97 protein-coding genes and 4 pseudogenes are annotated in these 114,960 nt (G+C 68.7%); 42 read left to right on the top strand and 59 right to left on the bottom strand.

Translation table 11 applies throughout. The annotated features are described in order from the left end of the window. Window positions 1–102 precede the first annotated feature (102 nt). Window positions 103–930, bottom strand: coding sequence for a hypothetical protein (locus tag AB0M59_RS29595; protein ID WP_364621415.1), 828 nt, complete (start codon window positions 928–930; stop codon window positions 103–105). A 287-nt stretch (window positions 931–1,217) separates the two neighbouring features. Between AB0M59_RS29595 and AB0M59_RS29600 the strand changes: the two genes are divergently transcribed. The 4 genes from AB0M59_RS29600 to AB0M59_RS29615 are packed head-to-tail and all read left to right on the top strand — an operon-like array spanning window position 1,218 to window position 6,923. Continuing rightward, window positions 1,218–2,870 carry an AMP-binding protein gene (locus AB0M59_RS29600; RefSeq protein WP_364621417.1) on the top strand — a complete coding sequence of 551 codons (1,653 nt, stop codon included), beginning with the start codon at window positions 1,218–1,220 and terminating at the stop codon, window positions 2,868–2,870. A gap of 2 nt (window positions 2,871–2,872) precedes the next feature. Continuing rightward, on the top strand, window positions 2,873–3,841 hold the full coding sequence (locus AB0M59_RS29605; RefSeq protein WP_364621420.1) for a phosphotriesterase-related protein: 969 nt from the start codon (window positions 2,873–2,875) through the stop codon (window positions 3,839–3,841). 41 nt (window positions 3,842–3,882) lie between these two features. Then, complete coding sequence (locus AB0M59_RS29610; RefSeq protein ID WP_284740207.1) at window positions 3,883–4,506, top strand: TetR/AcrR family transcriptional regulator; 624 nt, start codon at window positions 3,883–3,885, stop codon at window positions 4,504–4,506. Window positions 4,507–4,514: 8 nt separating this feature from the next. Next, on the top strand, window positions 4,515–6,923 hold the full coding sequence (locus AB0M59_RS29615) for a hypothetical protein (RefSeq protein ID WP_364621423.1): 2,409 nt from the start codon (window positions 4,515–4,517) through the stop codon (window positions 6,921–6,923). Here the strand turns inward: AB0M59_RS29615 and AB0M59_RS29620 are convergent. The 17 genes from AB0M59_RS29620 to AB0M59_RS29700 all read right to left on the bottom strand — a co-directional run bounded on the left by AB0M59_RS29620 (window position 6,920) and on the right by AB0M59_RS29700 (window position 26,272). Further along, the gene (locus tag AB0M59_RS29620) at window positions 6,920–7,807 is read right to left on the bottom strand and encodes an alpha/beta hydrolase (protein ID WP_364621426.1); all 888 of its coding nucleotides are present in this window, start codon (window positions 7,805–7,807) and stop codon (window positions 6,920–6,922) included. The genes AB0M59_RS29615 and AB0M59_RS29620 overlap by 4 nt on opposite strands. Window positions 7,808–7,996: 189 nt before the next feature. Beyond that, window positions 7,997–10,732, bottom strand: a complete 2,736-nt coding sequence (locus AB0M59_RS29625; RefSeq protein ID WP_364621429.1) for a hypothetical protein — start codon at window positions 10,730–10,732, stop codon at window positions 7,997–7,999. Window positions 10,733–10,902: 170 nt separating this feature from the next. Continuing rightward, on the bottom strand, window positions 10,903–12,009 hold the full coding sequence (locus tag AB0M59_RS29630; protein WP_364621431.1) for an acyl-CoA dehydrogenase family protein: 1,107 nt from the start codon (window positions 12,007–12,009) through the stop codon (window positions 10,903–10,905). Then, the gene (locus AB0M59_RS29635; protein ID WP_364621433.1) at window positions 12,006–13,190 is read right to left on the bottom strand and encodes an acyl-CoA dehydrogenase family protein; all 1,185 of its coding nucleotides are present in this window, start codon (window positions 13,188–13,190) and stop codon (window positions 12,006–12,008) included. The genes AB0M59_RS29630 and AB0M59_RS29635 overlap by 4 nt, the downstream gene beginning before the upstream one ends. Further along, window positions 13,187–14,410, bottom strand: coding sequence for an acyl-CoA dehydrogenase family protein (locus AB0M59_RS29640; protein WP_364621436.1), 1,224 nt, complete (start codon window positions 14,408–14,410; stop codon window positions 13,187–13,189). The genes AB0M59_RS29635 and AB0M59_RS29640 overlap by 4 nt, the downstream gene beginning before the upstream one ends. Next, a complete protein-coding gene (locus AB0M59_RS29645) occupies window positions 14,411–15,436 on the bottom strand; it encodes a phosphotransferase family protein (protein WP_364621438.1) in 1,026 nt (341 codons plus the stop codon). 168 nt (window positions 15,437–15,604) lie between these two features. Beyond that, window positions 15,605–16,057, bottom strand: coding sequence for a MaoC family dehydratase (locus AB0M59_RS29650; protein ID WP_364621441.1), 453 nt, complete (start codon window positions 16,055–16,057; stop codon window positions 15,605–15,607). A 5-nt stretch (window positions 16,058–16,062) separates the two neighbouring features. Continuing rightward, entirely contained in the window at window positions 16,063–16,824 is a 762-nt protein-coding gene (gene fabG / locus AB0M59_RS29655; RefSeq protein WP_155542942.1) for a 3-oxoacyl-ACP reductase FabG, read from the bottom strand. Window positions 16,825–17,865: 1,041 nt separating this feature from the next. Further along, window positions 17,866–18,930, bottom strand: a complete 1,065-nt coding sequence (locus tag AB0M59_RS29660; protein WP_364621444.1) for a tyrosine-type recombinase/integrase — start codon at window positions 18,928–18,930, stop codon at window positions 17,866–17,868. Next, the gene (locus AB0M59_RS29665) at window positions 18,927–19,475 is read right to left on the bottom strand and encodes an AbrB/MazE/SpoVT family DNA-binding domain-containing protein (protein ID WP_364621447.1); all 549 of its coding nucleotides are present in this window, start codon (window positions 19,473–19,475) and stop codon (window positions 18,927–18,929) included. The genes AB0M59_RS29660 and AB0M59_RS29665 overlap by 4 nt, the downstream gene beginning before the upstream one ends. After that, window positions 19,475–20,596 (bottom strand): 3-oxoacyl-[acyl-carrier-protein] synthase III C-terminal domain-containing protein, encoded by a 1,122-nt coding sequence (locus AB0M59_RS29670; RefSeq protein ID WP_364621450.1) that lies wholly within the window; start codon window positions 20,594–20,596, stop codon window positions 19,475–19,477. Before AB0M59_RS29670 ends, AB0M59_RS29665 begins: the two co-directional genes overlap by 1 nt. Before the next feature lie 2 nt (window positions 20,597–20,598). Continuing rightward, a complete protein-coding gene (locus AB0M59_RS29675; RefSeq protein WP_364621453.1) occupies window positions 20,599–20,796 on the bottom strand; it encodes a hypothetical protein in 198 nt (65 codons plus the stop codon). A 108-nt stretch (window positions 20,797–20,904) separates the two neighbouring features. After that, entirely contained in the window at window positions 20,905–21,378 is a 474-nt protein-coding gene (locus AB0M59_RS29680; RefSeq protein WP_364621455.1) for a hypothetical protein, read from the bottom strand. A gap of 24 nt (window positions 21,379–21,402) precedes the next feature. Beyond that, entirely contained in the window at window positions 21,403–22,509 is a 1,107-nt protein-coding gene (locus tag AB0M59_RS29685) for a hypothetical protein (RefSeq protein ID WP_364621458.1), read from the bottom strand. A 133-nt stretch (window positions 22,510–22,642) separates the two neighbouring features. Further along, the gene (locus AB0M59_RS29690) at window positions 22,643–23,377 is read right to left on the bottom strand and encodes a hypothetical protein (protein WP_364621461.1); all 735 of its coding nucleotides are present in this window, start codon (window positions 23,375–23,377) and stop codon (window positions 22,643–22,645) included. Window positions 23,378–23,410: 33 nt separating this feature from the next. Next, window positions 23,411–24,280, bottom strand: coding sequence for a L,D-transpeptidase (locus AB0M59_RS29695; RefSeq protein ID WP_364621464.1), 870 nt, complete (start codon window positions 24,278–24,280; stop codon window positions 23,411–23,413). Between the two features lie 81 nt (window positions 24,281–24,361). After that, a complete protein-coding gene (locus AB0M59_RS29700; RefSeq protein WP_364621466.1) occupies window positions 24,362–26,272 on the bottom strand; it encodes a S53 family serine peptidase in 1,911 nt (636 codons plus the stop codon). A 799-nt stretch (window positions 26,273–27,071) separates the two neighbouring features. Here AB0M59_RS29700 and AB0M59_RS29705 point away from each other — a divergent pair. After that, window positions 27,072–29,420: a LuxR C-terminal-related transcriptional regulator gene (locus tag AB0M59_RS29705; protein WP_364621737.1), complete on the top strand. Its 2,349-nt coding sequence runs from the start codon at window positions 27,072–27,074 to the stop codon at window positions 29,418–29,420. On the opposite strand, the gene AB0M59_RS29710 is transcribed toward AB0M59_RS29705, so the two are convergent. Continuing rightward, window positions 29,374–30,558 (bottom strand): cytochrome P450, encoded by a 1,185-nt coding sequence (locus tag AB0M59_RS29710; protein ID WP_364621469.1) that lies wholly within the window; start codon window positions 30,556–30,558, stop codon window positions 29,374–29,376. The genes AB0M59_RS29705 and AB0M59_RS29710 overlap by 47 nt on opposite strands. Window positions 30,559–30,980: 422 nt before the next feature. Here AB0M59_RS29710 and AB0M59_RS29715 point away from each other — a divergent pair, with 422 nt between their 5' ends. Together AB0M59_RS29715 and AB0M59_RS29720 are read left to right on the top strand one after the other, a co-directional pair. After that, window positions 30,981–31,334: a hypothetical protein gene (locus tag AB0M59_RS29715; protein ID WP_364621472.1), complete on the top strand. Its 354-nt coding sequence runs from the start codon at window positions 30,981–30,983 to the stop codon at window positions 31,332–31,334. Then, entirely contained in the window at window positions 31,327–32,526 is a 1,200-nt protein-coding gene (locus AB0M59_RS29720; protein WP_364621474.1) for a hypothetical protein, read from the top strand. Before AB0M59_RS29715 ends, AB0M59_RS29720 begins: the two co-directional genes overlap by 8 nt. Window positions 32,527–32,563: 37 nt before the next feature. Here AB0M59_RS29720 and AB0M59_RS29725 read toward each other — a convergent pair whose 3' ends face one another. After that, window positions 32,564–33,202: a hypothetical protein gene (locus AB0M59_RS29725; RefSeq protein ID WP_364621476.1), complete on the bottom strand. Its 639-nt coding sequence runs from the start codon at window positions 33,200–33,202 to the stop codon at window positions 32,564–32,566. A 234-nt stretch (window positions 33,203–33,436) separates the two neighbouring features. On the opposite strand from AB0M59_RS29725, the gene AB0M59_RS29730 reads away from it, so the two are divergent. The 12 genes from AB0M59_RS29730 (at window position 33,437) to AB0M59_RS29785 (ending at window position 45,483) form a co-directional block, all read left to right on the top strand. Next, a complete protein-coding gene (locus AB0M59_RS29730; protein ID WP_364621479.1) occupies window positions 33,437–34,360 on the top strand; it encodes a hypothetical protein in 924 nt (307 codons plus the stop codon). Between the two features lie 89 nt (window positions 34,361–34,449). Beyond that, window positions 34,450–34,740, top strand: a complete 291-nt coding sequence (locus tag AB0M59_RS29735) for a hypothetical protein (protein ID WP_364621482.1) — start codon at window positions 34,450–34,452, stop codon at window positions 34,738–34,740. Between the two features lie 219 nt (window positions 34,741–34,959). Further along, window positions 34,960–35,559, top strand: coding sequence for a hypothetical protein (locus AB0M59_RS29740; RefSeq protein ID WP_364621484.1), 600 nt, complete (start codon window positions 34,960–34,962; stop codon window positions 35,557–35,559). After that, window positions 35,556–36,959 (top strand): hypothetical protein, encoded by a 1,404-nt coding sequence (locus AB0M59_RS29745; RefSeq protein ID WP_364621485.1) that lies wholly within the window; start codon window positions 35,556–35,558, stop codon window positions 36,957–36,959. Before AB0M59_RS29740 ends, AB0M59_RS29745 begins: the two co-directional genes overlap by 4 nt. Then, the gene (locus AB0M59_RS29750; protein ID WP_364621488.1) at window positions 36,956–38,464 is read left to right on the top strand and encodes an SCO6880 family protein; all 1,509 of its coding nucleotides are present in this window, start codon (window positions 36,956–36,958) and stop codon (window positions 38,462–38,464) included. Before AB0M59_RS29745 ends, AB0M59_RS29750 begins: the two co-directional genes overlap by 4 nt. A 167-nt stretch (window positions 38,465–38,631) precedes the next feature. After that, complete coding sequence (locus AB0M59_RS29755; RefSeq protein ID WP_364621490.1) at window positions 38,632–39,996, top strand: ATP-binding protein; 1,365 nt, start codon at window positions 38,632–38,634, stop codon at window positions 39,994–39,996. Between the two features lie 23 nt (window positions 39,997–40,019). Next, window positions 40,020–41,120: a C40 family peptidase gene (locus AB0M59_RS29760; RefSeq protein ID WP_364621493.1), complete on the top strand. Its 1,101-nt coding sequence runs from the start codon at window positions 40,020–40,022 to the stop codon at window positions 41,118–41,120. Window positions 41,121–41,165: 45 nt separating this feature from the next. After that, window positions 41,166–43,022, top strand: a complete 1,857-nt coding sequence (locus tag AB0M59_RS29765; protein WP_364621495.1) for a TraM recognition domain-containing protein — start codon at window positions 41,166–41,168, stop codon at window positions 43,020–43,022. Beyond that, the gene (locus AB0M59_RS29770) at window positions 43,019–43,660 is read left to right on the top strand and encodes a hypothetical protein (protein ID WP_364621498.1); all 642 of its coding nucleotides are present in this window, start codon (window positions 43,019–43,021) and stop codon (window positions 43,658–43,660) included. The genes AB0M59_RS29765 and AB0M59_RS29770 overlap by 4 nt, the downstream gene beginning before the upstream one ends. Then, window positions 43,657–44,196: a VUT family protein gene (locus AB0M59_RS29775; RefSeq protein WP_364621501.1), complete on the top strand. Its 540-nt coding sequence runs from the start codon at window positions 43,657–43,659 to the stop codon at window positions 44,194–44,196. Before AB0M59_RS29770 ends, AB0M59_RS29775 begins: the two co-directional genes overlap by 4 nt. Next, window positions 44,193–44,960: a hypothetical protein gene (locus AB0M59_RS29780; protein WP_364621504.1), complete on the top strand. Its 768-nt coding sequence runs from the start codon at window positions 44,193–44,195 to the stop codon at window positions 44,958–44,960. Before AB0M59_RS29775 ends, AB0M59_RS29780 begins: the two co-directional genes overlap by 4 nt. Window positions 44,961–45,048: 88 nt before the next feature. Then, window positions 45,049–45,483, top strand: coding sequence for an Lsr2 family protein (locus AB0M59_RS29785; RefSeq protein WP_364621507.1), 435 nt, complete (start codon window positions 45,049–45,051; stop codon window positions 45,481–45,483). Window positions 45,484–45,607: 124 nt separating this feature from the next. Here AB0M59_RS29785 and mobF read toward each other — a convergent pair whose 3' ends face one another. After that, on the bottom strand, window positions 45,608–50,728 hold the full coding sequence (gene mobF, locus AB0M59_RS29790) for a MobF family relaxase (protein ID WP_364621510.1): 5,121 nt from the start codon (window positions 50,726–50,728) through the stop codon (window positions 45,608–45,610). Window positions 50,729–50,881: 153 nt separating this feature from the next. Further along, on the bottom strand, window positions 50,882–51,022 hold the full coding sequence (locus tag AB0M59_RS29795) for a hypothetical protein (RefSeq protein ID WP_364621513.1): 141 nt from the start codon (window positions 51,020–51,022) through the stop codon (window positions 50,882–50,884). Between the two features lie 406 nt (window positions 51,023–51,428). Here AB0M59_RS29795 and AB0M59_RS29800 point away from each other — a divergent pair, with 406 nt between their 5' ends. Together AB0M59_RS29800 and AB0M59_RS29805 are read left to right on the top strand one after the other, a co-directional pair. Then, window positions 51,429–52,076, top strand: coding sequence for a hypothetical protein (locus AB0M59_RS29800; protein WP_364621515.1), 648 nt, complete (start codon window positions 51,429–51,431; stop codon window positions 52,074–52,076). 39 nt (window positions 52,077–52,115) lie between these two features. Next, complete coding sequence (locus AB0M59_RS29805) at window positions 52,116–52,346, top strand: hypothetical protein (protein ID WP_364621517.1); 231 nt, start codon at window positions 52,116–52,118, stop codon at window positions 52,344–52,346. 663 nt (window positions 52,347–53,009) lie between these two features. Here AB0M59_RS29805 and AB0M59_RS29810 read toward each other — a convergent pair. Next, window positions 53,010–53,336, bottom strand: coding sequence for a hypothetical protein (locus tag AB0M59_RS29810; RefSeq protein ID WP_364621520.1), 327 nt, complete (start codon window positions 53,334–53,336; stop codon window positions 53,010–53,012). A gap of 67 nt (window positions 53,337–53,403) precedes the next feature. Continuing rightward, a complete protein-coding gene (locus tag AB0M59_RS29815; RefSeq protein ID WP_364621523.1) occupies window positions 53,404–54,678 on the bottom strand; it encodes a hypothetical protein in 1,275 nt (424 codons plus the stop codon). Window positions 54,679–55,527: 849 nt separating this feature from the next. Here AB0M59_RS29815 and AB0M59_RS29820 point away from each other — a divergent pair. Then, complete coding sequence (locus tag AB0M59_RS29820; RefSeq protein WP_364621526.1) at window positions 55,528–56,148, top strand: hypothetical protein; 621 nt, start codon at window positions 55,528–55,530, stop codon at window positions 56,146–56,148. A gap of 79 nt (window positions 56,149–56,227) precedes the next feature. On the opposite strand, the gene AB0M59_RS29825 is transcribed toward AB0M59_RS29820, so the two are convergent. From AB0M59_RS29825 to AB0M59_RS29855, 7 genes are all read right to left on the bottom strand, one after another. Continuing rightward, window positions 56,228–56,692, bottom strand: coding sequence for a hypothetical protein (locus AB0M59_RS29825; RefSeq protein WP_364621529.1), 465 nt, complete (start codon window positions 56,690–56,692; stop codon window positions 56,228–56,230). 255 nt (window positions 56,693–56,947) lie between these two features. Next, window positions 56,948–57,451 carry a single-stranded DNA-binding protein gene (locus AB0M59_RS29830; RefSeq protein WP_364621532.1) on the bottom strand — a complete coding sequence of 168 codons (504 nt, stop codon included), beginning with the start codon at window positions 57,449–57,451 and terminating at the stop codon, window positions 56,948–56,950. Between the two features lie 222 nt (window positions 57,452–57,673). Continuing rightward, window positions 57,674–58,366, bottom strand: coding sequence for a DUF4192 family protein (locus AB0M59_RS29835; RefSeq protein WP_364621535.1), 693 nt, complete (start codon window positions 58,364–58,366; stop codon window positions 57,674–57,676). After that, window positions 58,327–58,893, bottom strand: a complete 567-nt coding sequence (locus AB0M59_RS29840; RefSeq protein WP_364621538.1) for a DUF4192 family protein — start codon at window positions 58,891–58,893, stop codon at window positions 58,327–58,329. The genes AB0M59_RS29835 and AB0M59_RS29840 overlap by 40 nt, the downstream gene beginning before the upstream one ends. 67 nt (window positions 58,894–58,960) lie before the next feature. Then, window positions 58,961–59,398 carry a hypothetical protein gene (locus AB0M59_RS29845; RefSeq protein ID WP_364621541.1) on the bottom strand — a complete coding sequence of 146 codons (438 nt, stop codon included), beginning with the start codon at window positions 59,396–59,398 and terminating at the stop codon, window positions 58,961–58,963. Window positions 59,399–59,400: 2 nt separating this feature from the next. Then, window positions 59,401–59,808, bottom strand: a complete 408-nt coding sequence (locus AB0M59_RS29850) for a hypothetical protein (RefSeq protein WP_364621543.1) — start codon at window positions 59,806–59,808, stop codon at window positions 59,401–59,403. A 582-nt stretch (window positions 59,809–60,390) separates the two neighbouring features. After that, window positions 60,391–60,822, bottom strand: a complete 432-nt coding sequence (locus tag AB0M59_RS29855; RefSeq protein WP_364621545.1) for a hypothetical protein — start codon at window positions 60,820–60,822, stop codon at window positions 60,391–60,393. A gap of 385 nt (window positions 60,823–61,207) precedes the next feature. Here AB0M59_RS29855 and AB0M59_RS29860 point away from each other — a divergent pair, with 385 nt between their 5' ends. Further along, on the top strand, window positions 61,208–65,527 hold the full coding sequence (locus AB0M59_RS29860; protein WP_364621548.1) for a LamG domain-containing protein: 4,320 nt from the start codon (window positions 61,208–61,210) through the stop codon (window positions 65,525–65,527). Between the two features lie 54 nt (window positions 65,528–65,581). Continuing rightward, window positions 65,582–72,439 carry a polymorphic toxin-type HINT domain-containing protein gene (locus tag AB0M59_RS29865; protein WP_364621550.1) on the top strand — a complete coding sequence of 2,286 codons (6,858 nt, stop codon included), beginning with the start codon at window positions 65,582–65,584 and terminating at the stop codon, window positions 72,437–72,439. Window positions 72,440–72,708: 269 nt separating this feature from the next. Here the strand turns inward: AB0M59_RS29865 and AB0M59_RS29870 are convergent, their stop codons facing one another. The 6 genes and pseudogenes from AB0M59_RS29870 to AB0M59_RS29895 all read right to left on the bottom strand — a co-directional run. Beyond that, window positions 72,709–73,065 carry a hypothetical protein gene (locus AB0M59_RS29870; protein WP_364621552.1) on the bottom strand — a complete coding sequence of 119 codons (357 nt, stop codon included), beginning with the start codon at window positions 73,063–73,065 and terminating at the stop codon, window positions 72,709–72,711. Between the two features lie 186 nt (window positions 73,066–73,251). After that, complete coding sequence (locus AB0M59_RS29875; protein WP_364621554.1) at window positions 73,252–73,968, bottom strand: hypothetical protein; 717 nt, start codon at window positions 73,966–73,968, stop codon at window positions 73,252–73,254. A gap of 16 nt (window positions 73,969–73,984) precedes the next feature. Then, window positions 73,985–74,962 carry a bifunctional DNA primase/polymerase gene (locus tag AB0M59_RS29880; RefSeq protein WP_364621557.1) on the bottom strand — a complete coding sequence of 326 codons (978 nt, stop codon included), beginning with the start codon at window positions 74,960–74,962 and terminating at the stop codon, window positions 73,985–73,987. After that, window positions 74,959–75,915 carry a hypothetical protein gene (locus AB0M59_RS29885; protein WP_364621558.1) on the bottom strand — a complete coding sequence of 319 codons (957 nt, stop codon included), beginning with the start codon at window positions 75,913–75,915 and terminating at the stop codon, window positions 74,959–74,961. Before AB0M59_RS29885 ends, AB0M59_RS29880 begins: the two co-directional genes overlap by 4 nt. Before the next feature lie 138 nt (window positions 75,916–76,053). Next, the gene (locus tag AB0M59_RS29890; protein ID WP_364621560.1) at window positions 76,054–78,114 is read right to left on the bottom strand and encodes a hypothetical protein; all 2,061 of its coding nucleotides are present in this window, start codon (window positions 78,112–78,114) and stop codon (window positions 76,054–76,056) included. Between the two features lie 300 nt (window positions 78,115–78,414). After that, window positions 78,415–78,777 (bottom strand): annotated as a pseudogene (locus AB0M59_RS29895) (hypothetical protein); the annotation flags it as partial. A gap of 37 nt (window positions 78,778–78,814) precedes the next feature. Between AB0M59_RS29895 and AB0M59_RS29900 the strand changes: the two are divergent. Then, window positions 78,815–78,973: a hypothetical protein gene (locus AB0M59_RS29900; RefSeq protein WP_364621561.1), complete on the top strand. Its 159-nt coding sequence runs from the start codon at window positions 78,815–78,817 to the stop codon at window positions 78,971–78,973. A gap of 70 nt (window positions 78,974–79,043) precedes the next feature. Here AB0M59_RS29900 and AB0M59_RS29905 read toward each other — a convergent pair whose 3' ends face one another. After that, window positions 79,044–79,241, bottom strand: coding sequence for a hypothetical protein (locus AB0M59_RS29905; RefSeq protein ID WP_364621564.1), 198 nt, complete (start codon window positions 79,239–79,241; stop codon window positions 79,044–79,046). Between the two features lie 762 nt (window positions 79,242–80,003). Here AB0M59_RS29905 and AB0M59_RS29910 point away from each other — a divergent pair. Then, the gene (locus AB0M59_RS29910; protein WP_364621567.1) at window positions 80,004–80,288 is read left to right on the top strand and encodes a hypothetical protein; all 285 of its coding nucleotides are present in this window, start codon (window positions 80,004–80,006) and stop codon (window positions 80,286–80,288) included. Window positions 80,289–80,614: 326 nt separating this feature from the next. Here AB0M59_RS29910 and AB0M59_RS29915 read toward each other — a convergent pair whose 3' ends face one another. Continuing rightward, window positions 80,615–81,697, bottom strand: coding sequence for a DUF932 domain-containing protein (locus AB0M59_RS29915; protein ID WP_364621570.1), 1,083 nt, complete (start codon window positions 81,695–81,697; stop codon window positions 80,615–80,617). Window positions 81,698–82,359: 662 nt separating this feature from the next. Here AB0M59_RS29915 and AB0M59_RS29920 point away from each other — a divergent pair. After that, a pseudogene (locus AB0M59_RS29920) lies at window positions 82,360–82,512 on the top strand (alpha/beta hydrolase); the annotation flags it as partial. Between the two features lie 251 nt (window positions 82,513–82,763). Here the strand turns inward: AB0M59_RS29920 and AB0M59_RS29925 are convergent. After that, window positions 82,764–83,927, bottom strand: coding sequence for an epoxide hydrolase family protein (locus AB0M59_RS29925; protein ID WP_364621740.1), 1,164 nt, complete (start codon window positions 83,925–83,927; stop codon window positions 82,764–82,766). Between the two features lie 92 nt (window positions 83,928–84,019). On the opposite strand from AB0M59_RS29925, the gene AB0M59_RS29930 reads away from it, so the two are divergent. The 3 genes and pseudogenes from AB0M59_RS29930 to AB0M59_RS29940 form a co-directional block, all read left to right on the top strand. After that, window positions 84,020–84,619 carry a TetR/AcrR family transcriptional regulator gene (locus AB0M59_RS29930; protein ID WP_364621573.1) on the top strand — a complete coding sequence of 200 codons (600 nt, stop codon included), beginning with the start codon at window positions 84,020–84,022 and terminating at the stop codon, window positions 84,617–84,619. A gap of 162 nt (window positions 84,620–84,781) precedes the next feature. Next, the gene (locus AB0M59_RS29935) at window positions 84,782–85,066 is read left to right on the top strand and encodes a hypothetical protein (protein WP_364621575.1); all 285 of its coding nucleotides are present in this window, start codon (window positions 84,782–84,784) and stop codon (window positions 85,064–85,066) included. A gap of 29 nt (window positions 85,067–85,095) precedes the next feature. Beyond that, window positions 85,096–85,215 (top strand): annotated as a pseudogene (locus tag AB0M59_RS29940) (DNA-binding transcriptional regulator); the annotation flags it as partial. A 54-nt stretch (window positions 85,216–85,269) separates the two neighbouring features. Here the strand turns inward: AB0M59_RS29940 and AB0M59_RS29945 are convergent. After that, entirely contained in the window at window positions 85,270–86,310 is a 1,041-nt protein-coding gene (locus AB0M59_RS29945; RefSeq protein WP_364621578.1) for a YafY family protein, read from the bottom strand. 27 nt (window positions 86,311–86,337) lie between these two features. On the opposite strand from AB0M59_RS29945, the gene AB0M59_RS29950 reads away from it, so the two are divergent. Further along, a complete protein-coding gene (locus AB0M59_RS29950; RefSeq protein WP_364621581.1) occupies window positions 86,338–86,736 on the top strand; it encodes a VOC family protein in 399 nt (132 codons plus the stop codon). Window positions 86,737–86,970: 234 nt separating this feature from the next. Further along, window positions 86,971–88,476, top strand: coding sequence for a hypothetical protein (locus AB0M59_RS29955; protein WP_364621583.1), 1,506 nt, complete (start codon window positions 86,971–86,973; stop codon window positions 88,474–88,476). A 328-nt stretch (window positions 88,477–88,804) separates the two neighbouring features. On the opposite strand, the gene AB0M59_RS29960 is transcribed toward AB0M59_RS29955, so the two are convergent. After that, window positions 88,805–89,407 (bottom strand): helix-turn-helix domain-containing protein, encoded by a 603-nt coding sequence (locus tag AB0M59_RS29960; RefSeq protein WP_364621586.1) that lies wholly within the window; start codon window positions 89,405–89,407, stop codon window positions 88,805–88,807. A gap of 99 nt (window positions 89,408–89,506) precedes the next feature. On the opposite strand from AB0M59_RS29960, the gene AB0M59_RS29965 reads away from it, so the two are divergent. Both AB0M59_RS29965 and AB0M59_RS29970 read left to right on the top strand, forming a co-directional pair. Further along, the gene (locus tag AB0M59_RS29965) at window positions 89,507–90,496 is read left to right on the top strand and encodes an NADP-dependent oxidoreductase (RefSeq protein WP_364621589.1); all 990 of its coding nucleotides are present in this window, start codon (window positions 89,507–89,509) and stop codon (window positions 90,494–90,496) included. Window positions 90,497–90,712: 216 nt separating this feature from the next. Continuing rightward, window positions 90,713–91,249, top strand: a complete 537-nt coding sequence (locus tag AB0M59_RS29970; protein WP_364621591.1) for an aminoglycoside phosphotransferase family protein — start codon at window positions 90,713–90,715, stop codon at window positions 91,247–91,249. Between the two features lie 17 nt (window positions 91,250–91,266). On the opposite strand, the gene AB0M59_RS29975 is transcribed toward AB0M59_RS29970, so the two are convergent. Together AB0M59_RS29975 and AB0M59_RS29980 are read right to left on the bottom strand one after the other, a co-directional pair. Then, on the bottom strand, window positions 91,267–91,620 hold the full coding sequence (locus AB0M59_RS29975) for a hypothetical protein (RefSeq protein ID WP_364621593.1): 354 nt from the start codon (window positions 91,618–91,620) through the stop codon (window positions 91,267–91,269). A 13-nt stretch (window positions 91,621–91,633) separates the two neighbouring features. Further along, window positions 91,634–92,062 (bottom strand): Imm7 family immunity protein, encoded by a 429-nt coding sequence (locus tag AB0M59_RS29980; protein ID WP_364621596.1) that lies wholly within the window; start codon window positions 92,060–92,062, stop codon window positions 91,634–91,636. Window positions 92,063–92,377: 315 nt separating this feature from the next. On the opposite strand from AB0M59_RS29980, the gene lepB reads away from it, so the two are divergent. The 3 genes from lepB to AB0M59_RS29995 all read left to right on the top strand — a co-directional run bounded on the left by lepB (window position 92,378) and on the right by AB0M59_RS29995 (window position 94,314). Further along, window positions 92,378–93,316, top strand: coding sequence for a signal peptidase I (gene lepB, locus AB0M59_RS29985; protein WP_364621598.1), 939 nt, complete (start codon window positions 92,378–92,380; stop codon window positions 93,314–93,316). 182 nt (window positions 93,317–93,498) lie between these two features. Beyond that, window positions 93,499–94,110 carry a class I SAM-dependent methyltransferase gene (locus tag AB0M59_RS29990; RefSeq protein WP_364621600.1) on the top strand — a complete coding sequence of 204 codons (612 nt, stop codon included), beginning with the start codon at window positions 93,499–93,501 and terminating at the stop codon, window positions 94,108–94,110. A 39-nt stretch (window positions 94,111–94,149) separates the two neighbouring features. Next, the gene (locus AB0M59_RS29995; RefSeq protein ID WP_364621602.1) at window positions 94,150–94,314 is read left to right on the top strand and encodes a hypothetical protein; all 165 of its coding nucleotides are present in this window, start codon (window positions 94,150–94,152) and stop codon (window positions 94,312–94,314) included. A 201-nt stretch (window positions 94,315–94,515) separates the two neighbouring features. On the opposite strand, the gene AB0M59_RS30000 is transcribed toward AB0M59_RS29995, so the two are convergent. The 4 genes and pseudogenes from AB0M59_RS30000 to AB0M59_RS30015 form a co-directional block, all read right to left on the bottom strand. Further along, the gene (locus AB0M59_RS30000; protein ID WP_364621603.1) at window positions 94,516–94,887 is read right to left on the bottom strand and encodes an SDR family oxidoreductase; all 372 of its coding nucleotides are present in this window, start codon (window positions 94,885–94,887) and stop codon (window positions 94,516–94,518) included. Next, window positions 94,865–95,152, bottom strand: a pseudogene (locus AB0M59_RS30005) (SDR family oxidoreductase); the annotation flags it as partial. The gene AB0M59_RS30000 and the pseudogene AB0M59_RS30005, both read right to left, overlap by 23 nt. A gap of 27 nt (window positions 95,153–95,179) precedes the next feature. Beyond that, entirely contained in the window at window positions 95,180–95,284 is a 105-nt protein-coding gene (locus tag AB0M59_RS30010) for an SDR family NAD(P)-dependent oxidoreductase (RefSeq protein ID WP_364621606.1), read from the bottom strand. Between the two features lie 94 nt (window positions 95,285–95,378). Continuing rightward, window positions 95,379–96,449, bottom strand: a complete 1,071-nt coding sequence (locus tag AB0M59_RS30015) for a class I SAM-dependent methyltransferase (protein ID WP_364621608.1) — start codon at window positions 96,447–96,449, stop codon at window positions 95,379–95,381. A gap of 499 nt (window positions 96,450–96,948) precedes the next feature. Between AB0M59_RS30015 and AB0M59_RS30020 the strand changes: the two genes are divergently transcribed. Both AB0M59_RS30020 and AB0M59_RS30025 read left to right on the top strand, forming a co-directional pair. Further along, window positions 96,949–97,539, top strand: coding sequence for a DUF6461 domain-containing protein (locus AB0M59_RS30020; RefSeq protein WP_364621611.1), 591 nt, complete (start codon window positions 96,949–96,951; stop codon window positions 97,537–97,539). A gap of 9 nt (window positions 97,540–97,548) precedes the next feature. Further along, entirely contained in the window at window positions 97,549–98,454 is a 906-nt protein-coding gene (locus AB0M59_RS30025; RefSeq protein WP_364621613.1) for a hypothetical protein, read from the top strand. Window positions 98,455–98,573: 119 nt separating this feature from the next. Here the strand turns inward: AB0M59_RS30025 and AB0M59_RS30030 are convergent, their stop codons facing one another. From AB0M59_RS30030 to AB0M59_RS30050, 5 genes are all read right to left on the bottom strand, one after another. Further along, complete coding sequence (locus tag AB0M59_RS30030) at window positions 98,574–98,981, bottom strand: hypothetical protein (protein WP_364621615.1); 408 nt, start codon at window positions 98,979–98,981, stop codon at window positions 98,574–98,576. A 470-nt stretch (window positions 98,982–99,451) separates the two neighbouring features. Further along, a complete protein-coding gene (locus AB0M59_RS30035) occupies window positions 99,452–99,694 on the bottom strand; it encodes a hypothetical protein (protein ID WP_364621618.1) in 243 nt (80 codons plus the stop codon). Window positions 99,695–100,242: 548 nt separating this feature from the next. Then, window positions 100,243–101,190, bottom strand: a complete 948-nt coding sequence (locus AB0M59_RS30040; protein WP_364621621.1) for a DUF4192 family protein — start codon at window positions 101,188–101,190, stop codon at window positions 100,243–100,245. Window positions 101,191–101,724: 534 nt separating this feature from the next. Next, window positions 101,725–102,693, bottom strand: a complete 969-nt coding sequence (gene dprA, locus AB0M59_RS30045) for a DNA-processing protein DprA (RefSeq protein WP_364621624.1) — start codon at window positions 102,691–102,693, stop codon at window positions 101,725–101,727. Window positions 102,694–102,739: 46 nt separating this feature from the next. Then, window positions 102,740–103,138 (bottom strand): hypothetical protein, encoded by a 399-nt coding sequence (locus AB0M59_RS30050; protein WP_364621627.1) that lies wholly within the window; start codon window positions 103,136–103,138, stop codon window positions 102,740–102,742. Between the two features lie 794 nt (window positions 103,139–103,932). Here AB0M59_RS30050 and AB0M59_RS30055 point away from each other — a divergent pair. Further along, entirely contained in the window at window positions 103,933–104,310 is a 378-nt protein-coding gene (locus tag AB0M59_RS30055; RefSeq protein ID WP_364621629.1) for a hypothetical protein, read from the top strand. 55 nt (window positions 104,311–104,365) lie between these two features. On the opposite strand, the gene AB0M59_RS30060 is transcribed toward AB0M59_RS30055, so the two are convergent. Genes AB0M59_RS30060 through AB0M59_RS30080 form a run of 5 tightly spaced genes read right to left on the bottom strand, consistent with a single transcriptional unit; the run spans window position 104,366 to window position 106,800 of the window. Beyond that, window positions 104,366–104,974, bottom strand: coding sequence for a DUF3558 domain-containing protein (locus AB0M59_RS30060; RefSeq protein ID WP_364621632.1), 609 nt, complete (start codon window positions 104,972–104,974; stop codon window positions 104,366–104,368). After that, window positions 104,971–105,699: a hypothetical protein gene (locus tag AB0M59_RS30065; RefSeq protein ID WP_364621635.1), complete on the bottom strand. Its 729-nt coding sequence runs from the start codon at window positions 105,697–105,699 to the stop codon at window positions 104,971–104,973. Before AB0M59_RS30065 ends, AB0M59_RS30060 begins: the two co-directional genes overlap by 4 nt. A 2-nt stretch (window positions 105,700–105,701) precedes the next feature. Then, a complete protein-coding gene (locus tag AB0M59_RS30070) occupies window positions 105,702–106,067 on the bottom strand; it encodes a type VII secretion target (protein ID WP_364621638.1) in 366 nt (121 codons plus the stop codon). Then, window positions 106,064–106,369: a hypothetical protein gene (locus AB0M59_RS30075; protein WP_364621641.1), complete on the bottom strand. Its 306-nt coding sequence runs from the start codon at window positions 106,367–106,369 to the stop codon at window positions 106,064–106,066. The genes AB0M59_RS30070 and AB0M59_RS30075 overlap by 4 nt, the downstream gene beginning before the upstream one ends. After that, window positions 106,366–106,800, bottom strand: a complete 435-nt coding sequence (locus tag AB0M59_RS30080) for a YbaB/EbfC family nucleoid-associated protein (protein ID WP_364621643.1) — start codon at window positions 106,798–106,800, stop codon at window positions 106,366–106,368. Before AB0M59_RS30080 ends, AB0M59_RS30075 begins: the two co-directional genes overlap by 4 nt. A 437-nt stretch (window positions 106,801–107,237) precedes the next feature. Between AB0M59_RS30080 and AB0M59_RS30085 the strand changes: the two genes are divergently transcribed. Then, window positions 107,238–109,499: an NB-ARC domain-containing protein gene (locus AB0M59_RS30085; protein WP_364621645.1), complete on the top strand. Its 2,262-nt coding sequence runs from the start codon at window positions 107,238–107,240 to the stop codon at window positions 109,497–109,499. A 263-nt stretch (window positions 109,500–109,762) separates the two neighbouring features. On the opposite strand, the gene AB0M59_RS30090 is transcribed toward AB0M59_RS30085, so the two are convergent. After that, complete coding sequence (locus tag AB0M59_RS30090) at window positions 109,763–110,986, bottom strand: hypothetical protein (protein WP_364621647.1); 1,224 nt, start codon at window positions 110,984–110,986, stop codon at window positions 109,763–109,765. 432 nt (window positions 110,987–111,418) lie between these two features. Between AB0M59_RS30090 and AB0M59_RS30095 the strand changes: the two genes are divergently transcribed. After that, complete coding sequence (locus tag AB0M59_RS30095) at window positions 111,419–114,529, top strand: tetratricopeptide repeat protein (protein WP_364621650.1); 3,111 nt, start codon at window positions 111,419–111,421, stop codon at window positions 114,527–114,529. The last annotated feature ends 431 nt before the right edge of the window (window positions 114,530–114,960 follow it).

Raw genomic sequence — 114,960 nt, forward strand, 5'->3', positions numbered from 1 at the left:
GGCGTGCGGCTCGAACACGGCGCCGCTGCCCCGCGGGAACCCGATGAGGGGGTAGGCGGACGGGTGCACGATCCGGAGGGGTTCTCACTCACGACCTCCCGGTCAACGGCTGCAGGGGGCGAGGGCGTCGAGGCCCTGCGGTTTGTCGGCGTTGCGGCCGATCGCCGTGGCGATGCGATTGATCGTCGCGACGCGCTTGTCTTCGAGCGGGCCGAGGATGGCGTTCTGCACGAAGTTCGGGCCGCCCTGCCCGGCGGTGGTCACGAGGCGGTTGTTCGCCTCGGCGATCTGCGTGTCCAGCAGCTCGAGGTTGCGCTGGACCTCGGCCTGGGCCTGAGCGGGGATGGCGGGGAGCTGCGAAGCGACGTCCGGGCAGCTGATCTGCCCGGCGTTGCCGCCCGCGTTCCCGGTGTTGCCGGTGTTCCCGGTCTGGCCCGTGCCTGGGGCCGGCGCGGTCGAGACCGTGCCGGCACCGGTGCCGGTGTTCGCCTGCCCGCCCAGCGAGCACGTCGCGAGCCCGCCGAGGTTCTGCGGCTTCTCGCCCTGACGGCCGATGGCGATGGCGATCCGGTCGATCGTCGACGTCCGCTTGTCCGTCAGCGGGCCGAGGATGGCGTTCTGCACGAAGTTCGGGCCGCCCTGCCCGGCCGTGGTGACGAGGCGGTTGTTCGCTTCGCTGATCTGCGTGTTCAGCAGGTCGAGGTTGCGTTGCACCTCGGCCTGGGCCTGAGCGGGAATCGCGGGGAGCCGCGAGGCGACGTCCGGGCAGGTGATCTGTCCGCTCGAGGCGGCACCCGCCGCGTTGGCGGCGCCGGGGTCGCCGACGGTCGTCGCGATGACCAGGGCTCCGGCCGCGATCCCGAGGCCGAGGGCCGCCGTCGCGATCTTCGTCCGCCGCGAGAGGCGGTGTCGTCCACCGGTAGCAGGCATGAATCACTCCAAGTTAGCGTGAACATAGAGGGTCCACACGGGCAGCGCGCGGTTGTTCCGAATGGTGCGGCCGAACCGGCCGCGGACGCCATCGTCGCTGCTCCACCAGGGATTTGTCCAGAGTGGAGCGCAGAAAAGAGAGAATCTGAACCATTCCGAACCGGCGTCCGTATTCCGCAGTGAAAGGCGTGTTCTGCATTTCCCGGCGAAGCCGGGTCTTGACGCGGACCGCCGCTGCCTCCTAGCGTCGCCATACCGACCGGTCGGTGTCCAAGGGAGGTCACTGGATGAGCTGGTACGACGCGAAGCCCTGGCTCGCGAGCTACGACGAACGGGCGCGGGACGCGGAACCGGCGAAGCCGACGACGCTGCCCGAGTCGTTCCGCCGCGCGGTGGACCACGTCCCCGACCGGGCCGCGATCGCCTACTTCGACGCGCGGCTGAGCTACCGCGAGGTCGACGAACTCTCCGACGGCGTCGCGCGGTACCTCACGAAGCACGGCTTCGCCCGCGGCGACCGGCTCGCCCTGGTGCTGCAGAACATCCCGCAGTTCGTCGTCGCGCTGCTCGGCGCGTGGAAGGCCGGCGGGATCGTGGTGCCGGTCAACCCGATGTACCGCGAGCGCGAGCTGACCCACGTCTTCACCGACGCCGGCGTCAAAGCGGTCGTCTGCTCGCAGCGCGGCTGGAACGCCTACATCGGCAAGACCGCGGCCGAAAACGGCGTCGGCATCGCGCTCACCACCAGCGAGCTGGAGTTCCAGACGCGCGACGACGAGCGCGTCCTGGGCAAGGTCACCCGCGAGGAGACGCCGGGCGCCATCGAATTCCTCGAAGCCGCCGCCACCCCGGGTCCGAAGCCGCCGGAACCCGCGTTCGCGCTCGACGACACCGCGCTGATCAGCTACACCTCCGGCACGAGCGGCACGCCGAAGGGCGCCGCCAACACCCACGGCAACATCGGCATCAACGCCGCGGGACTCGGCTCGTTCAGCGGCCTCCCCGAGGGCTCGACGCTCTTCGGGCTCGCGCCGCTGTTCCACATCACCGGCATGGTCTGCGAAGTCGGCTCCGCGATCGACATCGGCGGCACGCTCGCCCTCGCCTACCGCTTCGACGCCGGGGTCGTGCTCGACGCCTTCCTCGAGCACCGGCCGTCGTACACGGTCGGACCGTCCACGGCCTACATGGCGCTGATGGCCCACCCGTCCTTCAGCCGCGACCACTTCGAGTCGTTCGCGCTGCTCTACTCCGGCGGCGCCGCGCTGCCGCCCGCCGTCGTCGAGGCGTTCCGCGCGAAGACCGGGCACTACATCCACAACGGCTACGGCCTCACCGAGACGACGGCCGGCTGCGTCGTCGTCCCCGGCACCCTGGAGGCGCCGATCGACCCGGAGTCCGGCACGATCTCGATCGGCCTGCCGGTGCCGGACACGATCGTCCGCATCCTCGGCGAGAACGGCGAAGAACTGCCGTTCGGTCAGGCGGGCGAGATCGCCGTGGAGGGCCCGATGGTCGTCTCCGGCTACTGGAACCGCCCGGACGCGACGGCCGAGGCGCTGCCCGGTGGCCGGCTGCTCACCGGCGACATCGGGTTCATGGACGAACGCGGCTGGGTCTACGTCGTCGACCGCAAGAAGGACATGATCAACGCGTCCGGCTTCAAGGTCTGGCCGCGCGAGGTCGAGGACGTCCTGTACACGCACCCGGCCGTGCGCGAGGCGGCCGTCGTCGGGATCGCCGACGAGTACCGCGGCGAGACGGTCAAGGCGTACGTCAGCCCGGCGCCCGGCGCGAACGCCGACCCGGCGGAGCTGGTTGCCTGGTGCAAGGAACGGCTCGCCGCCTACAAGTACCCGCGCACGATCGAAGTCCTCGACGAGCTGCCGAAGACCACCAGCGGCAAGATCCTCCGCCGCGAACTGCGGGCGAGGGGATGACGGTGGTCGAGACCGTCCGCGGCGCGATCGCGCCGGAAGCGCTGGGCCGGGTGCTGATGCACGAGCACCTCTTCGTGCTGAGCCCCGAATTCGCCGTCAACTACCCCGAACACGAAGGCTTCAAGGAAGACGAGCACGTCCCCGAGGCGATCCGGCGGCTCAAGGAGCTGAAGGACGCGGGGATCGACACGATCGTCGACCCGACGGTGATCGGCCTCGGCCGGTACATCCCGCGCGTGCAGCGGGTCGCCGCCGAGGTCGAGGTCAACATCGTCGTCGCGACCGGGCTCTACACCTACAACGACGTGCCGCACTACCTGCACTTCCGCGGGCCCGGCACGATGCTGCAGGGCGAGGACCCGCTCGTCGGGATGTTCGTCGGGGACATCCGGGACGGGATTTCCGGGACCGGCGTCAAGGCCGGGCTGCTCAAGTGCGCCACCGACGAACCGGGCGTGACCCCGGGGGTCGAGCGCGTGCTGCGCGCGGTGGCGAAGGCGCACGCGGAGACGGGCGCGCCGATCATGACGCACACCCACGCGGGCACCCGGCGCGGGCTGGAGCAGCAGGCGATCTTCGAAGACGAGGGCGTCGACCTGAGCCGCGTGCTGCTCGGGCACTCCGGCGACTCGACGGACCTGGGCTACCTGACCGAGCTGGCCGACCGCGGGTCGCTGCTCGGCATGGACCGGTTCGGCCTCGACCTGCTGCTGCCGTTCGAGGAGCGGGTGAACACGGTCGCCGCGCTGTGCGAACGCGGCTACGCGGGCAGCATGGTGCTTTCGCACGACGCGTCCTGCTACATCGACTGGCTGCCCGAGGACCAGCTGCCCGTGCTGACGCCGAACTGGCACTACCTGCACATCACGCGGGACGTGCTGCCCGCATTGCGGGAACGCGGGGTGTCCGAAACGGACATATCGACGATGCTTGTGGACAACCCCCGGCGGTTCCTCGACTGGGCCCGCTGAGCCGTTATCCTGTGCGTTCGACTGAGAAGGGGGTACTTGCCGTGACCCGAGCAAGCACCCGCAAGCCGGGCGAGGCGGCCGGCGACGACCAGGCCGCCGTGCCGCGCCGGCTGCTGGAGCACGCCACGAAGCTGTTCGCGAAGAAGGGCTTCGACCGCACGTCCGTCCAGGAGATCGTCGAGGCCGCGGGCGTCACCAAGGGCGCGATGTACCACTACTTCGGCTCGAAGGACGACCTGCTCTACGAGATCTACGCCCGCGTCCTGCGCGAGCAGACCCGCCAGCTGGAGAGCGTCGCCTCGTCGAGCGCGCCGTTGCGCGAACGCCTCGCCGCGGCCGCGTCCGACGTCGTCGTGTCCAGCATCGACAACCTCGACGACAACACGATCTTCCTGCAGTCGATGCACCAGCTGTCGCCGGACAAGCAGAAGGCGGTGCGCGCCGAGCGCCGCAAGTACCACGAGCGCTTCCGCGGCCTGGTCGAGGAAGGGCAGGCGTCGGGGGAGTTCCGCACGGACAAGCCGGCCGACGTCGTCGTCGACTTCTTCTTCGGGTCGGTTCACCACCTGGGGTCGTGGTACCGCCGCGGCGGGACGCTGTCGGCGCGCCAGGTCGGCGACCACTACGCGGACCTGCTCCTGGACGCGCTCCGGCCGCCTGGTTAGTTGTCGGGGTGACGCTGCCTGTTCTCGACAAGCTGACCGGAGCGGAGCGAGAGCTGGTCGACGCGGCCCGTCGCGGCCTCGCGTACGTGACCGACGCCCCGGTGCGGGCCGGGGTGCTGCGCGAGCTGCTGCTCGGCCTCCGCGGCCCGGTGGACCCCCGCGGGGTGCGCCTCGGCGGCGCCCGGATCGCCGGGACGCTCAACCTCGACCACGTCGAGGCCGGCACCGGCCTCGCGCTGGTCGACTGCGTGGTCGTGAACACGATCAGCGCCCGCCACGCCCGGCTCCCGTGGCTCGACCTGTCCGGCAGCCGGATCGCCGGGTTCGACGGCACCGGCGTCCGGATCGGCCACGACCTCGACTTCACCGGGGTGCGCGCGACCGGCTCCGGCGACTTCGGCGTGCTCTGCCTGCGGGACGCCCGCGTCGACGGCCTGACCGTGTTCGCCCAGGCGGAGATCCGCAGCGGCGACGGGCCCGCGCTGTACCTCGACGACCTGGAGTGCCGGGCGATCAAAGGTCTCGGCCTGCGTGCGACCGGCGCCGGCGACAGCGGCGCGATCCGCCTGCTCGGCGCGCACATCTCCGGTGAGGTCTTTCTGGGCGAAGCGGTGCTCGCCAACGAGTCCGGGCCCGTGGTGCACGCCGACAGCGCGGTGGTCGACGGCGACCTGAGCCTGGCCGGCGCCACGGTGACCGGCGCCGGCGGAGACGGCGCGCTCCGCCTGCTCGGCGCCCGGGTCGGTGGCCAGCTCGACCTCGGCGACGGCACGCTCGTGAACGACAGCGGCCCGGCCGTCGGAGCCGACCGCCTCCGGGCCGGCGGTCTGTACGCGACCGGTGTCACCGTGACCGGCGCGATCTCGCTACTCGGGGCCCGCGTCGACGGCCAGGTCAACTTCGGCGGCGCGGTGCTCGCCAACCCGCGCGGCCGGGCGTTGAGCGCCGACAGCATCCAGGTCGAGGGCAGCTTTTTCGGCGAAGGCATGAAAGTGCGCGGCTCGGGCGAGTACGGCGCGCTCTGCCTGCTCGGTGCGCACGTGGGCGGGAACTGCTACCTCGAGGGCGCCGAGCTGACCAACGACTCGGGGGCGGCGTTGAGCGGCGACCGGCTCCGGGTCGACGGCAACGTCCACCTCCAGGGGGTGATCGCGGCCGGGGCCGGTGAGCCGGGCACGATCCGCCTGCTCAGCGCCCACATCGCCGGCGAGCTGTACTTCGAGGGCGCCCGGATCGCCAACGACGCCGGTCCGGCGCTGTACGCCGACAACTTGCACGTCGGCGGCAACGTGGACCTGACGGGCGCGTCCGTCGCCGGAGCCGGAGAGGAAGGGGCGCTTCGGCTGCACAACGCCGAAGTCGGCAGCCAGCTGAGGCTCCCCGGCGCGGAACTGGCCAACGCGTCCGGTCCCGCCTTCAGCGCCGACGACCTGCGGGTCGGCAGCTATCTCGAACTCCTCGAGGTGAAGGTGACCTGCTCGTCCGAGCTCGGCGCGCTGAGCCTGCGGGCGGCCCGGGTCCACGGCTCGGCCACCCTCACCGGCGCCGAGGTCGCCAACGACGCGGGACCGGTGCTGATCGCCGACCGGTGCGAGGTCCGGGGCAGCCTGGCGCTGAGCGGCCTGCGGGGGACCAGTGCCGGCGAAGGCGCCACGATTCACCTGCTCGGGGCGCACATCGGCGGTCAGCTGAGCTTCACCGGCGCCGAGATCGTCACCACCGGGACCCTCGTGAGCCTCGAAGACGCCGTGGTCGACGGGCCGGTCTTCCTACCCGCCGAGCTGGTCTCCTCCGGCGGGCTGGTGGACCTCGACGGCTTCCGGTTCGGCTCCCTCGGGGACGTCACCTGGCGGGAGTGGCTGACCCTCATCCGGGACCACACCGCCGCCTACCGCCCCGGGCCCTACCAGCGGCTGGCCGCGTCGGAACGGGCCGCCGGGCACGACGGGAACGCGCGGCAGATCCTCATCGCCCAGCAGCGGGACCTGCAGCGCCGGGCGCCCGAGGCGATCGGCGGCTGGCCGGCCGGCCGCTTCCACTGGCTGTGGGGTGCGCTGGCCGGGTACGGCTACCGCGCACGCCGCACGGCCGCCGCCCTCTTGCTGGCCGTGATCGCGGCCGGGGGGCTGGGGCTCTGGGCCGGGCACGTCGGCGACGCGGGCCATCGCGCCGCCGAGCGGACGTCGGACCTCACGGCCGCTGTCGGTACCCCCTGCACGACCGTGGAGCTGATCGGCGTCGGCCTCGATCGCGGGCTGCCGTTGTCGCCGGGGGTGCGCGGACGGTGCGACCTCAACACCGGGATCACCGCCGGGCAGGTCTTCACGGTGGCGATCTGGCTGGTGCAGGCCGCGATCTGGGCGTTGGCCACCCTCGCGCTGGTCGGCTACACCGGGCTGGTCCGCAAGACCGGTTAGTGCCGCCGGAGGTGGTCCAGCACGAGGGCGCTCACCTCGTCGGGCGCTTCCATCGCCATCCACTGGGTCGCGCCCTCGACGATCTGGAAGCGGTACTCCGCGTCGATGTGGTGGACCGTCAGCTCCGCGGCGCTCTGGCCGAGGTACGGGTCCTCGCTGCCCCACAGGTAGAGCGTCGGCACGGTGATGCGCCCGGCCGGGACGTCGAATACGTCGTTCGTGGCGCCGCGGTACCAATTCAGCGTCGCGGTCAGCGCACCCGGTTCGGAAAGGCGGGCGACGGCGCTTTCGACGAATTCGACCGGAATCCGGCGATTGTAGACAGCGCGTAATTGCGCGGCTTCGTCGCGTAAGAGGAATTTCTCGGCTTTGCCGACGCCGCGGCGGAAGAAGCGGATGTAGCCGAGGTCGTGGAACTGCCCGTCGTCGGTGGCGGCCGCGCGCTGCAGCGCCGACGGGTGCGGGGTGGAGAGCACCGTCAACGACCGCAGCCGGTGCGGGTGCGCGGTGGCGAGCGCCCAGGCGACCATGCCGCCCCAGTCGCGCGCGACCAGGTGGAACCGGTCGGCGCCCTGGCTGTCGGCGAAGGCGAGGGCGTCGCCGACCAGGTGGTCGATCGAGTAGTGCTCGACACCGTCGGGACGCGCTTGGCGGGCGTAGCCGCGCTGGTCGACGGCGATGGCGCGGTAGCCGGCCTCGCCGAGGGCGTGCAGCTGCTCGGTCCAGGCGTCGGCGAATTCGGGCCAGCCGTGCAGCAGCAGGACGAGCTCACCCGTTTCGGGCCCGGCCGCGAGCGCGCTGTGCCGGTGACCGCCGACGACGACGGTCATTTCCTCCAACGCGGCGGGCGTACCGGCATCCGTCGGCGCGACGGCGAATTCCATGGCGCCAGGCTAGATCGCGACAGGTGGGGAGAACCATGGGAAGCCGGGCACTTTTGCCACCCTTTTGCCTCCCGAGTGGCCTGGCTCACAGAATTTTCGCTCAGATGAGCGAAAATTCGGAAGAAAATGAAGAGTATTCACGAAATCGGGGCTTCCCGGCCGCGTCCCGGCCGGGAAGCCCCGACCGGCTCAGTCGCCCGAGACCGCCGGGAACGCGACGGAGAACGAGTAGTACGTCGTTTCCGTGAGACCACCGTCGGCCCGCTTGCCCTGGACCGTCAGGTAGTAGTCCCCACCCGTCTGCGGGGTCCACTCGGTCGAAGCCGTCCCGTCCGCCTCGCCCGGGAGGGTCCGCTCGGGCTCGTCGGCGCTGTCCGGCCAGTTCCGGTGCACCTGGTAGACGTACCCGGTCATCCCGGGCGCGGTCGGGGCGAAGGTGAACGTCCCGGCCACGCCCGGCCCGCCGGAACGCTCACCGGTGGGGTAGTCCGCGGACGCCACCAGCGGCTGGTCGGTGACGGTGAACGGGTAGTACCCCCAGCCGGACGTCCGGCCGTCCGCGGCCCGGGCCCACACGTAGACGGTGTGGTATCCGGCCGTCGTCGGCGTGTACGCCGCGTCCGCCCGGCCGTCGGGTCCCGCCGGGACGTCCGTCGTGATGCCGTCCACCTCGAACTCGAACGCCACCGTGCCCGCCATCCGCGAGGTCAGCTGGAACGTGCCGGGCCGCATCGGGCCGGCCGGCTCCCGGACGAAGTCGGCCGAGGTGACGACCGGGCTGTCGGACACGGTGAAGGACGTCGACCCCTCGGCCGAGAGCACTCCGGCCGCGTTGCGGGCCTGCGCGGTGAACCAGACGTTCCCGGCCTCGGTCGGCGTCCAGGTGACCTCCGCCGTGCCGTCCGGCCGGGCCGGCACGGTCAGCTTGTGCGCGGGGTCGGTGGACGGCCAGTAGACGAACTCGGCGGTGTTCTTCATCGACGACCGGAACGTGAACGTGCCCGGCTGCCCGGGCGCGTCCGCGCCTCCGGTGCGCGTGACGTACGGTGCCGCGCCGTCGACGTACAGGCTCAGGTACCGCACCTCGGACTTCGTGCCCGCCGCGTCCGTGCTCAACACCCGCACGGCCTGCGCCCGGGTGTCGAGCGGGCTCCAGGTGAACGACCCGGTGCCGTCCGCCGCCGCGGGCACGGTGACGGGGGCGACGATCGGCTCGTCCTGGTAGCCGGTGATCCAGTAGGTGTACGACGTCGTGCCGGCCAGCCGGGGCGCGAGCCGGAACGTGCTCTCCGAACCGACCTGGAGCCCGCCCTCGAGGGTGATGTCCGGTGCGGTGTCGACCTGTAACTTGTACTCGCGGTAGAGCGAAACCGTCCCGTCGGCGCCGGTGTTGCGCACGTACAGCACGTTCTGGCCGCCGTGCGCCGGCGCCAGCGTCACGTGGGCGTTGCCGTCCGCGTCGGCGGCCACGGTCTGCTCCGGCGCGTTCTCCAGGTGGTAGGTGTAGCTCACGGTGTCCGGCAGCCCGGGGCTGAGGTCGAACACGCCGGGCACGCCGACGTTGCCGGCGGGGGTGGTGGAGTAGGGCGGGTAGAGCGTCGACCAGACGTACGGCCGGATGTCCTTGACGGTGAAGCTCCGGTATTGCTCCCAGGAGTAGTTGTTCCCCCGGTCCACGCTGCGCACGCCGACCGAGAACGAGCCGGAGTCGGCCGGCGTGAACGTCACCGTGGCCGGTCCGCCGAGGGATTCGGCGGGCACCGAGGTCCAGTCGGACTGGCCGGTGAAGCGGTATTCGTAGCGGGCGACGTCGGCGGATCCGTTGGCGGTGAAGGTGAACTGCCCCGGCACGCCGATGCCGCCGCGCGGCTCCCACTGGTCGTCGGTCAGGTAGACCTCGGAGGTGACCTCGGGGATCTCCGGCTTGATGCTGTCGGGGGTGAGGTAGCAGGTGGGCGACCAGTCCGAGGTGTCGACGCCGTCGGTGACCCGCAGCCGCCACGCGTAGGTGTGGTCCGCCGGCAGCCACGGGTTGTCGAACTGGGCGTACGCCTGCCCGTCCGTCACGGTCCAGTCGAGGTCACGGCGCACCGAGGGGTCGTCGACCGACCACATCTCCCAGTGCGCGGTCAGCTCCTGGCCGGGATCGGGGTCGGTCACGTCGGCGTAGTGCCCGGTGATCGGGATGTCGTAGGCCCGGGTGAACACGCCCGGCGCGGTCGTCGCGCACGGCGCGTCGGGGTAGGCCGTGCGCAGGTTCGCCGGGATGCTCGGCGGCGTGTTGTAGGTGACCTTCAGGCTGACGTCACTGGCGAACCAGCGGCCGTAGCGCGGGTCCAGCTCGTGCGCGGAGGGGACCCGCAGCTCGAGGGTGAGCGTCTTTTCACCCGCCTGGACGGCCTTCGTGAGCGCCGCGGTGAGGTCGAGATCGGTGAGGTCGGCCGGGCACCCGCCGGTGGGTGCGCCGGCCGTCGCGAGCCGGGTCAGCTCGGCGGGCGGCTTGGCCCACGACGACTTCCCGGTGACCGGGGCGCTGGACCACAGCTCGACCGACCGGTGCGCGCAGTCGGTGGCGCGCTTCTCCGGGATGGTCAGGGCGGCGGCGGTGACGTGCTTGCCGAGCAGCGAAGTCAGATCGAGCGTGTAGTAGGCGCGCGACAGGTGTGGCCCCTTGGCGTCCACGCTCGCGCCGACGGGGGCGTCGCCGGGGGCGTTCACCTTGATGTGCAAGGGATCCGCGGCGTCGGTGTAAGCCCACGACGACCGCGTCAGCGTCTTCACGGGCAGCGGTGGCGGCTCGGCGGCCGAGGCGGTGGCCGGCAGCACGGCCGCCGTCCCGGTGAGCAGGAGTGCGGTGGTCAGCAGCGTGACCACGCGTCTTCTTCGTCCGGGCAGCGTCGAGCGCCGCACGTGGGTGCGCAACATCGGTGGATCCCCCTCGAAAACGCGGGGGCAACCGGTAGCCGCCCCCAGGCGTGTTCACCTCAGCACCCGGACGGCCGGGGCGTCAAGGGATCACCGGGACGGACCGGATCGCGCGTGACACAACCGGAACACCGGGTGTCGCGGCGGTGCCACGCGCGATCGGACGGCTCTCAGGCGGGCAGGTCCACCAGCTCGGCCAGCCGGGCCCGGTGCTTCCCCGGAGTCCCCAGCGCCAGCTCGTCCGCCTTGGCGCGCTTCAGGTACAGGTGCGCCGGGTGCTCCCACGTCATCCCGATGCCACCGTGCAGCTGAATGGCCTCCTCCGTCGCGTGAACGGCGATCGGGGCGGTGCGGGCCTGGGCGACGGCCACCGCGACCGGCACGTCGGTGCCGGTGGCCAGCGCGTCGGCCGCGTTCCGGGCCGTCGCGCGGGCGAGCACCAGATCCGTGTACAGGTTGGCCAGCCGGTGCTTGAGCGACTGGAACCCGCCCACCGGGCGGCCGAACTGGTAGCGGCCCTTCAGGTACGACACCGTCTCCGTCAGCGCCCACTCGGCGATGCCGGTCTGCTCCGACGCCAGGATGCCCGCCCCGAACAGGAGAGCCTCCTCCAGCGCCGAAGCCGCGTCCGGACCCGACGCCACCAGCACGGCCGGCGCGTTGTCCAGCACGACGTCGGCCACCCGGCGCGTGAGGTCGAACGACACCAGTTCGGTCACCGTCGTCGCCGACGCCTCGACCACGTACAGCGCCGGTCCGTCCGGCCCCGCGGCCGGGACGACCAGCAGATCCGCCACCGACGCGTCGGCGACCGTCCCCACCCGGCCGGACAGCGTGCCGTCCGGGGCCGCCGTCACCGAAGACGGGAAACCCGCGCCCGGCGCCGTCGACAACGGCACGGCCAGCGCGCCGATCGCCGAGCCCGCCGCGAGCCGGCGGACGAAGCCGCCCGCACCGGCGCGGACCAGCGCCGTCGTCGCCAGCACGACACTGCCCAGGAACGGCACCGGCGCCACGCTGCGGCCCAGCTCTTCGGCCACCACCGCCACCTCGCGGGCCGACGCGCCGTGCCCGCCGAGTTCTTCGGGCACCGCCAGCCCGGCCACCCCGACCTCGTCGGCCAGCGTGCGCCACAGCTTCAGGTCGTAGCCCTCGGCCGTCTCGACGCGTGCCAGCAGCGCTTCGGCGCTCGCCCTCGCCTTGAGCAGGTCCCGGACCGAGGCCCGCAGGTCCTCTTCGACTTCGGAATACAGCAGATCGGGCTGAGTCTGGCTCATCGGGGGAGGTCCTTCCAGGCGACGTCCTTGTCGACGCGCGGCTCCGAGGGCAGCCCCAGCACGCGCTCGGCGATGATGTTGCGCAGGACCTCCGAGGTGCCGCCCTCGATGGAGTTCCCCTTCGCGCGCAGGTAGCGGTAGCCGGCTTCGCGGCCGGTGAAGTCGACGATCGCCGGCCGCCGGAACGTCCAGTCGTCATACGCCAGGCCCTCTTCGCCGAGCAGCTCGACCTCCAGGCCGGTGAGCGCCTGGTTCAGCTCCGAGAACGCGACCTTCATGGCCGAGCCCTCCGGCCCGGGCGCGCCCTTCGTCAGCTGCTGGCGCAGCCGGGTGCCGGCCAGCCGCAGCGTCTCCGCCTCGACCCAGCGCTGCACGAGCCGGTCACGCAGCTCCGGCGTCCGCAGCTCGGGCCGCTCGCGCCAGGTCTTCGCGACGATGCCGATCAGCCCGCCTTCGCGCGGCTGGACGTGCCCGCCGATCGCGACGCGCTCGTTCATCAACGTCGTCTGCGCGACCTTCCAGCCCTCGCCGACCGCGCCGAGGCGCTGGGTGTCCGGGATCCGGACCTCGGTGAGGAAGACCTCGTTGAACTCGGCCTCGCCGGTGATCTGGCGCAGCGGCCGGACCTCGACGCCCGGCGCGGTCATGTCGCACAGGAAGTACGTCATGCCCTGGTGCTTCGGCACGTCCGGGTCGGTGCGGGTGACCAGGATCGCCCACTGCGACTCGTGCGCGCCCGAGGTCCACACCTTCTGGCCGGTGACGATCCAGTCGTCGCCGTCGCGCACGGCCCGCGTGCCCAGCGCCGCGAGGTCGGAGCCGGCGCCCGGCTCGGAGAACAGCTGGCACCACACCTCCTCGCCGGTCCACAGTGGACGCAGGAAGCGCTCGTGCTGCTCCGGCGTGCCGAAGGCGAGGATCGTCGGTGCGGCCATGCCGAGGCCGATGCCGATCCGGCGCGGGTTGTTGTCCGGCGCGCCCGCCTCCGTGAACACAGCGTCCACAACGGACTGCAAGGCGCGCGGCGCGTTCTGCCCGCCGAGGCCGGCGGGGAAGTGGATCCAGGCGAGGCCGGCGTCGAACCGGGCCCGCAGGAAGTCCATCCGCTCGGTCGTCTCAGGGTCGTGCGCGGCCAGGAACTCGCTGGCCTGGCGGCTCAGGTCTTCGGCGGTGACAGTCACTTCGCGCCCTCCGAGAGGTACTTCTTCAGCTCACGCCGGGCGAGTGAGCGCTTGTGGACCTCGTCCGGCCCGTCGGCCAGGCGCAGGGTGCGGTTCCCGGCCCACATCGCCGCCAGCGGGAAGTCCTGGCTGACGCCACCCGCGCCGTGCACCTGCACGGCCTTGTCGAGGATCCACTCGACCGCGGCCGGGGTGGAGATCTTGATCGCCTGGATCTCGGTGTGCGCGCCCTGGTTGCCGACGGTGTCCATCAGCCACGCGGTCTTGAGCACGAGCAGCCGCTGCTGTTCGATCTTCACGCGCGACTCGGCGATCCAGTCCTGCACGACGCCCTGCTGCGCGATCGGCTTGCCGAACGCCTCGCGCGAGATCGCGCGGCGGCACATCAGCTCCAGCGCGCGCTCGGCCATCCCGATGGCGCGCATGCAGTGGTGGATGCGGCCCGGCCCGAGCCGGGCCTGGGCGATCGCGAAGCCGTCGCCCTCACCGGCGATCAGGTTCTCCACCGGCACGCGGACGTCCTCGAACAGCACCTCGGCGTGCCCGCCGTGGTCGCTGTCGTCGTAGCCGAAGACGTGCATGCCGCGCTTGACCGTCAGGCCGGGGGTGTCGCGGGGGACCAGGATCATGCTCTGCTGCTTGTGCGGCGCGGCGTCCGGGTCGGTCTTGCCCATGACGATGAAGATCTTGCACGCGGGGTTCATCGCCCCGGAGATGTACCACTTGCGGCCGTTGACGACGTATTCGTCGCCGTCCCGCCGGATCGCGGTCTCGATGTTGCGGGCGTCGGAGGAGGCGACGTCCGGCTCGGTCATCGCGAACGCGGAGCGGATTTCGCCGTTCAGCAACGGGTCCAGCCACTGCTTCTGCTGCTGGTCGTTGCCGAACATGGCCAGCACTTCCATGTTCCCGGTGTCCGGGGCGGCGCAGTTGAGCGCGGTCGGGGCGAGCCGGATGCTGCGGCCGGTGATCTCCGCGAGCGGCGCGTACTGCAGGTTCGTCAGGCCCGCGCCGTGGTCCCCGGGCAGGAAGAAGTTCCACAGGCCGCGCTTGCGGGCTTCGGCCTTGAGCTCGTCCATGACCGGCGGGATGGCCCACGGGGCGTCGCGTTCGGCGAGCTGCCGCTCGAACACGGGCTCGGCGGGGTAGACGTGCGAGTCCATGAACTCGAGGAGCTTCCCGCGCATCTCCTCGGTCTTCTCGTCGAACGCGAAGTCCATTTACTTCTCCTCTTTGAGAATCTCGTTGCCGTGCGTGATGAGCAGCGGGACGCCGGCCCCGACGCCCTCGAAGCCCGCTCCGACCGTCTGGCCCTTTTGGTAGCGGTAGTAGATGCCCTCCAGGATCACGGCCAGCTTGAAGAACGCGAAGCTGACGTACCAGTTCAGCTGCGCGACGTCCCGCCCCGAGCGTTCGGCGTAGCGGGCGACGACCTGGTCGGTGGTCGGGTAGCCCGGCGCCGAGCTGGCGTTCGAGACGAACTGCAGCGACACCTTGTCGCGCTCGGCGTAGGCCACCAGCAGCGCGAGGTCGGTCAGCGGGTCGCCCAGCGTCGACATCTCCCAGTCGAGCACCGCGGAGATCTTGTCGTCGCCGTCGACGAGGACGTTGTCCAAGCGGTAGTCGCCGTGGATGATCGACGGCTTCCCCGACACCGGCACCGCCGCGGCGAGCCGGTCGTGCAGCTCCTCGATGCCGGGCAGGTCACGGCTGCGGGACGCGTCGAGCTGCTTCTTCCAGCGCCGCAGCTGCCGTTCCAGGAAGCCCTCGGGCCGGCCGAAGTCCCCGAGCCCGACGGCGGCCGGGTCGACGGCGTGCAGGTCGACGAGCGTGTCGACCAGCGCGTCGGCGATGACCCGGGTGCGTGCCTCGCCGAGGTCCGCGAGTTCCTCCGCGGTCCGGTAGGGCGTGCCCTCGACGAAGCTCATGACGTAGAACTGCGCACCGACGACGTCGGCGTCTTCGCAGAGCAGCAGCGCTTCGGGCACCGGCACGGCCGTGTCGCGCAGGCCGGAGATCACGCGGAACTCGCGGGTCATGTCGTGCGCGGTCGGCAGCACGTGCCCGAGCGGCGGGCGGCGCACCACCCAGCGCGACCGGCCGTCACCCACCACGTAGGTGAGGTTCGACCGGCCGCCCTCCACGACGTCCGCGGTCAGCTCCCCGGCGACCAGTCCGGGCCGGTGCGCGTCCAGGTGGGCGCGCAGGCGGCCCAGGGCGAGACCCGGGGGGTCAGTGCGGCTCATCGTGCCTCCTCACAAATGCTTTCAGGGGGTCCGGGTGGCGGAGCCCCCGGCTCGGGGCGGAGCCCCGGACAGCACAGCTTCTCGCAGGGCAGCATACCGACTAGTCGGTATGACGTACAGGGAGCCCGAGGCGGCACTTTCACGGGAAAGTGCCGCCTCGGGCGGGCGTCACGCCAGGAACCGGGTGACCCACTCGGCGACGCAAGCGGGCTTCGCTTCGCCGTCGATCTCGACCGTCCACTTCGACACCGCCTGCTTGCCGCCCGGGATGTCGGTGATCTCGATCAGCTCCGCACCGGCGCGCAGCTTCGAGCCGACCCGCACCGGCTGCGGGAAGCGGACCTTGTTGAGGCCGTAGTTGATCCCCATCTTGATCCCGTTGACCTTGTAGATCTTCGGGCCGAACGCCGAGAGCAGCGACAGCGTCAGGAAGCCGTGGGCGATGGTGCCGCCGAACGGGCCCGCGGCCGCCATCGCCTCGTCGACGTGGATCCACTGGTGGTCGTCGGTGGCGTCGGCGAACTTGTTCACCCGGTCCTGGGTGATCGTGTGCCACTCGCTGTACCCGAGGTGCTCGCCGACCGCGGCGGCGAACTCGTCCAAAGAAGCGAACTCGCGCATCTGCCTCAGTCCTTCGGTCCGCCGGCGGCGTAGATGACCTGCCCGGAGATGAACCCGGCGCCCTCGCTGACCAGGAACGATGCCAGGTTCGCGATGTCGTCGGGCGTGCCGACGCGCTGCACCGGGATCTGCGTCGCCGCCGCGGCCTTGAAGTCCTCGAAGCCCATGCCGAGGCGCTCGGCCGTCGCGGCGGTCATGTCGGTGGCGATGAAGCCCGGCGCGATCGCGTTGGCGGTGACGTTGAACTTGCCCAGCTCGATGGCGAGGGTCTTGGTGAAGCCCTGCATGCCGGCCTTCGCGGCGGAGTAGTTGACCTGGCCGCGGTTGCCCAGCGCCGACGTGCTCGACAGGTTGACGATCCGGCCGTACTTCTCCTGCGTCATGTACTTCTGCACCGCGCGGGTCATCAGGAACGACCCCTTGAGGTGCACGCCGAGCACCGAGTCCCAGTCCTGCTCGGTCATCTTGAAGATCAGGTTGTCGCGGGTGATGCCGGCGTTGTTGATCAGCACGACCGGCGGGCCGAGCTCGTCGGCGACCCGGGTGACGGCCGCCTCGACCTGCTCGGCGTCACTGACGTCCAGCGCGACACCGACGGCCTTGCCGCCCTTGGCGACGATGGCCTCGGCGCCCTGCTTGACACCGGCCTCGTCCAAGTCCAGCAGCGCGACGGCGAAGCCGTCATCGGCCAGCCGCGCCGCGACGGCGGCGCCGATGCCACGGCCGGCACCGGTGACCACGGCGACACGGGAAGGGGAATCGGTCACGGGGGACCTCCTCGTCGTTGAGAAAGCGGGCTCGTGCCCGCGAGCCTACTAAGCGGTCGGTTTCTCGACGATACGCGGGAGTGATCCCCAAAGTGGTGACACCATGCGCAGAATCATAGTCATGGCAGATGGCGGGGAAGTCGACTGCGCCGTATGGAGGTAGCACTTCGGGTTGTCCGACATGCTGCACTCTTGACTTACCGAACTTGTTGTGGTAGAGGCATGGCGTCTGTTCGGAATATCCGGGTGCGGTGATGCCGGCGTGGACATCGCGATCGAGCGCTGAGATCGCCTGGGCGGCGGCATTGTGCTGACTGGGGAGAAGTTCCTCCAGAAGGCTGAGCACCTCATCCGCGGCCGGCGTTACCGGCGGCCGGTTCTGGTCGACCGCAGCCGGTACGCCGGCAAAAATCGGGCGCTGGCGACGTACCGCCTCGAGCTCGGCTGGATCCAGCGTCAGCTCCGGTTGGGCCTTCCGGCCGTGACCCCGGACGCTGGCTACGTCGGCGAGTACGACGACGCAGGCCTGGACAGTGTGTTTCAGAGGTCTGCTGCCCTGGGGGTCGGGGGTCACTGCGTCCCTATTCCTGCTCGCGAGCGAGCCGGCTACACCCGGACAAACTGCCGCCTCTGGTCGAAGCCGTTATGAAGGCGGGTACGCCGATCGCGGTGCGAAGGATCCTGGGAGCCAAGTTCGCGAGCTACGGGCTGGTTGTCTGCTGCAGATCCCTGCGCCGGGTGATCCTGCTCCGGTGTGACACTTCATCGATCGGCGCACTGGCGTACGGTGCGCTCGCCGCCGCCGCGGGAACGTGCTCCGTCGAAGGCTGAGTGCGACCGGCTGCGTCCGCATGACGAGAGTTCGTATAACGACTTATATGACAATGAGATCACCGGCCGCCTCCGACCACTTCAGGGTGGCGCACCTCAGTGCAAGACTTGCCGCAGTCAGCACAGCGCCTACGGCTCCGCCTTATCGGACTGCTTGTCGACCGGGCTTTCTGAGTCGGATCGGTGTCATGCGTCGTGTTGTCATCTTGCCTACGCCGCAAGTGGGTGTGGCTCTGCCGTCAAAGCTGCCAACGCTGCGGCCAATTCCTCGAGCGGTGCGGCGACGTAGGTCAAGGTACTGCCGGTCTGGTAGCCGGCCGTGTGACCTGCATACGTCGCCGCCACGGCATAGCCGTAATTTCGTTCGACCCACGTGAGAGTCGTGTACCGGATCCAGTGCGAGGTGATCCCCAACTCCCGGATCCATGGCAGGTGGTTGCTGAGCCGCCTCCAAAACGACTCGTACCTCGTGGAGCGGACCGGGTTACCGTTGCGGTGCCGAAGAAGCTGGTCGTACTCGGTCAGGTGGCGAGAACGCTCTTCGGCGTGTTCCAGCAGACCCCATGCGAGAGTGGGAGAAATCGGCTGATCGCGCGTCGTGCCGCCCTTCTCCCTCAGCTTGAGTAGGCAAAGCTCGGTGTTGACGTCACATGGCCGGATCGCCAGTGCTCCGCCTCGCCGGCACGCGGTTTCCGTGTGGAGTCGGATGAGCAGGGTATCCAGAGCGGGGTCGGTTCCGGTCGTCGCGGCGACCTCGTTGATCTCCATCAGCTGTCGGGCGGTGAGCGCTCGCCGTAGGTTCTTTCGCTGTCGAGGCTTCCTGAGCCCCATCGCCGGATTTTGCGAAGCTCGGACGAGCCTGTCGTCCACCGCATAGCGGTACAGAGTTCTTGTCGCGTCGGTGAATGTCGCCTTGGCTGCCTGGCCTCCACGGGCTCCCGGACGCATCGCTGCGCGTGCTTGTACCTCGTTGGCCAGGGCCTTCAACTCCGACGTGGTCGGCTCGTCAATCGGACGATCAGGCCACTTCTTGCCGAGGACTCGCCAGTAGATCGACCAGGTTGCAGCTGATTTCGGGGAAGTCGCAGCAGCCACGATCGGGATGTACTCGCTAAAGGTCGGTACGGTGCTCCTCGCCATCTGCTCGGCCGCCGTGATCTCTTCGGCGGTGACGCCGAGCCGGTCGAGGAGGAGTTTCGCCGTCTGAAGATCGGTATCCCGGCTGAGCGCCTGAGGGTTGCCATCCTGGGCCGTCGTAGCGAGGTGCGTGGTCATAGTGCAGGCGAGGCGGCGTGGAGGGCTGCGAGGGCTCTGTCGAGAGTCGTGAGCGGATAGGCGACGACGATCCGATGGGGCTCGATCGCGACGAGCAGGACGCGGTCGCCGGCTTTGATATCGAACCGGTGGCGCGCAGCTGCGGGGATGGACACGCATCTTGTCGGCGCTACCGTGGAAAGCCCGTCCGGGCGGGGACGGAACACAATTGCGTAGGTCGTCGCGATGACCTCGACCTTCTCGCCCGCCGTCCACGCTGCAGCGTTGATAACCTGTTGGTCGTGTGCCCGGCCGGCGCGGTCGACCCGCGGCAGCGCGAAGGTCATGGAGTCGTCGCGACGTGACGAGAGCAATCGAGCCACCGGCAACGGCTCCGGAGGGGATGGTTCGACAGCCGCGAGGGCGTCGGGTATCACCGCCCGCAAGATGCGATCGGCCGCCGCGGATCCGGCCTTGTCGGCCGGTCGTCCGGCGACGGGTTCGTGGTTGAGGTCTAGATCGACGGGATTGTGCGCTCGGCTGTCGACATCTCTCCAGTTGGGCATCAGGAGCCCCCTAGGTGCTGTTTGGGCTGCGAATCCCCTGAACTCGCTTGCCAAGGCCAGCGCAAGGTCGGGGCGAAGATGGCCAATCCGGGCAGTGCGGCGTCGATGCGGAGGATCGCGGCGGTCCAGGTCATGCCGATACCGATGCCGAGCAAAGCGACGTGGTCGCCGGGGACAACCGCGCCGCGCGTGAGTAGGTGGGCGAGGCCGACGATCTGGTCGTTGGGTCCGATGTGGCCCCATTGGTCGCCGGCGTGGCAGAGGGTGCGGTCGTCGGTGATGCCGAGTGGTTGTAGGCAGTGGGTGTCGAGCAGGTGCCGGCCGTAGTGCGGCAGCAGCACCCAGCGCAGCTGGTCGAGACGTAGGTCTGCGTCGCGGAGCGCTTCGTCGATGACGGCGCGGACACCGTCGTGGTTGCGGCGGGTGATCGAGGCGGTGCCGACGGCGTCGATGTATTGACGTTTGCGTTCGCGGATCCGTTCGATGCCGAGTTCCGTGGTGCCGGCAGGAAGGAAACGATCGTTGCCGCGGTGGAGCTGTTCGAGAGTGGGGTCGGTGTAGGAGCTGGTGGCGAGGATGCGGGCGAGACCAGGTTGGCGGCCGAGGATGAGGGCGGAGCCGCCGTCGCCGTAGGCGATGCCGTGGTCGGCGGTGAGGTGGTCGAAGGCGGGTGGGCCGAAGGTTTCGCCGCCGGTGAGCAGGACGGTGTCGAGGTCGGGGCTGCCGGCGAGGACGCGGGCGGAGATGTCGATGCCGCCGACGAGGCTGTTGCTCATGGCATTGAGCTCGGAGGCGATACCGCGGCCGGCGGGCAGTCCGAGGCGGGAGCGCACGTACGCGGCGCGGGACCAGAAGTCGATGCCGCGGCTGCCGCGCCAGATTGCCGCATGGAAGTGCAGGTCGGGCACCGGAAGCGGGCCGACGGTGGTCACGGCCATGCTGGCGAGGGCGTTGCGCGCGGCACGCACGGCCAGATCCATCCCGGTGCTGCCCGAGGCGATCGACACCGCGCGCTGGCTGGTCGCTGCGCGCGGCGTGTGCTCGGTCTCGAGGTTCTCGACGGCGACAAGGTCGCCGAGCGCGGCGCCGACGCCGCGCAGGTGCAGGTTCTTCCAGCGCATCGTCAGCACCGCCCACCGTGGGTGGGCTCCGTCGAGCCGGATGCGAGGTCGTTGATGATGGCAATCACCGAGCTGTAGTAGGCCCGCAGGTGATGGGTCGTGATGCCGGCGCAGGCGGCGATTTCGTCGAGCGTGACCGGTCCGCCGGGGGGCCGGTCGGCGAGTAGTCCGCGGGTGGTGTCGGTGATCCAGGTGCGCATGAGGTCTCCCGGTCGAGCGGGTGGATGGGCACGCCGGGTGACGGGGACGTGCCGGGGTGGTTCGGCAGGTGGCGTGGCCGCAGGGACGGCGGGAACGGGAGAAGCTTGTTATGGGTGGCGGGCGCGGGCGCTGCGCCGCGAGAGCAGTGCCTTGTGGTGGGTACGGCGCAGGTCGGGGATCTTCTCGCGCGCGGCGTGGTCGAGTTCGGGCATGCGGTGCACGTCGGTGTCGAAGCCGGGGTCGGTGCGAAAGACCAGCGCGAGGACGGAGGCGTTGTTGCTGAGGTTGACCACCGCGTAAGGCAGAGTCGCGGGGATGTAAATCATGTCGCCGGCCTGCGGATGGAAGGCCTGCATGGCGGCGCCGGATAGGACGGCGACGTGGCCGCTGATGACCGCGATCGCGGTCTCGGTGGTGTCGTGTCGTTGCGGGGCAAGGGTGGTCGCGCCGGGCAGGTGCATCCGACCGCCGGACAACGAGCGGGTAGGCACGATCCCGGCGCGCAGGATCGGTTTGAGGGTCTCGTCTTCGCCGGCCAGATCTCCGGCCGCGGACAGTATCGGCGTGGTCGTGGTGTCCATCTCGACGGTCCTTCCGGGGTGGGGTCAGCGGGCAGGGGTGTCGGTGGTGTGGTGGGCGAGCTCGCAGGCAAGTGCGGCGTTGGCGACGGCGTCGGGGACGAGCCGACGGCCGTGCCCGCAGGCCGCGGCGACCGCCAGGACGGGCCGGTCCAGTTCGGCCTCGACCAGCCCGAGCGCGGCGCGGGAGTCTTTGGAGTGGGTCTCGTCGACGAGCCCGGCGATGACGTCGATGTCGCGGCGCAGGTGCCGCAGCGCCCGGTAGAAATGCGGCTCCGTCGGGGGCGCGTCGGTGCCGGTGCACATCGGGATGTGCACGGCTGGCATCGGGATCCGCAGCCGGCGCAGCTGCTTGTGCAGCGCGTTGAGGAACTGCACGGCGGGCACGAGGTCGGTCAGGGCGAACAGCGGCTGGTGGCCGAGGTCGCCGTGGCAGAGGTGGATCCGCCACGTCGCCTCGCGCGGGCCGTCGGCGAAGACCCGCGCGACCTGCTTGGCCAGAGCGCGAACCGCCGCCGGCCAGAGCGGCCGCGGCGTGCGGTCCAGCGTCGCGAGCACCGCGGGGGTCTCGAGCTGGTAGACGACCTGGCTGCCGTGCTGGCGGTGGATGGTGTGAACGTCGTCGAGAACGGCCCGCCGGAATACCGGCAGGTGCGTGACCGCCGCGGTCGGGCTGCCGAAGGTGAACAGCGCCAGGTCGTAGGGATTCGGAATCGACACCTGGTGCGGCGGGAAGTCGCGGTCGTCATGCAGTCGGGCGCGGGCGGCCATGACGGCGTCGGTGTGTGCGGCGCGGCCGAGGGACAGGTCTTCGGATTCGAGCCAGTGGCCGCGCTTGAGGCGGTAAGTCGGCATGTCGTCGTAGTCGGCCGAATGGCCGGTGCGGACGGATTCGAGGGCGTTGACGGCGGCGAGGCCGTCGAGCCAGTCGATGATCCATCGCGGGTCCGGGTCGCACGGCAGCCCGGTCAGCGACGTGTCGGGTGCGTGGTCGAGGAACCACTGCATCGTGGCGTAGTGGTCGCCGGTCAGGGCGGTGGGCAGGGAGCCGACGAAGTGCACAGCCCGGACGTCCTCGGAGGTGGTCGGGTCGGGGTAACCGTGGCTGGGGTGGCTGAAAACGAGCGTGGACATGAGGATCTCCCCTGTTCGAAATCGGATGGTTGTGAGGGCGTGGGGAGGGGCGGCCCGGCGGGACGTGGGAGCGAAGAGGGTGCGCGGGCCCGCGTTGGAGGGGGTGAGGGTGCGGGCCCGCGCGGCCTGCGGGCTAGCCGGTGACGGCGACGTGGCCGGGCTTCGGTTGCGGCTTGGGCGCGGTCCGGTCACCCGGGTTGTCGCCCTGCTGGTGCCGTTCACCGGGCTTGCCCGGCCGGGACGTCTCGGGAGACCCGGGCTTGTGCGTCGGGGCCGGGCGGGTGCCGGTCGGCGGCGGGGTTCCGGCGCCGCAGCTGACGGTCGCCACGGTGACCGTGATCGCGGTGCCCGCGGCCGGCTTGGGCGAGGTCGGTCCGCCGGAGCCGTTGGTGCGGGTGGGGGCGGTGTTGGTGGTGACGGTGATGACCCCGGCAGTGCCGTGGCCGCCGGGTGAGACTGTGAGGTTGCCGCTGCCGCCCTTGGGGGCGCTGGTGGTGATGGCCCCGTTACGGCAGGTCGCGGTGAACGGCCCGACCGTCGTCCCGCCGACCCGCACCGACGCGACACGGGCTTCGGCAAAGCCGGCGCCGGCCTGCAGGCTGATGCCGTTGGCCACGACCGCGCTGCTGGGACTGGAGACCGAGCCGCCGGCGGACTTGATCGCGCCGCTGCTGGACACGCTCGGCTGGGCGGAGAGGTGCTCTCCGCCGGAGACGGAGATGCCGGTCGCCGTCGATGTCGCCGCCGCGGCCGCGAGGGCGGGCGGCGCGGCGGTCGCCGGAGTGCAGCTGGACGCCAGCGTGGTGAGCGTGCCGATAAGGAGCGCGCCGGCTCCGGCGGCGGCGAGCGCAGTGCGAGTGGTGTTCATGACGAGTCTCCGAAAAGTGTTGGTGTGGATGGGTTAGCGGATGAGGACCGGGGTGCCGATGGGCACCGGGTCGGAGGGGTTGGTGAAGGTGGCGAGGGCGTCGGCGGGGACGCGGATGCATCCGTCGCTGGACGGTCGGCCGAACACGTCGGTGGTGGGCCAGCCGTGGATGCCGGTGGTGCCGGGCCCGCCGCCGTAGGTCGAATAGGTCGTGGAGTGGATTCCGAGCGGGAAGATCACCGGGCTGAACTTCTGCTTCGCGTCGGTCATCGACGCGAGGACGAACGTCCGCCCCGCCGGGGTCGGTGCCGCCGCAGAGCCGACGCCGACGCTCCAGGTGCCGATCTGCTGATGGTCGCGATACAGCGTGAGCTGGAAAGCGGCCCGGTCAATGACGATCCGGTCGGTCGTCGACCTGATCGTGAGCGTGCTGTCCTGATTGGACAACCATCCGGTGGAGCCGTTGGGCCGTGACGGCAGCAGCACCTGCACCCAGCCCGGCTCGTCGGCGATCACCGGAACCCACGTGTCGGACCCCAGCTGCGTGGCCGGCAGGGCCGCGATGGCCGCCCCGCCGGGCTGGTCGAACACCGGCACCGGCTCGGTCGGGTGCACGAGTTGCCCGTCCGGGACCTCGTTTGCGGTCGCGTCCTGCGGGGCGGCCGGGATGGTGCCGAAGGTGCTGGCTTCGGGCAGCCCGGTCAGATTCGGGACCGCGCGGGCGGCCACGACCGGGGCGTGCAGTTCGACGCCCAATTCGACCGGATCGGTGCCGCGGGCGGGGTTGGGCGCGGGCGGCGATGGTGCGAGCAGTGCGCCGGCGGTGCCGACCAGCGCGATCCCGGCGAGCCAGAGCGCGAGCACCCGCCACCTATTCGGTGCTGGCTGTGGCGTCTCGGACATGGAACAGTCCTTCCTCAGTGTCGTTGGAGGCCGCGGCGGGCCCGCCCGCACTCGAGCGGGCCACCGCGGAAGCGCTTGTGGTTACTGGGAAAGCGCGCCGATGAACCCGTCGGTGGGGGTGCCGAGGCCGGTGACGTTGTCCCAGCCGGGGCCGCTTTGCAGGTTCTGCGGGCGGGCGTCGAAGTCGATCAGGTAGCTGCCCTGCCCGCCTGGGACGGCGACGCCGCCGAAGGCGTGCATCATCGGCGTCCACACCCCGGCCTTCTGCGGCACGACGTCGGCGATCGCGCCGGACCCGCGCAGGCGGTAGAGGATTGGGGTGAGCAGCCCGGCCCGGGCATTACCGGAGCGGGCCTGCTGGGCGTCGGCGACCAGCCCGGCGATCAGCGGTGACGCCAGCGAGGTGCCGCCGTAGGAGCCGATGCCGAACTGGCCCTTGATGGTCTGCCCGACCAGCATCCCGGTGTAGGAGTCGGCCAGCGCCGCGATATCCGGCACCGCCCGCTTCCCGCCTGCGCCGGGGACGACGCCGGCCTGCCAGTCCGGCGCGTCATACAGCGAGGAGGTGCCGCCGCCGGCGCCGGAGGCGAACGGACCGTCAGCGTCCTGCTGCGGCGCCCAGGTGGTGCCGGCCTGGGTGTTGCCGCTGTTCTCCCACCCGGTCAGCACCTTGGGCTGGTTGTTCTGGTCCAGGCCGGCGCTGGTCCCGCCGACCGCCACGACCCAGGGGCTCGAGGACGGGAAGCTGGCGGCCGGCCGGCCGACGGGGCCGGCGTTGTTGCCGGCGTCGCCAGTGGACACGGTGATGGTCTGGCCCTGGATCGCGGCCTGCAGCGCCATGCTGTTGAACTGGTCCCGCGCCGCCTGCGGCAAGCTGGCTTCGCCGTCGGCGTTGCCGTAGCTGTTGCTGATCACATCGACGGCGTTGTCGGTCACGGCCTGGTTGAACGCGTCGTAGAGCCCGGTGCCCATGCAGGATTTCCCGGCGTAGTAGCGGATCCTCGCAGCTGGGGCGATGGTGTGCGAGGCCTGCACGTCCAGGGTCTGCTCGGCCGCCCAGCCCTCGGCGCCGCACTCGGTCGCGTCGGTGAACCCTCCCTGAGGCAGTACGGCGCTGTACTGGCCCGCGGCGAGTGGCGGTACGCCGAGCTGGGCGGCGGCTTGGTTGGTGTCGGCCACGACGGTGGTGGAGTCGTACGCGCCGACGACACCGATTGTCGTGCCCTGGCCGGTGTTTCCGGCGCCGAGCTTGTACATCGCGCGGACCTGGGTGCCGGTGTAGCCGCACAGCGAGTTGGACTGGAACCCGGCCGGGTACTTCTGCGGGACGTCGGTGTTGTTCTGCTCACCCCACCAGCGCGCGCAGTGTTGCTCCGCCGTTGTCACGGTCGGGCGGGTGTGCTGGGGCTTGAGCAGAGCGGCGCTGTCGTCGAGGCCGAGTACGGCGGTGATCGAGGCGTGCAGCGAGGTCGGCACGGTGACCGGTGATGTCGGGGCTGTGAGGGTGCGAGTGGTTCCGTCGACGCGGGTCCGGAATGCGGCGATCCTCGTACCGAACGCCGACTCCAGCGCGGTGGTCGGGGCTTCGGCGTCGACGAAGTGCCTGTTGGCGCTGACGCCGGTCACGTGCAGGCCCTGTGTGGCCAGCCACTGCGATACCTGATCGACCGTGTCCTGCGTGGGTGCGAATCGGTCGAGGAACTGCTGTGAAGACAGGAACTGGCCGCGTTCGAGACTGTTCGGTGTGGCCAGTAGTGCTGCGAGTCGTTCGGCGTCGGCCTGGTCGCGCAGCGCCAGGGCAACCTTGATGTGCCGGACGGTGCTGCCATTGGTGGGAGCGACTTCTGTGTGCGGGGTGGCCCAGGCTGGAGTGCTCCCGGCGATGGGTGCGCGATCGCCGGAGTTGTCGGCCGGGACGGTCAGTGCGGTGGTGGCTGCAGTGGCCAGTAGAGCCGCAGTCGCGGAAAGGGTATGCCAAAGACGGCTGTGCATCGAGGTTTCTCCTTGTGGTGAAAGGGAAAGTCCAATCAGCCGAAATGCGATGGGCTGATGGATGGGCCTCGTGCCGCAGCCAGGGATGCGCGAAGTGGGCTGAGCGGAGACGTCACAGGGCGCGGAACCGACCATGTGGTGCCAGACGTGCAAGTTCGCTGATCGAGGAGTCTCGGAGCAGCGTGAGACGGGTGACGATGTCCTACCGTCGCGTGTGCGTCGTCGGCGGTCCGCGTGCGATGTGCGTACTGCGCGGTGTAGATGATGGAAACACGAGAATGTCCCTACGTGTTGGGCAGACCGTGCGGGATTCCACGCCTCCCCAGGGTGGAGCACGAGTCTGCCTTGCTGAGACGAACACTAACCAATTCTAGATAAAAGTCAACGACTGTGGTGAATCTGCTGGCACGGATGGGTGTGCATGTGTGTCATCCTGCGTGCAGTAGCGGCAAGCATCCGCAGGCGTGCGCGTCGTCAACCTGGTTGCGACGATGGTTTCTGCCGGGTGACCGAAACGAGTACTCACCGCCCGGTGTCACTTCGATGCGGACAGTGTGTTGGCGATTAACCCGATCGGGTGCTGCGCTAGCGAGTGGATGATCTTCGCAGGCTACACGTGGTACGACATCTGCCGCGGACGCTGCACATGTGGGGTGAACGCCACCGGTCGGCTTGCGGCGGGCATCGGTCCGCTGGCGGGGTGGCGAGTCGGAGTGGTACGGGGAGGGGAAAGCGTGGACCAGTTCAGTAAAGAACACGCCTGTGAGCGGTGCCGACTGGCGCATGCCTGCTCGGCATGATGAATAGACATGTTCGCAGTTCAGTTGGGTCAACGCGTGCCGGTGCCCAGCTGACGACATTCTTCGGGCGATCGTGCGAGCTGGCTAGTGTCCGTGAGCGCCTGAATGGCGACGCCCGGATCGTGACTCTGACCGGCTCTCCGGGTGTTGGGAAGACGCGGCTCGCCGGCGAGATGCTCGTGCAGATGAACGAGCAGTACGACGCGGCAGTGTTCATCCGGCTGGCCGAGATCGGCGTCCAAGCCGACACCGCTGACGTTATGCAGCGAATCTGCAATTTGCTCATCGCAGAATTACGTATCTCACATCACCAGCCGAATTCCGAGCCCGTGGACGTGCTGATCGAGCACGCCCGAGATCGGCGCGTCTTGATCGTGCTGGACAACTGCGAGCCGGCGCTCGACGCGGTCGCCGAGCTGGTTGAGCGCCTGATCACCGAGACCTCCGCGGTGCAAGTCGTGGCCACCAGCCGCGCGTACCTGGATATCCACGGCGAGCACGTCGTACACCTCGACCCGCTGTCGATCCCGGCCGAGCACGCCGACCGCACGGCGGCAGGCCAGAGCGAGGCGGTCCGTCTGCTGGCCGACCGTGCTAGTGCCATCGGCCGACCATTGACGGAGCAAGACGACTGGCCGGCCATCGTCGATCTGGTGCGCTGGTCGGCCGGTGTTCCATTGGTCCTGGAACTGGCGACGGCTCAGCTGGCCGCGGGCAGGGCACCGGCGGTGGTACTTGATCGTTTGCAGGGTGGCGCTTCCCTGCGATACGGCCCCGGCGCGCGTGGGATTCCGAAGCACCACCTCGCGCTCGACATCGCCATCTGCGAATCATGGGACCTGTGCTCGCCGCAGCAACAGCGGGTGTGGGCACGGCTGACGGTGTTCACCGGCGGGTTCACCCTTGAGGCGGCCGAACAAGTGTGCGCGGACGAGCTGATTGACCATGATGAGGTTCTTGCGATCTTGGACCATTTGGTGCGGTACTCGGTCATCGAGGGCGCATCGTCGGATGCGCGATACCGTCAGCACACTTTCCTTCGGGAGTACGGCCTTCGCCGTCTGAGCGCCTTCGGCGAACTGGGCTCGTTAAGGGATCGCCACTGCGCCTGGATTGCCGGGTTGGTCCGTGAGGCGGCCGACAGGTGGTTCGGGCCCGAAGAGGTCCGGTGGCTGGACTTGGTCAATGCCGAATCCCGCAATATCACTGCGGCGGTGGCGTGGTGTGCGGAACGTGACGAAGCAGAGCGCGGCTTGGCGATCATGGTCGATGTACTGCTGACCCGGGCACCGTTCTTCTTCGCCACCGAGATTCAGGTCTGCCGCCTGGTCGAAGACCTGCTCCGCGCGGTATCTACCGAGGCGGCGGATGTGCGGATCTCGGCGCTGGCGATGGCGGGCTGGGTCTGGATCGCCCTCGGCGACCATGAGCGCGGAAAGACCCATCTGGACGAGTGCCGGCGCCTAGCATGTGATGCGGGCAAGGAAGATGCTCCGGCAGTACAGCTTGTCGAGGGCACCTATGAGGCACTGGCCTTGGGGGAGCGGAGTGGGTTTACGAAGCTGGCGGCTGCCAGTGCGGGTTTCCGGGCTGTAGGTGCCTACGGTCTGGCGTACATGGCGGACCTGTTCCATGCCATGACGGCGGGGCTGCTCGGGCCGGCGGAAGAAGCGGACCGGATGTCGCAACGCTGCGTCGCCGAAGCTCGGAGTCGCGGCGCCGAGTGGGCGTTGACGTGGGCAGAGTGGACCCGTGGATTGCCCGCGTGTTCCGACCCAGTCACGAACAACCGTGCGCCGCTGCGACGGCAGATCGAGCTTGGGGATTTGTGGGGGCCCGGGTGGTGGGTGGAGAAGAACGCCTGGGAGTGCGCACAAGCCGGCGATTTCGTCGGCGCGGCGCGACGGATCGGCGGCTCGGACAGTCTGCAGGCTCGGCACGGCGTGCACTACAACGGCCTGGCCGGCTTCAAGTACCACCGCGGAAGGGCTACCGCTGCGATCGCGCTGGTACTCGGGCCGGTGGCGTCGACGGTGGCCTACCGCGAGGGCAGCATGCTGACCGATGAACAGATCATGGCTCTCGCTCTCGGCGACGCCGACACTGTCCCTGAGCCGACATTGACCGAGCGGCAATGGGAGATCGCCCGACTGGTCGCGAAGAAGTTGAAGAACCAGCAGATCGCGGCCATCGTGCAGTTCTCCGCGCGCACTGTCGAGAACGAGCTGACCGCGCTGTATGACCTGCTGGACCTCGAGGGACGTCAGCAGCTCGCCGACTGGTACTGGGCCCGGTCCGCGCCTACCGGCGCTCCCACTGCACCGGCAGCGACGCGACGCCGCGGATGACACCGAACGTCCGCCGCACCTCGGCGCCAGGTTGCAACCGGAAGCCGGGAAGCGCACTTAGCAACTCGGTGAGCATGACGCGCAGTTCGACGCGGGCGAGGTGCCGGCCGAGGCAGCGGTGCTCGCCGGAGCCCCACCCGAGGTGCTGCGGCGTGGTGCGTTCACGGTCGAGGCGGAAGATGTCGCCGTCGTCGAAGACGCGTTCGTCGCGGTTGGCGCTGCCCCACGCCAGCAGCAGTCGATCCCCCGGCGAGAGCGGCATGCCACCGAGACGGGTTTCGGTGGTCACGGTGCGCCCGGTTGCCGCGACTGCGGGCTCGTAGCGGACGAGTTCCTCCACGAACGCCTCCAGGGCGGTCGGGTCGGCGGACACACGCTCGCGCATGGCCGGCTCCTCAACCAGTTGGAGAATTGCCGTGGCGCACGCGTCGGCGGTGGTCAGATGCCCGGCCGCGACCAGCAGCATGGTCATCTTGACCAGCTCGTCATCGTCAGCGGCCCGCCCGTCGACTTCGGCGGTCACCATCGCCGAGAGCAGATCGCCGGTGGGATGGGCGCGGCGTTCGTGGATGCGCTCGAGCAGGAAGTCCGCGTACATCCGGCCGACCTGCTTGGCCTCGGTGAGCGTCTTGGCGCCGTAGAGGGCGCGCACGTGCTCGGACAGCCAGGCGCGTTCGAGCTCGGTCAGCCCGAGCACCCGCCCGATCACCAGCGGCGGCACCTGACGGGTGTAGGCCCTGATGAGGTCGGCGGCACCGTGGGAGATCAGCTCTTGCAGCGTCTCCCGGCAGACCGCGCGGACGTACTGCTCCTGCGCGGCCGCGGCCTGCGGAGTGAAGAAGTCTTGAAGCAGTCGCCGCCACTGGTGGTGGTGCGCCTCGTCGGTCTCGAACATCGGCGCGACGACTTCCCGCATTTCGGCGACCACCGCCGCCGCGCCGAGTCCGTCGACGTACGCGCTGAACCGGTCCGCGGCGCGCGCGGCCTCCCGGATCTCGTCGTACCCGGTGACCAGCACGAACCCGCCGAGCTCGCCGCTGCGGGACACCGGACAGCCCCTGCGGATCGCCCCCAGCGTCTCGTAGGCGGTCTCGGCGATGGTGGGATCGAGGTGGCTGAACGACCACGCCAGATCCACCGGATCGGTCCCTGACCCCTGCGCCGTAGCGCCCCCCGCTTGCGAAACCATAACCACCTGGCTACTGGCCGTGAGTGGTCTAGAGCAAGGGACTCGGCGGGTGTCGGTGGAAAGTATGTGGACCCCGCAACGCCGACATGTGGGCCGTATGTGGCGTGAAAGGACCTCGCTTGCCGATCGTGTCCGTCACTATGGCCGCAACGTTCTGACCTGCTGCGATGAAGATCAGCGGGGGGAGCGCAAGCAAGGCAGCCGGTGGGGACCGGGCTGGATCCGACGGACATTCAGGGGAGAAAGTGAACACCACAGGACGCGAGGATCGGGAGTTCATCCGACGCTGCGACACCATCATCGCCACATTGCCGATTCGATACCCGTTCGAGCTGCGGGCCTTCCTCCGCGCGGTAGGAACGCAACGCGGAATGACCGTCGTCCTCGGACGGATGCCGAGCACGCGCGGCGGGGCCACCGGCCTGCTGGTGCGCGCGAGGGAGCAATGCTGGCTCATGGTCGCGGCGAAGGCCGCGCCCGCGCACGTCGCGCACATCGTGTTCCACGAGGTCGGGCACTGGGTCCTGGATCACCCCGGCGACCACCTCTGCCGTCGCCGCACGCACCCCGGCGACCACCGGGAGGCCGAAGCCGAGCAGTTCGCCTACCTGCTGCGGGCGCACGTGCGAGCCGGGGCAGCGCGTCACCGCGAACGGCTCCCGCCGGGCCGGACAGCGCTGCGCGCGGCATTCGGATCCCGCCGGCACCTGTGCGCCGATGCCTGACGCGGTCTCCCTCCTCTGGTACAGCGCCTCGGCCGCGGGCGTGGCCGAATCAGCTCGCAAAGCGCTGGTCAACCGTGGTGTCGGTTACGTACTCAGCCGCCACTTCATGACCGCCGGCATCGCCTGCATGGCTTTGTCGCTGGCCGCCGGGGACCCGATGACTTTGGACTGGGCCGACCGCCTGACCGGCCTGCACAACGTCGCGATCGTGGCGCACAACTTGCTGGCCATGCTGGCCATGGTCTTCACTGCCGGGTTCCTGCACACCCTGGGGCAGCTTCGGCTCCCCATGCCGGCCGTCATCGCGATCTTCGTGACCTGTGCCGCGGCGATGGTCGCCCTGTATGCGCAGGCCGGCGCGTATACGTCCTGGTTCGGGTCACCGCGGAACCCGACGCTGCCCTCGCAGCTCTACAGCGCGATCTACCTCGCCTACATGGTCGGCTGGCTCGCACTGCTCCTGCTCGGGTTGACCGTGATAGCCGTGGGCGAGGTGGCCGGAGTGCGCGGCGGTGTCGCCTTGGCCCAGCTGGGTGTCGCGGTATCGCTGGTCGGGTTGACCTGGCGGTTCGGCGTGGTCCTCCGCTTGCTGGTCGATGCGCACCATCCACCCCGCGGCAGTCATTTCGCGGTATTCACCGACGCTACCGGTCTGGTGCTGTTCGTCGCCGGCTCTCTGTTCGCCGCGGCGACCCGCACGTTGTTCGACTGGCTCGACCGCCGTAAGACGAGACGCCAGGAAGCTGCGATCGAGCGTCTCTGGCGGCGAGTGCGGATTCTGCTCGCCTTTCGCCGCCGGCCACCGCTCACCCTCACTCAACAGTTGGTCGAGATCGAAGATGCACTGCTCATCGTCGATCAGCTGATCGGCTCATCGATGCAGCGCCCGGTACTCGATGACCTGGGGAACCTGCGTCTCGATGGTGATGACGCCGGACCGATGGCTACAGCCGTTGAGATCGAGATGGCGATTTCTGCCGTCGTCGCGCGCCTGTCACAGCCGTCAGTGACACCCGCTCCGGACGAGACCGGCGACACCAAGGCATGGTGGCCCGAAACTGAGCGTCTGCCTGTCGACGACGGTGATCGGCTGGCGTGGTTGGCAGCGGTGGGAGACCTGATCGACCAGGACCGAGTGCAGCGCCTGGCGGAGAAACTAAGCTTCTCGCAGCACAGCGGCAGTACGGCGTGATCTCGTCTCCAGGGGGCCGACGAGCCGCCAGCTGGATTCAACCGTGGCTAGCGTCACGGCGGGTCTGGGCGATTCGTGTCAGCACTTTCAGCAGCTGCTGCTTGTCGGCTTCGCGGGCCTCACCCAGCGAGCTGGTGATATCGCGGGCGCTGACGCCGAGCAACCCGAGTTCGGTCACCAGTTCGTGGGTTTTCCGGTCGGTCTCGTCGTAAGGCAGCTCGAACTCCGCAGCCGGAACGCTGGGGTCCAAGAGGTTCGGATGGATTCGCCAGAACTCGGCCAAGGCCCGGGTGACCGCCGGTCGGCTGTTCTCCCGGACCCCGCCCTTGAAGTTGTGGAGGGCTTGTTTGGTCAAAGCCAGGCCGGTTCGGGCTTGAACCCACCGCGCCACTAGCGGGATCCGGGCAGTGAAGCTCCGGAACCCGGCGGCCTTCTCGGCGGCGAGTCTGGTGATCTCGTCGGGGTCGACGATGGGGTCGCCGTCGAGCATGTAGTAGGTCGCGGCGTGGTCGAAGAGGTAGGTGAGGCGTTCGGCGAACGTGTCGAGGTCGAGCAGTTCGAGGGTGAGCTGCTGCTGGGCGGCATAGGAGCGGCGCGGCATCGGCGAGGTCAAGTACGCCGGCGACGTCGTGTCCCAGCTGTCGAAAGTCGGCTCATCGTCCGACCGTCGTCCCACGCCGCCCCCGCATTGTCCGTCGTCACGTGGTGTTGACTTTGCCGTCATAGTCGGTATTTGACACATCCAAAGTTGCGTCTACCATCGAAGCAAAGAACCACGCTCGTTGCGAGTATCATCGGATTACCGAGAGAAAGCAACCCACGCCACCCCGACCAGGGGGTTGGAGCACGGTCCCGATGTGACCGCCGCACCCTTCACCGGCGCAACACCACCGTTGAGGGGAGGCCCGCCATGGTCACATCCGAAGAGTTACCTGTGGACGTTCGCTCCTGTGTGGACACGTCGTCGATTGTGCGGCAGCGGTCCACACCCGCGAAACCTGCGGTCGAACTGGTCGACTGGTCGGCGTTCGGCCGGGTGCTGCCGATCCTAGCCGCCTCTCCCGGGGCAGGCGCGACGAGCGTGGCCGTCGCGATTGCTGACGCGCTCCAGCTGGCAGGACGGTCGGTCCTGCTCGTCGACGCAGGGGATCCCGTCCGATCCGGACTCGGCCGGGCCGCACGCGCCGACGGACCACGGCGGGACGGACCCGGCCCCGCGGCCGGGGTTCGCTTCTCCCGCCGCGCCCGCGCACTCCTGGCCCGCCTCGACGTCTCTGAGACCGCCGCCGAGCCAGTGATGTTTCCCCCGCCGCCGTACTGGCACCCAGGCGGCTGCAGCGTCGATGTGACCGTGGTCGATATCGGCCATGACCCGTGGAGGCTGACGACCGATCCTGCTGTCGGACCGGGGCAGTGGCTGCGGGCCGGCAGTCCGTCACCTATTCCCGCGCTGGTGGTGCGGCCAACGGTGCCGGGGCTCGCGCACGCCGAACAGGTCTTGGCCCGCCTGGCGCCCTGGGTGCAGTCCGGGGCGGTGACCCCACCCACGCAACTGCTGGCGGTGGGAGCCCGGCGGTGGCCGAAGGGCGTCGCGGGGACCGCGGGCCGCCGCACCAGCGTTCTGCTGGCCGACACTGTGTTCTTTCCTCACGTTCGTGGCGTTGCCGTGCGCGGAGTCACCGCGGATGTGACGTCGCCGTCATTGCGGTCGCCGGCCGAGCACTTGCTTCGTTCCTGGCATGTGCTTCCGCCGCGGACACGCCTCCTATCTCTGCGGCGGCAGCGAATCGCCCGCGGCCGCGACCGCAGCGTCTCTAACCGCGACACCGGCTGAGACCAGCTAGCCACTACGCTGAAAGAACTTCAACGCCCTCCCATTTGATCCGCCTGACGTGACGTCGGGCGGTGCGATGCGGAGGGCACATGCTCGCGCACATTCTCACCGACTGGCTCGCCCAGATCCCCAACCCTCATCCCGAACCGCCACCGGTCGGGGCCGACAAAATCCTCGGCCTGCTCAACAACGTCAAGTGGGGCGCGGGCGTCGCGCTCGTCCTGGGATTCTTTGTCGGCCTGATTGTCTGGGCCGGCGGCCGCTGGGTCGATCACCACCGCGCCGGGAAAGTCGGCGTCGTCATGATGCTCTGTGCCATCGCCGGCGCGATCCTCTACGGCATCGGCTGGTCGCTGATCAACAGCTTCGCGGGCGGCTGAGCCATGTTCACCTCCACAACACCGCCACGCTCCCGCACCCGAGCCCGCCGCCTGATCACCGCCGCGGTCCTACTCGCGGCCGCGATCGCGGTGGTGCTCATTGCCCAATTCTCGACGAACCCACCCGCGCCCGCTGCAACGCCGCGACCGAACAGCACGGCGACCCCGACAGCGCCCGCGCCACCGGTCGACGAGCCCACAGCGCTGGCGGTCCGCCCCATGCTGACCCTGCCGCCCGAGGCGGCACTGCCCCACGAACTCACCACCGCCACGGCCGGGCCGCCGATCACCGTTCCGCGACCGGCGCCGATCGCGAACCGCTGGATCACCGACGGATTCCCGGCGACCACCGAAGGCGCACTCGGCTGGCTGACCGACTTCAACGAGACCGCGCTGCGCGGCGGCGACCCGGCCACGTACCTGCGGGCCTACGGCGAATCCGCACTCCCGCACGCACCGGCCCCGCAGGGCAGCGGCCTGTACGCGCTGCTGACCTCCTTCCGCGACCGCGCCGGCATTCGCCCAGGCGAGCTTAAGCCCGGCTTGACCGTGACCTACGACGTCACCCAGGGCCTGATCAAAGGCACCGCCGACGCGGGTCGGTTCGCGGTGGTCTGCACCCTCGGCCAGCTGACCTTCGACTACCAGGGCCAGACCACGAGCATGGGCATCGGCGACTGCCAAGCGTTGCGCTGGACCGGCACCGCCTGGCGCATCGCCCCGGGCTCCCGCGCCGCCTACGCCACCTGCGCGTGGCCCGGCAGCATCGAGTCGGTCACCGCCGGGTACCGGCCCCTGAGCCGGGACGGCGCCCGGTGAACCCGCTGGATCTGCTGGAGAAGCTGGGGCAGCTGGCCGGCGGGGCGGTGGGGGTTGTCGCCGATGGGGTCCTCGAGCCGCTCATGGCGGCCACCTGGACCGCAGCACTGTTTATCCTGCGCACCGCCTTCCAGCTCGTCGACCAGTTCTCCATCCTGACGGTGTCCACCACGGACGGACCGGTCTCGATCCTGTGGCCGATGACGCTGTGGATCTCCGGAGCCATCGCGCTGGGCATGTTCTTCTGGCAGATCATCATCACCGTCGCCCACGGTGGCCGCGGCTTCCTCCGCCTGATCACCGGCCCGATCCAGTATGGAATCGCCCTCGCCGTCACTGTCAGCGTGGTCGCGGCGTTTCTCGTCGCCGCCGACGGCCTGACCGAAGCGATCCTGTCCACCGGTCTGCGCGTGGGGAACTTCCGCGATGCGTTGAACATGACCGGGTTCACCGACGCGCTGTCGGATGAGGTCAAGAACGTCGTACTCGGCTTGGCCGGCGCCTTCGGGGTGATCCCTGCCGGGCTTGGCTTCGCCGTCGAGGCGGTGTTCCGCGAGGCGGCAATATACGTGCTGGTCGCCACGATCCCCATCGCCGCAGCCGGGCTGGCGGCCGATGCGACCGCGCGGTGGTACTGGAAAGTCGTCCGCTGGGGCCTGGCCGCCATCGTGATGAAGCCGGCCCTCGCGTTCGTGCTGGTCCTGGCGGTCGCGATCGTCGGCGGTGCGCAAGGCCTTTCAGGGCTGCTGGCCGGCATCGGGGTGCTATTCGTCGCGCTGTCGGTGCCACTGGTGCTGTTCAAACTCTTTGCGTTCGTCGACCCCGACGCCGACCCGCAAGGGGTGTTCCGGGACAAGCTCTCGGATGCCGGTCTGGACTCCTATGGCGCCAACAGCATCGCCGGACGCATGGCTGGCGCGTTCTCCGACAAGGCCCGCCAAGAAATGGGCAACAACGGAAGCGACGGCGACGGGGAAGACAGCGGCGACGGCCAGGAACAGGCCAACGTCGACCGATTCGACCAGGCCGCTGCCGACGACGACGCGACCGCCGGGGCTCCCGAGGACGAGCACGCCGCCCACGGGACAGCCACCGCCGACACATCCAGCGACGACGCACCCGAAACCGACTCCTCCGGCTCCGGCGAAGAAGGATCGGGAACCGGCCCGGCAACGGAAACCACAGATCCACCTGCCACCGCAGCCGCGGGTATCGGCAGTCCGGACGGAACCGAGCCCGTCGACGACGGTGATGACGACGGGCAGCCGCCACCCGCCGCCCCACCGGGCGACACCGGCCCGCCGACAACACCAGTCCCCAAGCCGCAGGGCGGTCCGCCACCCGATGACGGCGGCGGCGCCGCAGCCGGCGAGGCCGAAGAAGCCGCGGTGCTCCTATGAGCGCGGCGACCCGAATCTACAAAGGACTGTCGCGTAAGGAGCGCACGGGCTGGATCGTCGGACTGACGCCCGTGCAGGCGTTCGTGTGCGTCGGCCTCGCCGTCCCGGTGATCCTCGCACTGGCGGCCGGGCGCTTCGGGCAGGCTCTCGCCCTCGGCGGGATCTGCGGTCCGGCCGCGGCGCTCGTCGTCGTTCCCGTGCGTGGCCGTCCGGCGTTGCGGTGGCTGGGGCATCTGCTGCTCTACCGCACCGGCGTCGCGCTGGGGTGGTCGCGGTGGCAGTCACGTGCCGTCGCCGGGCAAGCCCGCGATCTCGACGAGCCGGATTTGCCCGGGGTGCTGGCACGGTTGCGGTTCCCCGACGGGCCGCCGCTGCGGGATCTGGGCCGGGTGTGCCTGATCCACGACACCGGCGACGGGCGGTGGGGCGCCACCGCCCGTCTGACCCACGCCGGCGTCGGGATGCTCTCGGACGCCCAGTGCGAACGGCTGGCCAACCGGCTCGGCAACCTGCTGCTGTCGATCGGGCACCGCGAGGTCATCGACCGGATGAGCCTGCTGGTGCGCACCGTGCCTGACGACGGCGCCGACTACCAGGCCTGGCGCGCCGAACACGACGTCCCCGACGCCCCCGCGCTCGCGCGCCAAGCGACTGCGGAGCTGGACCAGCTGGTCGGGGCGGTGTCGGTCCGGCACGAAGTGTTCGTCACCCTCTCCGGCACCGAAGACGCCCTCCGCCGCCCAGCCGCGGCCGCCGGTGGCGGCGTCGCCGGCCGGGCCGCCGTGCTCTACCGCGTGCTGGACGGCCTCGAGGACAAGCTGAAGTCGCTCGGCGCGACCGGGGTGAAGTGGCTGTCGGGCCCGGAGCTGGCGGTGGCGATCCGCACGGGGTTCAACCCGGCCAGCGCCGCCGGCCTCGCCGCGCGTCGCCACCGCGCGGGCGAGGACGCGGGCGTCCGGTGGGCGACCGCGGGACCGGTGCACGCTCCGGCGCCGTCGCCGAGGGCGTACTACCACGACGGTTTCGCGACCGTCTCTTACTCGGCGTTGATGCCCGAGGCCGGGGCGGTGTTCGGATCCCTGGGCGGGCTGCTGGCGGTCAAGACCGCCGGCGAGCGCCGCAGCCTGGCCATCCACTACGAGACCCTCTCGCAACACCGGTCCCGTAAGGCCGTGCGCCAGCTGCGGTTCCGCACCGGCGTCATGCGGGACTGGAAGTCCTCGAAAGGCTTCAACTCCGGCGCCGCCGAAGCCCGCGAAGCCGGCGGAGCCCGAGCACAGGAGCACGCGGTCGCGGCCGGGCACGGCATCGTCCGCTTCGCCGTCGCCACCGCGGTCACGATTCCCGAGACATGGAACGTCGAGGACCACGCGGCCAAGCTGGAGAACGACATCGCTGGCCGCTTTCAGCTCCTGCGCATGGAACTGGCCCAGGACGCGGGGTTCGTCGCCACTGTCCTGCCGGTCGGTGTCGGGTTGCCCCGGCTGCGCGGCGGTGCATCGTGAGCCGCCGCGCTGGCGAACGAACCGCCGCGGAACTGCTTGCCACGTTCGGGCTGGCGGTCAACACCCGCTCGCCGGGTCGTCGGCGTTCGGATGGCCGCAGCGCTCGCGTGAACCAGCGCGTGGCGCCGCGCCGGGGGTTCGCCAGGCCTGGGCACGGATGGTCGCCGATGGCAGCGCCGCTGCAGGTGTACCAGGCCGGCACGCACGAGATCGGCGGGTTGTTTCCGCTGCTGGCGGCGAGCCCGTTGCCGGCGGTCGGGGCGCGGATGGGCTACGACGTGCACTCCGGTGGCGCGTTCTACCTGCATCCGGTCGAGTTCGTTCTCCGCTCGATCTGCACCAACCCGAACATGGTCCTGTTCGGCGAGCCCGGCCGGGGCAAGTCCTCCACGGTGGCGGCGTTCCTGCTGCGGATGATGCTCACCGGCGTCCGCACCCTGATCTCCGGCGACGTCAAAGGCGAATACACCCCACTGCTGCACGCGCTCGGGGTCACCCCGATCATGCTCGGTCGGGGCAGCAGCGCCCGTCTCAACGCCCTCGACCTCGGTCCCCTGGCCGCCCGCTGGGACGCCTGGTCGACCGCTCGGCAACGCGACGAGCTCGACGGCGTGCTCGGCCGGTGGGTGCAGCTGCTGGTCGCGCTCACCGAAGCCCAAGGCTACCGACCCACCGTCACCGACGAGGCCGCGCTCTCGGCGGTGCTGCGGCAACTGCTCGGCGTTCACGACGGCTACACCCACCTCAAGCCCATCACGATCCCCGACGTCCACCGGATGCTGTCCGATCCGGACGAGCAGCTGTGGCAGGAGCTGCGCTTCGCCGGCCGCCGGCAGTTTCTGGACCACTTGCGCTCGATCACCGACGCGCTGGCGAACTTGATCAGCGGCTCGCTGGCGGGATTGTTCGATGCGGCAACGAACTTCACCGTCGACTGGGACGCCCCGATCCAGAGTCTGGATCTCTCGCGGCTGCGCACCCGGGGCGATCAGGCCGTGGCCGTCGCGTTGACCTGCTTGGGGTCGTGGTCGTCGCTGGCGACGGATCTGCAGGAGGACGGGGAGCTGCGGATCGTCGTGCGGGACGAGATCTGGCGGCAACTGCGGCTGGGGCTGCGCGCGGTGCAGACGGTGGACAGCGAACTGCGGCTCTCGCGCGCGGAACGCAAAATCCAGGTGCTGGTCAGCCATAAGCCCGGCGATTTCCTCTCCGTCGGTGCCACCGGCTCTCAGGAAGTCGCCATCGCCCGCGATCTGCTCGCCCTGTGCTCGATCCGGGTCCTTCTCGGGCAGTCCACGCGCGTCGCGAGCGAACTGGCCGATGTGCTTGCCCTGTCGGACAGGGAACAGGAGGCCACAACGGGGTGGGCGAACGACCGTCAAGGTCGGGCGTTGTGGAAGATCGAGAACCGGACCGGGCTCAAGGTGCAGACGGTGCTGAGCCGGATTGAGCGGCAGATCTTCGACACTAACAGTCAGTTGGTCCGGAAGCTGAATTTGCCGGCCCACAGCGAGCCCGTGGTGACGTCGTGAGGTCCCACGGGATTCTTGCGGCCGTGGCTGGTGCGCTGGTCGGGCTGGTACTGCTGCCGGTCCTCGGCCTGGCCCTGATCGTCGTGCCCGCAGCGACCGCGACATTCGTGCAACTGTCCGGGTGCGAGCAGGGCGGCCCGGGCGGCGGCTCGGTCGTCGTGGACCGCCAGGAGCTGGGCGCCGGCGAGATGGACATCGCCCGCACCATCGTCGACGTCGTCCAGCAGCGCCGGCTGCCGCGGCGGGCCGCGGTCCTCGCGATCGCGACCGGGATGGTGGAGTCGGGGCTGCGCAACCTCGTCTACGGCGACCGCGACTCGCTCGGGGTGTTCCAGCAACGCCCGAGCCAAGGCTGGGGCACCCGCGAGCAGATCCTCAACCCCGTCTACGCCACCGGCAAGTTCCTCGACGCCCTGATCGCCCTGCCCGGCTGGGACACCATGGCCCCGGGCCGAGCCGAGCAGGCGGTGCAGCACAGCGGCTTCCCGGACCGCTACGCCCCGCGCGAACCGGCCGCGGCAGCGATCGTGGATCGCTTCTGGATCGGGCCCGACAACCCCGCCCCGTCAGCGCCACCTGGCGGCGGCGCTGACGTCGTCCAGGCGAAGACCCTGTGCCCGGACCAGGGCGGATCGGATGTCCCTCGCGACCCGGGCAAGGTCGACCCGACGAAGCTGCCGCCAGGGTTCACCTTGCCGGACGATGTCCGCCAGCGTGCCGCCGTCGGGTTCGCCCTGGGCCAGCTCGGCAAGCCCTACGTGTGGGGCGCTAAAGGCCCGGGCGCCTACGACTGCTCCGGGCTGATGCTCGCCTCCTGGGCCGCGGCCGGTGTCGGGATCCCCGCCGGGACGGTCAGCCAGGTCCACGCCGGGCACGCCGTCTCCTCGCTCGAGCAGGTACAGCCCGGGGATCTGCTGTTCATCCCCGGCTCGCTGGGCACCGCGCAGGTGCCACGGCATGTCGGGATGTACGCCGGGCACGGCGTGATCGTCGACGCCTACGACACCGACACCGGTGTCATCCTCGAACCGCTGTCGGACTGGACCTCGAAGATCGTCGCGATCCGCCGGATCGCCGACCCGAGCTCGCCCTCCCCGCCACCGGGAGGGAGCCCACTCCGATGAACGTCGCCGTGGTGCCGCTCTCCCCCTGTCCGGGAGGAGCGGCCGATGCCGCGCACACGCACCGACACCCTCAACCTCGACCGCGACGTCGCCCTGATGGGCCTCGCGATCGCCGCCCTGGCGATCCTCTGCGCCCTCGGCGCGATCGCCGTTACCGCCGCCGTCCTGGTCACCGGATTCTTCACCGGCGGCTGGATGTGGCCGCCGATCACCAAGTGGGCGGGATTCGCGCTCACCGTCGCCTTCCACGCCGCTGATCCCGGACCGGCGCTGCCGGTCCCGTGGTCGGGCGCAGTCAGCGACCACCAACTGGCGTTCTACATCTGGTTCACCACGATCACCATGCTCGCCGCCGGCCTGACCGTCGGCGCCACGATCCCGGTCTGGCGGCGGGTGGCGCCGACCGATGCCGGACACGCCACCCGCCGCGAGATGGCCAAGACCCTGTCGGTCGCCGCTGCGCGCACGACCGCGGTGTGGACCCGCGGTGACCTCACCGACGAGCAACGCCAGACCGCGCCGGTCGAGCAGATCGCGGTCCCGCTGCACCGCGGGCCCCGGCGCCAGCAGCTGGTGACGTCGCTGGAGACCCCGACCGGGACGATCGCGCCGACCCGATCGGGCAAGTCCCGCACGGATCTGGTGCACAAGGTGCTCGCCGCGCCGGGCGCGCTGGTCGCGTCGACGACGAAGAACGACCTCGCCGAGTGGTGCCTGCTGGCCCGGACGCGCCGCGAGGGCGCCGGGCCGGTGCTGGTGATCGATGCCACCGGCACCTTGTCCTGGCCGGCGCACGCGCGCTGGTCCCCGGTCACCGGCTGCGCCGACCCCGCCGTCGCACTCCGCCGGGCGGAGACATTGATCGAAGCGTCCTCACTCGGATTGGAGAACGTCGGTGGCAACGACAAGGTCTTCCGTGGCCGGGCCACCATCGTCATGCAGGCTTATCTGCTCGCCGCGGCCATGCATCACCGCACGGTCGACCATCTGGTGCGGTGGTCGATCGCCAAACCCGCCGACCGGGAACCGGTCGAGTTGCTGGAGCAGCAGTATCCGCAGCTGGCGCAGAACCTGGAATCGGAGATCGGGATGGTCGCCGAGACCTCCGACGCCGTCTGGATGAGCGTGCGGCGGGCGATCGAGCCGTTCATGAACCCGGCCATCCGCTACTTCGCCACCCCCAGCGCGGCCGACGAACTGGACATCGACGAGTTCCTGCGCCGCCACGGCAGCCTGTTCATCATCGCCGGGGAACACCAAGCCCCGCAGGCCCGGCCGGTACTCACCGCGCTGGTCGAGCAGATCCTGACCACCGCCCAGGATACCGCGCTGCGCCGCGAACGCCGACGGCTGGAACCACCGACGACTGCGATCCTGGACGAGCTGTTCGCCGGCACGCCGGTGCCGCGGTTGCCGGCGATCATCGCCGACTCCGCCGGCCGCGGCGTGCTGATCCACTGGTCGGCGCAGTCGCGCGCGCAGCTGGACGAGCTCTACGGCGAACCGGGCCGGTTGCAGCTGATCGACAACACCCTCACCCTGACCGCCTTCCCTGGGTTGAAGGACGACAAGACGCTGGAGTGGCTGTCCACGCTGTCCGGGCAGCATCGCCGCCGCACCCACCAGCACCACAGTGACGGACTGCTCAGCGTCGGCCGCGGCGCCAGCGGCGAGGAGACCGTCCCGACGCTGCGCGCCGGCGACATCCGCACCCTCGACAGCGGACGGGTGCTGATCCTGCACGGCAACCTCCGCCCCGTCCTTGGCCGCACCGTCGACGTCGAACAACGCCCGGACTGGCCCCAGCTGCAGGCCGACGTCGCCGCGATCCGCTCCGGACAGGCCGCAATCGCCCCTGACGGCTACCCGCTGACGCTGCCGGGTGCGGGTGATCTGCGATGAGCGACGACGACATCGCCGAACGCCCCGACGATCAGGATCGGCCGGAGCCGCGGTCGCTGGATGAGCTCGACGAGGTGGTCGGCGGGTTGGAGACGCTGGCACAGGCCCTGGGCCGGCAGATCGAGCAGGTGGCGGAGAAGCTCGCGGAGCTGACCGATGAGCCGGAGAGCGATCCGCGGCTGGCGCGGTGGCTGATGTTCCTGCCGCCGTCCGCGGCCGAGGACATGCAGCACCGCGGGGAAACACCGCTGTTCACGATCGCGCACTTCGTGCAGTACTACAACGAAACCTACGTCGGCAATCCCGGCACCCGCGCGGTCGCCATCCCCGACTGCTGGCTCGACCATCCCGGCCTGGTCGCCGAGATAGCCACCCTCGCCTACACCTGGCGCGAAGCCCACCTGGGCAAGAAAGCCACCGCCCGCGACGCGCAGTACTGGCACGACCACTGGCGCCCCGGCTTCGCCGAACGCATGGCCACCGCGTGGGTCCACCAACGTTGCCGATCCGACGGCCACAAGACCGCCGGCGCACCGGCCCGTCCCGACCGCTTCACCCTCGAACATCGCGAACGGGAGGCACGGGCCGCGGCAGCGGCCGGCGTCGACGACTCGTTGACCGTGCCTGGCCGGCCATGATCGCCGCCGCCGGCCGATCGCGGACGGGCGAATCGAGCGCTCGGTTCGCGCGCGTGTCGGTGGTTGGGCTGTACGTCGGGTGCGTGGTCGGGGCGAACTGGCTGGCCGAGCACGTCGGCGCCGTCGGTGTGGGATTCGGTTTGGACGCCGCGGCTGCGGTGTACGTGGCGGGCCCGGTGCTCGTAATCCGAGACTGGGTGCAACGCCTCGCCGGGCTCCGAACGTCGCTGCTGGCAATCGTCGCGGGCACAGCCCTGTCGTATCTGGCCGCCGGACCGGCCATCGCGACCGCGTCCGCGGTGTCCTTCGCCGTCAGCGAACTCCTCGACGCGGCGGCGTATTCCGTCGTCGTACGGCGGCGCGGGCTCGTCGTTGCCGTGCTCTGCAGCGGAATCATCGGCGTTGCCGTCGACTCGCTGCTGTTCCCAGCGATCGCGTTTGCCTCCGTTGCGCTGATGCCAGGTCATCTACTGGGTAAGGCCTACGGCGTGCTCGCCGGGACGATCGTGACTATCGTCATCCGCCGCCGGCGATGACTTCCCAGTTCCTGCTGGGAACACATCGGCCGCACTGGCTGGCGCTGCTCGACGTTCCGCTATTCGTGTCCGACCGGACTCTGCGCCGGTACAAGACTTTGCCGGTTGCGTCGTGTGACTGGGCCTGCGACTCCGGCGGATTCACCCAGCTTTCGCAGTGTGGAACGTGGGCGTGCGGTCCCAGCCCACGCCAGTACACGGCCCGGATTCGCCGCTACCGCGACGAGATCGGCCGGCTGCTGTGGGCCTCACCGCAGGACCACATGTGCGAGGCCAAGATCCTCGCACGCACGGGACTCAACGTTGCACAGCATCAAGAACTGACCGTCAACAACTATCTGGAGCTGCGGTCCCTCGACGCGGAACTGCCGTTCATTCCGGTATTACAAGGTCAGTCCATTGAGGACTATTACCGCTGTGCTGACGGTTACGAGCGGCGCGGTGTCGACCTCGCCGCAGTTCCGCTGGTGGGTGTCGGCAGTATCTGCCGACGCCAGCACACCGCAGAAGTCGAGGGCATCGTACGGTCGCTCGCGCGGCGCGGCTACCGGCTGCATGCCTTCGGCGCGAAAACTCTAGGTCTGGCTCGTTACGCTGACATCGTCGCCAGCAGCGACTCTCTCGCGTGGTCCTTCGCCGCCCGATGGCAGCCGCCGCTGCCCGAATGTCACAGCCATCGTCGCTGCAACAACTGTGTCAAGTTCGCACTGCGCTGGCGACGCAAAGTTCTCGCTACGATCGAAGCGTCAGAGACAACCACTTGACACGCAGCGTCGCTTAGCGGTGGTGAGTTATAGTGGCGCTATCCGGCATATCTCATTCGCAGCCGGTGCTACTGGAGGTCTTCCCGCTATGGCAAGCAAAGTTCTCGTGGAGATGGTCGACGACATCGACGGCGACGTGGCCACACAGACGGTCCCGTTCAGCTTGGACGGGGTCAGCTACGAGATCGACCTGTCCGACGACAACGCGGCCGCACTGCGCGAGGAACTTGCCCGCTACATCGCGGCCGGGCGACGGATCGGCGGACGCAAGGTGCGGCTGGCGGCCGGTGAGTCGGCTCAGGCGAAGAAGCCCGGCAACGCGGCCGTGGATCGCGAACGGTCACGTCAGATCCGGGAGTGGGCCAACAACAACGGCTATACCGTGTCCGAGCGTGGTCGCCTCTCTGGTGAAGTCATCGAGGCGTTCGAGGCGAACGACGGCCAACCGATTGTCGTCGACGAGCCCGCGCCTGTGGCGCGCAAGCGGGCACCGCGCAAGAAGGTCGCGGCCGCGAAGAAGTAACTGCCAGCCAAAATGGCAACGCTGAACTGGAGCCCAGAGAAGAATCCCGTGGGAAAGACATCCGGCGAAGACGGCCACGTGCTCGATCCGCGGCTGCCTTCGCCGGAGGTCTTCTGCCGGCGGCTCAGTAACTAAGTCCGCGGTGAGAGCCGTAGCCGTAGCCGTGGTCGTGGCCGTCGACCAGTTCGTCTTCCAGCTCGGTGCGTCGTACGGCTGCGGCTGTGGCCGCCTCGCCTTCCTCGTCTGCTTCCTTGTCGGCGGCGAGTTCGGCGTAGAACTGGGCGACGTAGGCGTCGGCGGAGTCGCGCCGCGATTCGCGGGTCAGCATCACGTCCGATGCGGCGTCTTCGCGGTCAGGTGTAGTCATCATCTGCCTCCACTGCCTAGTGATGTCCCGCCATGCGTCGGCGCGAAGGTCGTTGCCGGCGGGTTGGTTGCCGAGCGGGGAGGCAGTATTCGCGGTCGTGATGCCGTAGCTTTCGCGATACGCCGCAGCGAGCCCGACGAGGTGATCCCATTGGTGCGCCGATGCGGCATCGTCGGGGCGGGCACCGAAGCGTGCGAGCCACGGCGGTTGTTCCCGCACGGCTTGATCTCGCAGCTGGTCGGTTCGCGCGGTGATCTCCGCGTTCATGGTTCCCAGCCGCTCCAGCGAACCGTGATAGTTCCCCGCGTGCGCCAGGTCGGGCTGGGCCTGCCACGGTAGGGCGGAGTGGAGCCCGGCGCCGGCGTCGTGCTGACGCACGAGCGCGCCGACGAGCGCAACACCGGTCGTGCGCGGGTCGATGTGTTCGGCGCCGGTCGTTGTCGCGGCGACCTGGCGGACGGCGTCGGTGAGCGCGGTGTCGGGGTCGAGTCCGCGGATGGCGCCGCCGGCGGCGTGACGCCACACGATGCCCCAGTGCTCTTCGGTCACGGCGGCGTCGGGCAGGTGCGCGGCGACGATCTGCTGCCAGAGGATGATCTGCTCGTCGGTCGCCGGCGCGATCCGGGCTGGCGCATCGTGAGTCCGGATGTGGTCGTTGACCCGCTTGGCCAGCACCGCGGCCGGGTCTCGGGCCCAGTTGAAACCTCGGTCCTCGACCAGGTCACGGACGAGCCGGTCGGCCTGCCAGCCACGGTCCTGGGCACGGGCCAGCGCGTTCAGCACGGCAGGCTCGGCACCGGAGTTGACCGCGTCGGGGACGTAGCGGGCGAGGACGTCGAGGTAGCGGTCCTCATCACCGTCACGGACCAGCAGCTCGTAGCGGCGGATGAGCACGTTGAGGGGCTCGAGGACGACTCGTTCCTCGGTGTGCTCGAACTCGGCGAAGATGTCGTCCATCTGGGCGGTCTGGGCGGCTGTGTGCGCCTTGACAGGTGAGGGCGAGGCGGGCGCGGGCGTCTGCGCTGAGCCGAAGGAGTCCCACCGCGCGGACAGCGTGCGCCAGGCGTGCGCCCTCGCCCCGTGGCTCTTGGGCTTGCCGCCCAGCGGTGCCTCTCCATCGATGCGGAACGTTTCGCGGTAGGCGGCGACCAGGCCGACCAGGTCGTCCCAATCATCAGCCGCGATCGGGTTATCGGGGCGCGGCCCAAGGTCCGATACCCATTCGGGTTGATCGCGGATCAACGCGGCGCGCAGCACTTCGACGCGGTCGGCGATGGCGTGGTTCATCTCGTGCAGGTACTGGGCGTGTCCCGGGTGATGCCGGACGTGGGCGAAGTCGGGCCGGGCCAGCCACGGAACGGCGCGTACATGGGCCTCACCGCGCTCACGTCGGTGCTCCAGTTCGGCGGCGAGAGCGGCGTCGGCGTAGCGGTCATCCGGCATCGGATCCGGCACCACCGGTCGCCCGGCCAGCTGGTGCGCGACGGCGGTCACGGCGGTATCGATGTCGAACCCGACCGCCAGCGCACCGGCCGCGCGGTGCCAGATCTTCTCCCACTCCGGGTTCTCGACGGCCACGTGCGGGGCGATCGCATCGACGATGCCCCGCCAGCGGGTCACGTCAGCCGGTTGGAGTGGTGCGGTCGGTGAGGGCGGCCGGCGGGGTTCGAGGTGCTTTCTGATCCGGGCTTGCAGTGCGGCGCCGGGATTGTCGGCGTCGTCGAGGGTCTGGCGCCAGCGCATGACGGTGGCGACGAGCGGGTCGGGTTCCCAGCCGAGGTCGTGGGCGTTGCGCAGCGTCTGGATCAGCGCCGGTTCACTGTCGAGATCCAGCGTGGATGGAGCCCGGTGGGTGAGGATGGCGCGGTAGCGATCCTCGTCGCGGTAGGTGGCGGTGTAGTTGTAGCGGAGAACGAGCGTGCCCATCGACACTGCCTCGTCCTGCGCCTCCCGCAACGTCTCGGTCGCCGAGACCTCGGCGCCGGATTGGTGGAGCACGCCGGTGAGCACTGACTCTGGGGACACCGGTTCGGGGGTTTCGCGGTGTTGGTCGATGACGTGGTGGTGGGTGACGACGTAGAGGTAGTTGCGGAGCATGGCGCGGGTGATGCCGGGGTAGAACTGCTCGCGGGTCATCGTCGGCGGGACCAGCAGGTGGGCGTTGCCGGTGCTGGTCATGCCCTGGACCCGGTTGATGGTGGCGGCGTAGGCGAGCTCGACGTGGGCTTGGACGTACCCGGCCGGCAGCGTGATCGCGGCCTTGTGCACCTTGTGCTGCACGGTGATCTTGCCGTTCGCGTGGACGGCGGTGACGGTCCAGACGTCGCCGTTCTTGACGAAGTCCTTCCCGCCGAACAGCGACAGCAGCCGTTGGTTGTGGCGGGTGACGACCCAGTCGCCGACGCTCGCGGTGGTGGCGTCGTGCAGGTCGACCTCACGGCCGCGGTCGACTGCACCTCCAGCCAGTCGACGTTCCCGGGCGTCGATGTTCAGCGCGACGGTGTCCTCGTTGGTCGGCACGATCAGCAACGACTGCACGCCGGCGTCGAGATCGGCTTGCCAGTGGGTGCGGGCGGCGTCGCGCATCGTCTCCAGCGACCCGTCGGCGACCCGGCCGTTGTCGAAGTAGTACTCGAGCCCCTTGGGGTTCCAGGCCCGGATCTGCAACGACGCCGCGGCCTGTTCCTCCCGGTCTTCGCCGCGGAACCGCACGATCTCCCGGAACCGCACGGCGCCGACATCGTGGGCGGTCAGCCGGATTGCACCACCGGCCTCGACCGCGGCCAGCTGCGCGTCGTCCCCGATCAGCCGCACGTCCGCGCCGTTCGTGAGCGCGTACTTCACGACCTTGTGCAGGGCGTGGGTACCGGCCATCGCTGCCTCGTCGACGATGACCAGGTCCCCAGCCTCCATCGGGAACGCACGGTGGGCGAACCCGAACCACAGCGCGGTGGTCAGCTGATGCAGCGTGTGCGGCTTCGCCCCGATCGACGCGCCGAGCTCCTGAGCCGCGCGGGCAGACGGGCCGAAGGCGTACACGCGGTGCCCGGTGCGCCGCCACGCGGTCGCCAGGACCTTCATCGCCGAGGTCTTCCCGGCCCCGGCCGGCGCGAGCGCGAGCTGCAGCCGCCGCCCGGAGCGGGCGAAATGGCGCACCATCTCCGTCTGCCCGGGGTTCAATCCCTGGTCGGCAAGGGCCTTCTCGACGGTGTCGGCGCGCAGGCGGTGCCCGCCGCCGCGGCGCGCCCACGCGACCAAGTCGCCTTCAGCGGCGAGGGTCGCGGTGGTGGTGTAGCGGGTCGAATGGTGCTCCACGAACACCGACTCGCCGTTGCGGCGACGCAGCGAGGCGGGCTCGTTGACCGCGGTCGGGCCGACGAGGGCGAGAGTGTCGGGTTGCGCCAGGATCGTGTCGACGATGTCGACAATCAGCGCTCCGCGCTTGTCGACGGGCATCTGCAGGTGCGCGGACTGGCGGTGAGCTTCGGCGGCGAGGTTCCACCAGGAGAAGTGCGCGTAGCTGTCCGACACGACATCCCGCGTGGACTCGGCGAGTTTCGCGATGTCGACGGCGTCGGGCTCGGCGCGTCCGCTGAGGAACACCGTTCCGCTCAGCGTGTCAAGGATCTTCGCGGGCACGATGCTGAGCGCGTGCTCGCGCCAGGCCGCGAGGTGCTCGGGCAGGGTCTTGGGTGGTTGTTTGCCGGGCCGGTTGTCGTACTGGGCGGCGCGGTCGATGGCGAAGATGTCTTTCGGCGTCGGCTCCTTCCCGTGCTGGGCCGTGAACTCGACGATGCGTTTGGCTCGGGCGGCTTCGAACTGGCGGTGGCGCTGGGAGAACAGCTTCACCAGCTCGACAGGGATCCCTTCGAGCTGCCACACCGGGCGTTTCATGTCCACGCCCTCGGCGCCGCGCTGCACCCAGGAAGCACCCTGTTCGCGGAACAGGTCGCGCAGTCGGTTGTCGAAGTACTCCGACGCGGTGACCGTCGCGGCCAGCACGGTGCGGCCGTCGAGCGCGGTCCATTCGCCGTCGTCGCTGCGCTGCACCTTCGAGGAGATCAGGGCGTGGATGTGCAAGTGCGGGTCGGAGGCGCGGGAATCCCAATGCTCGAACAACGCGGCGGTGATCCCGTTGACGTCGACCTGGGCCTCGCCAATGTTCCCGCGGCGGGTGAACGCGACGTTGCCCTCCACCCAGGACAACGTGTCACGAGCGGCCTGGCGCACCATCCCGGCGATCAGTTCCCGCTCCGCTGGTGCCGCCATAGCCCACGCAATCGACACCGACTTGTCGGGCGCGAACACCATCTCGAACCCGGACACCGCCGACTTGAGATTGCGTTTCTGTTCCGCAAGCCACTTGTTCAGCTCCTTATCATCTGCGGGACCGACACCGTCATGAGCTTTGCGGTAGGCCTGGATCTGGACGCCGCGGCGCAGCTCGGCGCGTTGGGTCGCGGAGATCGGCGCACCAACTGGCCGGCCGAGGGAACCATTGTGGTCCTTGTACGCCTGCGACACCTGCGAGCGCAGGTGATCCAGCGCGGAGTACTGCGGGAACCGCCGACCGAGGCGGGTGGCCTTCAACGCCTCTGCGGCGGTGGCGCCGTCGGCGATCATCTCGGCTTCGATGGCGTCGGCGTGCGGATGCCGGCCTTCGCCGAAGAGGGCGTTCATCTGGGCAGGGGTGACTGCGCCGGAGAGTCCTAAGTGCTCTGCTCCGGCGCCGAACCATTGGCCTGCCGGGTAACCACGGGAGAGGTAGTAGTCACTTAACAGCTCGCCGGGCTCGAGCTCACGGTTGCGATCGGCGCACGCCACCGTGTTCGTGAGATACTCGTGACCACCAGGGCTCAGCTTCCGCAAGCCCATCATGTCCACATCAGACTACGCCGAGAATCCGGCGGCGCCCACCTGGTTACTGGTAACGACGCGTATTTGATCGGCGCGTGTTCGCCGATGCGGAAGTTGGCGCGGGTGCTGGATTCTGCTGGCTCGGAACACCAGGGAACAGAAGATCATCAACCGCTAGTCCGGGCCACCGCAGCTGATCGAGTCCGCGGTGCAACTCCGGAACGGCCCGCCCGAACCGCTGTTGTCGTACGACTCCATGGCTAACACGAACCCGTACGCCACCGCGGTGTGCACGGGCGTCAGGAGAACGGTCATACCGAGCGCGGTGCCCACCCCGGTGCCTGGGCGCGATGTCTTTTCGAGCACGAAGGTAGGACGTGCACCGCCGCGCCGGGTTGTCACGGGAACCGCAACCACCCGCGTAGCGGATTGACGGTCCCGCACCACCGCCAATAGGCTCTGTCTGTTCTATGGGGGACATCGACGCATTCTCGAACCGCTGACAAGGCGGTCAAGTCGTTATGCCTTCCGCGCGACCAACGATCTCGGAGGCAGCAAGCACATGGCCAGGATCACGGCACGTCGAAGACTGCTTACCCTTTTCCTCACTGTGGCGGCGGCGACGGCCTCGTGGACGGGAATCGCCCAAGCCGGCAGTCAGTCACGGGATGTCAGCGTCGCGGAAACGCAACCGGGTGTGGTGTGGAGTTCCACCTGCTCGTTGCCCCTTGCGCAGCGCACGGGACAGTGGGTCTGCCCGAACGTGGACGGGGCGGGTGCACCGGCGCGAGCAACGTCGGCACCGACGGGGCCGGCCGCGCAGGCTTTCCGGGACTCCTCCTGCTATCCCGCGCCTCCCGGCACCGGTTCGGCGTGCTGGTACGTCGTCGACGACTTCTCCGCCTACTTCGACATGTGGAGCTACTTCGGCAGCGCCGACCACATCATCGGGCAGGTCTCCTACGGCATCGACTGGACCGTGACCGGCAGCAATTTCCGGGCCAACCCGGTCACCTTCAGCGCCACCATGTACACCGAGAGCGTCAGTTTCGAGGGCTGGAACATCGACGCGTGCGGAGGGCAGGTCGGCAGCACCCTGTCCGGTTCCTACAGCCCCTACTACGTGGGGTTCGTGCCGCCGGACGTCACCATGAGCTGGGACCCGTCAGGGTACAACTTCTACTCCGGCGACCCCGCCTGCAAGTCCGAGGTCATCCAGGTCAGCTTCGGGCAGGCAGACAGCCCGGGCGTCAGCTGGCCGGTCACGATGAAGAGCCCGGTGGCCTACAGCCTCGACCCGGACACCGATCCCCTCTACCGCTTCCGGACCGCGCAACCGTCGGATCTGCCTGCCGACCCGCTGTCCTGACTCCGGCCTGACGGGCGCGGGCGCGGGTACACTGCCGGGGTGGCCGACTCGGAGCGCCCGGAAGCGGGGTGCGTCATCCTCATCCCGCCGGCCGGGCGCCGCTCGTGGTCGGCGGCGTGGGCGGAGACCACGACCGCCGAGCATCTCGAGTGGTTCGACGGCGACAGTTTCCGCGACGTCGTGCGATGGGCACTCGCCCGAACGACCGAGGTCTACCTGCGGGAACCCAGCGGAGAAATGACCCGGCTGGTTCCTCCGATCACGGAGTGAGTGCCCGTCCGGTCCCGCGACCGGACGGGCACCACCGGGATCAGGCCGAAGGAAGTAGACCCGACCCGGCTGGCCGAGCTCGCCAACCGATCGTCCGGCCCCACGAAAACCGCCTTTGTCTGGTCGCATTCGGTGCGATGATCTCGCATCTGATGCGATCAGAGCTGGTCGTGGCGCGCGCCGCGATCGCGGCGCGGCGTTGCGCTCCGCCGTCCTGGCCTGCACTACGCTCGGATCCGAAGGCTGTGTCGATGCCTCCTTCTGCGGGCTCCACGAACGCCGCTTTACCGCCGCGTGCCGCGCGGCGCGTGTTCGCATCAGATGCGATTCGACCTGGTTTCAGAACGTCTGCAAGACGTGCTGTGTGCGGGGTAGGGGCGGGTTGGGTGAGGTGGTGGCGGTGGCGTGGTGGGCGGGGTGAGTGGGCGGTCGGGTGGTGTGGGGCTGGGGTGTGGTGGTGGGCGGGGTGCGGTAGGCGGGGTTGGGGTTGGGGTTGGTGGGGCGTGGTTGGGGTGAGCGAAATTTCGGGTCGAGCGCCGGCGCCTGCACTAAGGCGCCCCGGGCGCCGTCTGCCGGCGCCTGCGCGGTTTTCGGGGCTGTGGGCATGGCAAAGCGGCCGCCGGTCGGTGACCGGCGGCCGCGTCGCGTGGAGTTGCTACTTGTCTAGAACGGGCGATCGTCGCAATCGATGTGTCCGCATCCGACGTGGCACGGAATGCCGTTGCGTTCTCCGCGTCCGGTGCTGGGCTGGGTGGCGTGGTGGAGGGGGTGCAGCTCGGGCCGGATCGCGTCGGCGGGAATGTCCTCGGTTACGGTGCCGTCTTGCCCGGTCGCCCATCGGGCGTGGCGGTTGAGGAGTGCTCGGAGGTACGCGGCGACCGGTGCGGGTGCGTCGGTCGGGATGGTGTCGGCGGCGGCTAGCTGCTGGTCGATGTCAGCGGCGGCTAGCTCGCGCTCGATGTCGGCAAGGATGTCGTGGAAGGTGCGCACGGTGGCGGCTCCTGGATCGGGTGGGGCGGGGGCACCCGGGTTCGGGTGCCCCCGCTGGCGAGAGTGATTAGGCGACGGCGGCGAGTGCGCGGACCGGCGCGAACGTGAGCAGCGGCGGCATGTCGCGGTCTCGGCACATCTCGCACCGGTCGTCGGTCTGGGCGCGCTGCTCGGTCGGTGTGCGTTCGAGGTTGCACGCCGCGCACAACCCGCCCGGCGCGACCGGGAGCAGGGCAAGCCGCTCATAGTCCTCATCGGACAGGGCGTAGCCGGTCATGTCGCTGGCTGCGTCGCTGCTGTGGTCCAGGTCGGCGTGACGCTGCCGCTCCTGCTCGTAGAGGTCCACCCCGCGCTCGTCCTTGCGGACGAACCCGGCGGTCGGGATTGCCTGCTGAATCTGCCGCCACTGCTCGTCGTACTCGGCTTCGACTTCGCCGACGACGTAGCGGCGGGCGGCCTTCTGCTCAATCGACTCGTGCCCGGCCTTTGTCGTGCTCTCGTGTGTGGCCGTGGTCGTCGGCTTTGCCTCGGCGGCGGGCTCGGTCACCTCGGGCGCGGTGGCAGACTGGGCCGGTTCCCTGGTGGCGGTGTGCTCGCCCGGCATCGGGCGCTGCGCCGACTCGGCTTCCCGGCGGCAGGCATCGGAGCAGTACGGGAGTTCCGGGGTATCGGCGAGGTTGCCGTCACAACTTCCGCACTGGTGCGGCTCGGCTGCTTCGGCGGTGGTGGCCTGCTGCCGCGCGGCGGTGCGGCGGCGGGCGTGCTCGGCGCGGGCCTTGCTGGCGTACACGCACGCCATCACCAGCGTGCGCATGTCTTCGGCGAGACTGGGCCACAGTGTGTGGGCGGTTTGGATGGCTTCGACGATGGCGGGGTGGGTGGCGCTGGGGTTCTTGAGCAGCGTGGCGCACGTGGTGAACGCGTGCTGCTGGGTGCCGCCGGTGGCGGCGTTGAGCCACCGCAATCCGTTGAGCGCGTCGGGGATACGCGGCGGCTGTTCCCGCAGCATCACTGTGACGTCGTTGACCTCAGACACGGCGACCGCGCGGCGGGTCTGGCTGCTGTAGACGCACCGGTTGAACAGCTCGCGCTCACGTTCGCCGTAGCTGTCCCACTCGGCGTGCGCGTTGCGCACGGCGGCGAGGACGTCACCGCTGATCGCGGCGTCGGTGTTGAGCAGCGTGGCGCACGCGGCGAGGATCGCGGGCGGGTTCTCCCCGCTGTCGGTGAAGACGTTCCGAAGCTCGGTGAGCGCGGTCCGCACGCGCGGCGGCTGTGCCTGCAACGCCTGAACGGCGCGGTCGACGCTCGGGCGATACTTACGGTGAATGGTCGAAACCATGATAATTGATCCATACTTGTCGATGTGAGGCTCTCGGGTTTGCCGTCCCGATCATCTTGCGGTTTCTATGTTACCGCGTCGTCTTGCGCTATTCCACTTGAAATGCCGCGATTCGGCGGCGATTTCCGGCAATTTCAGATGTCAGTAATTTTGTCGGATCTGATTTGATGGAATTGTCTATTCAGGTGGATTTCGTCGTGCTGAGGGCTGCCCTGGGGTCTGCCTGGTTCCGCAGGTCGGCGCGGTGAACGTGACCAGGTGCTGAGCGGGTGGTGGGTGGCCCCGAAGCAACCAGGGCAGGCCCCCGGCCTGCCCTTAATGCCTGACCCAGGGAGTAGGGGCCCCGAATGCAAGGGTGGGGCCTCGAACTACTTTTGACCACGCTTTTCGGTCAAAAGTAGTTTGGGGTGCCCTTGTATTTGGGGGAGCGACCGATACAATTTCGGGGCCACCCACCACCCGCGGACGCAACCAGAACAGCTGAAGGCGCCCACGGTCACTAGGGCTCCGAGAGTCAGCGTCTGACCAGCTGAAACGGCAAGCTGGGCCCACGAGCCGGACCATGTTGACCTGCAGGTAGCCTGCTGGCAGCGCTCCGTGGGTCTACTTGTCCCTGTGGCGGAGCGTCAGCGGGCCGCCGCGAGTTTTGCCGCTCGCCACTTCGGTGGCGTGGCCCTTCGGGGCTACTGCGGCGGTACCGCGCTACATTTCCTCGCCGAGTCGGCGGCATCGCGGACGCGGTCAACGCGTCTGCGGCGTGACCGTCGCGCCGTCGATGTGCGGGTCATCGTGCGGGCGGCGGGTAGGCTAGCGGTGTTAACGCTGCCCTCCCCGCGCGGGAGGTGCGTCATGGTTGAACGTCAAACAAAGGGCTCTGGGCGGAAGCGCCGGTCGTCGGCGACGCTGGAGCGGCTGGAGGCCGCGCGGCAACGCCGTGCGGAGCAGCTGGAACGCGAGCGCGAGAACGAGGCACGCGTAGACGCGGCGCTCGGCCCGTTCGCGGAGGCGGCAACGGCGATCGAGGCGGTGGAGCGCCGGCGCGAGGATCGGGTCGCCGCGCTGGGTGCACAGCTGGAGCGGAAGCTGGCGGAGCTGGCGCGGCAGCGGGTGGCGAAGGTCGCGGAGTTCGATCGGTCTGTCGAGCAGGTCCGCGCTGACGCGGAGATGGAGATCGGCGAGTGGCGCTCGGTGATGGCGGCGTCGGTGGCGCAGATCCGCGAGGCGGGGGTCGGCGCGGCGGAGACGGCGGCGCTGCTGGGGATCTCGGCGAAGGCGGTCACTGCCCTGTCGCGCAGCGCGGCGGCTGCGGTGACGACGACGTCGGTGCCGAGCGACGGCGGCGCGGTCGGTGAGGCGGCGGCTAGCGACGACGCCACTGCGAGGACAGACGATCCGGCAGCTCAGACTTCGGTGGACGAGCCCGTGCGCCGGTCGGAGCCCTACGACGAGGTGTATGTTCCGGCCGACTGATCAGAATGTCGTGCGAGGTAGAAGACAAGGGGCGGGGACACCGAGAGGTGCCCCCGCCCCTTTGGTCGTTGTCGGAGGTTCAGCGCGTCACCGGTTGCCGGTCGGCGTGCTGCTCGGCGAGGCGTCGGGCGTGGCGGGCGAGAGTGAGGCGCTTGCGCCGTCGGTAGTACACGACCATGGTGGCGACGCCGCAGCAGATCGCGAAGCCGACGGGCCATCGGTTCCCGGCTTCGTCGCCGTCGGCGCCGGGGAAGTGAGCGACGAAGACGTAGCCGGGCAGCGTGGCGGCGCCGAGGATGGCGGCGATTCGGTAGCGCTTGGCTCGGTCGAGTTTGGGCTTGATCCGGTTTCGGCTGAGGTGGGCGACGACGCACCCGAGGAGCGCACCGAAGATCAGCGCGCCGGGGAGGGCGAGCAGGCCGGCAGGGTCGGTGAAGGGCGTGATGATGAGTCCGATGTAGCCGAGAGGCTGGATGCCGAGGTAGACGCCGGTGCCTCCGGCGAGGACGAGCCCGGGGATCGTGACGCCGTAACGGATGCTCATGCTTCGAGCGTAAAGCGATTCCGCTACCCCAAGGGGTGATTTCCGGGCCAGGGAACGCGTTCGCTTTCGCGCGACGCCGGTCGGTGGCCGTGCGTTCGAGGGGGTGGACGGCCGGGTGTTGTGGTTGGTGGGCATCGTGGCCTCCGGGACGTGGCGCTGTGGCATGAGAAAGGCCGGGGCCAGCCGTCGGGCTGGCCCCGGCCTTCCGGGGTGGTGCCCGGCCGGCGGGGAAGACCGGCCGGACACCGGGCTTCATCAGAAGGGCGGCTCGTCGCTGAACCCGCCGGCGTTGGCACCGACCAGGTCCCGTTCGGCGGCCGGACCCCACGGGTCGCCAGCCGGGGGCGCCGGCGTGCTGGTGACCAGGTCCGGGTTCCCCGTCGAGGGAGCGTTCTTCGCGTTCTTGGTGACCGTTGCAGTGGCGTAGCGCAGCGACGGGCCGATCTCGTCGACGTCCAGCTCGACGACGGTGCGCTTCTCGCCCTCCTTGGTCTGGAACGAGCGCTGCTTGAGGCGGCCCTGGATGACGACGCGTGCGCCGCGGGTCAGGGACTCGGCGACGTTCTCCGCCGCCTGCTTCCAGATGGTGCACCGCATGAACAGTGCCTCGCCGTCCGCCCATTCACTGGTGGCGCGGTTGAAGGTGCGCGGGGTGGAGGCGACGGTGAAGTTCGCGACCGCCGCACCGGCCGGGGTGAAGCGCAGTTCCGGGTCGGAGGTGAGGTTGCCGATGATGGTGATGGTGGTGTCGCCGGCCATGGTGGCCTCCCTTGGGCTTGTTGGGGTGTGGAACGCGGCGCAGCCTGAGCACGCGGCGGCCGGGGGTCGCCGTGAGGCGACGTCCCCGGCCCTGGCTCATCCGCCCGGCGTGAACCAGCGGGCAGCTCGACTGGCATCGGAGTTCGGGAGGTGAGGGGGCTGGTTCACCCGGGCGGATCGGGCCGGGCTTCGGGGGCGCACTGGCCCCCGGTCGGGGTGTGCTTACCTTCGGGCGATCCACGTCCCAGCGAGCCGGGCGAGGCTACCGCTGGCGAGACAGCCTGCACGTCGCCCGCGTTCACTGGTGAACCCGAACGCCAATACCGGCCCGGAGCGACGCCTGATCTCACCATCACGAGTGGTGCCGACTCCGATCTCGGCACCGGCCGGAGCGAGGCGGGGCGTCAGCACCTGTCGGTGGCCTGAGTACCGCGCAACGCGCGGCGGGTGTCGCGGCTCGTCTGCTGGAGCAGCGTGCGGAACTTGGTCGGCGCGACACCCTGGTCGAGCATCTGGAGGAGCATTCGGGGTAGCCGCTGTTGGAGATCGGCGGTTTCGAGCGATGCGGGCGGTGGTGCCGTCGCCGCGCTGGTAGGCGTGGATCGCGATGAGGGTGGCGAGTCGGCTGGCGATCGGGTCGCAGGCGTGGCGCCATAGGTGTGTGGCCAGGTACTCGGCGCCGAGGTGGAGACGGTCGTCCTCGACGGTGATGAGGACGTCGAAGAACGGTGTGGTAGCGAAGGTCGCGACCAGATCGGCTATCGCTTCCTCGTCGGTCGGCAGCGTGCCTTCGCTCGCCGCGCGGATGGCGGTGTCGGCCCGGTCGAGACGCGCGAGTGCGACAGCGGGCCGGTTCAGGTCGATGCCGGTGTCGGTCAGAGCGGAGTTGATCGGGTGCTGCAGGCGTTCGCGCACATGCTCGGGGCCGGGACTGAAGCGGCGACCAGGTCCTGGCGGCGGTCCGCCACGACCCGCCCTTCGGCCGCGGCGGCAGCGGCGAACACGGTGGTGGCCGGGTCTGGCAGTGCGCCGTGGCGCCCAGGGGTGCGGTAGGAGCGCCACCGGGCACCGGGGGCGATGTCTGGGACGTGGACGACGTCGATGTCGGTGAGGCCGTGGCCGGTCAGTGACGTGGCGATGGTGTCGGCGGTGTCGCGCCGCGGCAGGTCGGTGTCGTCGGCGGGCTCGTTAAGGGGGCGGATCACGGCTGCGAGGACGCTCTGGACGGGCAGGTCGTCGACCTGGCGGGCGAACGCGTCGACGTACTGGCCGGGGTCGGTGACGACGTAGCCGAGGTCGGCGCGGATCATCGGCCCGACCGTGCACAAGGTGTTGCTGCGGTGGAGGGTGGAGAGCAGCACCAGGGAGTGGCGCGGGACGAATCCGATGATGGCGGGCAGGCCGGCGAGCATGTAGCCGGTGCCGTCGATGGTGAGGGTCATCGCAGGAAGTCCTCTCAGACAACGGGATACGGTGGCGTACGGCGGGGAACCGGAGAGACGACGAAGGTCAGCGGCCAAGTTCGGCGCGCAACGTCTGGTGGGCGGTGTGGGCGATCCAGGGCGGTGACGGCCGGCGGGCACCGTGGCCGGAGGCGGGGATGAACCCGTTGACCGCGATGCTCCAGAACTCCGGCCGTGGTGTGGCGTGGCCGCGTTCGCTGCGGTAGATGACGATCACGTCCTGCCCGTCGGTGCGACGTGCGCGGGCGGTGATCCGGATCGCGACCCGCGTGCGGTCGCGGCGCTGCACCGGCTCGTCGTAGAGCAGCGAGACCGGCGTTGCGGGCAGTGTCCGGCACAGCTCGACGAGGACGCCGCGGGCGGTGTTCCAGGCGCCGTAGCCGTCGATGCTGCCGCGGTGCGGGATGTTGCAGGTCACCGATTCGGGCAGCAGGTAGGAGCGGCTCCAGTCGTAGGGGGTGAGCCACATTCGGTCTTCGGACATGGTCAGGCCACCCCCGTGTTCGCTTCGGTGATCGCGCGGGCCAGGCATTCGCCGGTGAAGCGACGGCTCTCGGCTTGGCGCTGCTTGGGCCAAGTGTGGGCTTCGGGTGCGATGATGTTCCAGGCGGCGGTGACGGCGGTGTCGGTGCAGAGCCCGTCGGCGTCAAGGCAGGGGTAGACGGCCTCGACGAGCCGGCACGCGTCGACGACACCGTCCACGAGGCACTTCTTGGACACCGCGGTGATGAGCGCGGTCTTGTGCCGTCGGGTCCGGTCCTGCTGCTCGGTCCAGTTCTCGGGTTCCGGTGTGATGCGGCGGCCGCCGAGTTCGGTTTCGATCAACTGGCACGCGCGGTCGTACGCGGACTCGCCGAGGCCACCGGGTTCGATGTGGACGGTGGATGTGGTCACGGGAACCTCCGTGTCGGGTGCGGGTGAACCGCCCTCCCCGGAGCACACCCGCGGTCCTGGGGCGCCCCTCAGCGCACGCGACAGACCGGGAGAAACCAGCGCCCGAGGGCCTGGGTGTGCTTTCTTGATGGCGGGCTTCCGCACCGACCGGATGGGAGTTCGGTCACGGTGTCGGACTAAGTGGTCCTTCGGCTGGTGACCGCAGGCGAAGCCCATTCGCCTTTCTAGTACCCGGTGGGGTCCGGCGCACAAGGTGACAACCTCGGCTGGCGTCGCTTCATCAGGACGATGCGGTCCTGGAGGAGAGTGACGTTACGTCTGCGGACGTGGCGAGTATCCAGGCCCGCGTTACGTGCATGGTTTGCGCAAGACAGAGCTGGAGGATGGCGCGCCACGCCTTTGGTGGTAGCGAGCGCGTCCGCGCCCAGGTGGCGACGACGATGACCGACTCCGATTTTGTGACGGTGGTCGGATTGGCCGAGGTGTGCCCGGGCGTGGCCCGCTGATGCAAAGCGCCTGCCCTCGCCTACAACTGCTTCTTTGCCCATGACGCGAAGAACTTGTTGGAGGGGAAGCTGCTGGTCAGGGCTTCTTGGTGCTGCAGGTGACGGTGGTCGACGCGTCCGTGCCGCTGGTGCCGCGGGCGGGGAACGCCATCTGGGTGTCGATGACGTTGCCGTTCGGGTCGACGATGGTGCAGCTGGCGCCACTCGGCATGGTCGACTGAACAGTGAGCTTGAGCGAGCCGGCCCGGATCTTCTCGGAGTTGCCGCCGTTTGCAAGGTCGAGCTTGCCGTCGCTGTCGTCGGAAACCCAGGAGGCGCTGACGTTGCCAGTGACGGCGACATGGTAGTCGACCGGTGGCGGGGCGGCGGGGAGCTGGACGAACAGGATGATGCCGGCGGAGACAATGAGGACGGCTGCAGCGACAGCAACGTACAGCAGGGTCCGGTTTCGGCGGGGCGACGCGGCCGCGGCCGCAGTCTGCGGCAGTTCGGCGTCCTGCTCGGTCATGGACAATTGCTCCTTCGGTCCTGGCGGCATCGCCATCGCGACGCGTGGTGTTACGGAACCGCGGGTCACTGTGCCCGATTGCACTGTGTATTCGGTAAATCCAGGCGGGCGTCGGCGGCTACTTCGCAGGCCGAGAAGCCGACCGTGGACGCTATGGATGGAAATTTTCTTTCTGATATGCGTCACCGGGTGTAAACGACGGGTGGAATGTCTGTTTTGTTGCAAATGACATTTCTGGCGGCCTTCAGAGTTACTTAGGTAACTAGTGGTTGTGCGGTAAATACCCCTCTTGGTCTATTCCCATGGGCGGTCCGATCAGTCAGGGTGATCACGGGTTCGTCGGGGGCCCGGCTGTGTGCTGGTTGCTCTTGACGAGGGGGATCTCGTGCGTTCTCGTGGTGCGCGTTGGCGCGCTCTTTTGCTCTGCGCCACAATCGGTTTCGGGACCGTTGTGACGGTTGCGCCGGCTTATGCCGATACGCCGCCTGTGGTTGTTCCGGACTCGGCTCCGGACGAGGTGACCGCTGCGGTGTACGCCCGTGAGGGGAACAAGCCGGTCGAGGTGACGTCGGAGACGACCGAGACTTCGCAGACCACAGCCAACCCGGATGGCTCGTGGACCATGACGCAGTACGTCCACCCGGTCCGGGTCAAGCAGGCCGGGGCGTGGACACCGGTTGACACGGCCTTGGCGCACCAGGCAGACGGGTCGATCGGTCCGAAGGCCGTCGCGGTCGACGTCAAACTCAATCCAGGTGGCGCCGGCTCGGCGGCCACGCCCATCGTGCAGGCCGGCCAGGACGGCAAGGAAGTCGGTCTGAAGTGGACCAGTGACCTGCCGGCACCTGCGCTGGACGGCGACACGGCCACCTACAGGGAAGTGCTTCCCGGCGTCGACTTGACGGTGAAGACCGTGCCCGAGGGCTTCACGGAGAATTTGGTCATCAAGACGCCGGAGGCGGCGAAGAACCCGAAGCTGCGGGAGATCCCGTTCGGCCTCCACACCCGCAACACCACGGTCTCGGTCGCAGAAGGCGAGGGCCGCGGCACACCTGCTCAAGCCACCCCGACCGACGGGCTCGAAGTCAAGGACACGTCCGGCGGAGTTGTGTTCTCCGGTGATGCGTCGCGGATGTGGGACTCCTCCGGGACCGGCACTCTCGCCGAACAGCAGGTGGGTGAGGGAGGCGGCCGACGTGAGGCGGTTATGGACGTCGCCCTCACGCAAGACAAGGTGACGATCACACCGGACCAGGCGTTCCTCGCCGACCCCGCGACCCGGTACCCCGTGTCGCTGGACCCGGGCTATTGGTGTGACTCGTGCGGGATTCAGGCGCACGTGGTGGTCCAGTCCGGTTATCCGGAGGCGAGGAACTGGAACGCCACGATCGGGGACTTGTCGAATCTCAAGGCCGGTTACGAGAACTACGACAGTGCCGGGACGTCACGGTCCTACATCCAGATGAATTCCGCGCGGCTCGGCGGCACGGTGGTGCACAGCGCCACGCTGAACACCACGATCCAGCACAGCGCCAGTTGCTCTCCGGCAGCGACCGGGTTGTGGTTGTCGAACCCGGCCAACTCCGACACCAGGTGGTCGGCGCAACCAGGTTGGGTCTATCAGGTGTCGACGATGAACACCGCGAACTGCCACGACGCGCCGAACGTGGCCGGGGTGTTCGACGCGACGAGAGCGGCAAAGGACGCGGCGGCGAATCACTGGCAGAACACGTGGTTCGCGCTCGCTGCGGCCAACGACGGCGATGGCATGGCGGCGTGGCGGCGGTTCGACCTGAACCCGTACTTCGCGGTGAACTACGACTCCTACCCGAACCCGCCGGCGAACCTGTCGATGCAGAACGGCCAGCTGCCGTGCACCTCGGGACCGAACCGACCCTGGGTGTATACGAAGACGCCGCAGATCGCCGGCCGGGTGTCCGACCCGGACGGTGGCACCGTCTACGGCAAGTTCGCGCTCGCCTACGGCGCGCTCGGTCACAACGTCTACACCCACGACAACGGCGCCAACCTGGTGCCGGTGGGCACGGCGGGGCCGAACCAGCAAGGGACGGCGCAGCTGGCCGCAGTCCCGGCCGGATGGATCAACGAGGACGGGATCTACAACTGGTCGATGCAGGCTTACGACGGTGAGCTGTGGTCGAACTGGGTCGGCAACTGCGAGTTCACCGTGGACACCAAGGTTCCGCTGCCGCCGAACCTCGCCATGGTCTCCTGGACCGACCCCAAAGTCCAAGGTGACCCGGCCAACTTCAGCGTGTGGACCTACATGGCCACCGACGGGCTGTACGACATTGACCACTTCATCTACACCACCGACGGCTCGGAGCCGCAGCCGCAGGGCTCACCGACTGCACCGGCGGTTCAGGGAACGGACGCCAACGGCAAGATGGTCGCCACGGCGAGCTTGGCGACAGTCGCGATCAACGGCAACCAGAACCTGATCAAGGTCAAGTCGGTCAACAAGGCCGGTATGCCCAGCCCCAACGCGACCTGTGTGGTGATCGCCGGGTCCAACCCGGCCCTGGACGGGCCGTCGTGCTCGTACCACGTACAGCCGCTCACCCCGGAAAAGGGCCTGGCCGCCGCCTGGGCAGTTGACGAGCCATCAGGGACCATGCTTGGCGACACCGCCACGGAGACACCGGGCAACGCAGGACTCGCCGCACATCCGGCGACTCTGGCCGGTGGCGTGACCCGGCAATCCGGCTATGACCACGGCAACACCTGGACCCATCCCGACACCAATGGCTACAGCGACGGCCTGAAGGGCGCGATCGGCCTGGACGGCTCCAGCGGTTACGCCCAGACCGCGGATCGCGTACTCGACCCCACGAAATCCTTCACCGTGGCGGCTTGGGCGAAGCTAACCGACACCGTTCACAGCCAGACGATCGTCGCGCAGGACGGCACGCAGTCCAGCCCGTACATGCTGCAGTACAACAAGGACACCAACTCCTGGATGTTCCGCGTGACCGCCGCAGACCAAGCGGCACCCAGTGAGGTCAAGCTCCAGTCCACCAGCCCGGCCAAGACCGGCGTCTGGACACACCTCGTCGCGACGTACGACGCGTCCACAAATGTGGCGTCTCTGTACGTCGACGGCGTGAAGCAGAAGACGGCCGTGGCGCGCCCGTGGGCCGCAGCCGGTGCGTTCGTCATCGGCGCCGGCAAGAGCAGCGGTGTCCGTGTCGACTACGTCCGCGGCTCAGTCGATGACGTCCAAGCCTGGCAGCGGACCCTCTCGGCGGCAGAAGCGCATGATCTGGCTAATACGGTGGTGCCGCTGGCCGCGTACAGGCTGGCCGAAGGCTGCGGCCCGGAGCTGACGTCGGCAACCTCGCGCGTTCCGTCGCTGCAGGCGGGCTGGTCACTCGGTGAAAGCAGCGGCACCGTGGCCAAGGACGCCACCCAGCACGGCAACGACATCACACTGACCGGTGGCTACGCGTGGGTTCCCGGGCGCAGCGGCGGAGGCCTCCAGCTGGACGGAGTCACCGGGTACGGCGCCACGACGAGACCGGTGATCGACACCGCCTCGTCGTTCACCGTGTCGGCCTGGGTCAATCCCGCTGACCTCAACGCCGGCTACACCGTCTTCTCCCAGGCGGGGGCCAACGCGCAGGCGCTCGTGCTGCGCTATGACAAGAGTCTGAACCGGTGGGCCTTCGGCATGAATCCGGCCGACGACGCCGCAGCCGCCACGAGCTGGGCTGTCGGTACGACCAGCCCGCAGATCGGCACCTGGACGTTGCTCACCGGCTTGTTCGACCAGGCGACGATGCGGCTGAGCCTCTACGTCGACGGCCGTCACCAGGCCGACTCGAGCCTCGCGCAGGCTCGGACCGCGAACGGGCCGCTCTACCTCGGTGGAGAGCAAGGAGCTCGCAACCTCTTCAAGGGGATCATCGATCAGGGTCAGGTGTGGGACCAGGCTCTCGCCGCCGACCAGATCGCCGCGATGAAGCCGTTCGCCTACTACGACTCGGTCACCCAGACCGAAGCCACTGCGACCGGCGCGGTCTCGCTCGGCACAGAGGCCGACGGCGCCGGCAATCCGGCAGCGTGTGCGGCGCAGTTCTCGATCAACGGCGGCGAGGTCGCGACACCGCGGCCGGCCAACCTGCGGACCGACAAGTCGTTCACCGTCGAGGCATGGGTCAAGCACAGCTGGACCGCGGCGGACGCGGCCGCCGACGGACCGATCGACCCGTCGCCGCGCGCGGTCGTGGGTGCCTCCGACGCTCAGTATTCGCCGTTGCTGTTCGGCTATCGGCCGTGGGCTGATGCTGCAGGAACCCTTCATGGCAGGTGGAGCTTGCTGATCGCGCCTTATGCGACGTCGGGCGCCGACGGCAGGTTCGCCCTCAGCGACGCCGACGCCGCGGACAACACCTGGACACACCTGGTTGCCACTTACGACGCCGCGACGGGCTACATGGCGTTGTACGTCAACGGGACCAAGCAGAGTTCGTTCGTCAACGCTCCCGACGGTGGTGGCGTTGTTGCCCGGGACTCAAACCTCCCACTCCTGCTCGGGCACGGGGTATGGACGGGGCAGCGCAGTGATGTCTGGTACGGCGGTCTCGCCGGCGTCCGCGTCTACAACGGCGTGCTGGACTCGGCGGGGATCCGGCGGGACAGGATCCTGGATGACCCCGGCAGCCTCTTCGGCGTCTTCCACTAGCTCAAATTCGGTTTCGGCGCTCCTGCGCCGCGTGCAACAGGGGATGGGTCGGCTATGACGAGCAGACGTGGGCTGTTCCGGACCAACCGCAGCAGACGGCTGGTCGCCTTCGGTATCGCGGTGGTGCTGTTCGGCTCGAGTCAGTCGGTCGCGCAGGCGGCGGGGGCCGGAGGCTGGCATGGACTGGGCTGGGATCGCCCGCCGCTGCAGCAAGCGCAGTCGGTCGACGGCGTCGACGGCGGCCTCCGACCGCCGGCCGGGCTGCCCACACCAAGCAGGTACAGCCCAGCCCCGGTCACCTGGCCGGCCGCAGCCACCGCTGAACTCGACCTGCCAGCCGACGGAGCGGCGAAGGCATCGGCTGGTCAGCCGGTGGCTTTGTCACGGTCACATGCGACGGGGACGACTGTTGCCCGCCGCGCGGCGGGCAAGGTCCGCATCAGCACCCTCGATCAGGCCACTACGGCCAAGACCGGTATCAAGGGTGTGCTCGTCAAGGCCGAGCCCGTGCGCGGCGACACCGGGGGACCGGTGACGATCGACGTCGACTACCGCTCATTCGGCGACGCGTACGGCGGCGACTTCGGCAGCCGCCTGCACCTCGTGGAATACCCGTCGTGCCTGCTGACGACGCCGGACAAGCCCGCGTGCCACATCGGCACGCCGCTGAACTCGGCCAACAACGGCAAAACCCGGCACGTCACCGCCGACGTCACGCTTCCCCTCGCCCAGACGAGCACACAGGCCGGTACGGCGACGCAGATGCTCGTCGCCGCGGAAGCCGACACCAAGGGCGGCGACGGCGACTTCAGCGCGACCGACCTCAAACCGTCCGGTGCCTGGAAGGCCGGTGGCTCTTCGGCGGACTTCACTTACTCCTACCCGATCAGCACGCCCTCCGCCGTCGGCGGGACCGGCCCGTCGGTCAGCCTGAACTATTCCTCGAGCGCGGTCGACGGTCTCACCTCGGCGACCAACAACCAGGCCTCGGGCATCGGCGACGGCTGGAGCCTGGCGGGCGCCGGGTTCATCGAACGCCGCTACAAGAGTTGCGGTCAGGACCTGGGCGGTAACAACAACCAGACCAAGACCGGCGATCTGTGCTCGTTCAGCGACAACGCCACCATCTCCTTCTCCGGCGCCAACGGTGACCTCGTCTTCGATAAGGACAAGAAGATCTGGCACCCGAAGGACGACGACGGCACCCGCGTCGAACGCCTCACCGGCGGCGCCAACGGCGACAAGTTCGGCGAGTACTGGAAGGTCACCACACCCGACGGCGTCCAGTACTTTTTCGGCCTCAACCACCTGCCCGGTTGGGGGTCGGGCAAGGCGGAGACCCAGTCGACGTGGACCGTTCCGGTGTTCGGCAACAACACCGACGAGCCGTGCAACGCCGCAACTTACGCCGCGTCCTGGTGCAACCGCGCCTGGCGTTGGAACCTCGACTACGTCGTCGACCCGCACGGCAACGCGATCTCCTACTACTACCAGCCGGAGACGAACTACTACGGGCTCAACCGCAATGCGTCCACGGCGAACAACCCCGGCACGCTCTACACGCGTGGCGGGTACCTGCAGAAGATCGAATACGGGTTCAACACGAAGTTCGGCGATACCTTCGGCCACGCACCCGCGCAGGTCGTGTTCGGCGCGGCGGAGCGGTGCTTCCCGAGCGGCGCGATCACCTGTGATCCGGGCCAGCTGAACTCCGGCACCGCCACGTCGTGGCCGGACGTGCCTTCGGAAACGATCTGCGCCCAGGGCGCGGTCTGTACTTACGGCTCGCCGAGCTTCTTCTCCCGCAAGCGCTACACCAAGATCACCACCCAGGTCTCCGACGGCGGCACCGGTTGGAGACCCGTCCGGGAGTTCACCCTCGGGCAATCCTTCCCGGCCACCACCGACGGGAACAAGACCGCGCTGTGGCTGGACTCGGTCATCGAGACCGGCAAGATCGTGAGCCCGAACACCGTCGGCCCGTCCGTGACACTGCCGGCGACCACATTCCACCCGCTGGCGTTGGCCAACCGCGTCAATTCGAGCCAGTACACGGCGCTCACGCGTAACCGCATCGACGCCATTACCAACCCGCAGGGCGGCCTGACGGGCATCACTTACGACGACCCCGAGTGCGTGCCCGGCGCCACGATGCCCGACCCGGCAGACCTCAAGGACAACAAGCTGTCCTGCTATCCGGTCTACTGGACTCCGCCGGGCGCCGACAACCCCGTCCTGGACTACTTCAACAAGTTCCGCGTCAAGCTGGTCGTGGACGAACCCTTCGTCACCGCGACCGCCCAACAGAACACGGTCACCCGCTACGAGTATTTGGGTGGCGCGGCCTGGCACTACGACGACGACCCGTTCACCGACCCGAAGTACCGCACCTGGTCGCAATGGCGCGGGTACGGTGACGTCAAAACCACCACCGGCGTCGGCCCAGCGGCAGGTGACCCGTCGGGTCCGCCGGTGGTCACCGAGACCTACTACCTCCGCGGCATGGAGGGGGCGACGGTGACCAGTGACAACTGGCAGGAGTCGTACACCGACCGCAAGGAGGTCGCCGGTTTCGTCCGCGAGACCGTCACCTACCGCGACGGTGTGATCATCGGCGGCACCTTGAACGAGCCGTGGGTGTCGGACCCCACCGGCACCGCCGCGGACGGCCGCACGTCGGCCTACGTCGACACGGACACCAGCCGGACTCGCACCTGGCTCGACACCACCAAGACCTGGCGGATCTCACGGACCCACACCACCTACGGCAAGTACGGCCTCGCGACCGCCGTGCAAACCGAAGGGGACACCACCGACCCGAAGCAAACCACCTGCATGACCACGACGTATCTGGAGAACACGGCGGCGTGGCTGGTCAGCTACGCGAGCCAAGTGCGGAAGCTTTCCGGCGCCTGTGACACCAAGGCCAATCCGGCCGGATCCGGCAACATCATCAGCGACGTCCGCAACTACTACGACACCCAGGCATTCGGCGCCGCACCCACGAAGGGCAGCGTCACCCAGACCGACACGCTCGACGACTGGCCCGACACCGGCACCGAGAAATGGACGGTGCCGGCCACGACGACGGTCAACGACGACTACGGCCGGCCGACGAGCGCGACCGACGCGCTCGGGCTGACCACCACCAACGCCTACACCCCGGCCAGCGGCGGACCGCTGACCCAGGTCGACACCACGACACCGCCGGTCACCACGGCCGCGAACGCGCCCAAATTCACCTCGACCAAGTACCTCGACCCGGTGTCCGGCATCTCGATCGCAGGCAAGGACGCCAGCGGTCTGCGGACTGACGCGAACCAGGACGCGCTCGGCCGCATCGTCTCGGTGTGGAAGCCCGGCCACAGCAAAGCCGCGAACGCCCCGGCGGACGTCAAATACACCTATGACGTGAAGAACACCGGCGGGATCAGCAATGTGGCCGCCCAGACACTGCTCGCCAACGGTCAGTACACGACCTCGTACACGCTCTACGACGGCCTCGGGCGTGCCATCCAGACCCAGGCCCCGCGTGCTGACGACGGGCCGGGCCGGGACATCACCGACACCTACTACGACTCGCAAGGCCGGGCCTACAAGACCCACAATGCCTACTGGAACAGTGCGGCGCCATCGGCGACGCTCTATGTCGCCAACGACGAATCCGTCCCCAATACCACCCTGACCACGTACGACAGCGCCGGCAGTGCTCGAGCAAGTGCCTACCTGCTCAACGGAGTCGAACAGTGGCGCACCACGACGATCCCCGACGGTGACCGCACAACCATGATTCCACCCGCCGGCGGCACCGCCACCACGGCGATCACCAACGGGCTCGGGCAGACCGTCCAGCTCCTGCAGTACAAGGATCCGACGAAGACCGCCGCCGGCTCACCGGCCGACACCACGACCTACACCTATACCCGCAGTGGAAAACAAGCCACGGTCACCGACACCACCGGCAAGAACGTCTGGTCGTTCGACTACGACCTGCACGACCGGAAGATCAGATCGACCGACCCCGACACCGGCAAGACGGCCTACATCTACGACGCCGACGACCGGCTGCTGACCAGCACCGACGCCCGCAACCGGCTGATCAGCTACACCTACGACAACCTCGGTCGCAAGACCGCGGAATACGACGGCCCGGCCGCGACCGGCACCAAAATCGCCGGCTGGACCTACGACACGTTGCTGCCCGGTCAGCCCACCAGCTCAACCCGCTACGTCGGCACCAAGGCCTACACCAAGGAAACCACGGGTTACGACACCGCGGGACGCTCCACCGGCAGCAAGGTCACCATCCCGGCCGGTGAAACGGGGCTCTCCGGCACCTACAGCTTCTCCACCACCTACGACCCGAATTCCGGCGCCGTCAGCACGGTGACCAGCCCCAAAGCCGGTGGTCTGGCCGTCGAGCAACTGTCCTTCGACTACTACAGCCGCGGCGCCGTGAAGACACTGACCTCCAGCACGGGCTCGCAGATGGTGTCGAACACCAGCTACAACGAGACCGGCCAGGTCCTGCGCACCGACTTCAACGACCCCACGAGCCCATATCAGGTTTCGGTCACCAACACCTACGAGAATGGTACTAACCGGCTCGCCACGGTCCAGGCCCAACGATCGACCCAAACCGGCTACTGGATCGCCAACCGCGTCTACACCTACAACCCGATCGGCAACATCACCAAGATCGCCGACACCCCACCCGACGCCAAATCGGACACGCAGTGCTTCCAGCAGGACTACCTGCAGCGGCTCACCGAGGCCTGGACCCCCGCCTCCGGCGACTGCGTGGCCCAGTCGGCAGCGGCGTCGATCGACGGTGCCGCGCCCTACTGGACGTCCTGGACCTTCGACGACACCGGAAACCGCAAGACCCAGGTCCAGCACACCACGACCGGCGACGTCACCAGCACCTCAACCTACCCGGCCGCCGGGGACAAGAGGCCACACGCCGTCAAGGCCGTCACCACCGACCGCGCCAGCGGACCGGCCCAGACCGATTACACCTACACCGACACCGGCAGCACCGAAACGCGAGGGCCGGCCGGCTCGGCGCAGACGTTCACCTACGACGCCGAAGGTCACGTCGCCACGGCGCAGGAAGCGAACGGCGCCGCCAGCAACTACCTCTACGACGCCGACGGCAAACTCCTCATCACCAAGGACCCGTCCGGCACGACGTTGTCGATGGGCGACATGGAACTGTTCGTCCCGACCGGCGGATTCTTCGCATCGGGCACGCGTTTCTACAGCTACAACGGCCAGGTCATCGCGACCCGGACCAGCTCCAGTGGCCTGAGTTGGAAGCTGACCGATCATCACGGCACGACCTATGCCACGGTGGACGCGGCCAACCTCACGGTGAGAAAGCGCTGGCAGGACCCCTACGGCGCTGACCGCGGCACACCGGCGTCGACGTGGCCGGACAAGCACGGCTTCCTCGGCGGCTACCAGAACACCACCGGCGTCACCCACATCGGCGCTCGCGACTACGATCCGCTGACCGGGCGGTTCATGACCGCGGACCCGGTGCTCGACACCAGCAACCCGCAGGCGCTTAACGCCTACAGCTACGGCAACAACAGCCCGGTGTCGTTCAGTGACCCCACGGGCATGGTCCTGCAGATCGACGGCCGGCCCGCCTACATCGGCTCGGCCGCGATCACCACCATGAGCCCCGCGAATAGGGACCGAGCGAATCGTTACAACACCGGTGTGGCTCGCAATTGGATCACGGCCGGGATCAAGGCGCCGTCATATCCGGCGTGGGTCGGGAAGGACACTCACCTGGTTTCGCCGAAGGTGCGGCGGGCGATGTGGGAAACGAAGTTCGCCAACTGGTCGCTGGAGCCTCCGGATCGGCGGCCACCGGATTTTGATCAGTTCGAAGCCGCGTTCTGTTTCGAGAACCCCGACGTTCGTGCCTGTGATCATTCGCCACCCAGTCTCGAAGAGACGGCCTCCGTGGCGGCCCTGCTCATCCCGTGGGGCGCTGTGTTCCGCCTTGGCGGCGAGGCAGCCGCCGGAATAATCGCGGGCCTCGAAGGAGCCGTTTCGGCAGGCGGCGCCGTCGCCGGCGGAGTCGGCGCCAGCGCGTTGGCGGATCTGGGCGCGGCGGCTACCGCTGCCAAGATTGCGGCTGACGCAGCGCGCGGTGATGGAGCGTTGGCTGCATGTTCGCCTAGGAACAGTTTCTCTGGTGACACACCGGTGCTCATGGCGGACGGAACCAGCAAGCCGATCGCCGAAGTGAAGGTTGGCGACGAAGTCAAGAACGCCGAGCCCGAAGACAGCTTGACCGAGCATCATGTCGTGACGGCGCTGCACATCACGGACGACGACCGGGACTTCGTGGGCGTGACAGTGGCGACGTCCACTGGATCGCAGACTATCGTCACGACGGCCCATCACCCATTCTGGGACACGACGAACCACACCTGGACCGACGCCACTGAACTCAGCTTGGGCGACCAGCTGTCCACACCGGGTGGCGGTCGGATCGCTGTGCAGGGTCTGCGTCGATACACTGCGGGCAACAGAACCTACAATCTCACGGTAGACGCTGTTCACACGTACTATGTGATGGCGGGCAACGTGCCGGTCTTGGTTCACAACGATGGTGAGGACGACTACAACCAGGCGATCAACAAAGCATTGGCGTGGCTTGACGAGCGAGGGTTCGTGGCTGAGCGGCCGACGATCGGAAAGTTCGGCACTATCGCTGGCCAGCCGGTGGGTATGCAGACAGCGGATGGTAAGACTGGTTTTCGGGTAGAGTTTGACGAGAGGAGCGGTGCTCATATCAACGTTTGGAGCGGCAAAGAAAAAGGCCCGCATTTCACCTTCGGTGCAGGCGAGTCGACCGTGACGAAGCTTCAACGGCTATATGGATGTAAGTAATGTCTGGTAACTATTGGGAAGATCACGTGTATTCCCAAGAGCCACTGGCAAGCCTCGAGCGTGTGGGCGACTCGAGCGTCTTCGCGTGGCTTCATGAACACTTGCCTGTCGGTCAATCCAAGATAGACTGGGGCAACGTCCAAGTTGGTCATTCTCATTGGAAGCTGGATGAGGGTGATGGGCAGTCGAGCGCCATGGTTATCCAAGAGGTTTCCAGGAGAATCCGGCCCGGATCAATGGTCGAACATGTGGGGGATGGACTCTCGCCGTCAGGCGTCCGTTTTAATGAGACAAATGCTTCCGCGGTTGTCGGCGCGCTGCTGGAGATACCGGAGCACCACTACTTTGTCGCTGATGATCGCTCGTGGATAGTGGTCGTCACGACAGAGGGCGACCTTGATGTCTTGGACCGTCAATCGGACACATGACCTGCGCCGGGGCGGGCGAGTCGGGCTACGGGACCACGGTTCGGGCTCGTCGGAATCCCACGGTTCGCCGGTGTCGTCGCGGTCGTTGACCAGGTACTCGCCGTTGCCGCCGCACACGTAGCAGCCAGCGAGGGCGCACAGCCCGCGCATGCGAGTTTTTCGGTATCGGGAGGGAATCGTGATCGTCGGCTCCGTCACGCGCGCTCCTTCTTCGGTCGGTTTCCGGGGCGAGGCCGCCGGGCTGAACGGGGCCACGCGAGCACGGTGCGGCCCGGGACTCCCGCCGGCCGACGGAAGATCCGCACGATGGCGGTCTCGGGCCGCGCCGTGCTTTTCTGATGACCGGGGCAGTCCGGGCGGCGTCCCGGCGATTCGGGCTGCTGGCTACTTCTCGGGCTGGGCCCCGAGAACCGGCACGAAGTGCACGCAGACGGTCGGTTCGCGTTGGCCGGCGGCGGAAATCACGACGTCGATCGCGTCGCGCAGGCATTCGCGCACGGCGTGGTGGCTGGGGCGGCGCGTCGGGTGGTGATGGACGACGACCGAGTCGAGTGGCCGGGGACGTTCGCGGTGCTCGCCGCAGTGGAGTTCGTCGATGCTGGAAAGCGTGGCGACGAACCCGATCCCGTCGTGGAAGCTGATCTGTAGCCGCGCCCGGGTTTGCCGGCCGCCCGCGGCCGGCTGGCCGAGGTTCCAGTACGCGGTCGCGGTGTGGCCTTCGCGGCGGACGGCGGGATGGGCGTGGGGCTCGATCGCGGTGGCGATGACCGGTTCGGTCGGTGCGGTGGGTTCGGCGTTGTGCGGGTGGACGTCGGTCTTGTGGATGGTGTAGCCCGAGCCGGGCTTGTCGCCGTCGATGGCCAGGTACATGCCTTGGTCCTGCACGACGGTGCCCAACTGGGTCACCGTGTCGTAGTCGAACTGGACGCGGTCACCGGCTGTGTAGCGGTGCTGGAGCAGGGGCAGCCAGCCGTCGGGGATCAGGTGGGCGGGGATGAGGGCCTTTTCCAGGTCGGTGCTGTCGGGTCGTCGCTGCCAGAGCCAGACCAGCGTCGGCATGCTCGGCGTGGCGGCGGGATCCGTCGGGGTGGTCTCGGGCATGGCGACCTCTTCTGTGTCAGTGGGTTCGGGGCCGGCGGGCGGGTGCGGGGCGGTCGGTGAGGACGCGGGGGTGTTCGCGGCCGGCTGCGATGCCGTCGCGGATGGTCCTGGCCAGCTCGTAGCGGTCGAAGTCGGCGACGCCGAGGTGGCGACGGGCGGCGTCGGTGAGGTGGTGGGTGATCGCGGGGGCGCTGATCCAGCCGTTGCCCAGCAGCTCGCCGAGTGCCGCGGCGGCGGCGAAGACGGCGATGTGGCGGTGGCCTTCGGTGGCGGTGGCGACATTGCGGCACTCGGCGGCGACGGCGGCCTGGACGTAGGCGGTGACCCGTCTGCTGGTTGCCGGCAGCCCCGGAACTGTCGCGGGGCGAGGCGGTGGTGGCGGCGGGGTGAGGGCGGTGACCAGCCATCCGGGCAGGAGGGCGACCGGCAGGTCCCAGGCGACGGTGTAGGGCACGGGCACCCCGTGGACGGTCGCCAGCGACCCGGGTGCGGTGATGAGGGCGCCGGGGCCGCGGGTGTCGACGTGCCAGCCGAGCCCGCGGCCGCGGGCGCCGACGGTGCTGCGCAGCCGTGACCCGGGCGGTCGATAGAAGTACCGGTGCTCGCCGCCGCGCGGGGTCGCGACGGTGAAGGTGTCCACCGGGTCGGGTTCATCGGCGTGGCGGGCGAGCAGCGCGAGGACGTCTCGGCCGTGGGCGACGCCCCGCCGCGCCCACCCCGGCGGTATCCGCCCGTGCGCGGCGTCGAGGTCGAGCACCAGCAAACCTGCGGTTCCGCAGTTGATGCCGACATTGCTGGCCGGGTAGCGGGTCCACCAGCGGCGGATGCGGCCTGGATCGCAGGTCGCCCGCTGCTGCCAGCCGTCGATGGCTGGCCTTTTGCCGCGGGGGACGAGCGGAAATACCGGCCACCCGCGTGCGGCGGCGTCGAGAGCGGCATTGAGGAGAGGGCCGGTGGACACTTTCGCGCCGGTGAGCGGCATGGCCGTGGTCATGGCACCAGCTCGGCGGGAATGGGGGAGGGGACGGGGTCGATGACCATGGCGGCGGCGTTGTCTTTGCCGCCGAAGTACCGCGCCGCGAGGGTGATCCGGTTCGCGCACGCGCTCGGGTCGCTGAAAGTTCGTAGGGCGCGTACGAAGGAAGCGTGGGGGACGGGTTGGTGGACTCCGTCGCTGGTCAGCAGGAGCCGACGTCGCGGGCCGGTGGTGGTGACGTGGCCGATGGTGTCGGGCGTGGCGGTGGCCGCGGAGTTGGTGACGACGTGGTCCTGCGCGGCGGCCAGGTCCTCAAGGTCGCGGGGCCGGTCGCGGTAGCGCTCGGCGAGGCCCTCGCGCAGCTGTTGGCCGTAGGTGTGGTCGACGGTGAGCTGGGTGAGGATGGCGGTGGCGGGGTCGTATTCGTAGGCGCGGCAGTCCCCGACCCACGCGATGTCCCACCCGTCGCCCTGCTCGGGCGGGACCGGGGCGGCGACGACCATGGTGGTGTCGCCGTCGAGCAGGGCGGCGAGGGTGCCGGTGGCGGCGAGCAGCCCGGCGCGGGCACCGCGGTCCGCGGCGACGTAGGCGGCGGTCGCCGCGGCGCTGCCGGCGGCGTGGGTGGCCAGCGGGTTGTCGCCGATGCCGTCGGCCAGGGCCCAGCCGTGGCGGGTTCCGGTGGTGGAGACGTGGGTGCCGGTGGCGTCGGCCTGGTGGGCGCGGCCGCCGATACGGGTGGCCGCACCGGGCAGGTAGGCCGGGTGTTCCGCTGCGTAGCGGCGGTGGTGGCGGGCCAGGACGCGGGCGTCGCGGTTGGATTCGGCGACCTCGGCCAAGCCGCAGCGGCAGGTGGCGTGTGTCCACGCCGGGCCGGGCGGGAGCTGGGCATGGGGCCAGACAGCGTGGTGCCCGGCGGCGTAGGTGCTGGTGCGGTGAATGTGGCCGAAGACCGGCGGAAGGTGCGGGTGCATCGAGGTGGCTCCGTTCACGCGTGGGGCTGATGACTAGCTCGGCGGAAGGCGACGACGTAGGGACAACTGGCACCGGGGCGGGCCCGGCACGAGATGTGCGGGCCCGCCCCGCCAGGGGTGCGGTAGTGGTCCGGGCGGCTAGATCGCGGCGCCGGTCAGGTGGGCGTGGACGTCGTCCTGCTGCCGCGTTTCCTCGTCGCTGCGGCGCTTTTCGGCACCGACGGCCGCGTCGGGCGCGTCACCGTCCTGATCGCTCGTATCCGGGGCGTCGTCTTCGTCGACGGCGGTGATGTCGGCTCCGATGTGCTCGAGGTCGTCGTGCTCGCCGTGACGGTCGGGATCCTCACCGGTATTGCCGCGGTCGGTGTCTTCGCGCGGCTGGTTGTCGCCGGTGTCGGCGACGACGTCGATGGTGTTGAGTTCGCCGAGCTGGGCGGCGACCACGTCCTGCTCGCTCTGGGGGTTGAGCACCATCAGCTCGACATCGGAAGCGGGATAGCCCCAGCTGGTGATGGCGGCCATGTACTCCTTGGGCGATCCCCACGCCCCGCGCCACGCATGGCGGGTCAACGCATCCTCCATCGCGCAGAGCGTGAGGAACACGTCGTAGAGCGTCGCCTTGCCCGCGGTGGGAGCGGTGGTGATCTTGTCGGTCAGGTCGGCGAGGGTGGCTCCGACCTGCATGCCGAGCACCTTCTGCGCGAGGGGGTGGTTGCGTTCGAACGCGCGGCGCAGCTCGTAGCCGCCGTGGGCTTTCTGCACGGCGAGGAACAGCTGCGCGCCCTGGGGTGCGGTCTTGCGCCGCGCGAAGTTGGCCAGCCATTCGCGCCGCGGTGCTTCGGAGGCGTCCCAGTCCTTGTTGTTCTGGATCACCCACCGGCGGATGATCCGTGCGGCCTCGCGCGCGCGTTCCTCGGCGGCCAGCGCGGCGCGGGCGGCCGCGATCTCGTCGTCCTCGCTGGTCGCGACATTGTCGCCGAGGTTGTCGAGGTCGACGACCTCGCCGGAAGTGTCGGCGGTCGTCGGGCCGGTGGCCAGGGGAGTGAGGTCCGCGCGGCCGGCGGGGGCGTAGCTGAGGGCGTGGCCGTGGTTCCGGAAGTCGGCGCAGCCGTAGACGGTGACCGGGACCCTCTTGTTGTCCTCGTCGTACTCATCGTCGATCCAGGCACCGTGGCCGGGGCAGGACGCGTGGTTCTCGGCGGTCAGCTCGGTGCGGGGCTCGTCCTCGGGGGTGGGGCGCAGCCGGTCCAGCGAGCGGGCATCCCCGTCGCAGTCGGATAGGCTGTCGTCGAAGATCGTGACGCCCGCGGTGGTCAGTTCTCCGGTGAGGTCCTCGGTCAGGGCCGCGAAGCGCTCGTTCTCGGCGCGTTCGGCGCGCTTGCGCTCGGCGAAGACGGTGAAGTTGTTCGGCGCCTCCCGCGCGAGGCGGATCAGTTCCTTGGCGGTGTCGAGGTCACCGGCCTCGTCGAACTCGGCGATCACCCCGACCTGCATGAGGTCCAGCTGGAATCGTTCGGCGGCCTTGACCGCCAGCTCGCTCTGCCCGGCCTGCAGGACGTTCTCGACGTAGGTTTTGCCGTTCTTGCCCAGCGCCAGCTTGCGGGCGATACCCTGCGGGGTGAGGTTGAACGCGGCGAGCTGCTGGAAACCGCGGGCCTTGTCTCCCAGGGTGAGCCCGACGCGGACGTCGTTCTCGATGAACTGGTTGACGATCCGTTCGATGGTCGCTTTGCGTTCGTCGGCCGCCGGCGGGGTCTTCATCCAGACCGGGACCGTGCAGCCGGCCTCGCGGGAGTTGAGGACGCGGCGCTGGCCTTCGGTGACCACGATGGCGCCGGTGTCGTAGTCGCGGTAGCCGTTGGCTGCGGTTTTTACGCCGTGGGTCTTGAAGTTCGCAGTCGTTTCCGCGTCGGCCTCGGCATTGTCGGTGCGCACGTTCTCCGCGAGCAGCACTGTGTGCGGGTTGGCCCAGATGATGGTGTCGATCTCGGCGTCCCATTTCGCGTGCAGCGCCGCGCGTTCCTCGTCGGACAGCTCGTCGAGCGGGGCGTCATCCAGGTCCGTGGCCGACGACGTGTCGTCGGTGGCGGGGTGCTGGGTGGCGGCGCTGTCCAGTTCGGATGGCGCGAGGTCGGTGTCCGGTGTGGGGGTGGGGTCGTCGGTGTCGCGCTGGGTCGGCAGATCCATCGTGCTGGTCACAAAGGGCTCCTTCGCACGGGCCGGCCGGTCACCGGAGAAGATCCCGGTGACCGGCCACGAACCCCGCACCACCTCGTTCTCCATCACCGTGACGCGGTGGAGAACGAGCGGAGTGCGAGTGTCCCGGTCGGGACGCACTCGCCCGAGCGGGGCCGCCCGCGTCGGCGGCAAGCCCGCCTTCCTGCACATCCGCCACCGAGATCGTGATCGGGCGGGCTTCCGCCGACGCCAGGCTCCGCTAGAGTGCGTCGGCCCGGCCGGAACACCCGCACCCGCTTTCTCAGCGCAGCAACACTTTTCTCACCTCGTTGCCAGTTCCACAGCAGCGGACTTATCGCGACGGAGCTCTTGTCCGCTCATCTCCTGTTTCAGCTCACCTCGGAGCCGGATTCCGCAGCAGGCCCAGCATTGCGTTGCGGTGTGAGAGAGCGTGAGCCAGATGTCGGCGATGTCCGGGTGCGGCTTGCCAACGAGGTCGGCGCGTGTCCAGGCCAGCCGAAGGCACCGCGTGGCCGTGCGAGTCGAACCCCAGCACTGTCGGATCGCGTCATCCAGCTCCTGCACCGCGTTGGCGGATAGGTCGGGACGGCTTGGGGTAGTCGATCTCGGTCCCGAATCCGGTGCGGCACCCCACCTGGTGCGCGCGCATTCCCGGGCTCGGTCGACTGTCGGCTGTACTCACGTCTATTTCCACTCGCAGATGTCGACTGTGACCGGGCCGTTGATCTGCCCGAGCACTTCCGACCCCGGTGTGTACTACGACTACACCGGACCGGCCGGGTACTACCTCGACGGCGAAGACCTCTGCAACTCGTGGGACGGCATCCCGGGATACCCGTGCGAGGAAATCGAAGCCTGATCGCCTGGCGCCCGCCGATGGGTCGTCGGCACAGGATGTCGACGACCCATCGGCGGCACTGCACATTCCGTCAGCGCAGCGCCCGTTCTTCGACTTCTCCGCCAACGAGGGTGTATCGCAGCGTCCGGGGGAAGAAATCGTCCGGCAACGCGACGGCACCGAATTTCAGGCCGGAACCTTCGACGACATCCGTGAGTTCCATTGCTCGGCGGGCATCGGCGACACCGATCACCTCGGCCGATATCACTTCCGGGGCGGCGCGAATCATCACAAACGGTCAGAACCCATCGGATTGCCCCGACCACCAGTTCAAGTGCTCGGCGCGGTGCAGCGTGGGGCCGCCGAAACCCGAGCCAGCTCGCCGATCACCGCGAGTACGCACCACCTTGGTTCTCACGCTATGAGCACCGTCCGCCCGGACCAGTAGTGCCCAGTCCGCCCCATCGTCGTCCACACCGGACAATACGGCGGTGTACGCGGAATCATCGACCATCGTCGCATTGTATCGGCGGGATCGGCACTTGTCCCGGTCCGCACCAGGCCCGGGAACCGGGTCAGCGTCCGGTTCACACGGGCTGGCAGGTCACCGGAGGAGATCCGGTGACTTGCCACGAGCCTCGCACCACCTCGTGCTGGTGATCGGACCGGACGCGCGACGCGTTCGCGGCGTTGACGCCGCAGGCATCGAATGTGCGGGCGTGGCCGGGGAGGGGTCCCGGCCACCTCGCCTAGAATCAAAATATGACGATTTTCGGGTCGGCTTGTGTCCCCCGACGTGGAATGACTCCTGATGACCGCTTGTGACAGCAGACGGAAGGCAGAACAGTGAGCCGAGCAGCGACAACCGCGTCGGTGACGGTGATGGCCGCTACGGCACTCATGGTGGCGGTCGTCGGCTGCTCGGGGCGTCCGCCGGACTCGGCCGGTCCCAGCACCTCACCGAGTCCCTCGTCGGCGGTGCCGACGGGGGGACTCGCCGACTGTCGCAGGGACAGTGTTTTGTAGTAATTTACGCGAATTCAATGTTTTTGTGCTCAGGTACAGCGCCACCGTCGGTAAAGCAATCAAGGGTCAGGAATTGGATGTCGCCGAGCTGCGCCGTCTGGCCGGGGGCGTCGCGAGCACCGGCGCGCGGATGCGGGCCGACGCGCCGGCGGACATCCGTGCTCAGTTCGCCACGGTCCTGTCCGGGGTCGCCATCTCAGCCGCCGCTCTCGACAAGCAGGACGCGACCGTCGTGGACCTTGTCGATCCGATCTATCGTGAAGCCAGCAGGCCTGCGTTCGACGAGGTGAGCAAGTACAACTGCGGCTGACAGCCGCATTTCCTCCGGAGTCTCGCTCCGCGCGGTCATGAGCGGGTCCTAGGACCGCCGCTCACGCTCGGGAATGTGGATGACCCGACGAGCGAGATTAGCCATAGAGCCAGGTCATCGACGTGGTCAGGCACTCGGCGGCGGTCCCCGCGTCGGCGGCGGACAGCAATGCCGCACCCCGCACGATGATCGCTGCGTGCGCGGCGTCCCGGGCAAGGAGCTGCAGCCGTCGGTGCCGCACGTCATCGGCGTGATGGTGCTGGTGCTCATGGCGGAAGTCCTCTCGTGAGCCGTAACAGCAAGCGCAGGCGGGGACCGGAGGGCGCTCAGACGGCGGCGAGGACCTTGTGCAGGGTGGCGGTGGTGGCGCGGTCGAGCTTGGCCAACTCGCCCTTCATCACCCGGGTCATGTTTCGTTCGGCGCGGGTGGCGCCGCGGATGACGGCTTCGTGGTGGGTGTGGGTGTTGACGGCCTGCACGACACCCCAGCCGGTGTTCTTCCACGGGCTGACGCGGCTGTCGCTGCTCCAGAGCCGGGTGAGGGCGGAGCGTTTAGTAGCGGCGTTGGTGCGTTTGCGTCCCGGCTCGGCGGGGATGGGGGTGTGGGCGTCGAGGAACGCTTTCCAGGCTCGGTCGGTGACGGTGGTCTGGCACAGCTTCTTGACTTCGGCTGCGAAGTCGTCGGTGATGGTATGCACGATCTGTAGGGCCTCGCGGGCGGTGAGGATCTGCAGGTTGCTGTTGCGCTTGTGGACGATGGCGTGTTCCTGGCCGTCTTCGCGCAGGCCGATGTTCATGGTGTTGTCGCAGACGACGTTGGTGACGACGCGCTTGTAGCGGGTCTTGAGACTGGCGTCGTGGCTGGAGCAGGCGAGCAGGTTGGGTCGGAACTCCACCCCTTCGGGCGTGGTGATGTTGTCGGGGACTTCGACGCTGACCCAGGCTTGCTTACGTTCGCGCAGGAGCCCGGCGGAGCCGATGGTGAGGCCGTCGTCGAGCAGGGTGGCGACGTTGTCCAGTAGCCAGGTGCTGTATTGGTGGATCTCGTATTCGTCGGTGTGGATGGCGAGGATGTCGCCGTTGTCGGAGGCGGTGACGCCAAGGTGGTGCTCGGCGGGGCGGAGCCCGAACCGGTCCTCGATCAGCACGCGGGCCGGCTCGGCGGTCCAGTGGAACAGGCGCCGTTTGACCTCGGTGAGGGGGATCGGGCCGGGGTAGTGGTTCGGTTCGGTGCCTTGGTCTGCGGCGCGGTAGTGCCAGGCGTGGCCGCGTTTCTCGGTGAATCCGACGAGGACATTGGTGTTGAGCCACTTGCTGGTTTCTTTCGACATGTGGAGAGCCTTTCGGTGTAGCTGGTGCGGACCTGATGCCGGGAGCAGCGGGCCCGCGGGTGGACGGCCACGGCTCACCAGGCCAAGCGCCGGCGGTGCACGGGCCCCGAACTGGGAGGTGGGCCCGTAGTGCGGACTGGTGGCCGTGCGCCGCCGGCGCGGGCCTGGTCCGCTGGGCCCGGTTACATCGCGACGGCCGAACGCGGGGCACACCGGTACCGACCAATCGGCTTCCCCGACCCCCGGGGGCAATGCGCTGACAACGCCGAGACGCCACTCAACTCGACGTGCCGACGGTGCTGGAGATCCGACCTGGAGTCGGCGTCGTTGTTCCTCAGGTCGTTCGCCGAGACCGAGTAGGCCCAAGACATGCTCGACGTCCAGCTCGGCGAGAGCCGCAAGGGGAAACGGATCCCGGGTGGAGAGCGCAGTGGCGGCGGAGGCTCTTGAGGATTGCCACATCGCCGTGGGCCCGTGGGCGTCGCGGAACTGCTGATCGAGCTGGGCGTACTAGGCGAACCGGTCGGGGAAGACGTCGCGGGTGCGGCACCAGTGGGCGTGACCGTCGCGCACGCCGAGACCGAGCGAAGCCGAAGCGGTGGCCGCCACGCCTCAGGCGGTCGCCGCTGAGCAAGCTGCCAGCGTTCAGGAGCAACTATGTGGCACGACCTGCTCGGACGGCGACGGCTACCTTTACCGAGGCATCGAGATCAGGGATCCGCGTTACTGCTGTCAGTGTCATGGCGGGCCGTCGAGGTCCCGTGTCCGATGTGGAGCTGTGCCAGGTTGGCGCGAACGGGGTCGAACTCACTGCAGCTGTGACCGGTGAGGGTCCCGCTGTCCTTCTGCTGCGCGGGTTCCCGCACACCTGGCGACTGTGGACCGAGGTGATGGACGCGCTTGTCGAGCGGCACGCGGAAAGCGTTTGGTCCTGAGGGCGGCAAGCCTTGGCCGGTACCGGTGCCGGGCCGTCTCTGTGGCCGACGCGCGCAAGCGCAGCAGCCGTCGCTGACGTTGAGCTGCTGGTCGCGGAACGCGCGGGCCGCATGGCAGCCGCGGAACAATCAGGGACCGCCGCAACGCCTGTGGTCGTCTCGGTGAAGCTCGAGTGATACGCGTGCGCTCCTGAGCTCGCGCGTGGGCGTCAGGAACGAAGGGTGCGCAGGCCGGTGCGGATTTCGCTGACCAGGATCTCGGGTTGTTCCAAGGCCGCGAAGTGGCCGCCCTTGTCGGCCTCGCCGTAGTGGATCAGATTGCTGTAGGTGTCTTCGATCCAGCTTCGTGGCAGGCGTGGGATGTCCTTCGGGAAGACGGTCACCGCGACCGGAAGCGTGAGCTTCGGGCCGGCGAGAGTACCCGATTTGTTCTCCCAGTAGATGCGGCCGGACGACGCTGCGCTGTTGGTGAACCAGTAGAGGGATATCGCGTCGAGCATGTCGTCGATGCTGAGGGCGTCCTCGGCGAGCCCGTGGTTGTCGGTCTTGGACTGGAATTTCTCGTAGATCCAGGCTGCTTGACCGGCGGGAGAGTCCGCCAGGGCGAATCCGACGGTCTCCGGCTTCGTGCTCTGAAGGTGGTTCGACCCGCCGAGGTCGCCGGTGTAGAGGGCGAGGGTCTCCACGGCGTGGCGCTGTTCGGGCGACAGGGTGTCGGGTATCTGTGCGGGGAAGGCGTACTGGGTGTTCAGGTGGATTCCGAGCAGCCCATCGGGTTGCATGGCTCCGAGGGCGGTGGTGATGACGGCGCCCCAATCGCCGCCTTGCGCGGCCCATCTCGTGTAGCCGAGGCGCTTCATCAGCTGCACCCATGCGTTGGCGATGCGCGATACGGTCCAGCCGGTCTGTGTGGGCTTCTGGGAGAACCCGAACCCGGGGAGCGACGGGACGACGACGTCGAATGAATCGGCGGCGTCTCCTCCGAACGGAACCGGATCGGTCAGCGGGCCGATCAGCTTCAGGAACTCGACGATCGAGCCCGGCCATCCGTGCGTGAGGATCAGCGGCATCGCGTGGGGATTCTTGGACCTGACGTGGATGAAGTGGATGTCCAGCCCATCGATCTCGGTCAGGAACTGGGGGAAGCGATTGAGCTCGGACTCGAAGCGCCGCCAGTCGTAGCCGCGCTCCCAGTGGTCGACCAGAGATCTGGCGTTCTCCAAGCGGACCCCTTGCGACCAGTCGCCCACCGTTTCCGGGTCCGGCCATCGGGTTCTGGCCAGTCGCTGCTTCAGGTCGTCGATCTCCGAATCCGAGATCGAGACGGTGAACGGTCGGACGAGGGTCGAGGTCGGCGGCGTCGGTGCGGTCATGGCCTTCTTCTCCTGAGCTTCGAAGCGCAGCGTCTCGTTGCACACTGGTGTGCAACCTACGTCATTGCACACCAGTGTGCAACAATGGTGCCGTGCCCACCGAGTCCTCCCGTGCGCGCTCGATGAACGAGACACGCGATCGCATCCTCGACGTTGCCCTCGACGTGCTGGGAGAGAACCCCGACGCCGGAATGGGCGACGTCGCCTCCGCTGCCGGGGTCGTCCGCCGCACCGTCTACGGCCACTTCCCCTCGCGCCTCGACCTGATCCGGACACTCACGGAACGGGCCGTCACCGAGATGACAGCCGTGCTCACCGAAGCCAACGCCTCCGCCGCGGAAGCGGACGCGACGTGGGTCGAATTCATCGCCCGTGTCTGGCCGGTGGCGCACCGGTACCGAGTGCTGTTGGCGCTGCGCCGTGGCGAGTACGGCGAGGCGATCCACGGCCTGCTCGGGCCGGTCGATGAACTCCTCGCCGACCTCGTGAAACGGGGCCAGGACAGCGACGTGTTCGCACAGCACCTGCCGGCAGGCATGCTGAGCCAGGTTGTATTCGGCGCCGTGTTCGCCATCGCGGACAGCGATCTGTCGAACGGGCCCCTCGGCGCCCGAGCAGCGACGATCACGAGCCTGTTGATGCTGGGAGTTCCCGAGACGCGCGCAATCGCTCTCGTGGGCAACCAACCCTGACCCGCAGCATTCCAGCGGAGCCGCGGATCGTCCTGCTCCCGACACACATCGTCGCCGCAGCCCGCCAAGAATCCGGTGAGAACGGTGTGATCGCGACGATATCTACGGGTCTCTCGTCGAGGGTGCGGTCTCGCCGTCGGCGTGCTCGGCGGGTGCACCGTGATGGCCTTCTCGACGCAGGCCGAGGCCTACGTGGTGTTGATCGACCAGCAGATCCTTTTTCGCTCGCACGCCGGCGCGCCGGGCAAGCACCTGCTGAGCGTGCCGCGGGCTTACGCTGCCATCACCGAGCCGAAGTCCGGGTTGCTGCTGAAGTTCCAGCTGCACGTCCACGGCTGGACCGAAGCCCTGGCCTTGACGGTTCCTTCGCTCCCGCCGGGACTGCGCAAGCGTGGGGTCGCGCTCACGCAGCTCCTGCCCCGGGTCGTACTCGCCCCGGCGGGTTGACCGGTCGTTACGGGGTCGGGCAGGTCACCGGAGGTTCGATCACAGGTATCGAGGAGACCTCGGTGCGGGCCCTGGCCAAGCTCGAACAGGTACTGCCGTCGCGGTTGCGCCACCGGATCAACGTCCTTCGGACGATGACCGTGCCGATGGCCAACACCGGCCTCACCGGCGAGGACAACGTGGGCGTCGGTGAGATCGCGTTGCTACGGCAGGCTCCGTCCCGAGGCTGTCAGCCTGTCAGCGAGCGCGACGACACGGTCACGGAGTTCGGCTGGGCGCTCGATGACGAACTGCAGGTCGAGCGCGGCGAGTACCCCGGGCAGCCAGTCGAGGCTCTCCGCCCGGATTTCCACGCGCTGCCAGCCCTCGTCCTCGTACTCCCGCACCTCGGCGACGCTGGCCGGCAGCCGCTTCCGGATCTGGTCGAGGGTCCCGTGGATCCGCACCGTCACCGCATGCCGGTACGGCGCCTGCGCCATGGAAGTGAGCAGGCGCTCCGCGGGCTCGAGTCCGGCGGGCGGCTCGAACGAGCCGGGCAGCGTCCTCGCGTCCGCGACGCGGTCGAGCCGAAAGGTCCGATCCTCGCCGACCTCCGGTTCGGCGCCGGTGACGTACCACCGGCCGGAATGGTTGACCAGCCCGTACGGATGCAGCGTGCGGACGCTGCGCCGGCCGTCGCCGGAGGTGTAGCGGATCGAGATCGGCCGGTGGTGGCGGACCGCGTCGGCGACGGTGAGCAGGATGCCCGTCCGCGGCGCCGGGATGTCGCCGGTCTCGGCGGTGAAGGCGAGGGATTCGAGTACCGCGTCCAGCCGGTCCGCGATCCGCGGCGGTAGAACGCGACGGATCTTCGCGGCGGCCGTCTCGCTCGCTGTACCGGTCGCCGTCGCCAACCCGGTGCGGCGGCCGGCAACCAGGCCGAGCACCACGGCCAGGGCTTCGTCGTCGCTCAGCATCAGCGGCGGCAGCCGATAGCCTGGCGAGAGCCGATATCCGCCGTGGCGGCCGCGCACCGACTCGACGGGCACGTCGAGGTCGATCAGGTGATTCACGTAGCGCCGCACCGTGCGCGGTTCGACACCGAGACGGTCGGCGAGCTCGCCCATCGTCCGAAGGCCGCCGGACTGCAGGAGTTCCAGCAGCGTGAGCACCTGAGCTGTCGGTCGTGCCACGGTCCGAACTCTACCGAGAATACTGGACCGTTTCTGTCCGGTATTGACGTTAGCGTCGATCTCGACAGGCACCACGGCCTCACCACATAGGAGAAAACCATGGACTTCGTCTCGATCCGCGTCATCACCGGCGACATCGACCGCCTCGTCGGCTTTTACGAGAAGGTGACCGGTGTGCAGGCCGTCTGGGGCAACGAGGACTTCGCCGAGGTGCGCACCGGCCACGGCACGCTGGCGATCGGCAGTACCCGTACGGTTCCGCTGTTCGCGCCGGGGTCGGCCCGCCCGGCCGACAACCACACCGCGATCATCGAGTTCCTCGTGGATGACGTGGATGCGCTCTACGAGCACCTGAAGGACGTCGTGGAGGACTTCCTGAACGTGCCCACGACGATGCCGTGGGGCAACCGGGCGCTGCTGTTCCGCGACCCCGACGGGAACATGGTCAACTTCTTCACCCCGGTGACCCCCGAGGCCATCGAGAAGTTCAGCCGCTGACGGCCATCCATGCGCCGGTGACGGGCTCGATTTCCGCGCGGTGCCGAACCAAGCGTGCATCGACTCTGTCCCTCCGTGCAGCGGAAGGATTTGCGGCATTCTTCGCGCCGCCCAGGACCGACCAGCGCGTCACGTCGTCCTGTGCCGTCAGTTCCTACCGCAGGTCGAACGTCTGCTCATGCCGATGACCGGACGTTTCTGGTGTGCGCCGGCCCAGTATGTCAACCTAGTTCTGTGCCAAAACGCGGACACGGCAAGAATCTCTCGTGGACCTGGTTGTTGATCTCGATGGTCGTCAGCGGCGCTGGGGCTCTGAGCGTGAACCATGCCGACAGCCTGAAAGAGGCTGACCCGGCACGTGATGTGCTGGCGTATGAGGCGTTGGGCGTCTTGCTGGTCGCGCTCGGTGTCATTGCTTTTTTCCTATCCGCAATGGGCGGCATCCCTGATGGATTCGAGGCTCGACGTGCCGCAGGTTCGGCGCTGTCCTGGCTCCGTGGGCGATTCGACAGCCTTGTGGTTCGAGAAAGCCTGTACTTCGGCATATTCGGTGGTCTTGGGGCGACGCTGGGGTGGTTTGTCTGGGTGGCGGTGGCCATTCTGGTGGCTCATCCTCGCGATGTGTGGGTAAGCGCGGTGGTGGGAGCGACGATCGGTGCCGCCCTTGACGGGGCACGCCGCTACCGTGAGGCAGCACGCCGGAACCCAGACGATGAACTGGCACCGGTGTCGGCGGAGAACCGACAGTCGGGGCCGCACCAAGCCACGCCACCGAACCGCTCACGGCTTCACTGGATCCCTTTCTTCGGACTGGCTTTTACGACCTTGGGCGTGCTGCTCGGCGCCGCCGCGGAGCAGTCGGTCGGCGACCTGATCAAGGAAGTACGATTCCCGTTCCTGTTCAGCATGCTGACCTACAGCATTGGCGGCATCGGCGTCGGCGTGGCAGCCCGGCTGACCAAGGACATGAAGGGCCTGAGCTGGGTTTGGTTTTTGGTGCTGATGCTGCCCGGCGCTGTCATCGGCCTGCTCCTGAGCCTGGTGAACCTGCTGACCGGAACGAACGTAGAGATCGAATCCTTGGTGGCCTGGTGGGCAGTAATCACCGCCGTCGGAGCTATCGCGATCACCTCGGCACATCAATCGCCATGGCGGGCGGCATTCATTGGAATCGCAGCGATCGCCGTCGTTGCCCTCGTGGTTCTATCGACCAGCTTGATCCCGTTTGAGAAGGACGACGCAGAAACGCAGAGACATCCGCAGGTGCGCGCCCTCATGCACCTGGCCGTCAGCATTTCGGAGAGCATGCTCACGGCACCGGACATCCCGGCGGCCAGTTGGACAGCCGCAGATGCGAAACTCCAGGCAACCGGGTCGGACGATCTCATCAAGCCCGGAGTCCCGCCCGTGGCCTCCCAATGGCTGGCCGACGTCGAAGGGTGCAGTCACATCCCCACCCGCCCCGATCCGGACAACCCGGCACGCCTTCTGGCGCGGAAGCACGAGCTATGTACGCAACTCGTCGCCGCTACCGGGTCATCTTGGACCCGGTCGGCCATCGTGCTGTTCCTCTTCTGGCTCGGTCTCATCACCGCCACGCGCGTGGAACGCCGCTGGCGCCCAGCCAACTACGAGATCCACACGGTCCGGCGTGCCGACCGCCTTGCGCTCACCTTCGTAACGACCGGCCTCCTGGTCGGCCTGCTCGTTCTGGGCCTGACTGGGGCCATGTCCACCTGAGTGGCGACCGCGCTCTTGACACCCCGAGCAAACCATCTCACGGATTCGGTCAGTTCTCCGCTTCCTGAGACTCCATATGGGCAGCACACGGGGCTTCGCACGACTGGCTGGCGGTGTGCGAGCACGTCGACTACGTCCGCTTCGAGTCCGGCTTCGCAGACCTTCTGCACGACAGCTCACCGGTCACATCAACCACCACTGACCTATTTCCAGAGATTGTCGGCCTGATGTAACTCTCATGCCGCATATCGCGCGCGTTCAACGCGCGGCCGAGCCGATGAGTGGACCTCCGATCAAGGTGATGGACCGAGATCTCGCCTGGCTCCGGCTACCGCGTTTCGCCTGGTGCGTGGCCGCTTAGGCTGTGGGCGGCTGGCAAGTCGGCGGCCACAGCCAGCAGGTCGGCGGCGCTGTCGGCCAGTAGTGCGGCGAAGTCGGTCTGTTCGCCGAGCACCCATCGCCTGGTGGCCGACGCCAGGATCGCCATGCCGAGGGCGGTGGCCAGCCGCGCGGTGTGCTCATCGTGGCCGCGGCGGCGCAGCGCGGCGGTGGTCACCTCGGACAGCACCGCTTCCTTGATCAGGCTGCGTTCCCGCAGCGGCGGGTTGTCCGCGATGACGGCGCGCAGCTCGATCAGCAGTTCGCGGGGACGCAGCACTTCGGGCACGGCGGTGAACGCGGCCATCAGCGTCGCGAGCGCGCCGGTTCCGTCGGGCACCTCGTCGATGCCCGCCTCCAGACAGGCCTGCAGCTCGTCGCCGGCGAACAGCACCTCCCGTTTGTCGGTGAACCAACGGTAGAACGATCGCTCGGTCAGACCGGCGTGCCGTGCGATCTGTGCGACCGTCGTGCGGTCGTAGCCCTGATCACGGAACAGCTCCAACGCAGCGCGTTCGAGCCGCTCACGGGTGTTGCCCTCCCAACGCGCCATGGTCCCAGCATAGCGACAGCAGATGCTGTCATCACTGTGCTACCGTCGAGTGACGACAGCATCTGCTGTCATTACTCCAGTCAAGGCTAGGAGACCGCTATGCGCACCCTGCGTTTCCACCACGCCGGTGAGCCCCTCGACATCCTGCGGCTCGAGGAGGCCCAGCCGCCACAACCGGCCCCGGGGCAAATCCGGGCCGCCGTCGAGGCCTGCACGATCAACCCCGCCGACCTGGCCCTGTGCCGGGGCCTGTACCCCGGCGAGCTGCCCCGCGGAGTCGGCCTCGAGGTCGCCGGCACGGTCGACGCCATCGGCGAGGGCGTGACCGGCATCCAGCTCGGGGACGCCGTTTTCGGTCCCGCTCCTTTCACGGGACCGCCCGCGGGCGCCTCCGACCACGCGGTGCTCGACATCTGGTTTCCGCGGCCGCCCGCACTCGAACCGGCTGCCGCCGTCGCACTGCCCATGGCCGTGGAGACCGCTCAACTCGGCCTGGACCTGCTCGGCATCACCCCGGACACGACCCTGCTCGTCAGCGGCGGCGGCGCCACCACCGGCTTCGCCGCCGTGCAGCTCGCCCGGCGGTCCGGAGCGCGGGTGATCACCACCGCGGGCCCCAGCCACGCCGAAGCCCTGCGTGCCACCGGAGCTGAGGTCACCCCCTACGGCAAGGGCATGGCCGAACGGGTACGCGAACTGGCCGGCGGACCCGTCGACGTCGTCCTCGACGTCTCACCACCCGACGACGCCACCATCCCCGAACTCCTGCGCACGGTCACCGACCCCCAGCACATCCTGACCATCAGCAACCTCGCCCCGGCCCGCGAACTCGGCGCCCGCGACGCGTTCACCGAGGGACCTCTCAGCCGCCGCTACGACGTCATCGGCGAGTGCGCCCAGCTCGCCGCCGAGGGTCACTTCGGCATCCCCGTCGCCCGCATCATCCCGCTCGCCGACTGGCGCGAGGCCATCGAACTGAGCCAGTCACAGCGCCCCGGCGGCAAGCTCGTCCTCCAGATCGGCCGACCGCCGAACCCCGATAAGAACGAACCCGCTGCGGGGCGAGGCCTGGGAACCACCGCTATGTGACGTGGTCATCAGGTTCGCGCCCCGTTCGGCCGCGGCCTCAGATTCCGAACCGCGTCGGGCCGGTTGGACAAGGTGACTGTCTGGTCTCTGGGGCAAAGCCGAGAAACAGCTGGCCGAGCTCGGCTGGCACTGAAGGCGGTCGATCACCGCCGTACGGCGCTGAGGCGGGACGCCGTCCCCGGGCACGGACGCCCGGCTGAAGTGCGAGGGTCGGTGATGGCCCAGTGGTGGGCGGTCGTGGGTGCCTCGGCCCGGCGTGCGCCGCCGGTCAGCTCGCGGTGGCACTCCGCCAGGCAACGCTGCTGGATCCACCTCCCGTGTGACGAGGCCTTTGCCCGGATCGGCCGGAGACTCTCCGACCCGGTCGTCAGCGCGCGGATTGGCCAGGACGCATGGCAGCGGGCGATACAGCGGTGTGAAGTGTTGCTGGACAGTCAGGCCAGGGTCGTGTTGTTGCACGGCGATCTGCACTTCGGCAACGTTCTCGACGGTGGTCCGTCGCGGGGTCTGGTCGCGATCGATCCGAAGGCGTGCCTGGGCGATCCGTGTTTCGACGCCGTCGACTACGTGGTGGCGGGCGCCGGACACGAAGGGGCCGAGGCCCGCTGCCAGCGGGTGGCAACCGCTTGTGGCCTCGACGGGGACAGGTTGTATGCCTGGAGCCGGGTGATCGCACCGATGTTCGCCGTCGCGTACCTCGAGAACAACGGTTCGGAGTCTGCGATCGACGAACTGCTCGCCCTGACTCGGTGATCTCAAGCGATATCAGCTCATGCCAGGTAGACGTCGTTGCCTTGCGGGTCGTAGACGATCAAACCGTGGTCCGCGGCCATGCGCAGGACCGGGCCGATGGCCGGCGTGCTTCGGGAACCGAACCCAAGATGCATGATCACATGGTCGATGCCCACTGAAAGCGGCGTCGAGTTCCACGGGCAGTCAAGAGCTTCAACAGCCGGACCGTGGTCGGGGTAGATGGATTGCAACTGCTCGTAAAAAGCCACGATGCGCTTGTCCGGCTCACCGGCATCGTGGGTGCCCGCGGCGATGCAACGTTCGAACCTCCGACGCGCGAAGTCGGCGTCGTTATCGGCACCCAAGGCCAGGACCGCCAGATCGAAACTCATGACCTCATCATGGTCATCGCGACCGGCGGCCGTGTGGCCGCCGGGACCAGTTCACGTCCTCGTCTTCCAAAGTCGGGATCACGGGTGACAGAAGGTGGTCTGCGTGCTCAGTGACCGCGCCTCGAACCAGTCGGAAGACACGGAAGTCCACCATGTGCTCCGGGTGTTCGTCGTCGTGGACGTACAGCAGTCCGTATGACCCGGGGGCAAGCCGCCCCACTTCGGCGAACAACTCGACCACCGCCCCACCATGCTGCCCGCGGCGATTCGGGTTCCCACCCAGGTGAATGTAGTACGTGCCATTCATCGGCTGCAGATCCGCCAACGCATAACCAGCGAACTCGTCGACCAACGCCTGGATCTCGCTGAGACGAAGTTGCGGTTCGTCGTCAACCACTGCAGCGGTCTGACGAAGGGTGATCCAACCGTGGTACTCGAACATGGCAAGAGTCTAAAAGGCCAGGCGCGAACCCCTCTGCGCACCAGCCGGCCAACTTCCGCTCGGCCGCTGTCGGCGCTGCCGAGACGCACGCTCATGCCGATGATCGGACGTTATGTGAATTGAGTGCCAGCTTCTCGAGATAAGTGCAGCAGTGGGATCGGCTCGTTGCCCGGCAGCACGTCGATCACCGGCTTCAGCTCGGGGCGGATCGATCCGTCAGTGCGGCTGAGCAAGCCACTCGGAAGGAGCGTCGCGAGAACCGCGAGACGGCCGCGGCTAAGTAAGCGACAACCCGGTTGCCGGTAGCCTGACGACGTGGCCGAACCCGTGTCCCAGAACGCTCCTGAGGATGACCCCGATCGCTCCGAGGAGGACCAGCCCAGGCGGTCCCGCTCCGAGGAGCGCGGGGGATCCCGACGGCGGCGAGCCAAGCCCGCCAAGAAACGGTCGTTCTGGAAGGAACTGCCGATCCTGCTCGTGATCGCTTTGGTGCTCACGATCTTGATCCAGACGTTCCTCGCGAAGGTCTTCATGATCCCCTCGGGGTCCATGGAGGCCACCCTGCACGGTTGCCCCGGGTGCACCGGTGACCGGATCCTCGTCGACCGGGTCACCTACGACTTCACCGAGCCCTCGCCGGGTGACGTGATCGTGTTCAAGGGTCCGCCGGCGTGGGTCAACAACGAGATCGCGCCGCAGGAGTCGAGCAACATCGTCGTCCAGGGTCTGCGCGGTCTCGGCTCGCTGGTCGGGTTCGCCCCGCCGGACGAGCGCGACTTCGTCAAGCGCGTGATCGCCGTGGGTGGCCAGACCGTCCAGTGCTGCGACACGCAGGGCCGGGTCGTCGTGGACGGCAAGGGGCTCGACGAGCCGTACGTCCACTGGGAAGACCCGTCCAACCAGACGGAGCACACCTTCGAGCCGGTCAAGGTCCCCGCGGGGATGGTGTGGGTCATGGGCGACAACCGCAACAACTCCGAGGACTCCCGGTTCCAGGGCGGCGGCGGCGTGAACGGCGCGGTCCCCGTGGACAACATCATCGGCAAGGCGCGGATCATCGTCCTGCCGCCGGGCCGCTGGGGTGGCATCACCGACCACAACCCGCAGGAAGCGGCCCAGCCGGCGGCGCTCGGCGCGCCGGCGTGGCAGAGTGGTGTCCCGCTCGGGGCCGGCATCGCGGCGGCCTGGCCGGCGCTGTTCCTGGGGCGCAAACTGAAGTCCGGGGTGCGCCGGGCGGCCGTGCGGAGACGCTAGTCACCCCGATCCTGTTGGCAGACGGGTGATTTCGCCTTGACTCTCTCCATTCCCCTGACCAAGGCGGAGCCGATCCGGCCGCCGCGGGCCGTGGTGCGCGGCGACGACCTCTTCTGAGGGTGCACGGCGCGCTCGGCCGTCGCACCCTCGGTCCGGTCACCGGCAGTCCTACAGTAGTGATCATGACCACGGCGGCCCAAGAGGCGTTCCTGCGCGAGTTCCATGCACGTCACCCGGCGGTGACCTCCGGTGCGATGGGCCGCGGCAGGGCACCGGACGGGCGGTCGAGTTACGAAATCGTACGAGACCGGGTCGAAGACCATGCTCGGGTGCTTGACCTCGGCTGCGGGGACGGCTTCCTGCTCGAGCTGCTCGCCGAGGCTGGACACGAGGTCACCGGGATTGACCTCTCGGCTGCTGACCTGGCGCTCGCTCGGCAGCGGCCGTCCCTTGCCGAGGCGAAGCTGCTGGAAGGACGGGCACAGAACCTGCCATTTCCTGACGGCGTCTTCGACGCCTGCGTATCGCACATGGCGTTCATGCTGATGCCGGACATCGAATGCGTCGCCGCCGAACTCGCCCGCGTTCTGCTGCCCGGTGGACTACTGGCCTTGGTGCTCGGTGGCGGAGCCGGCGGAGGTGAGGGATACGAACTGTTCCAGCGGCTGATCCGCCCGGTGCTTGCCGACACCCCGGCTCGGCAGCAAGTCCCGCAACTGGGAGATCGGCGCACCAGGCACCGCGACGGCGTCGACGAAATCCTTATTTCGGCCGGGTTCTCACCAGTTGAGTGAACCACCGCGCCGATCGACCTGGGTGGCGACGCTGAGCAGGTGTGGTCGATCGTCTCGGCAACCTACAACCTTATGCCGCTCGACCCCGCAGTCGTGAAGTCGCTCCAGGACGAGTTCATGGCCAAGGCGGCCGGGCTAGCCGATGCCGACGGCCGGGTCCCATGCGTGATGAACGTCCACCTCGCCGTGGCGAGACGTTGCTGACGCTGGACGGTTTCTAGGCAGGTGCACCGGGCGCAGAGCGGTCAGTCTGTGGACTTCGGCGACCGTCAGCACGGCTAATGTCCGATATTGTCGCAATAAGGGCACCCGTCAGCGCGTGCTGGTCAACTACGCCGGCGCGTTCTGCATGCGGTTGGCCACGCGTCTTCAGCCGTCCGGTGTGGCGAGATCTGTTGGCAGACATCATCCGACGTACGGCGCGATCGCCGTGTAGCCGCCGTCCACGGCCAGCTCCGCGCCGGTCACGAACGAGGCGCGGTCCGACAGCAGCCACGCCGCCGCCTCGGCCACGTCCTCCGGGCGGGCCAGCCGCTTCAGCGCGTTCCCCCGGCGACCCGGTCGCGCTCGCCGGGGAGCGAGTCGAGCCACGGCCCGATCGCGGGGTTTCGGTGACGCCGGGTTCAGGACGTGGACCCGGATCCCCGAGGCGCCGTAGTCGGCGGTTGCCGACTTCGACAGCCCGACCACGCCGTGCTTGGACGGCGGAGTACGCGGCGGAGAAGGCGGTCCCGAAGAACGCGGCCGGGCTGGCGTTGTTGACGATCGCGCCGCCATTGGCCGCTCGCATCGCGCGGATTTCGTGTCGCAGGCACTGCGCGATGCCGGTCAGGTTGGTCGCGAGCGCCGCCTGCCACGCCTCCGGTGAAGTGTCCGCGAGCGGCGTTCCCTCCGGACCGACGCCGGCGTTTTTGAAGGCCACGTCGAGCCGCCCGAACTCCTCGACCGCCGCGGCGACGACCGCTTCGCAGTCCGCGTCCCGGGCGACGTCGGCGACCACCGCGGCGGCCTGCCCTCCCGCGGCCCGGATCTGCTCGACCAGCGCGGCGAGCTTGTCCGCCGAACGCGCTCAGCACCACGGCCGCGCGCCTTCCCGGGCGAAGAGCCGCGCGGACGCGGCACCGATCCCGGTGCTCGCTCCGGTGATCAGCGCGACCTTTTCGGCCAGCAGCATGACGCGACCGTAGATCACCGCGCCGGGCAAATCCACGGTTCGCACATGGGCGTTTCCCGGACGGAAGGCGCAGGAATCCGGCAGAGTGTGCAGGCTATGCGGCGTCCCGGCGGGCCACCACCCGGTACGCGTTGGACCACCCGCGCTGCCGGCCGAAGGGTGCACTGATCCGGTCCGCCGCCGAGGCCAGTACGAACAACGGCACGCACGCGACGAACGTGGCCTTGCGCAGGATCCGCCGCCACCGCGGTGGCGGGGCGCCCCGCCACGGAAGATCCTCCCCGGCGATCGTCAGGGCGTTGACCGCCATGATCGACGCGGCCAGCACATCGATGGCGCCGTGCGGCTCGGCACGTTGCTCGGCGACCACCGTGAATCCGCGGGTCGCCAGCTCGGCACGGAGGTTGCCGATCGGCATCAGGTTCAGATGCTGGGGTTGCAGCCAGGGCATCCACCACCGGCCGAGCACCTTCGCCCAGCGACATTCCGGATCGGGCAGCTCGATCGCCAGCAGCCCGCCGGGCCGCACCACCGTCATCGCCGCCGCCAGCTCTCGCTGGGGTTCCGCGGTGTGTTCCAGGTAGTGGTACATGCTGACCACGTCGTAGCGCCCGGCGAGCTCCTCGGCCAAGTCCACGAACGAGCCCCGGTAGCCGGTGCGGATCCGGCCCTGCCGACGCGCCAGGTCTACCCCGTCGCCGAGATCGAGGCCGTCGAACTTGACTCCGGGCAGCACCGCGGCGGCTTCGTTGCAGAAATGCCCGTGTCCCATGCCGACGTCGAGCCACTCGCCCGATGCGCCGGCTTCCCGGGCCAGCTCGGCGCGGGAGCGATAACCCGCCCGGTTGCCTTCGAACATCCCGGTCATGTTCTTTTCGCCGAGCCCGTCATAGCAGTCCCGGTAGTAGAACTCGAGCCCGGCCGGGTTCAGCCGAGGGTTCTGGAAGACGTGCCCGCAGTCCCGGCATTCGTCGAGCACGAACCGGCCCGGCTTGTGCTGCAGCAAGTCGGTCGTGCGCAACCGGCCCCGAAGCGCACCGGAGTCGCACCACGGACAGCTGGTCCGGCGAGGCTCGAAGAACCGATCCACACCGCCGGCCAGGTCCTCCAGGTAGGCCGGGCGGCGCGAGGCGACCGGATCGGCTGGCGTGTCGTCCTCGATCATGGAGGCGGAGCCTAGTGCGCGAACCAACGGGAGGTGCACCGTCGAACGGACGAAAGTGCGTGCCAGCCTCGCGAGTTCCGTCTCGCTCCTGGCTGCATACGAACGTCACTGGTGCGGTTGGTCGCCCGCTCGCGTTCGCTCATGCAGAGGAGCGGACGGTTCCGGCCGAGTTCGTAGCCGTCCTCAAGCCGTGTATGAGTGGCGTCGTGGGGGAGCGGGAAGACGGGAAGAGAGCGTCGAGGGTGTCCGCGCGGAACGGGACGCGCTGCGCCGGAGGTTGCCGATCTATGTGCGTGGCTGTCGGTGAAGGTGGAGCTGATCCAGCGTGAACCTGGTCCTGGCGGGCTCACCACGCTCAGCGTCGGGTCTGACGGGGAGTCATCGCCAAGATCGAGAAGCTCATGGAGGAGCAGGGGGTAGTGATCCAGCAGGTCGCGTTGTTGTCGCCGACCGCTCAGTGAACTCGCAGCTCCGCGTCTGGGACCGCTACAAAGGAGTGGTGACCGGGGATGATTTCGACTGGCTGTCGACGAGCACGCTGGGTGAAGCCGCCTGTGTGACCATGGTGAGGACCACGGACGTGGACGCCGTGGTGCGAGGCTTGGGCGGGGTGGCAGGCGAGGTCCGGACCGTCCCGTTCGCGGAGGCAGGGAACGACCTCGACCAGGCGTACGCGATCGTCGTGTGCCACCAGGGCGAGTACGTCGTCGCGATCGAAGCCAACGGCTTCCAGGGCTCGCGGCCCGAGGTCCTGCGCCGGGTGTCGCGGCTCGGCGAGACGGTGAGTGCCTTCTGGAACATTGAGGCGCTGACCAGGTTCAGCTACGCCGTCAATGGCCGCATCAAGACGGCGTTCGAAGCGGGCGCCGACTCATGGAAGGAAGGCGAGGACCCCGATTGCCTGGCGCCGCTGGTCGCGGAGATCGACTGGGAGGCGGGTCATCGGCGGACCGGCCTGCTCCTCGCCGCGCGGCTGACCGGGCAGCCGTTCACCGAAGACTGGCTGTACGGCGAGGTCCTCGTCGCGCCGATCGCGGAACACCTCGAGGACATGCGCCCGGTGACGCTGGGGTTTGAGTCGCTGGAGTAACAGCACCCGGTGCTCGCCGCGGCGCTGCGGCGAGCCGAGGACGAGTCGCTGCTGACCCTCGCCCGTGCCGCCGTCGACGAAGTGGTCGCCTCGGCCGGGCTGACCGGGGTACCCGGCGGCGGAATCGAGTTCGACGAGCTGCTTCGCATGGCCCGCTACGAGGCCGGCGCGAGCGGCTACGGCGGATACGCACCGGGTGTCGACCGCCTCCGGCTCGTCGCCCTGGACGCCGTACGCGCGCTGCGAATCGCGCCGAACCCGCTTACTGCCGCATTCAAGACGATCGACGCGGCGAAACTCGCCAAGCAACTGGACCGCCTGGATCCGGCGCCGATGCTCGCCGGCTTCCTGGACCTATTGGGAAGCCCCCCGGCACCGTCCGGCGCGGACGGCGCTCGTGCCGGTACCGGCGGCCCGCTGCAACGCCACGCGTGGATCACCGATCACTGGCTCGGCCTCGCAGCATCCATCACCTACGTGCGAAGTACCCCACTCGACACCGTCGCGGCGGCGTTCGGCGGCATCGCGTCCGGCGCAGGACCGGTGTCCCTCACCGACACCGAACAGGTCGCGCTGCGGCGCGAGGACGATTGGACAATCGCGATCGCGTTCAACCGGAGCCCGTTCGCGCACGAGATCGTCGACGCCCTTCGTCCGCACACGACAGTGCTCAACGTCGGCTGGGAGACTCGCGGCAACAAGCTGGCCTACTACGCCCAACCCGGCCACGACGTCGCCGTGATCCGGCCGGGCCAAGGCGACGTCCCGACGCCTCTGGCTTCCTACACCACGTCCCTTCCAGCGGCAGCGGGCAACGGCGCTGCGTGGCTGCTCGCGCTGGGTGAGGCCGTCACCGGCATCGCCTTCATCCCGGAAGGACTGGACGCGCAACACACACTTCTCCGTCCTGCCTGAAGGCTCGGGCATCCCATTGCTGTCTCAAGGCCTGGTCGACGAGCTGAACTTGCTGCTGTACTCGGTGAGTGGACAGCTGAGTGGTCGTATCTGGCCGCAGCCGTGGAATCGTCATGGAGTTACTTGGGTGCGCTCCAGAAGTCGCGGGCATCCTGTCCGACACCGTAGTCCCGACCAGTGCTCAACTGGGCCATCAAATCGGGTCGACGGTCGGCATCCGGCGAATGCTCGTCCGGGGCCGTCCCGGCCGATGCCGGCATGCGGCGACGTCGCCTCAGATTGCGGGGCTTTCCCTCACAGACGTACACCGCGGCGACCGCACACGCCTTTGCGATCATCATGCTCGAGCCGGAAGTTGTTGCCTGGCCTCGCAGAAGGAGCCAGTCGGCCACCGAACACACACGAAGCAGTTCGTCATCTGAACACGTCATGACCCATAGAGCAACGTCGTCCTCGCCATAACGACGTAGATCTTCCGCGATCAAGCCGACACTTGTATCCAGCACGCCGAAGGCTACCGCAGTCATTCCTCGCAACCATCGTGTTCGACGAGCGGCCTGGCCACAGCCGCCTCGTGGCCCTACAGGCAACCTCTTCGCCGCCTGGAAGTCCGCAGCCGGACCGCGCGGACCTGCACTCAGCGATCATCGGCTTGCGGGACGACGTTCCCCCGTCTAGCTCCGCACAGGTCTCCGTGCCGCTGAGCGGTCCCCGGTCGTTCACTCGACGTCCGCTCGTGTCGACGAGGAGTTGCAGGGTGGCTACCAGAGAGGTCGGCGGAGACCGGGTTCGACGAGATGGCTGCTCGTCGTTGGATCAACCTGGGGTGTCGGCGCATCGAGGAACGCGCACGGGCCGCCTCCGTCGTGGTGTAAGCGAAACCGGACCGGCCCATGCAGGCCGGCCAAGCCCCGGCGGCCGCGGCGTAGGCGGGATCGCCGAGGACGCTGTCCTGTCGGCTCCGGTCGAGGTAGTCGGTCATCGACTTCGTCTCGAATCACGACCGGTAGTCGCCGTAGAGGCGTGCGTCCGCTTGGGCGACGCACCCCGTGCTGCTGTGTCCTATGACCAGGCCGTTCGGGAAGGTCACGGTCACGCCCGGCGCGCTCGGGCCGCCGTTGAGCGCGAGACCGTAGGCAGTTCGGCGAGCGGCCGGCAGGTTCCGCACGTAGCGTGCATTCGGGTTGTCGGCCTGGGCTCGGCTGGCTGAGGCGCGCAGGACGCGTGCGAACCCGTTCACCTCTGCCCACCCCCGTGCGCCGACGCCCTGCCGAGTCCGAGCGCTCCGCAGGTGTTCAGGCCTACCGCGATCCGGTTGTGCCCGGTCGCTGGGTGGTGACCGCACAACACAGCGCGCACAACGCCACTGCCGCACCGGGACCTCCGGCGAGTGTGGGCCGGCCCGGACCTGCGCGGCCGGCCCGGCTGTGGCCCGGCGATCTTCTCTTGGCGTCTTCTCACCCTGGTCACGTCCACGGTTCACCGGGCTCCGGAAGGGGATCGCGAAGCGATCACCCCGAGGAGCCCTGACTTCCGCGGTTCACCTTCAACGAGGAGAAGCTTCCAGTGGTTGCGGACAGCGAGATCTGTGAGCGGGTGGTGATGTGCTCGTCGAGGTGGTCGCGCGGACCAGTTCGGTGGCGGCCCAGGAGCCGATGCCGCCGGATCACTGGATGCCGTGATGCGTGCGAACGCCTCTCTGGCGGCGTGCTCGACCGCGGCGTCGCGCCCTCGACGGGGCGCGACGCCGTGGCGGTGGTTCGGTCGGTTGTGGTTGGTGGCGCCGGTTTATGCGTGTTCTGCGGCTACTCGGTCGGCGAGGAGGGAAAGATGCTGGTCGAGTTGCCTTCCAGAGGTCTGCTGGTGGAGGAGGACGCCGACGGTGTAGGCGCCCGGTGCGTCGCCGGCGTAAGCGAGCGCGAAGGCCGCGAACAGGCGTGCCCGGCGGCGCAAGGCACTGGCGGCGATGAGCGTGGCGAGCTTGGCCCGGATTCGGCGGTCGGCGTTGCCGCGGTAGAGGGCCATCCACAGCTGCTCGACACGGCGGAGATCGAGGACGATGGGAGGGACGAGCAGCGGCGCGTAGATCGTGTTGTCGCGCAGAGCGCAGGCGAGGGCGAACCCGGTCTCGTCGTCGGGCAGTTCGCCTTTCGAGGCTTCGACGAGGGCCTGGGTGATCATCTGGTCGGTGCGGTCGTCGCAGCGGACGATCAGTGGCAAGACCGCACGGGCGAACCGGCCGAGGTGAGCGGGGAGGGTTTCGCCGTGCTCGGTGAAAGGGTGCCCCCAGGGCGGGGTCGGTGCGTCCGCGACGATCTGCACGGGATGGGAGAAGTCCACCGCTGAGGAGTACTCGAGGACGGTGCCGATGCGGTCGGGGTAGCGGTAGTCGAGCCAGGTAGCGGCGGGGCGGGTGTGTGGGGTCCAGTAGCGGCCTACCACGGTGTGGCCGGCGGAGCGCAGCGCACTTTCGAGCGCGGCGATCGCGGCGCGGTGCGGGAGTGGCCGTTGCTCCTGATCGTGGCCAACGACGACGACGAGCACGTCCGCGGCGCTGTCCGTCGGCAGCTCGGCCCGGACGTGCGCCGCCATAGTCACCGACGGCAGGGCTTGTACCTCCAAGGAGGGGAAGGCCAGGACGGCCGGTGTGGCGGGTACGTCTGGGTGGCTGCGCTGGGTGGGGAAGCCGATGACGAACAGGGTGTCGGAGCTGCTGTCGGGCAGGGCGCCGATCACCTGTCCGGGGGTGAGAAACACGGTCACGGTGGTGCTCCCGTCGCTCAGCTCTCCCGGGCGTGTGGCGGGGGAGAGGCGGTGGCGGCTCACGGGGGTGTGAGCCGCCACCGCCCGAGCGCGCGCCCCGACGGCGGCACCGAGTCGCTGACGTGGCCGGATTCGACCAAGCGGGCTGCCGTCGGGGTGCGCGCTACCATCGGTCGGCCTCGCCTCCGCGGCCGACGCCACGGCCCTTGCGTTGCCTCGTCGACGGCATGGGCTGTGCCGTCCTGAATGAGCGGGGACATCGGCGGTGACTGGATTGGTCCTGCAAGCCGAGAACGACACCCTGTACATGGCCGTTGACTTCGTCCTGGGCTCCGACGCCGGCTGATCCGCCAGTCAGGTCCTGCCGGGAGCACGGTGTGGGAACGGCGGTGGGCGGCTCAGGGGAGGGTGAGCCGCCCACCGCTCGACCACGCGCGGCGGCGGCGCCATCGGTGTCGACGTGATGAGGATCGATCAGCGTGCCGCCGTCGGGGCGCGAGTTGCGAGTTACCGTCGGTCGGCCGGACGTCCCGCGGCAGCCGGCCCCGGTTCCTCAGGTGCGTCCTCGGTATCCGCGATCGCGGCGAGGATGTCCTCGGCGCAGGTGGCCAGCCGAGCCGTGCCGTTCTGGATCAGCTGGTGGCAACCTGTCGATTGGACGGAGTCGACCGGACCGGGCACGGCGAGCACGGGCCGCCCCAGGGCCGCGGCGGTGTGAGCGGTGGTGCGGGCGCCGCTGCGGAGTCCCGCTTCGACGATCACCGTGGCCCGGGTGAGCGCGGCGAGCAGGCGGTTGCCGTCGATGAACCGGTGCCGGGCAGGAGGGGTGCGCGGCGGGTACTGCGACACGACCGCGCCGGTGCGGGCAATCCGCTCGAGCAGGCCGACGTGCCCGGCGGGGTAGCCGATGTCGATCCCGCAGCCCAGGACCGCGACGGTGCAGGCGGAGACGTCGGTAGCGAGTGCCCCGCGATGGGCGGCGCCGTCGATGCCGTAGGCGGCGCCGCTGAACACTACGACATTTCGGCTCGCGAGCGAGTACGCGAGCTCGCCAGCGTGGTGCTCGCCGTACTCGGTCGCCGCGCGGGATCCGACGATCACGACAGAGCGGGTGACGAGCATGTCGAGCCGGGGTTCGCCGCGGACCCACAAGCCCAGCGGCGCGCTGTGGCTGTCGCAGTCGGTCGCGGCCGCCGTCAGGGTGGCGAGCGCTTCGGTGGGCCATTCGTCGTCCTCGGGGATCACGAAGCGAGCACCGCCGGCCGCTGCCTGCTCGAGGTCGGCGGTGGCGAGTTCCCGGCGTGTGTCGCGACGGCAGTGGTCGAGCACGTCGGTCGGGGCGGAGCGCTCATCGACGCGCCGCGCCGCTTCGACCGGCCCGACTTCGGTGACATAGCGCGCCAGGTGCGGTGAGGTCGGTTCGGCGGCGTAGTGCAGGAACGCGCGCGCGTGACGCGCGTCGGTGGCATCGGGCATCAGTGCTCCTGGGGTGAGAACGTCGGTGGGTGGCGGTGCTGCGGCATCAGGTGGTGGCGGGCCAGGCCCGGACGCGGATCTCGTCACCGCGGCGTTCGACGACGGTGCCTACGGGCCACCTGGCGGCGACCAGGAGCAGCTCCACGGCGCCGTTGACGGCATCGGCGCGGGTGTCGCGGTCGTCCGGGAATCCGAGTGCGACGAGCGCGGAGTGGAAGCGGTCGATGTACTCCAGCGGGGTCGTCTCGGATTCCACGATCTCGGCGGTGGTGGTCGTCTGCCGGCTGGTGATGCCGGCGAAGCTGCGGGCGCAGCCGCAGATCGGGTGGTCGGGGTCGTCGTGGCTCTTGCTGGCCAGGTCGACGACTTCGGTTTCCGGGATGGAGTTGGAGTCGTTGGAGCGCTGGCCTTGGGTGCGGTGGGTTGAGACGAAGTACTGCAGCACGGTGTGGCCTCCTTGAGGTGGCGGTGTCCGGCTGGTGTGGCCGGGACGGACACGGCCTGCGCGAGCGGGCCCGCGGCGGTCCCGGGGCAAGCCCCACAGGGAAACGCCGGCCTGGCAGGCTCCGCTGGAAGGGGGGCTTGCGCCGGACCGCGGGTCTGCTGCACTGGGTGTCGGCCCGGCGAACCAGTCGTACCGCGGTTTGCGGGGGAGGACAGGTAGCTGGTCGCTGCGGTTTGTACAGGACCTGGCACCTAAAGTTATCGGGAGAAAATTCGCCACAGTTGTGGCGAATTTCGTATTCCTGGTGCACTGTGGGAGTTAGAAGGTGATCTACGGTGGTCCAGTCGGGAGTGGCCACAGTGGACCCTTCTGAGGACCGTCTCTGCTATCAACCCCCATGTGGAGAACGGTTCTCGGCTCGGGAGAGGTCGCAGGGGAGGGCACCTCTCCCGAGCCGTACGTCCCCGCAGACCTGTGAACCAGGTTCAGAAATTGGTTGGTCTGCTGGGGGAACTTTTGTCCACCGTGCGGTGGGCCGTGTCGTTACGCGTCGTGCGTGAGCCTGTTGCCTATGCCCGGGAGGGTGTTCCCTGTTCGGTCACGTCGACGCGACGTTCTGACAGGAGTCATGCCATGACAGCAATCCTCAGCGCCACCGTGGCGCGCCGAGCCGTCGCGTCCGTACTGGCCGGCGGGGCGTTGACCGGTTCGGTTCTGGCCGCGGCCGCCCCGGCTCAGGGCGCGGCAATGCCGTCGATGTCCCCGATCGTGGGGCAGAGGCCGGCCAGCCCGACATGGGACCCGCGGGTGAGGGCACCGGAGACTCCGGTGTCGCGGCGGTTGCGCCGGACGGCAGCCTGGTCTGGTCAACGCGCGCTGCGTCGGCTTCGCGGCCGGCCTCGGCGGCGACGGCGCAGGCATGGATCGAGGTCACCGCGATCGCCGACGGGGCCCGTATCCGAGCGCGTCCGGTCACTGGCCCGGTCCTGGGCACGATCGCCTACGGTGCGACGTTCTGGGTGTCCTGCAAGCGTGGCGCGTCCGACGGTCATCCGTGGGGCTGGTCCTACCGCGGCGGCACCTACGGGTGGGTCCGCGGCGATCTGTGGGAGGTCGAGCAGCACACCGGTCCTGGTGGTACTGCGACGCCGCAGGTGCCGTGGTGCCCGTAGTGGTGGCAACCATGGCCCGCCAATTCGGCGTCAGCGTGCGACGGCGCAGTGCGCGTCAGCGCTGCCGGAGATTGCCGATCACGAATTCGGCCATCTTCGCAACGCCGCCGCAGCGGTCGGTGTCCCAGTAGCTCCCGCGAAGATCCTTACCCTCGATCTCGAAGGTCAGCATTTGCTCCGCGGTGACTTCGACCGAGACCGAGCATTCCTGCGTCGATCCGAATTGGTGGTAGACGACGGCGGGAAGACCGCTGAGCGATGTTTCGGTCCACGGCTCCAGTTCGCCGCTCTGCTTCAAGGGGGAGGTGGAGAGCTCGGTGAGCGTTTTCGGGCTCTGGACCGGCTTCAACGCCACCATCTGAGCGCCGGCCGGGTTCGGCCAGGAGCATCCGAACGCGGGGAGGCTGGTCACCCGGTTCGGCTGCATCCCAGTCGGCGGATCGGACACGACGGCGGCGGCTTGCTCCTTGGTCAGCAGGCTGCACGGATCGGAGTCGAACGTTGTCAGGTCGACGGGGTTGTCGACCTGATCCAGCGGCAGGGGAGCGCCGGTCTGCGCGGGCGGCGGTGGCTGGGCGAGCAGCCGGTCGGGTTTCGATGGGCCGCAACCGGTCAGCAGGCTCGCGGCCACGACCGCCGCGCACACGGTCAGCGTTGTCCTCATGCCGGTGCCGCCGACGGGTCGATGCGCCATTGGCGTTGGTCGTCGATACCCGAGTTACTCGGCATCGGGGGCATATCCGGGAAGTTGGTGTTGCCTTGCACGAGGGCGGTCGCCTGCCTTTGAAAGCCGCCCAAGGTTTTCTGGGCTTCGGCGAACAAGTCGCTGACCGATTTGACGAGGTCGAACAGTGCGTCGGCGACGGTGTCGATCACTTCCTTGGAGGTGATGACGTCGAGGAAGGGGATCTCGGCTGTCGCGATCGCGATGATCGTTTTGTAGCCGACCTTGCCCAGTTCGACGGCGCAGTTGCCGATGAACTGGATGGCTTTGGCGTAGGTGTCGATGACGCAGCCGGCGATCTCGGAGAGGATCCCGGACATGCTGGCCACGACTTGTTGTTGCCCGTCGAGTGCCTTGCCGACGAGGTCGGCGTAGCCGGCGAACTGGTCCTTGCCGCGGCCGCTCCAGCTGCCGGCCACGGCCAGGACGGCCTGGGCGACGTCGTCGCCGGCGTCGCCGAGTTTCTTCTTCTGCGCGAAGTCCATCGCCATGGATTGGACGTGCAGGGCGTTGCCGAGCAGCAGGTTGCGGACGTCGGCCAGCAGCCGTAGGACGTTGTTCTGCCCGAATATCTGCGCGATCTGGCGGATCTTCGCGTCGGCGTCTTCGGGGTAGGGCTGCGGCTGTGCTCGAGGATCGGGCGGGGTGACCGGTGGTGTCGTCATGGTCAGTTCAGGCCCTTCTCTTGGTCGCGTAGCCGTTTGAAGTCTGCCTCGTCCTGGGTTTCGTAGTAGTCGGCGGCCTTGTCGAGTGCGTCGGCGAGTCGTTGCAGCTGCATGGCGCCTTTGGCGGTCTTGTCCCGCATGTGCGCGACAGTCTGGTTGAAGATGTCCACGACGTTCGCCATGACACCGAGCATCCCGACGTCGTCGTCGCGGAGGGTGATCTGGGGCAGGTCGTCGTTGGCGAAGCTGACGACTTTGTCGCTGGCGGCGTAGATGTCGTCGGTGGCTGTACGCAGGGTTTCGGGGTAGACCTCGAAGCCTGAGCCGGCTGCGGCGTTGCCGAACGGGTTGACGTTGCCGCTGCTCATCGGGTCTCCCGGGCCGCGTCGTCGACCATGTTTTTGCGTCGGGTCGCGGCCGCGGACTCAGCGTTGGTGATCGCACGCAGGACGTGCCCGGCGAGGCTGGCGCCGGTCTGCCCGGCGACCGCGTCGCGGGCGAGGTCGACCGAGACGAGGCCGCCGAGGCCGTCGACGGTGACGGTGCCGAGGTCGGCGCCGATGTCGAGGACCAGTGGCAGGCTCTCCCCGGTCTTCGCTGCCTGCTCGACCGCGGACACTCGGGCGTCGATCTCTTTCGCGAGGTGGTAGAGCTTTTCTTCGCTGTTCACCAGCGACCACCTCCGGTGTCCGGTTCGTCGTCGGTGAGGAAGTCGAGTTCCGCGAAGTTCTCGTCGTCGGGATCGGCGGGGCGTCGGCTGGGCTCCGCTACGGCGGCCTGTGGCGGCACAGCGGGTCCGGCGGTGGGTGGTGGGGGTGTCGGCTTGCCGAAGAGGGCGTTCAGGTGGGGCAGCGAGGATGCTCGTGCGGTGCTGCGGGCGTTGTGGACGGCTTCGACGATGCCGAGTCCGAGTTTTTGCACGTGGGTGCTGTGGAGGGCGCGGTCGTCGATGCGCAGGTCGACGAGCTTTTCCTGGCCGGTGACGGTGGCGGTGATCAGCTGGTCGGCCGAGCGTGCGGTGTGCCGGGTAGCTGCCAGCTGAGCGTCGAGTTCGCCGGCTTGCTGCTGCATCTGCCGCAGGTCGCGGTGTGGTGCGGTCATGACGGCGCCGCGACATCAAGCATGCTGTTTCCCCTACTCCAGGTCCTGTCGAGATGACAGAACGTGTCCGGCGTGCACCCTACTGCGACCGGGCGACAACGCAACCGGGAACCGGCGAGGAGCGGTCTAGGTCACGGCGACGTGAGCCGCGACCTGGTTCGATCCGCCTGCGAACTTATCGTCAGCGGCTGCTGTCGAGGATGTTGCTGCTTTCGGGTAGGCCTCGGCGTGGTGGTGTCGTCGCGGGTGGGGGTCACGGTAGACAGGGAAGTTCGGGGATTGCGGGGAGAGTTCTCGGATGACTGGTTTCGATGTGGTGCGCGCCGGCCGACCCGTGCGAGCCGTGATAGGTCTCTTAGCGGTGCCGACAGGCGTGGCTATTGACGTTGTTCGTTGGTGCGGTTCGTCCGTTTGCTGCTGGAGGACGGGTCGGCGCGGTGGCTGTTGACGATGTCGAGCGTGTGCAGGATGCGCGGCTGGTCGCTGCCGACGACGGCCGAGTTGGATCGGTGGCCCAACTGGGGGCGCAGCGACGGCCGCACGGGGTCGCCTGGTCCGGCGCGGGAGCGGATCGCGCGCGTGTAGTTCCTCGGCAGCTGCCGTCGATGCCGGCTCATTTCACGAGCCGCGCAGGCGAGCTGGAAACATTGGACCGGATCGCTGAGTCGGTCGGTGAGACGTCGGAGTCGGGTGCGCCGGTGGCGGTGGTTGTCGGCCCCGGTGGTGTGGGGAAGACCGCTTTGGCCATCACATGGGCGGTGCGTAACGCTAATCTGTTTCCTGATGGGCAGCTATATGTCGACATGCAGGGCTTCTCGCCGGAGTCGGCGGCCGCGCCGCAAGAGGTCTTGGCCGCGTTCTTACGTGCGCTCGGGGTTGAACCTGGGCATGTGCCGGTGGAGCTCGCGGAGCAGGTGACGTTGTTTCGGACGGTCACGGACGGTCAGCGGCTGCTGGTCTTGGCCGACAACGTCGCGTCGGTGTCACAGGTGCGTCCGCTGGTACCGGCGGAGGCTGGGTGCATGGTGGTGGCCACGAGCCGGTTGCGTCTTGGCGGCCTGTTCTCCGAGGGAGCCCAGTTCGTGGAGCTGGATCCGTTGCCGCACACCCATGCGGTGGAGTTGCTGGCTCGCACCGTAGGTCAGCGGCGGGTCGCCGATCAGCAGCAGGATGTGGTGGAGCTTGCGAGGTTGTGCGGGCGGCTCCCGATCGCATTGCGGGTTGCTGGTGCTCGGTTGGTGTCGCGTCCCCGTTGGCCGGTGGCGCGGGTGGTGGCCGAGTTGATCGATGAACGGTCTCGGTTGAGGCGGCTGTCCACGGATGGGGACGCGCTGGTGGCCTCCACGTTCGACTGGTCGTATCAGGCCTTGCCGGACTATGTGGCGCGGCTGTATCGGCTGATGTGCGCGTTTCCGGGCTTGGACTTCGGGGCTGGTGCGGCGGCCGCGGCGGGTCAGCTGAGCGACCAGCAGGCGGTCGACGGGCTGCAGATGCTGGTGGATGCGAGTCTGCTGGAGGAGGTCGACGTCGACCGATATCGCTTCCATGATCTGGTCCGCTTGCATGGTCGCGCGCAATGTACTGACGAGTGCTTCGAGGTCGTGCCCCGGATCGGGCAGTGGTACCTGCTGGAAATGACGCGCGCGAACCTGGTTGTGATTCCGATGCGCTGGCGAGTGAGTTCCGTAGCCGAGCGTTTGCAGGGTGAGTCGGCTCGGTTCGCCTCGGATGGTGCGGCGTTGGATTGGCTGGCGGGCGAGCTGCCGAACGTGCTGGCGGTGCTGGAGGCCGCGGTCGCGGACCGGCATGACGAGCTGGCGTGGCAGCTGTGTGAGGCGTTGTGGGAGCTGATGCTCTATCGCAAGCACTATCCGGAGTGGCTGCGTTCGCACGAGCTGGGCATCGTCGCGGCGCAGCGGTGCCGGAATCAGGTGGCCGAATCGCGGCTGCGCTACCAGCTTGGTCGTGCCTACCTGGATCGGGGGCATCTGGAGGCGGCGGAACAAGAGACTCGGCAGGCAGCTGATTTGGCGCGGGAGGCGGGGGACCGGCGCAGTGAATCGGCTGCGCTGGAGCAGCTGGGCATGGTGGCGCAAGGCCGCGGTGAGGTGGACGCGGCGGTGATGCTGTTCACCGACACCCTGCACCTGGAACAGGAGCTGGGGATCGACCGGGGCGTGGCATCGCGGCACCGCCGGATCGGGGAGGCGTTGTTGCAGGCCGGTCGCGAGTCGCAGGCGGCCTGCCATTTGGAGGCGGCGGAGCAGTTGTTCGCCGATTTGGGCGATGAGAAGGGTGCGGCGCGGGTGGCGCTCGGGCTGGCCCGGATCGACGCGCGATCCGGGCGCCCGCAGGTGGCGCTGCGCCGGCTGCGGCAGGCGCGTGAGGTGCTCGGCGGGTCGGGCTCAGCGGTGTATGAGGCCGAGGTGCTGCTGGTGTGGGCTGAGGTCGCCGACAGCGACGATCAGCTGGAGGCGGCCCGCGGCTACCTGTCCGAGGCCGTCGCGTTGCTGGGTGAGGTGGGGGGTGCGGCACTCGAGCGGGCTCAGGCCGCACTGCAGGTGCTGGGTGTGGCGGACGTCGGCGAGCTCGCGCAGTCGCCGCCCGGTGATCAACCACAGGTAGGTGCTGACGGCGGCGAGCTCGACGGCGACGGTGGGGATGACGGTGGTGTCTCCGGTGCGGTCGCCGAGCAGTAGCCGGGTGGCATCGAGTGGCACGGCGCCGAGGGAGAGTCCGGGAAGTCGGTCGAACAGTCTGGCCAGGACCGACCGTCCGTCGGCCTGGCATGGCTGCGGCGGGGCGATGAGGACGTCGGCCAGCTGCTGGCGTGTGTGGAAGTAACGGCTGGTGCGGGTGCTGAGCAGTGAGCCGCGGCGACGGCCGTGGGTGTAGTGCCAGGTGGTGAGGGGCTTGGTGGTCGTTTCGGCGGGTTGCGGGGTGATGACCGCAGCGTGGGTGGTCATGACATCACCGCCGCAGGCAGAGGAACGGGGGAGACGGGCACGGCTCGCGTGGGCTCGGGAAGGTCGAGCATCCGGTACATCGTGCGGCGCAAGATCTGCCCGGTCTCGCCCGGGCGGGAGCTGAGCAGGCCGCGGATGAGGCTGGACAGCCCGGCCTCATCGCGGATGTCGGCCGCGGCGTGCAGTTGCGGCGCGAGCGGCTGATCCAGCTGCCAGCGGGGTGCCCGTTCGGCGAGGACGCCGGTGGGCGTGCCGGGCAGCAGCGGCCGGCCGGTGGCGTGAGTGAGCAAGATCGAGGCGCCGGTGGCGGCGCCGTAGCCGGTGACGGAGCCTTCGTCGCCGATGACGTGGTCGGCGGCGGCCAGGGCGGCGCGCCAGCCTTCGTCGGGGGGAATGAGGGTGAGGCCGGCGCGTAGCGCGTCGGCGAGCCAGGCGCGGACCTGCCAGGGGCTGTGGTGAGCCCAGATTTGCGGGTGCAGGGCGGCGAGGACGCGATAGTGGTCGCGGGGTAGTTCGGTGACGACGCGGTCGAACAGGTCGGGGAGGCGTCCGAACGCGGAGTTGGGTGACCAGGTGGAGGTGACGACGACGACTTGCTGGTCGTCGGCGGCGCCGAAGGCGTGTCGGTAATGGTCGCGGTAGGGGAGGCTGGCGGTGAGGCGGTCGAGGGCGATGTCCCCGGCGACGAGCGCGGTGGGCAGGGCCTGTGGGCAGACCTCGGCGAGCAGTTCGCGTTCGCGGTCGTGGACCAGGACGATCGTGTCGACGCGGACGCGGCCTTCGTGCATCAGCTGGTCGGGGCCGAGGCCGGTGCGCAGTTGCGTCGGTGAAGTGCTGGCTCCGGGTGGGCGCCAGTGCCGGTACTGGCCGAATCCGCCGCCGTGGGGAATGAGCAGGGTCGGTGCGGCGAGGTGGTCGAGACCGCGGACGCTGCCGGCGAGAACGAGGTCGAAATGGCTGCGGCGGGCTTGGGCCCAGGGCAGTACGGTGCCGTCGATGGCGTGGAGGAAGTCGTGGGTGGCTTGCCAGTTCTCGTCGGCTTCGGGGTTGGTGAACACGACCTGGATGCGGTGGTCGGCTTCCAGTAGCGGCAGCAGGTCAAGCAGGCGGGTGCCGGCGACGATGTGCGGAATGGACACAAGTACGGATTTCGTGCTGTGGCGGGTGGCGAAGTGCTGATCGGCGCGGCCGATCGAGCTGCGTATCCAGGTGTCGGTCATCGTGTATTTCTCCCTGGCATCGTGGGCTTAAGCCCAGGTTGCTGGGAGGGCTTGAGAAACGGCTTTCAGGCCGCAGGCCTGGTCATTGACAGTTGATCAACGTTGATCGTCAGTGTGGTCTTTCTGGTGCGGTGGAGCGATGTCGCGGCGGTGGAAGGAGGTCGCCGTGGCGTGGTTCGTGAATCGTGATCGCTGGGTTGATCGGCCCGGCGACGTGAATTGGAATAATCGCATTACGTTGCTTATCTGTGACCGTCTGGTGGTGGTGCGCTGCCGGTAGTGGTGGTTTCTGTCGCGATACTGTCCACGGGTTCGCGGTGTCCGGAATCTGTCATCTGTCACGTCTGGTCTGCGGGGAAAGCTGCGATGGCCTGCTGATTCATCTGCGGTTACGTGATCAGCTGTGATCATCTTTTCAGGACATTCGAGGCTGTGAACTGGCTGTTGGCCGGGGTGAGTGTGAAAATGTCGGGGGCGGCGAGGGATGGCGATGCGGTTTTGCCATGGGGAGGGGTCTGGGTGGAAATCGGCTTCGGAATACTTGGGCAAACGGTCTTGCTTCTGCACGGGAATCCGGGCGTGAAGCCCGTGCGCGGTAGGCCCGGCAAGGTGTTGGCGGCGTTGCTGGCGCAGCCGAACCAGCGGGTGCCGGTGGACACCGTTGTCACCTGGGCGTGGGACGAGCGGGAGAACCTGCCGCAAGATGCCCTGGGGACACTGCATCAGGTCGGCGCCCGGCTGAGGCAGGTCTTCCAGGCCGACGGTGTTGATCCACGCAGCATCAGCATCGCCAAAGGCGGTTGCCGGCTGGATGTCGATGATCAGCGGATTGACTACCGGCAGTTCCGGGCGATGATGACGCGCGCGCGCGGATTCCACGACCAGGGGCAGCACGATCGGGCCCACGTCGAGGCGCTGGCCGCGCTGCGGCTGCGTCGCGATGAGCCGCTGGGGGACTTGCGAACCGATGCCGCCGACGACTGGCGCCGTCGCTGGCAACGCAACGAGTGGATTCCGGCCAACGCGTTCGTAGCCGCCGAGCAGTTGCTGCTCGGACAGACGGAGCTGGCCGTGGACCGCCTCGAGGAGCTTGATGTCGCGCACCCGATGGAGCTGAGCCTGGCGAAGCTGCGAATCCGCGCGCTCGTGGCAGCCGGTCGGGGGTTGGAGGGATCGGAGTACTTCCGGCGGGTCTACCGGGAGTTTCAGGAGCGCGGGGACCCGCAGGCGGCCGATGAGCTTCTCGCCGTCTACAACGAGGTGATCAAGCCTGGCGCGGTCCCGTTCCCGGCATTGACGCGGCCATCTGCGCCGCCGGTGGAGAAACCGGCTGTCGATGATCAGGTACTTGCGCCTGTCTGGCATCTCGCACCTGATGTCGATGGTGTCGTAGGACGCGACGGCGTGATCGCGGAGCTCGACGCATTCACCACCGACTCGGCGGGCCTTCCGCGTCCGGAGGTGGTGATGCTTACCGGCGGGCCGGGTGTGGGCAAGACGACGGTGGCGCTGAAATGGGCGCACCGGGCGGCGAGCCGGTACCCGAGCGGTGTGGTCATGCTCGACCTGCGCGGCGACGGCCAGACAACCGGGGCGACCGCCGCGGACGTTGTCGAGCTGCTGCTGGAGTTGTTGGATGTCCAGGTCGATCAGATCGTGTCCTCGATCGCGCGTGCGGCGCGGCTGACCCGTTTGCTTCAGCAGCGTCGGCTGCTGGTGATCTTGGACAACGTAGCCCGGACCGACCAAGTCGAGCCGCTCTTGGGCGTCTTGGCGGCGTGCACGGTTGTGGTGGTGACCCGGCAGCGGCTCTCGGCGTTGCTGGCGGCGCGGACGAGCCCGGTGGTGACGGTGGCGCCGTTGTCGGCGGAGGCGGCACGGGAACTCTTGGAGCGGCGGGTCGGAGTGCGGGTCCGGCAGGACTCGGCCGGGGTGAGCGGGCTGATCCGGCTCTGCCAGGGCAACGCGCTGGCATTGACGTTGGTCGCCGTGCGGGCGGCGGCTCGAGCGGGCATGCGGTTGACGACGCTGGCTGAGGCCTTGCGGGATGCGGACATGTTGCTGGATCTGGGAAATGACGGCGACGGGCCGGGGCGGAGCCTGCGGTCGGCGTTCACGTTGTCGTTTCAGGGCCTGGCGCCTGCCGAGCAGCGAACTTTCGCGATGTTGGGGCTGCACCCCGGTGTCGAAGTGGCCTCGGAGGCGGTCGCGGCGGCAGATGGCCGGCCGGCATCGAGCGTGCGGCGCTCGCTGGATGTTCTGGTGGCCGCACATTTGATCGAGCAACCCGGTGATCTTGACCGTTACCGCATGCACAACCTGTTGCAGCTGTTCGCGGGATCGCTGGCGCGGAAGCTCTCCGATGTTGTCGCGGCGCGGCGCCGGTTGCTCGAGTTCTACTTGGTGACTGCGTTCGAGGCGCATCGGATGGTGTATCCGGGGCGGGGGCGCCTGGATATGCCGCAGATCAGTGCTGGTGTCGTGGCGGCACGGTTCGCCTCGGTGGCCGCGGCGCGGCAGTGGTTCTTGCGTGAGCGCACGACCCTCACCGCATCCGTCGAACTTGCCGCGCAGGTTCAGCTGCACGAGGTCGCGTTCACCTTGCCGTCGCTCACCGCGGATGTGTTCGACCGGCACGGCTACTTCGGCGACATCATCACCGGGTTCACGGTCGCGGCGTCCTCGGCCGCGGCGGTGGGCGACGTGGATGCCGAGGCCTCCAGCTTGAACGATCTCGGGCACGTTTTGCTGCTGATGGGACAGGACTCGCGTGCGGAGCCGTATCTGGAGGCCGCGTTGCGGCTGGTCGACGCGCACGGTATTGGGATTGGCCGGGTGACGGTGATGCTGAACATGGCGCGGCGGCATCTGCACGCTGGGCGGGTGTCGCAGGCGGTGACGATGTCGCGCGAGACGCTGGCGGCGGCGCGGGTGCTGGGGGAGCCGGAACGGTGTGCTGCGGCGCTGCATCGCCTTGCAGATGCGCTGCTGGAGCAAGGCGGCCACCAGAGCGATGCGCTTGAGCTGTATCGGGAGGCGCTGGCGTTGCGAGAGCTCATCGATGACGGGCCGGGTCGCATCCTCACCCATATCGCCATGGGTGACCTGCTGACCCGGATGGGACGGTGCGAGGAAGCGGACGAGCAGTGCCGCAAAGCGTCTGCGCTGGTCAGCGTGAGCCAGTACTTGCCGGCGGCGATGAAGCTGAACACTGTTCTCGCGCGGCTGCGCCACGCGGAGGGCGATGACCGGGCGGCGTTGAAGCATGCGCATCGGGCGGTTGAGCTCGCGGATCGGTCCGGGCATGCGACCGGCCGGGGCAGGGCACTGGACACGTTGGCTCAGATTCTATGCGATCGGGGCAATCTCGATGACGCGCGGGCGTTGTGGGAGCGGGCGGCGCTGCTGTTCCGTGATCGGGAGCGAGTCGGGCAGGCGCAGCGGATCGAGGCGCTGCTGGAGGAGCTGGATTTCGCGGTGATTCCACAGGCTCGTGACGGCGACACGGTGGCGATGCCGTCTCCGCGGTTGTCGCGCTCGTAGCCCGCGCGGGCTACGATCCCCTGCGGAGAGCCTCGGGTGGCGTCGCCCGCGTCGGCGATGCGGGCGCTCGTCTACGGGGTGCCCGATCAGTGTTGCTGATGACGCCGCGGCTTGCGGTGTGTTCCGGGGCACGCCGAGCGGGCGGATCTTCCGTGTGGTGTCCGTTCGTGTTGAGCCGTTGACTGCAGCGTGTCGACGGCAGGTGTCTGGAGCACAGCGCCTTCTCTGGGTGAACCACGCCGCGCGCGCCACGGTGGGATGACCCGTCGGTGGGCACCGGGAGTCGCGAAGGGCTGCTGGACTGTCGATGAGGTCGGAGCGGTGGGGACGTCGGCGGTGTACGTGGCGGTGCTCCGCTGCTGAGCAGCGTCGCGAGTTTGCAGGGAAGTCCGATCCGATTCCACGGTATGCGGTGAATGTGTGCCGCGTGC

The organism is Amycolatopsis sp. NPDC051371, from assembly GCF_040682155.1.
Taxonomy (GTDB): Bacteria; Actinomycetota; Actinomycetes; order Mycobacteriales; family Pseudonocardiaceae; genus Amycolatopsis.

What these genes read in the sequence shown, in the direction of transcription:
- AB0M59_RS29595 (WP_364621415.1), bottom strand. Translation starts at nt 930, where the DNA reads ATGCCTGCTACCGGTGGACGACACCGCCTCTCGCGGCGGACGAAGATC.
- AB0M59_RS29600 (WP_364621417.1), top strand. Translation starts at nt 1,218, where the DNA reads ATGAGCTGGTACGACGCGAAGCCCTGGCTCGCGAGCTACGACGAACGG.
- AB0M59_RS29620 (WP_364621426.1), bottom strand. Translation starts at nt 7,807, where the DNA reads ATGGAATTCGCCGTCGCGCCGACGGATGCCGGTACGCCCGCCGCGTTG.
- AB0M59_RS29625 (WP_364621429.1), bottom strand. Translation starts at nt 10,732, where the DNA reads ATGTTGCGCACCCACGTGCGGCGCTCGACGCTGCCCGGACGAAGAAGA.
- AB0M59_RS29630 (WP_364621431.1), bottom strand. Translation starts at nt 12,009, where the DNA reads ATGAGCCAGACTCAGCCCGATCTGCTGTATTCCGAAGTCGAAGAGGAC.
- AB0M59_RS29640 (WP_364621436.1), bottom strand. Translation starts at nt 14,410, where the DNA reads ATGGACTTCGCGTTCGACGAGAAGACCGAGGAGATGCGCGGGAAGCTC.
- AB0M59_RS29645 (WP_364621438.1), bottom strand. Translation starts at nt 15,436, where the DNA reads ATGAGCCGCACTGACCCCCCGGGTCTCGCCCTGGGCCGCCTGCGCGCC.
- AB0M59_RS29650 (WP_364621441.1), bottom strand. Translation starts at nt 16,057, where the DNA reads ATGCGCGAGTTCGCTTCTTTGGACGAGTTCGCCGCCGCGGTCGGCGAG.
- AB0M59_RS29660 (WP_364621444.1), bottom strand. Translation starts at nt 18,930, where the DNA reads ATGACCACGCACCTCGCTACGACGGCCCAGGATGGCAACCCTCAGGCG.
- AB0M59_RS29665 (WP_364621447.1), bottom strand. Translation starts at nt 19,475, where the DNA reads ATGCCCAACTGGAGAGATGTCGACAGCCGAGCGCACAATCCCGTCGAT.
- AB0M59_RS29670 (WP_364621450.1), bottom strand. Translation starts at nt 20,596, where the DNA reads ATGCGCTGGAAGAACCTGCACCTGCGCGGCGTCGGCGCCGCGCTCGGC.
- AB0M59_RS29675 (WP_364621453.1), bottom strand. Translation starts at nt 20,796, where the DNA reads ATGCGCACCTGGATCACCGACACCACCCGCGGACTACTCGCCGACCGG.
- AB0M59_RS29680 (WP_364621455.1), bottom strand. Translation starts at nt 21,378, where the DNA reads ATGGACACCACGACCACGCCGATACTGTCCGCGGCCGGAGATCTGGCC.
- AB0M59_RS29685 (WP_364621458.1), bottom strand. Translation starts at nt 22,509, where the DNA reads ATGTCCACGCTCGTTTTCAGCCACCCCAGCCACGGTTACCCCGACCCG.
- AB0M59_RS29690 (WP_364621461.1), bottom strand. Translation starts at nt 23,377, where the DNA reads ATGAACACCACTCGCACTGCGCTCGCCGCCGCCGGAGCCGGCGCGCTC.
- AB0M59_RS29695 (WP_364621464.1), bottom strand. Translation starts at nt 24,280, where the DNA reads ATGTCCGAGACGCCACAGCCAGCACCGAATAGGTGGCGGGTGCTCGCG.
- AB0M59_RS29700 (WP_364621466.1), bottom strand. Translation starts at nt 26,272, where the DNA reads ATGCACAGCCGTCTTTGGCATACCCTTTCCGCGACTGCGGCTCTACTG.
- AB0M59_RS29705 (WP_364621737.1), top strand. Translation starts at nt 27,072, where the DNA reads ATGAATAGACATGTTCGCAGTTCAGTTGGGTCAACGCGTGCCGGTGCC.
- AB0M59_RS29715 (WP_364621472.1), top strand. Translation starts at nt 30,981, where the DNA reads ATGACCGTCGTCCTCGGACGGATGCCGAGCACGCGCGGCGGGGCCACC.
- AB0M59_RS29720 (WP_364621474.1), top strand. Translation starts at nt 31,327, where the DNA reads ATGCCTGACGCGGTCTCCCTCCTCTGGTACAGCGCCTCGGCCGCGGGC.
- AB0M59_RS29730 (WP_364621479.1), top strand. Translation starts at nt 33,437, where the DNA reads ATGGTCACATCCGAAGAGTTACCTGTGGACGTTCGCTCCTGTGTGGAC.
- AB0M59_RS29735 (WP_364621482.1), top strand. Translation starts at nt 34,450, where the DNA reads ATGCTCGCGCACATTCTCACCGACTGGCTCGCCCAGATCCCCAACCCT.
- AB0M59_RS29740 (WP_364621484.1), top strand. Translation starts at nt 34,960, where the DNA reads ATGCTGACCCTGCCGCCCGAGGCGGCACTGCCCCACGAACTCACCACC.
- AB0M59_RS29750 (WP_364621488.1), top strand. Translation starts at nt 36,956, where the DNA reads ATGAGCGCGGCGACCCGAATCTACAAAGGACTGTCGCGTAAGGAGCGC.
- AB0M59_RS29755 (WP_364621490.1), top strand. Translation starts at nt 38,632, where the DNA reads ATGGCAGCGCCGCTGCAGGTGTACCAGGCCGGCACGCACGAGATCGGC.
- AB0M59_RS29765 (WP_364621495.1), top strand. Translation starts at nt 41,166, where the DNA reads ATGCCGCGCACACGCACCGACACCCTCAACCTCGACCGCGACGTCGCC.
- AB0M59_RS29770 (WP_364621498.1), top strand. Translation starts at nt 43,019, where the DNA reads ATGAGCGACGACGACATCGCCGAACGCCCCGACGATCAGGATCGGCCG.
- AB0M59_RS29775 (WP_364621501.1), top strand. Translation starts at nt 43,657, where the DNA reads ATGATCGCCGCCGCCGGCCGATCGCGGACGGGCGAATCGAGCGCTCGG.
- AB0M59_RS29780 (WP_364621504.1), top strand. Translation starts at nt 44,193, where the DNA reads ATGACTTCCCAGTTCCTGCTGGGAACACATCGGCCGCACTGGCTGGCG.
- AB0M59_RS29785 (WP_364621507.1), top strand. Translation starts at nt 45,049, where the DNA reads ATGGCAAGCAAAGTTCTCGTGGAGATGGTCGACGACATCGACGGCGAC.
- mobF (WP_364621510.1), bottom strand. Translation starts at nt 50,728, where the DNA reads ATGATGGGCTTGCGGAAGCTGAGCCCTGGTGGTCACGAGTATCTCACG.
- AB0M59_RS29795 (WP_364621513.1), bottom strand. Translation starts at nt 51,022, where the DNA reads ATGACCGTTCTCCTGACGCCCGTGCACACCGCGGTGGCGTACGGGTTC.
- AB0M59_RS29815 (WP_364621523.1), bottom strand. Translation starts at nt 54,678, where the DNA reads ATGGTTTCGACCATTCACCGTAAGTATCGCCCGAGCGTCGACCGCGCC.
- AB0M59_RS29820 (WP_364621526.1), top strand. Translation starts at nt 55,528, where the DNA reads ATGGTTGAACGTCAAACAAAGGGCTCTGGGCGGAAGCGCCGGTCGTCG.
- AB0M59_RS29825 (WP_364621529.1), bottom strand. Translation starts at nt 56,692, where the DNA reads ATGAGCATCCGTTACGGCGTCACGATCCCCGGGCTCGTCCTCGCCGGA.
- AB0M59_RS29830 (WP_364621532.1), bottom strand. Translation starts at nt 57,451, where the DNA reads ATGGCCGGCGACACCACCATCACCATCATCGGCAACCTCACCTCCGAC.
- AB0M59_RS29840 (WP_364621538.1), bottom strand. Translation starts at nt 58,893, where the DNA reads ATGACCCTCACCATCGACGGCACCGGCTACATGCTCGCCGGCCTGCCC.
- AB0M59_RS29845 (WP_364621541.1), bottom strand. Translation starts at nt 59,398, where the DNA reads ATGTCCGAAGACCGAATGTGGCTCACCCCCTACGACTGGAGCCGCTCC.
- AB0M59_RS29855 (WP_364621545.1), bottom strand. Translation starts at nt 60,822, where the DNA reads ATGACCGAGCAGGACGCCGAACTGCCGCAGACTGCGGCCGCGGCCGCG.
- AB0M59_RS29865 (WP_364621550.1), top strand. Translation starts at nt 65,582, where the DNA reads ATGACGAGCAGACGTGGGCTGTTCCGGACCAACCGCAGCAGACGGCTG.
- AB0M59_RS29875 (WP_364621554.1), bottom strand. Translation starts at nt 73,968, where the DNA reads ATGCCCGAGACCACCCCGACGGATCCCGCCGCCACGCCGAGCATGCCG.
- AB0M59_RS29880 (WP_364621557.1), bottom strand. Translation starts at nt 74,962, where the DNA reads ATGACCACGGCCATGCCGCTCACCGGCGCGAAAGTGTCCACCGGCCCT.
- AB0M59_RS29885 (WP_364621558.1), bottom strand. Translation starts at nt 75,915, where the DNA reads ATGCACCCGCACCTTCCGCCGGTCTTCGGCCACATTCACCGCACCAGC.
- AB0M59_RS29900 (WP_364621561.1), top strand. Translation starts at nt 78,815, where the DNA reads ATGTCGACTGTGACCGGGCCGTTGATCTGCCCGAGCACTTCCGACCCC.
- AB0M59_RS29905 (WP_364621564.1), bottom strand. Translation starts at nt 79,241, where the DNA reads ATGATTCGCGCCGCCCCGGAAGTGATATCGGCCGAGGTGATCGGTGTC.
- AB0M59_RS29925 (WP_364621740.1), bottom strand. Translation starts at nt 83,927, where the DNA reads ATGACCGCACCGACGCCGCCGACCTCGACCCTCGTCCGACCGTTCACC.
- AB0M59_RS29935 (WP_364621575.1), top strand. Translation starts at nt 84,782, where the DNA reads ATGGCCTTCTCGACGCAGGCCGAGGCCTACGTGGTGTTGATCGACCAG.
- AB0M59_RS29950 (WP_364621581.1), top strand. Translation starts at nt 86,338, where the DNA reads ATGGACTTCGTCTCGATCCGCGTCATCACCGGCGACATCGACCGCCTC.
- AB0M59_RS29960 (WP_364621586.1), bottom strand. Translation starts at nt 89,407, where the DNA reads ATGGCGCGTTGGGAGGGCAACACCCGTGAGCGGCTCGAACGCGCTGCG.
- AB0M59_RS29965 (WP_364621589.1), top strand. Translation starts at nt 89,507, where the DNA reads ATGCGCACCCTGCGTTTCCACCACGCCGGTGAGCCCCTCGACATCCTG.
- AB0M59_RS29970 (WP_364621591.1), top strand. Translation starts at nt 90,713, where the DNA reads ATGGCCCAGTGGTGGGCGGTCGTGGGTGCCTCGGCCCGGCGTGCGCCG.
- AB0M59_RS29975 (WP_364621593.1), bottom strand. Translation starts at nt 91,620, where the DNA reads ATGAGTTTCGATCTGGCGGTCCTGGCCTTGGGTGCCGATAACGACGCC.
- AB0M59_RS29980 (WP_364621596.1), bottom strand. Translation starts at nt 92,062, where the DNA reads ATGTTCGAGTACCACGGTTGGATCACCCTTCGTCAGACCGCTGCAGTG.
- AB0M59_RS29990 (WP_364621600.1), top strand. Translation starts at nt 93,499, where the DNA reads ATGACCACGGCGGCCCAAGAGGCGTTCCTGCGCGAGTTCCATGCACGT.
- AB0M59_RS30000 (WP_364621603.1), bottom strand. Translation starts at nt 94,887, where the DNA reads ATGGCGGCGCGATCGTCAACAACGCCAGCCCGGCCGCGTTCTTCGGGA.
- AB0M59_RS30010 (WP_364621606.1), bottom strand. Translation starts at nt 95,284, where the DNA reads ATGCTGCTGGCCGAAAAGGTCGCGCTGATCACCGGAGCGAGCACCGGG.
- AB0M59_RS30015 (WP_364621608.1), bottom strand. Translation starts at nt 96,449, where the DNA reads ATGATCGAGGACGACACGCCAGCCGATCCGGTCGCCTCGCGCCGCCCG.
- AB0M59_RS30030 (WP_364621615.1), bottom strand. Translation starts at nt 98,981, where the DNA reads ATGACTGCGGTAGCCTTCGGCGTGCTGGATACAAGTGTCGGCTTGATC.
- dprA (WP_364621624.1), bottom strand. Translation starts at nt 102,693, where the DNA reads ATGCCCGATGCCACCGACGCGCGTCACGCGCGCGCGTTCCTGCACTAC.
- AB0M59_RS30055 (WP_364621629.1), top strand. Translation starts at nt 103,933, where the DNA reads ATGGGACCCGCGGGTGAGGGCACCGGAGACTCCGGTGTCGCGGCGGTT.
- AB0M59_RS30060 (WP_364621632.1), bottom strand. Translation starts at nt 104,974, where the DNA reads ATGAGGACAACGCTGACCGTGTGCGCGGCGGTCGTGGCCGCGAGCCTG.
- AB0M59_RS30065 (WP_364621635.1), bottom strand. Translation starts at nt 105,699, where the DNA reads ATGACGACACCACCGGTCACCCCGCCCGATCCTCGAGCACAGCCGCAG.
- AB0M59_RS30070 (WP_364621638.1), bottom strand. Translation starts at nt 106,067, where the DNA reads ATGAGCAGCGGCAACGTCAACCCGTTCGGCAACGCCGCAGCCGGCTCA.
- AB0M59_RS30080 (WP_364621643.1), bottom strand. Translation starts at nt 106,800, where the DNA reads ATGACCGCACCACACCGCGACCTGCGGCAGATGCAGCAGCAAGCCGGC.
- AB0M59_RS30090 (WP_364621647.1), bottom strand. Translation starts at nt 110,986, where the DNA reads ATGACCGACACCTGGATACGCAGCTCGATCGGCCGCGCCGATCAGCAC.